Raw genomic sequence first — 107,155 nt, forward strand, 5'->3', positions numbered from 1 at the left:
AGGGGAGTCGAACCCCTCTTCCCAGAATGAAAATCTGGTGTCCTAACCGATAGACGAAGGGCGCACTTGCTGTGTGGGCGTCTTATAGTCAGGCGTTTTGATTACCGCAAGCGGCAATTTTCATTTTTCTGTAAAAAATGCACAGGTTGGGGAAAATACAGTGCGCCTGTGGATTAGCTCATGGAAACAAAGGCTTGCGTTCAGCCCTTGCCGCGGCGGCAGCGCCAGTTCCAGTCGCGCTGGGCGCCAATGTCGATATGGACCGATTCCGTGTGACAGTAGGTGCCGACACCGCCGCGTCCAGGAATGCTGCGCAGGAAATCGGCCAATTCCCATTTGCTGACGCCCTGGACCTGAATGTCGGCCGCTTCGCAGCGCGTATGCAGCGATTGCTTGGCGCGGTTGACCTTGATCGGGCGCAGGCCCGACGTCACCATGACTTTCTTGCCGTAATGCGTTTCGACGTTTTTCAACATCTGCATCAGCTCGGGCTTGAAACAGCCCGCATCAACCTTTTCGGTCTGCAGAATAAGGCCACTTGGCGCCAGCCGAGCAAGGCCGGAAAGCGATGCGACCTGAACCGGAGCGTCCTCTTCATCAGCGGCATGGTCTTCATGCGCGACGCTGAACAGCGGGCTCATCTTGACGCCAGGCAGGCTGGTGTAGGCAAGCGAGGCCATCTGCGGTTGGCTGGCATTGCTCGTGGTGATGGTCTTTTTTTCGGCCGGCTGGGCTGCGCGCGCCGTCTCCTGCTGCTGCTTTTCTTTGCGCTTCCCGGCGAAGAGGCTCGCAAGCGTCCAGGCCTTGGGAACCTCCTTCTTACCGCTTTCGCTGGCCTCGTTGTCTGACGCTATCGTCGCGGCCTGAGCCAGGTCGGTTGCCGGCTGTACCTGCTCTGCGGCTTGCACCGGCTGCAGCACGCGCGACGTCTTGCCGCCGATGGCGGCCTGCGCGCTCAAAGGTAGCGGTACCGACGCGGGAAGGGTGGCTCCTTCCGGGGCGGCATAAGCCATCACGGCCGTATCGGAAGGCGTAGCGTCGGTTTCGTTCAGGGCGCCCTGCTGTGGCTGGATGATTGGTTGGGGTTGGGGCTGTGTTTGTGGCTGTAGCTGCTTCGGGCTGGTGCCGAAAAGACTGTTCGTCGTCGCGTTGACGGTCGGCTGGGCGGTGCCTGTCGCCGGAATCGAGCCAGTTGCTTGCGGCTGTACACCCACCGTTGCCGCCTGCGCACCAGCTGCTGTCGGAGCCTGGCCGTAGATGCTGGAGGAGGCTGCGCGCAAGCCCGTGCTCTGCATGGCCAGCGGTCCGCCCTGCTGCGCGGTGTCTTGCCCTGGCGCGAGGGCGCCATTGCCTTGCGCTGGCTGCGGATTGCTGCCGACGGCCGACACCTGCGCGTCGCGAACCGCAACGCCAGCCTGGGTCGAATCGGCGACCTGCACCGGTTCCTGCGTTTGTTCGACCGCCAGTGCATTTGCCGCTTCGCTATCGGCCACAGCAGAGACGCACCCGCTTAGGGCAAACAGCGAAACGGATATCGCGGCCGCGCGGCTGATGGACGACAGCAGCGCCCTCTTGGTTTCCCGATGTTGCAACGTCCTATCCCCGCTCTCCGTGCATGATCGGTGAGATCGTCACCTTGGCCATGCATTAAGTCTCAGTTCCGAAACATCGCTCAGAACAAACAAACACGAATTTCGCGCAGCGGCCCAAACGGATCGCTGCGGGAAGGATTAGGCCAAATACAGTCAAGGGGGCATCGCCACGAGACATCGCGGATAGGACCCCGTATCAACGTTTCGCGCGGAAAGTTACTGAACGATACGTGATTTGTAAACTGGCGCTAACCTTGAGCCCACATGCGCCCAGCATGCGAAGGCCCGGTGTCGGTGCCGGGCCTCGGATCATTCATCATTTCCTGGGATCCGCGACTCGACTGTGCGAAGCCAGAAATGCCGGCTGCAGACATCAATCATCGGCGGCTAGAATTGTGCGAGGCTTACCAGGCGCCGGTATTGGCCATGGAGGCCCAGGGCTCCTGCGCCGGCAGGTTGTCACCCTTCTGCAGGATCTCGATCGAAATGCCATCGGGCGAGCGCACGAAGGCCATGTGTCCGTCGCGCGGTGGGCGGTTGATGGTCACGCCGTTGTCCATCAGATGCTGGCAAAAGCCGTAAATGTCGTCCACCTCATAAGCCAGGTGACCGAAGTTGCGCCCGCCTGTATAATCCTCGCTATCCCAATTGTAGGTGAGTTCGAGGCAGGGGGACAATTCGCCCTTTGCCCGGTCCAGATCGCCGGGAGCGGCCAGGAAGACGAGCGTAAACCGGCCCTTTTCGTTCTCATAGCGGCGGATTTCGCTGAGGCCGAAGAGCGTGCAGTAGAATTTCAAGGCCTCGTCCAGATTTTTGACGCGAACCATCGTGTGCAGATAACGCATTGCAATGTCCCTGTTTCGAAGAAGATGGCGTATACTTATCTGCCAGCAAGCCAGAGGCAAGGCTGCGTCCCTACATTTGACCTGGGCCAAAATACGCCGAGGGTCTTGCGCATAAGCGGCGGGACGATGTTATTCTGGTCAATAAGAATCAGTTAACCGTAGTCAGTAGTCGCGCGTAAACGAGGGGCTGGGAGAGAATGGCGGATAGGACATCTTCAAAAGACGTCATGCAGGATGACGACTTTGGCAGCGACGCCCTCGACCTCGTCGAAATCACCGGCGTGATCAAATGGTTCGATGTCGCCAAGGGCTTCGGCTTCATCGTGCCTGACAACGGCATGCAAGACGTGCTGGTGCACGTGACCTGCCTCAGGCGCGACGGCTATCAGACGGTGCTGGAAGGTGCCCGGGTCGTGGCGCTCATCCAGAAGCGCGACCGTGGCTATCAGGCCTTCCGGATTCTCTCGATGGATCAGTCGACTGCCATTCATCCTTCGCAGTTGCCGCCGATCAGGACTCACGTGCAGGTCACACCGACGAGCGGTCTTGAGCGCGTGCTGGTCAAGTGGTTCAACCGAACCAAAGGCTTCGGCTTCCTGACGCGCGGTGAAGGTACGGAGGATATCTTCGTTCACATGGAAACGCTTCGTCGTTTCGGCCTGACGGAGCTGCGCCCCGGACAGGTGGTTCTGGTGCGCTTCGGCGACGGTGAAAAGGGTTTGATGGCGGCCGAGATCCACCCAGATGGCCCAACGCCGACGAGCCGCTCGCACTAATGACGACGGTTCGAACCTTTTCTGCAAGAAGCGCCGCCATGGCGCTTTTTTTGTCGCTCGTATTGTGTGCCGTTGCCGCCCTTGCGGACGTTACGTTCACGACCGAAAGGATGCGGCTGGTGACAGCCGACAGCAAGAGCCACGAGCTGACGGTCGAACTCGCCATCGACGCGGATCAGCGGGAGCAGGGGCTGATGTTTCGCCGCTCGATGGCGCCCGATCACGGAATGCTGTTTGATTTCGGTGAAACGCGCCGTGTCATGATGTGGATGAAAAACACTCATCTGGCACTCGACATGCTGTTTGCCGACAAGAGAGGTGTCGTTCGCACGGTCCATGAGAATGCGGTGCCATTCTCCGAGGCGATCATCGATTCGCGCGAGCCGGTGGCGTTCGTGCTGGAACTCAACGCCGGCACCGTCAAGCGGCTGGGCATCAAGCCAGGCGACCGGCTGGAAAGCGCTCGAATCGGCGGCAATTGATCGATCGCATCAAAGCCCTGATCTCATCCCGCCCGGCTGATCCGATGATTTGATTTGGCAGCGCATCTTATTATTCTCGCCCTGTCGCGAGCCTTTTCGGCAGACGCGCCCTACATATGTTGGTAATCTTTCTATCGGACCAACAGGAGCATCTGTGATGATCAGGCATGTGCTTGTTGCAATCTTTGCCGCTGCCGCTTTTGCGCCGGCTGCGTCGGCTGCTGATCTGACCGAAAACCTCGAACCTGCGCCGCTGGTGGAAGCCGCGCCCACCTTCGTGTGGACCGGCGGTTATGTCGGTCTGCAAGGTGGCGGCGGTTGGCTCAATGGCGATTTCAGCGCTGCAGGTGCAAGCGCTTCGCAGGATTTCAACGGCGGTCTTCTCGGCGCATTTGCGGGCTTCAACTATCAGCAAGGCGACTGGGTCTACGGGATCGAGGGCGATGTCAGCTACAATTGGAATGACAAGACCTTCGATATCTTCGGCGCTGCTCCGGAGGTTGGAACCGATGTGTCCGGCTCCGTCCGCGGCCGTCTCGGCTACACTGTCAACGACAAGGCGTTGCTCTATGCGACGGGCGGCTGGGCGATTACGCGCGGCTTCGTCGACGTGCCGGGGGCTTCCAAGGAAAAGGAAACCTTCAATGGTTGGACGATCGGCGCCGGCGTCGACTACGCCTTCACCGACAGCCTGTTTGGCCGGGCCGAGTACCGATACAACGACTATGGCGACAAGGACATCGGCGGCGTCAATGTCGACCTCGACCAGCATCAATTCACGGTCGGCATCGGCGTGAAGTTCTGAGGAGAACTGCTGCGTGTTTCCTTAAGTCGTAGCCGGTTTACGGATAAAAACATGCAGCAACTCAAAATGCGACAGCGACCTTTGCGCGCCTGAGAAGGCGCGCGGCGCTGCAGGGGGAAGGAAGGCTCCGATGGCTTCGGAGCCGTCTTCGCGGTGGGGACATCCGCACCATTCACGCCCAGACCACCGCCGACGCCTCACGCAATCCCTGGCTAAGGTCCAGCGCGGCTGAGGATCGCATTGCGATCAGATTCGCTTGCGAGATCGATGGTGACGCGCATTTCGTCCTTCACTGGCCGTCGCAACGCGTTCTTGCCCGATGGTGTCGTGGATATGCGCCCGGTCTGTTCAAGCATGGCGATCCGTTTGCGTGACAGGCCGAGTTCCATCGAAAGCAACCTCTCCGTTCTGAGCATTGTTTTCATTTCCAGGTTGAGAGCGATCTCCAGGTGCAGGGCTGGTTCGACTGCCGCCTTCAGAATCGTCTTTTGCAAACGGACCTCGGCGAATTCTTCGACACGCCCCGCATTCCGGCGCAATCCGTCGATATCGAAGGCGACCTTCTCGATCCAGCCGTCATCGTTGTTCTGGAGCGCGTGCAGCGTCGCCTGGTCGACATCGCCGACATGTCGCCGCTCGAAGATGGGACGGTTCCAGGTGCTGTCGCAACTGCTGCAGCGATAGATCAGCCAGGCGTCCAACCGCCGGCCATTGGCATTGAGGCGCGCCTTGCCGCTCGTCTCGAATGGCCGCGTCGTTCGGCAGCGATTGCAGGCGAGCCAGGGACGTGGCGCGATTGTCGGCGTGATGGTCCATTGGACCAGGAATGTGTGAGACATGTCGTCTGGTTCTTCCGATTGGAAGTCCATCAAGACGACGGTTTGAGCACCCGTTCAGGGGACGCGGTCTGGCAGCGTTTTGGTGATGGTTCGATCCGCACGAAGTTTCATGCAGCGACAGGTCGGCAATGCCATTCCGGTCTCGAACCGTCACCTCGACGAACGCATTGAAATGCGATCCGACAGCGATGATCGCTATCGGGTGTGCGTGGTGAAACAAGCGAGACCGGGGTTTACAAAGGCAAAGCAGAACTCCAGGAAAGACAGCATGGTTTGCTGCGCAACCGTCCTAGCCGAATATTTTTGCTACGGGAAGTAGCGGTCGCGAAAAATGGTCGCGTTTTCGGATTTTGGCCATGAGCGCGAAGCGTTACGCCACGCGATGCTGAAGCCTGAAAATGGCTAGTGAGCCGCTTTGGCTCTCGCCAATCCGTGCTCGATCAACAGGCCGACAAGCTCTGGATAGGGGATGCCGCTTGCGGCCATCGCCTTCGGGTACATGCTGATATCGGTAAAGCCCGGCATGGTGTTGACCTCGTTGATCACCGCGCTCATATCGGCACGAACAAAAAAGTCGACGCGAGCGAGCCCTTCGCAGCCAAGCGCGATGAACGCTTTTTCGGCCATATCCTGCAAGCGTTGCGTGACCTCATCTGGCAAAACTGCCGGCACGCTGATTGCGGCGCCATCTTCGTCGATGTATTTTGCCTCGTAGGTGTAAAAACCGTGGCTGGCATTGGCTGCGATCTCGCCCGGAACGGAAACCATCAAGGCTCCGTCCGGCCTTTCGAGCACGGCACACTCGATTTCCCGAGCCTTTACGAACTCCTCGATCAGTACCTTGGTGTCGAACTTGAAGCCTTCGTCGAGCGCGTGTCGCAATTCTTCGGCCGAGCGCGCTTTGCTGACCCCGACAGACGACCCCTGCCGCGCAGGTTTGACAAACACCGTCTGTCCGAGCGCGGCCGCTATGTCCTCATAGTCTGGGCGTTGGTCGGGCTTGCGGGTGACAGAGCGGGCAACCGGCAGTCCCGCTTCGCGCAGCAGTCGCTTGGTCATGTCCTTGTCGATGGCGTTCGCCGATCCCAGGATGCCGCAGCCGACCAATGGAATGTTGCAAGCCTGCGCGAGACCCTGCATCGACCCATCCTCGCCATGCAATCCGTGCAGGACGGGAAACAGGATATCGATTGCCGACGGATGAGCAGCCTGCGCAGGCGCGTCGAATGCGAGCAGGCGACCGCGCCCGCCGGGAACCAGGCAGACCTTGGTGCCCGAATAGGCGATGGCGGCGGGCAGGGTGCCTTGTACCGTTTCTATCAACAGCCATTGACCGGTCCGGTCGATGAGGATCGGCACGACCTCGTATGTGTTCGGGTCTATGGCCTTCACAACGTTACGCGCCGAAAGAATGGAAACGTCATGCTCTGAGGATTGGCCGCCGAAGAGCACGCCGACACGCAATCTTGAGGTCATGAAAGGTCCTTTCTCTGAAGGGGAAACAGTCTATGGACCCAGTTGTACCCGACCAATTGCAACCGAATTGAGATGGTGCCAGGCTCGCTCCAGGCGCTGGGCGCTCGCCGGACGGCTGAGCCGGCGGTGCCGCGTTGAGCTTCGGAAGGCTTGTTGCCCCCTCAAGCCGGGCATCGCCACGCGTTCCTTCAGGCGCCGACGACCGCTGCAGCGCATGGAATCATTGCGCGGCTTTGGCCTTGAAACTGAGACGTCGGCGTCAGCTGCGAGCCAATTGTTATGCGCCAACTCGATCAGGGCTTCCGCGGGCTGCTCGGGCGCCCAGCCAGCCGCTGGGACCAAGGCAAAAGAGCATCAAATTTGCCACATTGAACCGCACTGATTTGTGGAACGGTTTCAGCGATCAGGCGTTACTCTTGCCAGGCAGCGTAAGCCCGCGGGCAGAGGCTGCTTGTATCTCGTAAGGCGGGGCTGAAAACCCGCCGGAGATGGGAGCAACGCCATGAAAATTTCCACGAAGATGTCATGGGTCGCATTTGTCATCACCCTTGCTGGGACCACGGTGCCGGCTTTTGCCGAGAACGACTATTATGAGCCGGTACCCGGCGGCGTCTATGTTGATCCCATGCCGATGGGCAGTGTGTACGTGGAGCCGGTGCCGCTCTACGGTGCATACGGTTACTATCGTCCCCCGGCGCTGACCTTGGGTGACGAACGGGAACGCTACACGAACGAGTACATGGGGGGTGGTGAAGGCGATTACTATCAGGGGATCGCACATCCACCTTCAGTTCCCTGAGCGCCCGATCGTTCAGCACCAGCAAACGAGAGTTGCGATCTACCTCCAGCCGAGAGCCGGCAATGGTGATGCAAGGTCGACGGTCTTGTGCGTTGTAGTCGACGCCCAACCAGTCTCGGACGGCCACTCTGCCGGAGCGCCGAGGCGACTAACGGCTCTTGAACTGATTGCGCAGCGCGCCTCAGCAAATCTACCGGGAACCTGTACGGGATTTTTCCGGGACTGTTCGGGTGATTCTCGGGAGCCCGCCGAAGCGTGCCTCGCGGTCGGCGCAGTTTGCGACGACGGGCCAGGCTCTTGTCGGCTTCGGCTCCAAAGCCGTCACCGTTCCTCTTTCAGGATTTCGTCCAATACCTCTTCATCTAACACGTCCTCGTTGCCCACGAACCGGGACACTTCAACATGGCCGTCCTCAAAGATCGAAATCTCAACACGCTCACCGACCACTGTAGCCGTGATATCTATCGTATTGGGACGATATCTGCCGATAAAATAATGGACTTTCGCATCATCCAGCCGCCTCAGAACCTCGAACACTTTCGACATTGACGAAGCCTCCCAGTGGCATCACGCGCCGCCATTTATAGCTGCTCTTCTCGCCGCAACAATGATTGCTTGTGGCGTACAGTTGCCGCCATCCGAAAAAATCTTCGATGTAAATGCCGGCCCGTTTCGTAGAGCTGGAAGGGTATCGCCATAGGCGACGGCCGACACTCAGATTGGCGGTTGGGGTGGATGCAACATGGTGCCAAGCAGGTGTAGCTACGAAGTTGGTGCGGTGTGAAACGCCCAAAAATCGCCAATGCCGAATTTTGCGACGTGTTCGGCACCGCACAGGGATGACCATTGTCGCCAAACCAACCAGGTCCAGAAAAAATGTGTCATGCCATGGAGGTAGGTGGCGACCCCTGCAGGATTCGAACCTGCGACAACCTGCTTAGAAGGAATGGATGCGCTTTCCGATTTCTGGCTTATTTTACAGAGAGTTACGCGACATCTGTTCCGCTGGTCCGGGACTTTTTCCGGGACTTTGCGACCTTCTCCAATGCGTCCGCAACTTCTTCGTCCAGCACGTGTGCGTAACGAGCCGTAGTCTTCATGCTCGCGTGGTTCAGCACCTTCTGCGTTAGCTTGAGGTTGCCAGTCGCCCGAAGGACCTTCGTCGCGACATCATGGCGGATGTCGTGAAAGCGGAAATCCTCGATCCCGGAACGCTTGCGGGTCCGCTGCCATTCGGACTTCGATCCGGAATATGTGATTGGATAGCGTTGGCCCTTGGTCTTTCCCTTGCTGTTGCGTTTGGCCACGTAGGTGAAAACCCATTCGCCGTGGTGGCCCTTTAATGGCTCGAGGATGGCCCAAACTTCAGGCGTGATCGGTGTCGTAACCTTGCGGCTTCCTTTGCCCATCTTGGTGATGCGCTTTGCGAACCAGTTCACTTCGGACCATTTGATCAGGGTTTCTCGGCGCCTTAGACCGGTGATGCGGGCAAACTCTAGCCATGGCTCGTAGTCGGCCCTGACTGCCTCGTCCAGCTTATGACCTTCCTCCAAGTGGAGCTCGCGCACCCTTTCATCGGCCTCTTTCAGCCAGTGGGTCTTCCAATTGGGTTCGGACGGGAAATGATATTTCCAGGTGAGCTTCGCACGCGTGAATAGTTTCTTGAGAACCGCGGTCGTGTCACGATTGACGGTGGCCGGCGATACGGTCGGCATCTCTCGCTTGTCTTTGTATTCCTTCTTGCCCCACCGCTTCTGCTGCCGCCGCCAGGTGGTGAGAGCGGTGACATTCCCGTCGGTGATGTCGGACAGGCGCTTATCTTTCCCGAAGAAGCTTACAAGCCGTTCCAGCGCTCGATAAGTGTCGGCGCTGCAGGCGTGGTACTGCCCGACCTCGGTGTAGTACCGGCCGGCGGCGAGGTCGATGGTCAAGGGGACGTTGCCCGTCCGCGCTTCGTCCGCCAGATCTTTCTGGGCCTGCGCCTTCAGTTTCCGTTCTACCTCTTGGGCTTTTTGCTTATTCCGAGCCTTTGTAGATCCGAGAAAGCGACGACCGTCGATTTGGAAGTCGTATTGGTAGAACGGACTTTTGGCATGCTTGTAGACGGACACGCGCGGTCTCTCCGGCTCTTTATGAAGTCGTTGATATCGTCCATGTGAAATCCGAGGCGGGGCTTGGTGGTGCCTCTTCCCCTCGGCACAAAGGCTATATCGCCAGCCTTCACGAATTCGCGCAAGGTCTTGGTGGAGACGTTCAAGGCCTTGGCTGCCTGTTCGCTGCTGAGCAAGAGCGGATTGCTTGATTGATCTAGTGGGCTCATGCCTCGTCCCTCGATCGAAGCGCGCCAGCATCTGCCAGCGTCTGGTTGATGATCGCGGTCGCGAACGCAACGGCGTCGTCGCCGAGGTCTGACCAGATGCCGTGGATGACGAGCGCCAGAAGGTGCGGGTCGATCCCGATCGACGACCAGAACCGCTCCTCGTTCATGCCGTGCTGGCGTCGGTGCTCGGCCTGGTGCAGGGGCAACGCCCAGCGGTCGGAAACCTTGCTGCCCTTGCCGCGGCCATAGTGTCCGTACCGCGGCGAGGCGAAGGACAGGTGCGCAGCTTCGACGCCATATCGACCGGTCACGCAGCAGGGGAGTTCGTGGATGAACGCGAGATAGTCTTTGCTCTTCGTCGGCTTGCGCTTCGGCGTCGGGTCGGGGCGGATGAAATTTGCGATGCGGGATGCCATTACGCCGCCTCCCTTTCAATCTGATCGATGTTCTGCTTGATGACGCGGAAGGTGTAGGCGGCAACCCATGGGTTCACTGCCCAGGCGCCAGCGCCGTTGATGCTGTCCCAGAGCGTGCGATAGCTGCCCTTGGCTGTCGGGTTCATGACCTTGTCGTTGCCATAGTCGCGATAGCCGGCCCAATCTGGATCGGTGCAGGCCACTTCCACGCCTTCGGCAACGGCGTCGGCCTCGCTGATGTCCTGCAGCCGCTCGACGCGAACGTCGGTGACGATCAGCGTCAGGCGAGAAGCCCAGCGAGGCATGAAGATCGACGGGCGCCAAGGGTATCCGCGCGCTTCCGCGTCCAGATCAGCACAAGGATCGGTGGCCGCGTATCGAACCTCGCATTGGCTGCTCTTGGTTGGCAGGTAGTCGCCGAAAGACAATCCCTGCCATGTCTCGCGTACCCAGAGCCGATCGCCATCCTGAGCCTTGAGAACCATAGGCGTCGCCGTGCCCGGTGCGGTCTCATCCCACCAGTCGCCGTTGTCGAGATAAGGCCTGACCGGCTGCGGCTTGATGATGCGCCGCGTCTGCGTCTTGGTGCCTGCGAGGAGGGCGCGCACCATCGGGGCTGAGAAAAGAATAGGGCGATCGGTCATGCTGCAATCCTCCGGCGTTCAACGAGGGCGTCGAGCCACTTCAGGAAGCCGGCGATGATCGGTACGACGTTCTTGTCGTCAGACCAGCCCGCGAACCCGATGAAGCCATTCGGGTTGAAGGTCACCGCCTCGCGCTTCTCGAAATAGTAGGCGCGGCAAGTGATCGCGGCCCAGCCCGTTGGCCAATCGACCATCCTAATCGCCCGGTCGGACCGGTACCCCTCGATGAGGCCCGACGCCTTCACTTCCTTGTCGATGGCGTTGCGGAGGGCCCGCAGATCGTCGCGACCAAGATCCGCATACCTCAGGCCGGTAGCCGCGAAAGCGGCGCGTGCGTCGTTCCGGTTCATGCGGCCCTCCTGTCTCGGGCATCGCGATACTTGAGGTACTCAATGAAGGTCATCGAGCAATCCGCATCGAGATAGTCCTGATATCGCTGCTGGCCCTTCGTGAGCTTCGGCGGCTGGGGGCTGTGTTCGGTAACGGCGGCTTTGCCAGCGTCGGTCACCGAGAAGACATCGTCCCCGCCGCTCAAGGCGTTCCCCGATCGCACCGTCATGAGGCCGGCACTGACAAGCGCCATGCAGTCCGCATGGTCCTTGCTGCCTTCTCCTGTGACGAAGTGGTTGCGATAGCCGCCGCCACGTCCGTATTCGTCGGCGCCAAGGGAGTGCTGAAGGATATGGAGAAGCTTCTCGTTCATGCTGCTGCCTTCGATTTCGGTTCAGACCAAATGACGTGGTGACGGGCTCCAAAGGCGAAGATGATCTCGATGAGATCGGTCATCTCTTCCTTGGAGAGGTCGGATGAAGACGTGCCGAGCGGGACAAAGCCGGTCCCGTCGGTGTTCGGCACGAGGCGAAGCTGGTCGTGTTTCTCGCGGCGCAGCGCGTCCAGCATGACTAGTTTCCAGTCCTCGGGGGTGAGTTGCTGGCCGTGCCAGGCAAGCTGCAGCGACAGGTCGGTGAGCATCGCCCACATGCGATCGTTCTGCGGTGTCGTGCGCTTCGGTCCCTTGAACTCGACGCGCGTGTCGACTGGCGCACGCATGATCCAGTCGATTGCCTTTCGGCGGAACGTTTCGTTCGCCAAAACCAGAAGCGCGCGGCCCATGATCAGCCCCCGTTCAACGGCGCAAGCTGCGCGAGCCGACGGTCGCGGATAGCGAAGGCCGTATCGATCATGTCGGCGTGGCCGTTCGTTTCGAGCACCGCCGGCGCGTCGAAGTCGGTCCAGATCTCCTCGACGTCGGTGTCGTCCTTGGCGCCGGCGAGGCCGGTTTCGATCTGCTCGAGGAAGTCGCCGAGGTCGAAGGCAGCATCGGTTGGCTCGACAGCCGGAGCGGCTTCGACCGTCTCGGCGGCCTTGGTTGGCGGGGCAGGAGGTGCCGGGGGCTTCGGCGGCATCGCCGGCTTTTCGGGCGTGATGTCGCGCATGGTCTCGACTTCGTCGATCTCGCGGACCTCGAACTCGTCTCGGATACCGCCGAGGACGTCGCCGAACAGTTCGCGCAGGCAGTAGCCGGCGGCGCGCCACGCAAGCATGCGCTGCGGAAAACGAGCCCACGGCGTGTCGTTTGGAACGTCCTTCCAGACTTGCTGGTTGTTCTCCCAGACCTTCCGTCGAACCGTCGGGCTCGACGGCCAAAGGCCAGCGCGAACGGCGTCATCCTGGCTGAACTCGACGCGCTTATCTTCTCCCGTGTCGAGACGCTTGGCTTCACAAAAGCCAACCATCTTTCCGCTGCGCTCTTCGCAGCCGGTGCGCAGATACGCGACCTTGCCCGACATGCGGACGACGTTGATCAGGCCGTCACCGTAGAGCGCCGGCTTTCCGTTGATGACGGTGAAGCTGCGAAGGCTGACCATTGGCTTGAGGCCAAGCTCGGCGCCAGACATGATAGCGACCGCGACCGCAGCCGCTGCATCATCGCCTTCAAGTTTGCTGATCAGCGCCGCCGGAGCGAGGCCAGAGGCGACCACTGCTCGCGAGATCCGCATGGTCTCTTCGAAGGTCTGTGGCACGATGGCGAGGACATTACCGCCGCCGGTGAGGGTTGGGACATGACTGTTCATGCCTTCTCTCCTTCGGCTTCCGGCTCGACGACGCGGACGATCTTCTTCTGCGCCATTTCGGATTCGGCCTTGATGGCCATGACCTCGACGGTGGTTTCACCGCGGGCCGTCTCGACGACGACCTTGTCGCCGACATTGACAACGAGGCCCTCGGGGATGAAGTAGTCGTAGGTCTTCTCGTCCTTCTGCCACTTGAACTTGACGGCAGCGACGGCGAGCGAAATGGTGTTTGTGTCGGTCATCAGGCGGCCCTCTGCTCTTCGAAGCGTTGAACACCGTCGAGCTCGACGCCGGCACGGATTGCGCGGTTGGCGAGCGTCTCGACGAGCGCTTTCATTTCGGGGTGGTTGCCCAAGGCCTTCAGAGCCTTGTCGTAATCGGTGATCAGGGCGGAGACGAACGTCCGAAGGGATACGCGGGCGCCGGTGCGGCCTGCCTGCGTTTTCGTAGCCTTTGCGGCTTGGTCCTGTTCGTTGGCTTCGCGCTGGAGACGCTCTGCCTCGACTTGCGCGTCGGTGTCACTCACGTCTGCCTGAGCGGCCAGCTCTTCGGCTTCACGGCGCTTCCGCTCGGCTTCGGCGCGTTCGCGCTGCAGGCGCTCGTTTTCAAGTCGCTCTTGCTCCCTGAGGAACGGCGTGACGTGGGCCTTGAGCTTCTTTGCAAGTGTGTCCGGATCGCTCTTCAGGTCGCGCCACTTGTCATCGACCGCACGGCCGCCATCGAGGTGGGGCTGTTTCTCGACCTTGTGCAGGCTCTCTGCCTTCGTTTTGATCGCGGTCAGGCGCTTTGCCCAGATCGCGGCCTTATCGGCCTGGTCCTGCGTCGTGATAGGGGTTTTCATGAAGGCGGCCGCTTGCTCAGCCTCTGCCTGATATTCGAGCTTCAACGCTTCGAACGGATCGGAAGGCAGGTTGTGGCCCATGGCAGGTGCCGGCGGCTCGTCGTCCCAACCGGCACCCTCGATCGCCTTCTGATACGCTTCGTAGCTAACAGGATGCGTGCGGCAGAAGTTCCAAGCGTCCGCAGCGTCGACCATGCGCTCGCCACGCATCGCCAGCCATGCGCCGCCCTCGTCGAGCCAGATAGCTACCGGCTCCCACTGGCCACCTTTGAAGCGCGTGCGGTAATAGCCCTGCTGGGGCTCGCCTTCGTGCATCGGGCCGACGTTGCCAGCCAGTGCGTTCTGCCACCAAGTCCAAATGTTGTCCTGCTGCGTCATGTCAGACGGTCCTTCCCTTGATGACGTCGGTGTGAACCCGTTCCGTCTGCCAAGCGCCAATCGCGTAAATCGCGAGGATGCCGGCAATCAGGATCAGGAGGGCGGAGAGGGCGAAAGTCGGACGGTTCAACGTCACGAGATCGTCCAGGTCGATGTTGCGCGTCTGCGGGAGGGCGCAGTGCCCGCACTCGCAATACCGGGCTGCCGGGTCGCAGGCGTAGGAGACAGGACGCGTCACAGCGCGGCTCCGATCACCGGAGCGAACTCGCGAACCGCGAGCTGCTGGGTGGAGCGGAAGCCGAGGCGGTCGTTGATCAGGTCGGCGAGCTTCTCGCGACGGTCCTCGGACAGCTTGATGACGAACACGTCGAAGTCGTTGTTGAAACGCCTCCAGCGGTCATTGTCGCCTTCGTTGATGATGCCGGCCTCGACCAGTTCCGACATGTCGGTGTTGGACAGGAAGTAGGCGAGACGCTTGAGAATGTTCGCGTCGAAGGTCATGCGGCGGCCCTCTCGTGGTTCGAGGTTGCAACGGTGGAATCGGGACGGTTGGCGACGCGCTGGTAGGTCTCGACCGTGCAGCCGGGGTAAGCGACCGCCTCTAAGTAGGCGTCCTCTTCGTCCCGGAACTCGGCGGCATCGGCTGTGTCGTAGGCGAAGAAGCCCATGCGAGTCAGGAACCGGCCAACCTCGTCTTGGATGCTGTATCGGGTGACCATCGCCATTTCCTTCGTCCTCTCAGTCAGCGCCTTGCTGATGATCAAACGTACGTTATGTACGATATCAGGTCAAGTACAAAATGTACGACGCAATGACGAGATGTACGATTGAGTGAGAACGGTCGGCAAAGTCGCGCGTGATTTTGGGAAAGGGCAGGGGGCAGCAAATACCGACTCGACTTCGCGCCAGGCTTGTGTTTTGTTCCTGCTATGTTCTCATTTGTTGCGAGGTATTGAGATGAGCGCCCGAGCAGTCAACGAATTCGTTATCGTCCCGCCTGAACACAAGATCGAGGCGATCGTGAACAGTGCCGAGCGCTTCAAGGCTTATCTTGCCGGCGAATTCCCCGGGCGTGTTTTCTCGCTGCAGCCGGTCTATCCGTTCGACGACGACGCCTTCCAGATCATTCCCATGATGGGTGCGATTGGCGATGAAGGCGGCGTGATGTGCGAGTATCCAGATGCAATGCTGATGCGAGAAATCCGGGTTGCCTGCGAGCGTTTCGACCCGTCATCTACTCAAGGTTTGGCTGCCTGATCCGGTGCCTCTAGTTAGCCAGCTGACAGGATAGGTCGGCATTTGGGTAGCGGCGATTGTACATGGCCGCTACTTCCTGACAGAACTCGAAATCATCAATAAAGCCGAAGACGAGGGATACCTTCTCGAACTCCCCGAGCATGTTGTGCTTGACGAGCCAGACATCGGCGCCATCGCCTACGCGGTTGTCTTTTGTGAATTTCTCAAGAGCTTTCTGCTGATCTTCAAGGCTGTCTGAGCAGCCGAAAAGGCCAGTGCACGCGATTACGACAGGCAGCAATCGCTTCATTCAGGGCCTCTAAATATCGTGGATTACGCGTTTCACCCGGCCGAACACATAAATATCATCGTGTGTCGCCGGGACCGCCATGTGATCCGGATTCGTAGAGAAAGGCTGCAGACGCTCCGGGCTGCGCCGGTACCTCTTAAAGGTGGCCTCGCCGCCGCCGAGTGAGAAAATATAGAAGCGTCCGTCAATCAGCCGATCATCTGACCGGTCGACCAGGATGATGGCGCCGTCAGGGGCCACGCGGTCCATTGAATCGCCATCTACCTGGAGCGCGATCCAGTCACCCTTTGGCAGCTCGCCAACCTTAATGCGGCGGATAACGTCGTGCTCGCTCACGCTCGGCTGCGAACGGAGATTGCCGGCGCTCACCAGCGATAGGAGCGGGACGTCTATGTCCGCTGTTTGGGTGGCGCCCTCGGTTCCATAGAGCAGCCAGCCAGCGTCGACGCCGAAGAGCTTTGCGTATTTTTCGGCAGCTTTCCGCGAGATGTCTCGGTTGCCGTTCTCGTTGCTGATCAACGTGTTTTTGTTGATGTCGCGCGGGAAGGCGTTAGCTGCATCGGTCGGGCTTTCAAACCCGGCCGCAGCCCTAGCTTGCTTCAATCGATCCTTCGGCGTTGTCATTCGTACGTTATGGCCGAAATTCATCGTCCAAGGTGTACGATTTAGGCTTGATTTTGTGTCGTACGTTTTGTACGTTGAATAAATGAGCACGACACCTCACTCCATTCCCGCCCTTATCGATCTCTGGCCCACCATCGCGGAATTCTCTTCCGATGTGGGCTGCGGATATGAGGCCGCTCGGCAGATGCGCCGCCGCGGAAGCATTGCCCCTGAGCATTGGCCACGCGTGATCGCCGCATGCAAGCGGCGGTCGATTAAGGGCGTCAACCTGGATTGGTTGGCAAGGCAGCGTGCTGCACTTTCGGAGATTGCCCAATGAGCGCCCACATCGTAGCCCGCGACCAGCTCCGCTCTTTCATCGAGCGTATCGAGCGCTTGGAAAGCGAAAAGCAGACCATCGCAGACGACATCAAGGACGTCTACGGCGAAGCCAAGTCCACCGGCTTCGACACGAAGATCCTGCGCAAGGTCATTTCGATCCGCAAGCAGGATGCCGACGAGCGCGCCGAACAGGAAGCGATCCTCGACACGTATCTGCAGGCGCTCGGCATGATCCAGACCGATCTGTTCGACGAGCCCGAGCCGGAGACGAGCCCCAAGCTCGTTGCCACGGTCGCGACCGCTATGCAGACGCAATCGGGCAGGGCGGCTTTGCTGACCGCAGTCGACATCATGATTGAGCGCGAAGAGCGCCAGGAACCGGACGGCGGCGCAATCGCTGCAGTGAAGGGCAAGGCCCGACTGGCGAACGCCGATGGCGTTGAACCGTCGCCGTCCGAGCATATCGACCTGGAGACGGGCGAAATCACCGAGATCGCAACGAACGAAGGAGGCGCCAACCAATTTAGCGTCGACATGGCTCAAGGGAGCGTTCCCGACCTCGAACCCTCTGGCCCGGAGGCTGAACGGGCAACCAATTCTCCGGACACGGCAGAAACTCCCTCGGCAGACATGCATGCTGAGGGCAGGGAGGTCGGCACTGCCGCATCCCTTCGTGATCAGGCCGGCGACTGCCTCGGCTATGAGGCGACACCGTCCAGGCCGATGAAGTCGCTGCCCTACGCCTCCTGCTTTCCGGAACTGACCAAGGCCGAGTACGGCCGACTGGAATTCAGCATCATCGGGATCGGGGTGAGCAAGCCCATCATCCGCATGGGTGATGTGATCGTCGATGGTTGGAACCGATACAACATCGCCCGCTCCCTCGGCACTAGATACCCGGTCGTGGAATACAGCGGCAACGACGTGTTGCTCGACGTGATCGCATGGCAGCGCGAGGCGCGCCATTTCACGCCAACCCAGGAACGGCAAATCGCCAGTCGGCTGGCGAAGGAAATTCCCCATCGCGCCGCCGACATCTTGGCCGCGTTCTCGCTCACAGAAGCTGCAGAGAAGGAAATGGCATGATTGGCTCAAAGTCATCGTGGTGGTCCCGCGCGTCCATGGATCAGAAGCTCGCGCAGATCGACGGCGGCATCGAGTGCGGTGTCAGCGCCAAGCACATCGCCATGAATGTCGGCGCAAGCGTGAGCGCCATCCATGAATACGGACGGCGCAACGGCCGGAAATTCACCGGGAAGAACACGACTGTCCAGCTGCGCAGGGCAGGGAGCATTGCTGGCGTCAAGCACGCCCGTCGGCTCGGAAAGCCCGACTGCGAAATTGCGTCCGCCTTTTCCATCTTCGAAGACAGGGCTGTTGAGCGGCCGATGTTTGATGAGGTTGCGGCATGACAAAGGCACGTCGGGATCGCTCCATCACTTACACCGAAGACGGCACGGTCATCGTCATCGATGCCGAGACCGGAAAGTCCGCGTCCGGCCGCAACCTTTGCGAAGCAGAAGCAAATCTCAGGAGAGCAGCATGATTGCCGTTCAAGTCCTCTTCGCGACATCGATGGCCTTTGCCTTCCCGTTGCTCGGCGGCGTGGCTCTCTTCTGCGAAATGCAGTTTCGGCGGAACGGCTTCACGCCAAAGGATTGATCGCGGCTCCTCCTCCCTCGCGATCAACGAGGGCCCCAGTCTTCCTCCTCCCGGCTGGGGCTCTCAACTCTCAACCGGATCCGCTTGTTCGCCAGGCGCAAAACCACGGCCTGAACAGCAGTTCCCAAGGGAATGGCCGGTGACGACGAGGGATCGTCACCGGCAGCAGAGCCGACGTATGCGGCGGTGGCTCTGCGAAACGAAATGAGTTGGGAGGGACAGGCAGCCGTTGGCGCGGCGCCGTCCTCTCCATCAGATGAAATGCCTGTGCGGCGCATCTCGGTACTCCTTCAACGGATTCAGAGATCGCACAGGGAGTTTCGGAAATGCCCGAAAAAGCTTCGGAGAAAAAAGAAATGTCAGTTGCGGCTTTTTGTCAGGACGCGTTGCAGAACGAGATTGCACCAACGTCGCTTGGAAGAGTCCAGGCCCGGATAGTGATCGCGGCTCGCGCGCTAGGCTGGTCATACACGCGCACCAAGGACGTTTGGTACGCGGATCCCAAGATTTCAATCAGAGGACACGAGCTTCGCCGCGTCGAAGACGTGAGCGGGCTTGTCTACGAGGCACGCCAGGAGGTGCAGAAAAATGATGACGCAATTGCAAAGGCCACCGCTCTCCTGGGCGGCGAGGATGCGCATCTCGTTCGCTCGATCGTTGCTGCGTTTCGCTCGGTCCTTGGCTTTCGCCATAGCGCCTGAGCTTCGCGAAGAAGAGACGAAGAAGGACGGGGCGGAATGATGCAGCAATTGAGTCTATTCGACACACTCCGCCGGCCACCGGTCCGCACGCCCGTCGACCCAGACGGGCCGGTGCTGCGGGGAGAACCTGACTTTGTCTATACGCTGCCGCACCCTCGGATGGCTTGGAACCGCGCTGAGATCGAAATCCATCGGCACGAGAACGGCCTTTGGATGTGGTCGACCGAGTGGAACTGCGACAATGGCGGCGGCGGTTACCGGGTCGGCGCGAAGTGGGGCAAGTTCGCCGAGACCCGCGACGATGCCTTGTTTTACGCCGCCTGCGAAATCGAGGCGAAGCTCAACGGTTCAACCGGCGCCGATGCTCTGCTGATTCTGAAATGGGCAGCTTCGCTCAAAGACGGGCAGGAGCACTGATCCATGACCGACGTCGACCTCCTCCGCGAAGAGATAGCCGAACTGGAAGCCCAGATCTTCCGCCTCAAGTCCAGCATGAACAAATCGGACAACGGCGTGAAGCTGCAGAAGCTCGCGGTGATCACCCGCCTTCTTGACCGCTGCAACAGGTCATTGGCCGCCCTCGAAAAGCGCGGGGCGGCGGCATGATTCAGTTTCTCACCTCGGGTAGGGCGACATCGATTTTATCGCAAGATGCCGGCTTCCTTCGCCGCAGCTTCGAACGCCGCCCTCGCTTCAGCGCTAGGAAGCATGCCCTCAGCCGCTGCCAGACACGCCTTCCGAGCCGTTGCGTAACTCACGCTCTTCGTCTCGGGCCAGGATTTCGTCAGGAACGCGACAGCCTCTCGGGCGCTCCTGATGACGTGAAAACGACCATCAATCTTCAACTCGACGTTTGCATCCCAGATGGTGATCATTTCGTCCTCCGTTGGGCAGGCTTCCCAGAAACGTATGTTAGTGAAGTCTGTTCCAAGAGGGCGGGACACGGCTGCAACAACATCAGCTCAACCGGTCATCTTTGCCGGAATTTCCTCGCCTGGTACTGGCGTGATGTCTGGGGCTTCTTCCGGGACTTCATCGGGGCCGGGCTCCTCGATGGGACGGTCTGGCTCGGGCAGCGTATCGGGCGTTTCGCCCGGCGGCACTTCCACCGGCTTTCTCGGGCCGAGGTGTTTCGGCGGATTGTCGCTTTCGTCCGGGTTGGGATTCGGAACCTCGTCGGGAAGAACGTCGGGCTCGGGTTCCTCGATCGGTGGCAGCGGCTGGTCCGGTGGCAGACCAGGCAGATCAGGGCCGGGTCTTGGGATCGGTTCATTCGGTATCGTGCTCATGATCGACTCCTCTTTCGGAAGCCAACTGATCCCACGCGGTTTTTGTTCCGCAAGCAGGGAGGCGAGGTATGAGCATCGAAACCCGCTCCATCCTCGACGGACGTTGCACCATTCACGTCGGCGATTGCCTCGACGTCATGCGCTCGATGCCCTCGGGCTCGGTCGACTGTGTCGTCACCAGCCCGCCCTACTGGGGCCTGCGCGATTATGGCGTCGAAGGGCAGATCGGTCTTGAGCCTACGCTCGGGCAGCACCTTGCCGTGATGGTCGAGGTGTTGGGCGAGGTCTGGCGCATCCTGAAGCCTCAGGGCACGCTCTGGCTCAATTACGGCGATTGCTACGCAGCAGCTCCGAACGGAAAGAGCGCAGAAGCCTATAAGGCCGACGGCTCGGATGATCGTACTTTCCGGGACAAGCCGTTCTCGACCGTTGGCCCGATCTACCAGGCTGACCGTCACGGCGACAGAGGTGTTCGCGGCAACGTTCATCGCCGCGCTGCTGGCGTCAGTTCACCTGGTGCCATCGTTGCCGGCGGTTACCTGAAGCCGAAAGACCTTTGCATGATCCCGAACCGGCTGGCGATTGCCCTGCAGGAGGCTGGCTGGTGGGTCCGCTCGGAGATCATTTGGCACAAGCCGAACCCTATGCCGGAAAGCGTCTACGATCGCCCGACGACGGCACACGAGAAGGTTTTTCTGCTCACCAAGGGCGAGGAGTATTTCTACGACCACGAAGCGATCCGCGAGCCGGTGACCGGCGGTTCTCATGCTCGCAAGCCTGGCGCGAACAGCCGACAGAATGTTGATCGCGTTCCTCGATCGAGGAAGTTTGCCGACGAAGGCAACGCGATTGTCAAGGCGAAGCGATCCTTCGCTGAAGGCACGTCGGATCTCGTCGAAACACGCAATGCTCGGAACGTGTGGAGCATCGCGCCGAGGGCCTTCCGTGAAGCTCATTTCGCCACGTTCCCGCCGGCGCTCGCTGAGCGATGCATCAAGGCCGGTACCCCGAAAACCGTCTGCGGTTGCTGCGGTGTTGATCACGGCTGCGGCCCGATCTGTGAAACCTTCGATCGTGTTCCCGGTACCGTCTTCGACCCGTTCGGTGGCGCCGGCACGGTTGGCCTCGTCGCCGAGCAGCTTGGCCTGCGCAGTATCCTGATCGAACTCAATCCTGAATATGCGGACATTGCCGTCCGGCGCATTGAAGGCGCAGAGCGAAAGGACGCGGCATGACCTTCGTCTACGCCTACGCCAAACTGTCACTGCAGCTTGGTGACCTTGGCCTCTGCTATGGCCTCCACAAATGCATCTCTAGCCTGTTCCCAAGGATACGTGCCAAGCATCGCGTCGGTGCATTTGTTAAGGGCGTCCGTAAAGGCGACGCCATAGTCGACCGGCCAATGGTCACTGAGCAGATTGGATGCCCGTGCGGGCGTCCACACGATCTGCACACCGTCAAGGTCGGGAAGCAGGATGATCACGCACTCATTCCAAGTTTCGATCATCGCCATCTCCTGTTCACTATAGTGATAACGGCGGGGTGCAACCTTCGTTCCGGAGGTGCGGCATGACCGAACACATGTCCGCGAAACAATACCAGGCCGTCATCGCCAAGCCGAAGCGCGGGAACAAATACAAGGCCCAGCGCACGCTTCTCGATGGCATCTGCTTCGATAGTAAAGCTGAGGCCGCATACTATGCCAGCCTGAAGCTACGCCAGAGGGCGGGCGAGGTCGAACACGTCGAAATGCAGCGCTCCTATGCGCTGACGATCAATGGCGTGCTGGTGTGCACCTACAGGGCGGATTTCGTCTTCTGGGACGTCACCATGAAGCGCCGCCGCGTCATCGATGTGAAGGGCGTGGTCACCCCGGTATTCCGCATCAAGCAGAAGCTCATGAAGGCCTGCCACGGCTTAGAAATCGAGGTGGTGACATGAGCGTCATCGCGACCGCCTTGAAGCACATGCTTGCCGCAGGAATGGACCACGACGCCATTGTTGCCGCTGTAGCAGAAATGGAGCGCGAGGCTGTGCCAGCGGCGGCGGTTGACCTCGTAGCTGAGAAGCGCCGCCAATGGGATCGGGAGCGGAAGCGTAACCGGCGGAATTCCACCGTGTCCGGTGGATGTCCGGTGGAAACGGGTGGAAGTCCGGTGGAATCCACCAGCTACCCCACCCCTGATAAAGAAAGGTCCCCCACACCCCCTAAAGAAATTAACCCCACCCCATCCTCGCTTCGCTCGGACAACAAACGCGGGACGCGGTTGCCTGCCGATTTTCAGCCCAATCTGGTTTTCGCTGTCGAGCTCGGTTTCGATCGCTCCCAAGCCATGGCCGAGTTCGACAAGTTTCGAGATTACTGGACCGCCAAAGCTGGGAAGGACGCCACCAAACTCGACTGGCCGGCGACCTGGCGCAATTGGCTGCGCAACGCGGCAAAGCCTCGCAATCGTCCCCACCAGCAAGCCCCGCCGCGGGAAACCGAGCATGCCCGCCATCAGCGGGAGTTCCGAGAATCCATCCAGCAGAAACTGAACGGGAACCCAGGCCATGACGAATTTGCCAGCACCGGCCCAGCTTTCGACCTTGAACCGGGAGATTACAACGCTCACGGAGCGCCTGGCGCCTGTTCGCGCTGATGCCATAGTTCGGAGCCTCGGCGTCATGCAGAGCGCCGGCATGAGCTTGCCGCAAGGCGTCGACGCCCAGAAGTTCGACGTGATCTACGGCTACGCCCTCGATGGTGTACCGAATTGCGGGTTGACGATCGCGACCCAGAAGCTGATCCGCGGCGACTACGCCGGCAACCCGGATATCTTGCTCGGCATGATCCCGAAGCCGCCGATCCTCGCCGCCTTGGCGAAGCAGGAGGCGAGGGCGGCCCGCGAGGATCTGGCCCGCAAGCGTGAGACCGAATCGGCCTTGAAGGGCGTCAAGCCCGAGGTCGACCGTTCGCCCGAGGTTATGGTCCGCGTTCAGGCGCGCCTGAACCAGTTCCGCCAAGACCACGAGGAGGCCAAGGCCAAAGAGCGGGGCGTCGTTGTCCACGAGCCTATGTCGCCGGAGAAGGCCGATTACTGGGCCAAGATCCAAGAACTGCCGGACTGGTGGCAGATTGGCGCCGAGCAGGCGGCATTTCGGCGGAAAATCGAGGCCGAGATGACCGAGGTTCAGCCCGAGGAGAAAAGCCATGCTGCTTGAGCTCCCGCAACAGGCTGCAATCAGCGAACCGAACTATCGCGCCGCCGTCCTCGTTCGCCGTCGGAAGCTGCTCGGCAAGCCGAAGGCGCCGAAGGTCTATGTCCCGAAGCCCAAGCTTCGCGCGCCGGCAGATGATCACGTCTGGGCATGGCGGGCATATCGCCTTCAGCAGAACCCGCACCTCACGCCCACCGATTACGTCCGCATGCGCAGCCTCGAAACGAGGATCGCGCCGAACGTGATGTTCGGCCCGTCGAGAAAGCGCGCGGTCACGACCATGCGGAACCGCATCATTTTGGAGCTCCGCCAGCGGGGGCTGTCGCTCCCACAGATCGGATCGATTTTCCGTCGTGACCACACGTCGATCCTGCACGCCATCCGCAGGGTGGAGGCCGCAGAAGGTGACGACGAGGCGAAAAACTGGGTGCGTCGGAAGAACAGGCAATCGCTCGAAAGCCAGAAGCGCATCAAAGCAATGCAAGCAGCGTAAGGAAAAACGGAATGGCGAAACGAGGCCGCAAGGCAAAACCGAGCCCGATTTCACTGCCGACGATCGGCTCGGCGCAGGCGCATGTTGAACTGAAACAGGTCGACAACCCGCTCCATCTCGTTGCCCACGATGGCGAGACATGGAACCCGAAGAAGATCCTGGTTGCCGTCAACGTGAAGGAGAGCGCGCTTGTTGTGCTTGAGCAGCGCCGGTTGATCAATGAGGCCCAGGTGAGGGCCGGCGAGAAGTTCCGCCGCATCTGGGAGGCGCTCGGCGGATCGGGCGCCGGCTCATTCGACTATAGCCGCGAGCCGGTTGACGGCCGCGGTCCACGCTCGGCGTTGTCAGACAGCCAGATACAGGCTGGCATCGACCTCGCCGATTGCCGCCGCGTTCTCGGGATCGGGTACGACGTCATGGTCAAGGTGGCCGGCGAGGGGATGGCGATTTCGGAACTGTCCCCGAACACGACTTTGCGCCGCGCCTATACAGAATTTCTAAAGGAAGGACTGACCGCGCTTTCGGTGCATTGGGGCTTCGACAATGGCGGAAAAATAAGGAAAAATCAGCAAGACACCGCTTCCCCCGTGCGCACGAGAATGCTATAGGAAAAATATAGTGATGATTTGCGCCGAATGGCTGACGAATCACCGATTTCAGGGGCGGCGTTGACCGCCCTTTTTCATTTCAGCTTCAGCGCCAGAAAGCCCCGCGCCGGTTTGTCACCCGGTCAGCGGGGTTTTCGTCGTCTTCAGATCCCAGAGGGCCCGTAACGAACACGCCGGGGAGCCCGGCCGCTGCCGCAGCGACAGCGAAATAAGTTCGGGGCCCGCCCACCAGAAGCCGTTCACCGGTTAGGCTGCGTAGCCGGAAGGAAGACAATCGGGAAGCCAACCGCACGTCGAGGCGCCAGGACACCCCAGCCCGCTGTAAGCTCTCGGGGCGCAAACGAGAGGCGGAGGTCTGCAAGCCTCCATAACCAATTCGAGGTCAGGCTTTTACGTGACGGTCATAATCAGCCAGATCAGCACTCCGGCGGCAATGATCATCACCGCGACCGCAACGACCCGTACTGCCTTGTCGATCATCGCTAACCTCCGAAAGGAACCAGCATGCGCATGTTCCACTACGCCCACGCTTTCGCCCGCAGCCTCTATCGCGTCTTCGACATCTGCGTTGCGGTCGCAACCGTCATCGCCTCGTTTGCCCTCGCTGCCATCCCTTATGTTGCCGACCACACCTGGCACTCGCTGCGAAGCCTCGGCGTCACCGCCTATCGCAAGATCGCCGATCTCCGGCCGGTCTACCGCGAGAGCTACGACACCCACGGACTCAGTCTCGATGCCGGTCGAATGCGTTGCTGATCCCGCATGCCTGAATAGGGAGCCGGACCTCAGGCCCGGTTCCCCGATGTCTCAACTTTTTGAGCGTGGCGCGCGCCCTTCCAGAAGCACCACAAGTACGGCTAAGGCAAAAAGAGTGCTGAGGGTGCCAACCACGCCACCAACGAGCATCAGGGCGTAGAACTCGAACGGGTCGTGACGTGCGGCCAAAGTGACAACCCCACGCCTGGCAACCTCGCCGGTAGCGAGCGCATGAATCACCCCATAGAGAACCCCTGGCCCCATTGACACTGCACCGACGGCAAAGAGGATTTTCTGAACGCGGCGAAGCGGCCCTACCGAGAGCATATGTCCAGCAATACGGATCCAATCCCGGAAGAAGGCGGCAAGACCCTTCCCAAGCTTCGCCAGCATCCCTGGAGGGCGATAGCGCCGCTCATCTTTGAACGCTTCTACCTCTCGGAGCTTTTCCAGTAGCTGTTTAGTTGTTCTCGGCATTCGTCGTCGGTTCCCCCGATGTCTCAACTTGTGCCCTCAGGAGAGGGTAGAGGTTGGAACATCAGCCCTCTTTGCGGACGAGCTCATACTGTTTCAGCAGATAGGCGTCGGCTTCTGCTCGACTGTTGAAGAATCTCTCCTGTTTCGCGACCCCGCCAACGTTGAGTGTCGTCACCACCCATCCGTCGCCGGATTTGCTGACGCTCGCTGAAGCCCTCGGCTTATCGGGAAACCCCATTCATTCCTCCCAAGGTTGATCCATGCCCGTCCTTAAGAACGCGCGCCATGAGAAGTTCGCGCAGGCGTTGTCCAAAGGCAAGACAGCAGATGACGCATATGCGGAAGCTGGCTTCAAGCCGGACCGTGGGAATGCGTCGCGCTTACAGCAGAAAGACAACATCAGACAACGCGTGACCGAGCTTTTGGAATGGGAGCAGACGGTGGAGCGCAAAGCCACCGAAAAGGCCATCGATAAGCTTGCCATCACGAAAGAGCGTGTCCTGGCCGAGCTCGCCAAGATCGGGTTCGCCGACATCCGCAAGGCCATCAAGTGGCAAGGCACGCTGGTGACCGAGGAAGACAACCCGGATGGCGGTGACGTCCTCGTGATCAAGAACGTGGTCACCAACAATGTCCAACTGGTTTCCAGCGACGAGATCGACGACGACACAGCCGCGGCAATATCCGAGATCAGCCAGAATTCGACCGGCGGCATCAAGGTCAAGTTCCACGACAAGAAGGGCGCGCTCGTGGATATCGGGAAGCACCTTGGCATGTTCGTTGAGCGGCACGAGCACTCCGGACCTGACGGCGCCCCGATACAGACCGAGACAAGAACATGGCGGGAAGTGCTGCGCAGCGAAAAGAGCTAGTCGCCACCACATACCTCACCAATCCCGCGCTTCACGATTTTTGGGAACAAGTTTTCCTCGGGCAAGCAGACATCGCGGTTCTTCACGGTGGACGCTCAAGCTCAAAGACCAGAGACACGGCCTGCCAGCTGGTGCGCCTGGTCGATCATGTCGGCGTCAAGATGCGCGTGCTGTGTATCCGGCGCTTCCAGAACCGCATCCAGGATTCGGTCTACACCGAACTGAAATGGGCGATCGCTCATCTGGGCCTCAGCGCCGGGTACGACGTCCAGAAGACGACGATCATCCATAAGGCGTCGGGATCGGAGTTCATATTTTACGGCATCGAGCGCAACCTTGAGGACATCAAGGGCACGTCCGATGTCGATATCCTGTGGGTGGAAGAAGCGGAGAAGCTGACCGAGGAGCAATGGACGGTCATCGGGCCGACCATCCGCAAGGAAGACAGCCTGGCGATCCTGCTGTTCAACCCGAAGCTGGTCACGGACTACGTCTGGAAGAACTTCGTCGTCCACACGCCACCACACTGTGTCGTCAAGCAGATCAACTACACCTCGAACCCGTTCCTATCGTCCAAGGCGCTGCGCGACATCGCGGCCATGCAGGAGCGTGACCCGGAACTATTCGAGCACGTCTATCGCGGGGTGCCGCTCGGCGACAGCGAGCTTTCGATCTTCAAGCGCCGTTGGCTCGACGCCTGCATTGACGCTCACAAGGCCCTGAAGGTCAGCCTGACCGGCCGCAACATCATCGGCTTCGACCCTGCCGACGACGGCGAGGACAACAGCGCGACCGCGGACAAGATTGAGGGCGTCTTCGTCGACGCCGAGGACTGGGCATCCGGAAAGGATGAGCTTGTCCAGAATGCAAAGCGGGTCTGGTCCAAGGCAAAGCATGCCGGCGCGACCGTCTCATATGACACGATCGGCGTCGGCGCCTTTGTCGGCGGCTACATCGACGAGCAGAACAGGGCCGACGGCGCCAAAGTCGAGCACTACGCTTTCCACGCCGGCGGCGCGGTGATGGATCCCGACGAGCCGAGCGATGCGCAGAACGCCAACAGCCCGCTCAATAAGGACGAGTACCTGAACCTGAAGGCGCAGGCCTGGGCCAACACCGCGCGCCGCGCGATGCTGACCTTCAACGCCGTGACCAGAGGCCACCCGATCAAGCCAGAGGACGTCTTGTCCTTCTCCTCGGCCATGGGCGTCAAGAAGCTGGACGCGCTCTTCACCGAACTTTGCGTCCCATGGTGGGTCGAGAGCGAAGGCAAGAAGCGCGTCGTTCCGAAGCTGAAGCTCAAGAAGGACTTGGGCGTCAAATCGCACAACCTCGCTGACGCGGTCATCGCAGCGGACAACGTGAATATTGCGGCCGCACCCGTCGCCGGCATGTTCCTATCGAAGAGGCACCGATGAACCGTATGCGATTGGTGGTGAACAATGCCACGCGTCGGCTCGGCGCCATGTTCCCGGGCTTCTTCCCGGACGCCAAGCACGATCATTACAAGGATTTCGGCTACCCGACCGCGCTGACGTTCGACCAGCTCTACGGCATGTACTCCCGCAACGGCATCGCCGCGGCGGGAGTGAACAAGACCGTGCTCAAGACCTGGCAGGACAATCCTTTCTTGCTTGAGAAGGAGCGTGACGGGTCCGAGGTCGGGGAGGCTGAGGAGACCACGCTCGAACAGCAGATCCGCCAGCGCTTTGACGATCTCCGTCTCTGGCAGAAGCTGGCGGAAGCCGATGGCATGTCGATGGTGGGCGAATACGCCGGCGTCATCCTTCGTTTTGCCGACAGCAAGCGGTTGGATCAGCCAGTCGATCGTGTGCCCGGTGGCCTCAATGGCCTGTTCGAGCTCATCCCGGCATGGGAAGGCCAGCTGACCGTCTCCCAGTGGGACACCGACGAAACGTCAGATGGTTACGGCCATCCGAAGATGTACCAGTTCAATGAATCCGCCGTCGACGACAAGCAGCAGCCGCGGAACTTCACAGTCCACCCTGACCGTGTCGTCATCTGGTCGAAGAACGGTACGGTGCACGGCAAATCCATCCTCGAGGCGGGCTTCAATGACCTGCTGACGATGGAGAAGGTCAGCGGCGCCGGCGGTGAAGGTTTCTGGAAGAACGCTAAGTCCGCCCCGGTTCTTCAGGTCGATCCTGAGGCCAAGCTTGCCGAGATGGCCCGCATGATGGGCGTTCCGCTCGACGAGCTGGTCGACAAGATGAACGACCAGGTCGAGGACTGGCAGAAGGGCTTTGACAAGCTGCTGATGGTCCAAGGCATGGAAGCCAAGACCCTTGGCATCACGTTGCCATCGCCCGAGCATTTCTTTGCGATCGCCCTGCAGGCCTTCGCCGCCTCGATCAACATGCCGGTGAAGATCCTCGTGGGCATGCAGACCGGTGAGAGGGCCAGCAAGGAAGACGCTGAAGAATGGGCGCTGACGAACATGTCGCGCCGGACGAACTACGTCATCCCGAATATCCGCGCGCTCGTGCAGCGCCTGGTGCGCGTCGGCATCCTGCCGGTGCGTGATTGGTTCGTCGACTGGACCGACCTGACCGAAAGCTCGATGTCAGAGAAGATCGATCGAGCCAGCAAGATGGCCGAAACCAACCAGAAGATGGGCACCGGCATCATCGTCTTCACCGACGAGGAGATCCGCGCCGTCGTTGGCTACGAGCCGTTGTCGGATGCCGACAAGTTCGCGAACGAGCCGACGGACGATGAAACCCGCGACGCTCTCGGCACCAAACCAGAGGACATCGAAGAATGAAGCACGTCCGCGTCAACGTTCGCAGCGTTGCGAACACGAAGGCTGTCCGGAAGGAGAAGCGCAACGGCCGTGATGTCGTCATCGTGCCCAGCGCTACGCTTCCCGACAACGTCATCATGAACGGGATCATGTATCCGGCCGACGAGATCGGGAAGAGCTTCGCCGGTCTGAACCGTACGCCGGCGCCGCTCGGCCACCCCATGATCAACGGCAAGTTCGTCTCGGCCCGCGATCCTGAGGGGATCAACGTCGGATACATCGGCGCATGGAATGAGAACGTCCGCCGCGAGAACGGTCGCGTCTTCCTCGACAAGGTAATCGACGTCGAGGTCGCCAATCGCTCTCAGGGCGGGAAAGACGTTCTGGCTGCCATCGAAAAGGGTGAGCCGGTCCACACCTCCACCGGCCTGCTTGCCAACCTTGAGGCCGTTGCCAACGCCTCAGACCACAAACACATCGCTCGCAATATCGAGTTCGACCATGACGCCATCCTCCTGGGCGAGGTTGGCGCGGCCACGCCTGACCAGGGCGTCGGAATGCTGGTCAACGCGAATGGTGAGCAGGAAGAGATCGAAGTCATCAACTCAGCCGTTCAAGAGGCCGAGCGTGACATCGATTGGGCGATGGATTCCCTCGCTCGAGCCCTGGAGAAACGCCAGCGGGCGGGGATCCTGGACAAACTGAAAGCCGTCATCCTGGAAGGCCTTGGCATTTCGGAGCGGTCACCCTCAACCAATCGAAAGGAAGACGACATGCCTGTCTCTGACGAGCAGTTCAAGTCGCTTTCCGATGAGGTCAAGACCCTCTCGGAAGGCATGGGAAAGATCGGTGAAACGATCGCCAACGCCGTGACGACGGCCCTCAAGCCGGTTCTGGATCAGCAGGCCGAGATGGTCGCTAACCAGAAGGCCAAGGAAGAGGCCGAACACGCCGACCTGGTCACCAAGATCGTTAAGGCCAACGTCCTCGACGAGGAAACGGCCAAGGCAACCCCGCTCAACACGCTGCGCGCTCTCGCCAAGTCGGCCGAGCCGGGCAAGGCAGCTCCGCTGAACCCTGCCTTCAAGGGCAATGCCAGCGAAAAGCCGGCCTTCAAGCTGCCGAAGGGAGACTAACCCATGGCCCGCTATAACAAAATCTTCCTCGGCCCCGTCGAAAAGACCAAGCCGCAGGTCAAGGAACTGCTTGCCGCCGCTGCCCTGAAGCCCGGCCGCATCGTCGTCATCACCTCCGGCAAGTTTGCGCTCGCCGCTGCTACCACCGTCGGCAAGGTCTGGCTGGTCCAGGACAACTACCTCGCCATGAAGTCCGTCGATACGGACTGGGCGCAGGACAGCGCCGCTATCGGTATCGAGATGCAGGACGACCATCTCTATGCCGCTCGCATCGCCACCGGTGTCAACATCACGGCCGTCGGCACTGCGCTGACGCCCGGCGCGAACGGCACCCTTGCCATCGCGGCTCTCTCCGATCTCGTCGTCGCCTATTCCGACGAGGTCTACAACAACAACTCTGGCAGTGAACAGCTCATCCGCATCCGGCCCGCCGGAAGCCAGAGCTACCTGTCTGCTGCATCGTAAGGGGGAATCCAGATGCGCTACTTTGACGAACAGCTCGTCACGAATTCCCGACCGCACTCGGTGTGGTGGAATGAGGTGTCGATGGCTCGTGAGCACTTCCACCGTTCGGAAGAAGTGCTGGCGAACCTCACAGCCGAGTTCATGGGCAACGCGGCGTCGATCCTCCCGCGCGATGCGTGGCTGGATCTCGACGGTATTACCCGTCGCATTATGCGTGCGGACGAAGGTCAGGTCTGGATGGCCGACCTGATGCCGCTGGCAAAGGCGGTGAATATCGGCAAGCTCGTCCACCTGAACCGCGTGTCTTCGGACGCCGGTCGCGTGGTCCGGTCCATGTCTGGCCAGGTCCCGGTGACCATGGATAAGGTCACCTACGACTACCGCGGCACTCCGGTCCCGATCTTCTCCACGGCCTACGGCCGCGAATGGCGGGAATGGAACACGCTGCAGTCGGAGAACTTCGACGCACTGTCGGACGACCAGGAAGCCCATACCGCGAAGATCCGTCGCGACATGGCCCTTTATGCGCTCGACGGCGATCCCTCGATCGTCTTCGAAGGCTACACGGCCTACGGCATCCGCACTTCCCCGTATTCCAAGGTCATCAACCTTGGTTCGGCAGTAGGTGGCGCCAACATCGATTTGACCACGGCTACCGCCGACCAGATCGATGCGTTCTTCTCCGGTCCGTTCGGCGCCATGCTGGACGCGAACCTGATCACGGGCAAGGTGAACCTCTACATCTCGCCTGAGATCGCCCGCGCTTGGGACAAGGCTTACTCCGCAGCCGCCGGCTTCAAGCCGGGCACGATCATGGAGTTCGTCGCCAAGAACCGCCGCATCAACAAGATCGAGGTGTCTTTCGAGCTCTCAGGTAACTCGTTCTTCGGCTTCGTGCCGTCGGCCGATTTCATCCGTCCGCTCGTCGGCATGGCTGTGAACACGACCGCGATCACCCGCACCAACCCGACCGATAACTATCAGTTCCTCATCATGGGGGCGATGGGTATCGAGATCCGGGCGGACATCAGCGGCAAGTCCGGCGTGTTCTACTCGACCGACATCGACTGATCCTCATAGCCCCGCCATAGCGCGGGGCTTCCCCCTCAATTGGAGAACATCCGATGAAAATCCGCATCACACGTGGCGGCATCTTCGGCAAGGACGGCGAGATTGCCGTTGGTACCGAGCTTGACGTCAAGGAAGAGCCGAAGGGCTGGGTTGGCCGGTATGAGGTCATTTCCGGCGGTGGCAAGGACAAGGAAGCCGTGACAGGCGCCGGCAATGGTGACGGCGACGTCAAGACCGCTGCAGACGTGCTGAAGATGGCAACCGATGGCAGCCAGTTCATGTCGTTCAAAGCCGCAGCGACTAAGCTGCTCGGCGAGAAGACGCCGGCCAACAAGGCGGACATCGTTGCCGCCCTCGAAGACCTGGCAACCCAGCCGTAATGGCCGAGAGGGGCGGCTCAATGCCGCCCCATCGCGATCACCAGACAATCGGCGTGAAGGGTATCTCCCTCCTTGTCAGTTCAGCCTCGAGCTCATCGCGGTGGGTGTACCAGTCACCTTGAGATCGAACGCCATACTCCCAATCTCGCCACGGCGGGGCGCTGTCGTCCACGTGTAGGCATAGGGCGACCGCGGTGTGTTGTTCGGCGAGGGTGGCATCGCAGTAGTTTGGTATTGGCATTGAATTACTCCTTTCATTAGGCCCGGCTTTGCGGGCGACACTACTATTTAGCGTTTCACGATCTGCAGCGGTCCCAACCCCTCGGCCGATTGTTCTCCGGAGTTTCAGATGGCAGGCTATGGTGATGACGCTATGTTTCAGGCGTGGCTGACAGAGAACGGCTACACGCTCCCTGGTGGAGCGCCGTCGCCTGCCGTCCTTCGCAATCGAGGGAGCCAATACATCGACGCGGTGTATGGCTCTCGCTTTGTCGGTCGCATCGCGGCCTACGATCAAGAACGCCAGTGGCCGCGCGAGAGCGCCATCGTGAGCGGGCAACTGATCCCGTCTGACGTTGTACCGACAGCGGTCATCCATGCATCATTCTATGCCGCCTACCAGGAAGCGACGAAGCCCGGCAGCCTGTCTGTCGTTGGCTCCGGCGCCACCCGCGTGAAGCGGAAGAAGGTCGGCCAGCTCGAGGTCGAATATCAGAGCACGTCAAGCGAGAGCGAGACGGGCGCTGACCTCACACCCATCATTTCCGTCGTAGACGGCATGTTGGCGCCTTTCCTGCGCGACGACAGCCTCGTCTGCATCGGTCTCTTGTCGGTTGGCTGCTGATGGCAACGTTCGACTATGCCGACATGCAGGCGACGGCGCATGAGCTTATCGAGGAGTTCGGCCAGTCCGGTGTAGTCACGCGCCTCACGCCACCGGATCCTGTCTTGGGCGGTGAGCCGATTCCGACGCCTTACCCGGCAACGCTCGTCCCGATGGCCTACGAGGCTCGCTACATCGACGGAACCACGATCAAGACCGGCGACATGCAGATCTACATCTCGTCAGTCGGCCTGGCGATCGAGCCCACCGTCGGCGACATCGTCACTGCCAACGGTACCGACTACGCCATCGTGAACGGCGACCCGAACAAATACGACGGCGTGACCAACGTCGTTTTTATCGTCCAGGGGCGAACGGTTTCTTAGCCTCGGTCAAGCAAGTCCCGGATCGGGTCGGCAACCACGTCGAGGGCATTTGCGATCGTTTGGGTAACTGGATCCAGCGGGCCGATAAACGCTTGAAACATGATGCCGACGATCAGCAAAACCAAGCCCGCGCGAGCCAAGCCATGCGCGTAGAAAGCCAATGGAATGAAAACGAGCAACAAGAGGATCATACGCGCCCTTAGATTGCCAGCTAACGGTCTGTGGTTAGCCACCATCATAGTCCTTCCTGCCGGCCAAAAAACGAGAATCGTATGACATTCGACGAATTGCTCGCCACATACGAACCACGCCTTGCCGCGGCATTTCGAGAGGCGGTGGACGACATCAAGTCGACTATCATCCTCGCACGTGTCGTCGAACGTCTCGAGCGAGGCGATGTGAACGGCGCGATCGAGGCGATGCAGCTTGCGCCAGAAGCATTCTCGGCATTGGAAATCGCGCTGCAGGAGGCATTCAATGCCGGCGGCACCAATGGCGTTGGCGAACTGCCGAAGGTGATGGACCCGCAGGGCAACCGCGTCATCTGGCGCTTTGGTGTCCGCAACCCGGTTGCCGAGGCCATCTTGCGCGACCTGTCGTCGACGATGGTCACGCACATCACCGAGGATCAACGGCTGGGCGTGCGGCAGGCGCTGGAAGGTGGCCTTGCTCGCGGTGCCAACCCTCGATCGACAGCACTCGACGTCGTCGGCCGCGTCAACAGGGTAAGCAAGCAGCGTGAGGGCGGCGTCATCGGCCTGACGCGCCACCAGATCGCGTTCATCGAGCGAGCTCGCGTTAATCTCGCGTCTGGCGATCCCCAGTTGATGAAGCAGTACTTCGAGCTCAAGACCCGCGACAAGCGCTTCGATCGCACCATCGCGGCCGCCATCCGCAAGGGTAAGCCGATTACCGGCGACGCTCTCACGACCGTTATCGGTAGGCTGCGCGACAAGAACTTGCTTCTCCGTGGCGAGATGCTGGCGCGGACTGAAACTATGATGGCGCTCGGCTCGGCTCGCGACGAAGCGGTCCGCCAGCAGATCGAGAGCAGTAAGGTCCAGGCGCAGGACGTCACCAAGACGTGGCGAGATGCGGCGGACAAACGCGTGCGGCACACGCATCGCGCTTTGAATGGTCAGGCCGTCGGCATCGACGAGGTGTTTCAGAGCCCGTCTGGCGCACTTCTGCGCTACCCGGGCGACCCGCGCGCGCCGGTCAGTGAGATTTCCGGCTGCCGTTGCCGGCTGGAATACAAGATCGACTACATCGGCGCTGTCGTGCGCCGCTACCGAGCAGAGGTGGCCTGATGGCGACGCTGTCGTTCAGCGCGGCGGTTGCGCAATGGGCCGACAAGGTCGAGGGCGCGGTGGAAGCCGTTTTCAAAGAGGCAACACAGGTAGTTGTCGAGGAGATGCAGAAGCCAACCGGGCAGGGCGGGCGGATGCGGGTCGATACCGGCTTCCTCCGTTCTTCCCTGCTTGCATCGTCGACCTCGATGCCGGCGATCAACGCCTCTGCCCAGCCGATCGACGGACGGGCTTACACATCCGATTTCGCCCAGGTCGAGGCGGTCATTGCAGGCGCAGATATCGGCGATACGCTCTACTTCGGCTACACCGCTGCTTATGCCGGCCACCGTGAATATGGCTCAAACGGCCAACCAGCCGACGGCTTTGTCCGTCTCGCCGCCCAGAACTGGACGATTATCGTGGATCGAAAGGCTGCTGAGTTGAAGGCCCGTCTGGGTCTTTGATCGCAGCATTGGTGTCGATGTTGTTTTCCATCGCTGCCAGCAAGCCAAGCTGAAGCATTGTCAGAGCTTTTCGGGCCGCCTTGAGAGAGGTGTCGCCTCGCACCGTTACGCCGGCATCCCGGCCCAACGCCAGCAGCGCCGCATGAATGCGCTCATACACTTCATCGTCGCTGAGAGGCGGCTTTTCAGACATAGGCAATCGATACATGGCTGCTGGTACCGACGCAATCATCTTCAAGGCGCTGACCGATCGGCTACGGGCCATGCCTCAGGTGCTGCCGATTGCCGGCCCGAACGTCGTTTTCCCGGCCGCCGGGCAGCCGTTGCCTCCGAAATATCTGCGCCTTGCCTTCATGCCCAACCAGACGCGCCAGGTGACCATGGGCGACGATCCGCAGCAGAAGCGCGGGTTGTTGCAGGTCTCTGTCGTCTGGCCGGTCGGACAGGGGATCATCGACGCGCTCGAGGTCGTCGACCAGATCATCGACTACTTCAAAAACCAGACCCTATTCGCCTCTGGCGTGAGGATCACGATCAGCAGCGAGCCTTGGGCGGCGGCACCGCTCCAAGAGAGTGAACGGGTGCAGGTCCCAATCACCATTCCCTACCACGCCTTCGAACCGGAGAACTGACATGGCAAACAAGGCAACGAAGAAGGGCAGCAAAGTCTATGTTTGCGCGCTCGCCCAGAATACCGACCTCATACAGTCCGCCTTTGTGGCGCTGACCTGGGTGCAGGTCGGCAAGGTTGGCAACGTTGGTGATTTCGGCGCCGACAGCACCATGAACTCGTACAACACGCTCGACGAGCCGGTCACCCAGAAACAGAAGGGCACCGCCAATGCCGGCGACCCGCAAATTGAGGTCGCGTCCGTCTTCGACGATGCCGGCCAGATGATCCTGCGTACCTTCGGCGACCCGCTCAACCTCGACAACATGGCCATCAAGATCGAGCGCAACGACGGCGGCGCTGGCAAGACGAATACCATCTTCTACAGCCGCGGTGTCGTCTCCGGCCCGCTCTACCCGGGCGGCGGCTCCGATGACTTCGAACTTGAACGCTTCACGATCGGGCTCAACCAGCTGCCGATCCGCGTCAATCCCACTGCCATCCCGTAATCAAAGGTGAACCATGGACATTTCCAAGCTCGTCAATTCTGAGGACCTCTATGAACTGAAGCTGACCGGCCCTGATACGGACGAGCTCATCGGCATCCGCTTCATGATCCGCTCGGCGGAGAGCGATGCGGTAAAGCGCGTCGTTCGCCAGCACAGCGACAAGTTCCTCGCCAGCCGCAAGAAGAAGCTCACTTCGAGCAAGGTGGAAGCCGAATATCTCGACAAGGCCGCCGCCTCCGTCGCCTCCTGGGATTGGGGCGACCACGATTGGAAGGGGGCCGAGCCCGAATGCACCTTTGAGCAGGTGCGCGAGGTACTGGAGGAGGCCGGTTGGATCTATGACCAGATCGCAACAGCCTCGGAGGATCGGGCAAATTTTACGAAGAGCTCGGCGAAGCCCTAGCCGAGGCGGTCGCTGTCATCGCTCGATACGACAGCGTCCGCGACAAGGATGGCGAGACCAGGCGGGAGCGCAACGAGGCGTTTGAGACCCAAAGCCCCGAGGCCGACGTTCCGGACCACGGTGCCTTCATCTGGGATTGGTTTTGGGAACTCCGGCAAACACAGCCGCCGGGGTTCTCTGGGCCAGTACCGGTTTCGAACCTCGAATTCATGGCCTGGGGCCAAATCTCGGGAAATATCGTCTCTCGCGAGGAGGTTGCGATCCTCAAGGCGATGGACGCAAGGTTTTGCGCTGAGATCGAGAGGGAGAGTGAGGCGATTAAAGCCAGAGAAGCTGCAAACTAACTGGCGGATGGCCCCGCCTTTTTGGTCTTAGGTTTCTCTTTCAGTTCGGCGACGCGCATGCGGATCTTCTCCAGCAATTCACGTGCGTCTTTCTGGACAATCAACGCTTTCTCAATCGCATCGTCGGAGCCGTAGACGGCGATAGAACCTACAACACGGTCAACGTGTCGAAGTTGAGTCTCCGCTTTGCGTTCAATTTTTCGGAGTTCGGTAACGTTGACCGCTGCGTCAGCGGAAGCCGCCAATGCCGCGATGATTTCCGGTTCATTGGAAACAAACTCCTCGCGCTGCTCCTCTTCTTTTTGGCGGCGCTCTTCACGCCGCTGTTCCGGCAACGACTGGTGTAGCGAGGGTAAGCGGTTCATGTGCCGGAGAGCTTCAGTCTTTGCTATGTCGACAGTCTCATACGGCTCGGAAAAATACGGTTCGCGTCGATCGTTTGGGTCACCAATGGTGAACTTCCATCCGCCATCGGATTCGAACACAGTGACGTGTTTGCCGTGGTAAATCTGCGTCGGGTTTCCCTTCTCGGAGGAGCCCCACTCCTGAAGAATAGGCTGCGGCTTTTTGTGAGCTTTAGAAGGTCTCGACTTCTGAAATAGATATACAGCAGCACCTGCTGCGACCAATAAGACCAACCAGAAAATGCTAGCCTCCATAGTGTGCTTTACTTCCCGTCAAAGTGAAGCATGCGCTTTAGGTAATGTCGAGATTCTAGTATCCGCCCGGGCGAGAATAGGCGCATGGCCCCCATCGGTTTCCGGCAGCATCGTTTTTCCTTTAGGGGAGATGCTGCGACTTGCCGAAGAGTCGAGTCGCCTACTTGAACTCTTCCTTGGTGCCGTCTTCGTAAACGACGCCGCGAACGCAAGCATAAGTGCTGACGTCTTCGCGCTTCAGATTCAACAAACGTTCGAAGGTATACGGACCCCATAGGCCTTCTATTGATGCCGCGTCCCCGGGTGCGATTTTCAGGTCCCGATCGATGGCTGCAGAGGCGATATGACCACCTAATGCGTCCTTAAAGCCGTACTGGGCATCGAGCATCCTTATAGGCTTCGACGCGTGCGACTTGATTGTCACTTTTAGCTCGTTGGTCCGCTCATCCACTGGTTTGATTGACCAGTCGTCGACCCGAATCAAATTGACATTGCACGCTGCGAATGCCTGACCGCCCAATAGGGCCATCCACAAACCGAAACCGACAACAACTCGCATAGTTCGTCCTCCGATTGAATCGGCGGGACGATAGCGCACGTTCTTTGAAAAGGAAAAGCCATGGCAGACGTTGCGACGCTTGGCCTGAAGGTCGAAAGCGGCTCGGTTGAAAAGGGAACGCAGGCGCTCAATCAGTTGTCCGGTGCGGCTGCCCGTGCAGAAGCCGCAGCGAATGGCCTGTCGGGTGCCAACCGTGGAGCGACCGGCGCTGCGGCGGCAGCCGCAAAGGCGTATGCGACCGAGGGATCCGCCGCAGCTTCCGCATCGAAGCAAATCGAGATGATGAACCGCGCGGCAAACCAGAACGGCAAGGGCGCAGGCGGTCGCGGAAACCTCGCGAACATTGCCGCCCAGTTCCAGGACATCGCGGTCAGCGCCCAGATGGATATGGGGCCAATGCAAATCGCGCTTCAACAGGGGACGCAGCTTGCGGCGGTGCTCGCCACGATGGAGAATCCCGTGAAGGGGCTCGGCCAGGCTTTCTTGTCGGTCCTTTCTCCTGTGAGCCTTGTAACTATCGGCCTCATCGCGCTTGTGGCAGCGCTGTTGCAGTTCGTGAATTGGTCGAAGCTCGCACAGTCCGCATTGAACGCGCTTGCTGACGTGCTTGAACCAATCGCACCCTACGCGGTGGCCGCAGCGGCGGCCCTGACGCTGATTTATGCGCCGGCGATTATCGGCGGCATCGTCACCTTGATTGCGTTTCTGGGTACGTTGGTTGTCCAACTCGGTATTCTGGCCGGCGCGTTCATCCTGGCTAACCCCGTCCTCGCGTTTGTAGCCGGTATAACTGCGGCTGTGGCTGCTGCGAACATTTTCCGCGACGAACTAACGCAGATCTTTGGCCGAGACATCGTTGCCGACGCTAAAGCAGGCGTGAACTTCATTATAGGTGCCTTTGTGGGCGGCTTTAACGGCATCAAGGCGATCTGGGGCATGCTTCCATCGGTTCTTGGTGACCTTGTCTATTCGACGGTTGCGGCTGTAATCGGCGCAATCGAAAGTATGATCAACAGCGCGATTGGTGGGATCAACAATCTCATCAACGAGGCGAAAATGGCTTCGCTCAAGATTGGGGTTCCGCTCAACGTCGACTTTGTCTCGGCGATCTCCATCGATAAACCGGAAAATCCTTATGCAGGGGCAGCCGGCAGGGCTGCTGGCAAGTTGTTTGAGGAGATGAAGGCAGCCAAAGGAATTGACTATGCCGGCAACGGTATCGAGGCCATCGGTGACTACGCCTCAGCGGCGGCCGGTAAGATCAAGGATCTCGCAAAAGGCCTGACAGAAGTTGACGCGAAGTCGAAGAAGCGGGCAGGCAAGAGCGACCTCGAAAAATACGATGACATCGTCAAGGGTGCAGAACGCCAGATCGCCGCGCTCGAGGCGGAGCGGGGCTCCCTCGGCTTGACGGCTGAAGCCGCGGCAGCGCTGCGGTACGAAACCCAGTTCTTGAACGAGGCGCAGCAGCGCGGCATCTCGCTCACTGACGCTCAGAAGAGCGAACTGTCTGCCCTTGCCCAGGTCATGGCCTCGGTTGAGGCCGAAACTGTTCGCATGGGCGAGGCGATCGAGTTCTCGAAGATGCTGACCCACAGCTTCTTCGACGACTTCTTCGCCGGGCTTGAGCGTGGCAAGTCGGTTTGGGAATCGTTCGGTGATGCAGCGCTCGGCGTGCTCGACCGGATCGCCGACAAGCTGCTGACCGACGTCATTGATGCTGTGTTCCAGGTTGGAAATGCCGGGAAGGGTGCTGGCGGCGGTGGCCTATTGGGGCTCCTCGGCGGCCTGTTCGGCGGCGGCAAAACTGCCATTGACCCATGGGCCGGTCTCCGAGGCTACGCGAGCGGCACATCTTCGGCGCGCCCAGGTGTCGCCTGGGTTGGTGAGAAGGGCCCAGAGCTAGTCCGGTTCAAGGGCGGGGAAGAAGTCGTTCCAAACCATCGCATTCAGCGGCCGGCTAATCAGAATGCTGGCAACACTGGTGGGGAAACGACCATCCATGCGCCGGTTAAGATCTCTATTGATGCTCGAGGAGCCGATCGGGAAGGCACTGCGCGCATCGAGCAGCAGATTGCCAAGCTGAGATCCGAGCTGCCGGGCGTGGTGGTGGACACGGTCAAGAATGCGCAGAAAAGGCGTGTGCTCTGATGACGATCACATTTCCTAGGACATTGCCTAGCGTCTCATGGGCAAGATGCGACCTCGCATTGAGTGATCCGGTTCGTGCAAGCGCCTCGGGTGCCCGATTGGTCAACTATACTCAGGTGGAAGACCCGGTGTGGACAGCGGAAATGGAGACGATCCAGGTTCGCTATGAAAAGTACTCCGAGATTGAGGCCTGGTGGCTGTCTCTACGTGAGGGCCTGCGCTCGGTGATGTTTCGACATCCGACACGTGGCTATCCAATGGCCCATCGGTTTGATCGTGCTCCCGCCGATAAATCAGGCAGTCTCCTCTCCGTCTCCGCTGGTAACGTTCTGGAGGTCTCAAGCGTAAACTCCGCGCTGGTTTTGTCGGCGGGCGATTTGGTCGGCCTCGAGAGGGCCGGCCGATTTTACATTGGACGAGTTACGGAGGCTTCCGGGACTGGCACGACACGCCAAATGACACTTGAGCCTCCGCCGTTCGGCAGCGTCGCTATAGCCGGAACAACGGTTCGGTTTGCCAATCCAGGACTTGTCATGCGGCCTGTTCCCGGAAGCTTTAGCGCGCCGCGTGAGGGGCTGTTCTGCGCCGCTACCTTCCAGTTGCGGGAAAGCCAATGACACTGTCACAAGAGGTTAAAGACCTTTACGACCAGGGTAGGATCTCGACGCGGCAGATGGTGCGCGTGACACTCGGGTCGGGCGTCTACGGCTTCATTGCCAGAAGGGAGCCTCTCGACTTTGCCGGCGTCACCTATCGGCCGTTTGGGTTGCTGGAAGTCTCGGAGATCGGGGGTGGCACCGGCACGGCGGCCGATGGCGGGTTCACGCTGCGCCTGGCCGAGAGCAAGGATGACGGGCTTACGCCGGCGGTTCTGACCCAGATCGAGAACGAAGACTACCGCGATCGGCCCGTCGTCGTTTACGACGCCCACTTTCATCCGGACACGCTTGCGCTGATCCAGATCGAGCCAGTCGCGCGGGGATATCTCGATATCATCGAGCACTATGCCGACGACACGCGCGGCTATTACCTCGAAGCGAAATGCGAGGGGCGGCAGCTCGACTACAGCCGTCGCAACGGTCGAAAGCGCACGCTCGTCGACCAACAGCGCCGAGATCCCGGCGATCGGTTCTTCGAACACGCGGCCACCGCCGGCCGCGTTGATATCGCATGGGGGCGGGTCGTTGGCTCGGCCGTGAACGCAGCCAAGAATGTCGCCGCCGGCGCGGCGCGAGCCTTAGGCTTCAAGGGGCTTTGAATGTCCAGACAATCCGGATGGGAAAAGCGCCTCAACGCGGTTGTGGCGAAGCACCAGGCGTTGCCCTCTGATTGGGGGATCTCCGATTGCTTCGTCATTCCCGATGATGCGGTCGAGGCGCTAACGGGTGCAGTGATGTATCCGAAGGCGCGAGGCTACCGGACAGAGGCGGGCGCCGCAAAGGCGCTGCGCCGACACGGCTTTGCCAATGTGCAGGACGCGTTCGCGGGCCGGTTCGCCGAGATCTCGCCAGTGATGGCGCAGCGGGGCGACATCGGCGTAATCGAGCGTGACGGCGCCTTTTCCGGCGGTGTCTTCACCGTCCTTGGTTTCATGACACGTGCCCATGGTGGCCTGGTCGAGTTCATTCCGGCAAGCGCCGTGACATCAGCTTTTAGGGTGGAATAATGGGCTTTCTTGCTCCGATCATCGGCGGCATCGTCAGCGCGATCGGCTCCATCGGCATCGTCGGCAAGATGGTGATTGCTGTCGGCCTTAACCTCATCGTTTCGAAGATGGAGGAGCGCCGCGCCAAGAAGAACCAGAGGCAGGTCGGTGGCGTCGAGTTCGAACGGCAGTATGGCGAGAACGTTAGCCGTCAGGTCGCATGTGGCCTCGTCGGTCTGGCGGGGCACGACACTTACGTCAACACCTATGGCGCGTCGAACAAGTATCTTGAGCAGGCCTATACGTTGGCTGATTTTCCGTGCGATGGGCTGTCGCGGATCTGGGCTGGCGGCGCGCTGCTGCCGCTTGAGGAAATCCTGCCCTCGATCCCGCACGCGAAAAGCTACCGCATCGTCAGCGGCACTTATGCCGGCCGGATGGTTTTTACCTTCTACGACGGCACCCAGACGACAGCCGACGCCCGCATGGTGGCAAACGCTAATCCGCCGGGCCGCTGGACGGCGGATCACATCGGCACGGGTATTGCCTGGATCAAGGTCGGTTTGACCTATGACAGCGAGCACCTTAGCCAATTTCCGGACTTCTTTTTCGAGATCCGCGGTGCCCGTCTCTATGACATCCGCAAGGATTCTACGGCTGGCGGATCTGGCCCCCATCGCTGGGGCGTCTACTCGACATATGTGTTCACCGAAAACCCCATCCTGTTCGAATACAACTATCGGCGCGGCTTCTCGGTCAACGACGACATGTTCTGCGGCATGGGGATGGATCCGGTGGATCTGCCGTTCGATCGCTATGCGACGGCGGCTAACATCTGCGACGAGGGCACGGATCATGGCAAGCGCTATCGCTGCTCGGTGATGTTTGATGCCGACGTCGACCACGGCGACAACATCGAGGCCGTCATGCGCGCTTGCGGCGGCATCGTCATCGACAGCGTCGAAGGTTCGTGGCCGCTGGTCGGAACCGATCAGCCGATCGTCGAGACATTCACCGATGACGACCTGGTTGCCGGGGAGCCGGTTCGGTATCAGCGCCGCCGCTCGATGGCGGATCTCGTCAACATCGTTTCGGGAACCTATCCGGAGCCTGCCAATATGTGGTCGCCGGCCGGCTACGATGTGCAGACGAATCCGGCCTATGTGGCGCTCGATCGCCGTACGCGCGACGTGCCGCTCGACTTCCCGACCGTGCCTTACAAGGCGCAGGCTAACCAGCTCGCATCGATCTACTTCAATGAGAACCGCTACGAGGCGACGAGCGACATCGTGCTTCGCCCTCGGTTCCAGACGATCAAGGCCGGTGATTGGGTCCGTTGGAATTCGGCTCGCTACGGTGACCGGGTCTATATGGTTCAAGGTCGGGCGATCCGCGCTCTGACCAGCGATGGCCCGCGTAACGTTGCCCTCTCGCTGCAGGAGCGCAACGGCGCGATCTATGACGGCGTTGGTGTGATCGCCCCGACTGTTCCGTTGCCGCCTGGTGAGCCGGTCTATCTGAACGAGCTGCAGGATTTCGCGGTGATCGCGGTCAAGGGTGTTGGCGCTGATGGCCGGTCTTATCCTGCCTTCCGGATCTCGTGGGCGCCGATCGCCGACCTGACGGTTACTGGCGTCACGTTCGAATACTGGATCAAGACGGAGCCGGCGAACAAGTTTTCCAAGCAGGCTTCGGCCGCCGACGGGACCGTGACCTTTATTCAGGAGGGCGTGCTTAGCCTTACCGACTATGATTTTCGTTACAAACTCGCAGCAGCTCGGCCGACCAACTGGACCGCGCCGATCACGGTGAAGTCGCTCGATGGCGGTAATGCGGATCTGGAGATAGGCCTTAGCCGCCTCGGGCAGGACGTCAAGAATCGCTTCGAGGAGCTGCAGACGGAAGTGGGTGATGTCTGGCGGCGCGTCGAAGAGGCGCTGACGGCGTTCTCGCTCGAAGGTGGGGTCGGCGAGATCAAGCGGCAGGAGCTTAGGGCCGAGATCGGCGGCTCGCTGGCACAGATCGTTGAAGAACGAAGAGTGCGGGCGACGCAGGACGAAGCGTTGGCGCAGCAATACACCGGCCTGTCGGCTACCGTCGCCACCAATCAGGCGCGTCTTTTCACGGAAGAGACAGCCAGAGCCAACGGCGACAGCGCTCTCGCATCGAGTATTACCGGCGTCAGCGCCGATCTGAACGGCCGGTTTGCCAATGGCCTGGTGAAGTTTGAGGCAGCAGCCGATCAGTCGGGTGTGAACCTGCGGTTCTCGGTCATGCTGCGCGCCAACCTTGGCGCGCAGTTCAAGGACAGCGGCTTTTACATCGAGCTTTACACCGAGGCCGGTGTGCTCAAATCACGCTTCGCCGTAAAGGCCGATCAGTTCGTCGTCTGGAATGGCGGATCGAATGCCTTCCTGCCGATCGTGATCGAGAACGGCGAATTGAAGCTCAACATTGCAAACATCGGCCTGGTTCGCTCCGGGCGGCTGCTCGCCCAGAACGGCAAGATGGACATCAATCTCAACAACGGCACGATCGAGATCTATAGCTGATGGTTCGCACAATGATTGGCGTCGACAGCACTGGCGCCGGCTGCATCAAGATCATGAAGAACAGCGCCGATGATCCGCGCACCACGCCTGACAGTGAGCGATGGAAGTTCCTCTACAACAGCAAACTCGGCATTCAGGCGAACTTGTGCGACATATGGGTGGTGAACACGTTCCAGCCCGGTAGTGGGGTCACATACTACCCTGCCGGCAGCAATGCGGCCACATTCACCTACATGTCCGTCACGGTTGCCCAAGGGACGCTTTGGGGTTTTCGAAACAGTGCATTCCCCACGCTCCGCTACAATGTCCCGCTGTTCGATGTGAAGGTGAAAAAGGGCGGCGGCAGCAACCGCTACAACCAACAGATGGTCGCCTGGAACGACAGCGGTGCGTATTACCGTGGCCAAGGTGGTTTCTACGTCGTAGGAAATTACGCCCAGCTTGGCTGGATGGAGAACATGGTTCTCAACAACAACCTCGGGAATTTTGCATACGGCACCCCGATCATCATCACGCCGAATGACGGCGGCGATGCCTTCAACAGGTTTCGGTCGCGCGACAAGCGACTGAACGTCTGGAACTTGCCAGGCAACAACGTCGCGCCGGATGACGCCCCCATTCTGGCGCCGAACGGGACGAAGACGATCAAGATCAGCTCCTCGGAGCTAAGGATCGCAAAGCCAGGCTACTCTGTTGATACCGCTACAGTGCAGCAGATGTCCTTTGACGCCAATCGGCTGCCTGTGAAGGTGATCGCAGCGGGTGACATCCTTCTTCCGGCGGGGGTGAGTTACTACGAGATCGGCATGCCCCTGCCAGACACCGTCGCGCTTGACGTTCATTTCTACGACAGCGCCACGGTGGCCTATCCGTCCAATCCGCAAGATCTCGACTTCGGCGCGGAGTATTGGTTCGACGGTAGCTTGATCGGGTTTGAGGCGACGAAGGCAATGCGCGCCCGCTTCATGCTTTATCTGGAAGACACGAGCCCGCCGACGGGTGGATCGAACAAGGTGCTGCGGCAGTTCACCGACGGCGGACAGGTGGTTCAACTTCTGCGCCCCGGCTCTGCCGACCCACCTGGTTGGGCCGATATTGTCATCGACAGCCGCTGGCCTCAGGTCCAGATCCTCGCGCAAGGGTACTTCAGCGTGCCGGCCGGCAACGGCGTGATCACGGATATCCCATTCGATGGGACAGGTATGTTCCCGATGGTGAAATACCTCACTCATCACGGCGCCGGCGATGGTTCAAGCATTGGACAGAGTAACCTGCCCATGTCGTGGACTGCGCTGTGGCGCCTGCCGTTCGTGAAGCGCCTTAAATACTTCTACAGCGGCCAAGCCCATGCGGGTGAAAGCACCTATTGCGAACTGACTTCGAACAACGCGCGGTTCTACACCTTCGCCGGCAATGTCGGCGACTACTACAATCGCGGTGATAGCCCCGGAACCTGGCGAACATCTGGCGCCTATGCGCCGATCGGTATCCGCTACTACATCTTCGGCATTCCAGCTTAGGAAACCCCAGACATGACCATCCCTTATGTATCGGGCACCGTTTCGGTGACCGCCGGCAACGCCGTGGTCACCGGTGTTGGAACAGGTTGGCAGACCGGCCTCGTCACAGGTGGAATGTTCGGCCTCGATAGCGCCAATGGAAACCCAGTTCCGATCCTCTCGATCGACAGCGACACACAGCTCACCCTCGCCAAACCGTGGCGCGGAACGACCGCTGCCGGGCAGGGTTACTGGATCATGCGCGACACGGCTTATGGGCAGCAGTCCGTCGCGAATGCCAACGCACTGGCGGCCATCATCAACGACCTGCGCAACCCGGCCGTGGCGGCTCTTGCCTCTATTTCTGCGCAGCTCGGCGCGGGTAAAGTCCCGCGCGGGTTGAGCGCCACCGTTATGGAGATGTTCTCCGTCTCCGACTTCACCAAGACGTTCCTCGATAAGGCTGACGCGGCGGCAGTGCGTGCAGTGCTCCAAGCACAGGCGGCCCTCGGCTTCACGCCGGTCCGGCAAGGCGGCGGCAGCGGCCAAGGCGGCAACACGGTAAACATGGGTTGGGATCCCGTGTTGGGACTGACGGGGCAAGTTGACTCTTCGCCGCTCGGCAAGTTTTGGATGGGCAGCGACATAGCGAGTGGATCAAGCTCAAACGCGCTTTGGGTGCGATACCCTGCGCCCAACTTCTTCATCCATCAAACGGCAACGGCTGTCATAAACACGGACCCCAATGGCTTCGCAACCATATCGATGCCGGTTTCCTTCACTCAGAACCAGTACGTCGTCATCGTGTGTAACGGGGACGCCAACATTCAAGCCGAGCCATCACTTCACGGAGCTAAATCGCCCGGATCATTTAACGTCGTTGTCATCCGGCCAAGTGGCCTTCCGCATGCGAACTCGGCCGCGCGCGTTGAATTTATGGCATTCGGGAGGTGATCATGGCGTACTTCGTATTGACCGACAATGACGGCAAGCCGCTCGCTTTTTTCAACACCCAGGTGCACGGCGGGCGCATGAGGGATGTCGTCGAGGATGTCGACGGTGAAGAGGTGGTCGCCGGAACCGAACCAAATCCGGATTGCACTATCCCTGATGCCGCTGTGGCAATTACCGAGGAACAGTGGTGCGAGTTGATGGAGTATCAGGGGCTTCGCAGGTTGATCGGTGGAGCGGTTGTCCGCTACGAACCGCCGCCGGTTCCGGTCACGCAGGATGACTACACCCTTGCCATTCAGGCGCACCTCGACGCTACGGCACGCGAACGGCAATATGACGGCATCCAGACGGCCATCACCTATCGCGACGATCCGAATCCGCTGTTTGCGGCCGAGGGCGAAGCGCTGTTCGCGTGGCGATCGGCTGTGTGGACTTATTCAACAGCCGAGCTGAAAAAGGTGATGGCCGGCGAGCGCGAGCAGCCTAGTGTCGAAGCGTTCATCGCTGAACTGCCTGAGTTCGTCTGGCCCATTGTCGCCTAAAGCGCTCTTGTCACAACCTGAGTCGCGACCGCGACCAGTATACCCGCCAAGGCGACGGCGGTTCCGTATCTCGCCACCTTCATCCGGCGCCAGCGCGCGCCATTCCAGTCATAGCCCATCGCTCGCTCCGTCACGGAAAGAACCGCAATCCTGAGAGCTGGATTGCGGTTCTGAGTTGCCGGCGGGGGTCAGGGGCGGCGGCAACTGACGAGAGCATGCCGCTCACACGTTAAGTGAACATTGCGAACCGGGCGCACCTTTTCACTACTGAAAATCTACTGGTGGTCAGCGAACCGTTCGCGGGCTTACGCTAGCCAGCATCCTGACGATGTCGTCCTCCAGTTGCTGACAGAGTACTTCATATTCCTCTAGCGTTTCGGGATCCGGTGTCCGTTGCTCGCGCAGTTCATCTCGGCTCAGTACTGCGACACCGTAGGCTTCCATCAACTCATTGATTGCCTCGAAGTTGGCGTCGGAAATCTTCTTCCGATGTGCCGGCAGGCGCATCATCATCCGTGCTCGCCCGACCTTCTCGAAGTCCATCACCCGATCCTCAGTCTGTCGACTGAGAAGATTGTCCCTCTCCAAAATGAAAGTTGCAACATGAACATGAACCGACGCATCAACCCGGCGGGCCTTGCTCGTCAAACAGTGGAAAGGCCTGACGTTGTGACCGCCGCGTACTTTGAAGATTTCTCAGTGTTTGCCTACTTGCACGGCCTTGGATCGGGCCACTTTCGTGCGGAGACGGCAGGCCAGACATTGGTGATCGGAATGCTGTGAGTCGAATCCAGGAGCAGGATTACCTCTTCTTCAATCGCTCTGCTTGCCACCTCGTACTCGAATAGAAGCCTCTGGTCCGGCTGTTCTGGCTCTCGTAGTTCTTCCAACCGTTCAGCTGCGAGTGCGTAGGCCTCGAAAAGGTCATTCAGCTCCGCCGAACAGATCCCTGCTTCAAGCGCGTTTCGAAACTTCGGCAGTCTTACCCGCAGACGCCGACGTCCTAGTTCCCTGAGTTTTTGCATTTTTCTCTCCCTCTGAGTGCAGGCTAAGATGGTGCCGCCAAGGATGAGTTAAGCCGAATATTCAATTGCGAGAGATCTCGCCATTAGGCCAACAAGGCAAAGTCATGATTGCAAGCATCAATGCGTCTGATAAACAATCTCATCAGACGCGTCGCGGCGCTGGCGCCCCACGCAACTAAAGCGCCCTGGTAACGATCTGCGTTGCGACCGCGACAAGTAGACCCGCCAAGGCGACGGCGGTTCCGAATCTCGCTGTATTCATCCGGCGCTCGCACGCCATCCCGATCAAATTTGATGGATTTGCGCATCAGCACTTCATTGAACCAGTCGCGGACCGACGCGCTCGATGAGCTGAATGGCGTCGTCTTCCATCCCTTGGCACAGTTCATCGTACTGAGCGATCAAATCTCTCCGAATTCTCCGCGCGCGCAACTCGTCACGTTTGACCACTGCGCGACCGTAATTTTCCAAGAGATCGCATAAAAGGGCGAGTTTAAGGTGGGCCAATTGCCGCCGATGATTTGGCAGCCGGACCATCATTCGAGCGCGACCGATCCTTTCGTAATCCATCTTCCACCTCTAACCCCAGTCGTCGCGACGTGATCGCCGCGACGAAAGTTTGGCGTTTCCAACCCTAATTTAGCAAAAAGGTTCCAACCATGAATGAACGACGCATCAACGCGGCGGGCCTTGCGCTCGTCAAACAATGGGAAGGCCTGAAGACGAAGGCCTATCAAGACGTGGCCGACGTCTGGACGATTGGTTATGGCCACACCAGCGCTGCTGGCGCGCCGGTGGTGAAGCCGAACATGGTGATCACTGAGGCCCGCGCCGAGGAGATCCTGCGCGACGATCTCGCCAAGTTTGAGGAGCGGGTCGCTCGCCTCGTCAAGGTGCCGCTGACTGACAACCAGCACGCCGTGCTCGTGTCCTTCGACTTCAACACCGGCAAGCTCCACTCGTCGACTCTGCTGAAGAAGCTGAACGCCGGCGATTACGACGCCGTGCCGCTGGAACTGATGAAGTGGGTCAATGCCGGCGGCAGGCGGGTGAAGGGTCTTGTCAATCGTCGCGCGGCCGAGGCTGGTTTTTGGGCCAAGGGCGAGTTTGTTTCCAGCAACACCGTGCCGGCCGCCCCAAAGGCCCCCGATGTGGTGACGAAGGAGAACGTCAGTTGGGCCGCCGGCATCCTATCGACGATCGCCTTTGCCTTCACCGGCAATGGACCGCTGCAGTGGGCGTTGGCCGGGATCCTCGTCGCAGCCTTCGCGATCGGCGCATTCCTCTTCATCCGCAAGCGGTTCGACCCGGCATGATCGCCTGGCCGAAGATCCTCGGCGGCGCGCTTGTGCTCGCAGCCATCACCTGGACCATCCTCGAGCTCCGTGCGAACGGCGCCCGCTCCGTCACCCGTGCAATCGAAAGGCAAAACAATGCGGCGGCACATTCCGCGGGCGATGCTCGCTCTGACTATGACACTTGTCCTGACGGGTTGTGGGACTTCAGCGCCAGCAAATGTCGGCGGCCTGCGGCGAGTCGTCGGAACTGACCTGGTCGGCGCGCGCGGGGCGACACCGGCAGATCAGCGGCAGATAGACAGGACGGTCGTCGGTCTCTGCGCCGGGGGCGTCTGGACGAAGGCGGAATGCACGAGGCATGGGGAAGGGCGCTAGATGGCGGCTACAGAGACAACGGCTACAGTCCATCGCCAACTTGGCGAACTGACGGCGGGAATGCGCGCCTTGCAGGACACCTTGCGTCGGATCGAAGAGGGCGCCGACCGTGCGGAGGACAAGGCGACTGAAAGCCGTGCTGCTGTCCACCGTCGCATGGATGAGCTTGTCGGTCGCGTCGGTCACCTCGAAACCTCCACAGCAACGATTGTCGCGGACGTCGCCGAAATGAAGCCGGTCACGGATGACGTGAAGCGGTGGAAGCTGATGGGCATCGGCGCCCTCGGCGTGACCGGGATTGCGGCGATGGCATTGGGTGTTAGCTTCGCCGAGGCTATCCGGCGCATCGTGCTCGCCATCATCGGCAAGGTGTGATCGGGTTTGCCGGGAACCACTTTAAGGAGGCCAATCGATCGAAGGTGGGCGGTTTGCAGTTCGCAAGAGCCCTTTAATGCAAGGCGCTCACAATTAGTCTTCGACGCTGGGCCTCATTAAAAGCGGCTCGTTACATTGCAGCCATATTTTCAGTAAGCCGTTCACTTTTGAGCATGTTGTCGATGGCCATAACGAAGATTTCGAGTATTTCTTCGTCGCTGAGGGTTGCAGCAGTTTCCTCTGGAGTATCCATGATCGGTCCTCAACCAGGAACGTCATAATAGGCCTCGCGCTTGCCTCGCGCCAGATGCAGAATTGCTAGGGGGCAGTTCGCCGAAAAGCTCCGCGGCATAGTTTTCGTCGTCGTCGGCAAGGTTTGAATACGCTCGCCAAATATTGGGTGAGTGTATATACTAGAGGTATTGCTGTTCGGCGGCCTTCCCCCACAGAATGAAGAAGGTCGCCTTTTTCACGCTTCAGATGCAACTAGTTCAGTGCATTTGTTCCGGTTCGCGGCTGCGGCCCTCGAGATGGACTAGTTGGGCAGGTCCGCCTGCAGAACCAGCGTCCGCACTCGGTTAAAGCGACTTCATCGGTGTTGCCCAACCTGAATTCATCCATCAGGAACTTTGCGAGCCTGCCAGCGCGATTATCAATGCGCGGGATCCTCGCTTCGAAGCAGATGCGATCGAAGATCCTTTGTAGAGTTTCGATCTGTTCGGGTGCAAATTCAAAGCCTGACTGGTCAAAGTGAATAGCCATAAAGACCTCCCTCTTTCGAGCTACCGCCTTCACCGAAGGGACAAAGATAGCGTGTCTTCCACTTGGCTCCAAGTGAGCAAAAGTAGAGAGATTTAATGGTAGGACTGCCGGTGGTGGCAGCGAAATACCGCGCGGGGGCCGAAGTGTTGACAGTGGTCTATCGGAGACTGCCTGCCGTCCGCGGGGTTCCCGAAAAACGCGCAGCGACGGCGCGGGGCGGAGCTTCGCCGAAGCGATACGACGCATCGTGTTTGTCATCGTCGGCAAGGTGTAATGTGACATCCAGCCGACTCCGGCATATAATGGATGTTCGATGACCTTAATTGCGGCCTTCCTTACGCACACTCATCGTCAATGGGAGGCCGCTTTTTCGTCTCAGGATGTCAGCGCGATCGCCGCGATCCACGCGCAAAGCGCTAGCAACAGCCATATCCTCGCGTGTCGGAACCGCCTCCTGCGTGCACCTTCCCAGTCGTACATCATGCCCTCCTCTCGGGCGGCGGATAGTGGGCTGATTTCCCCAAACGGAAAAGCCTTCCTAAAATCGATTCACAAGTTAGCGCACGTCTCTATCGGGCTCGTCCATGCACGCTTTGATAGGATTTCTCTGTTCGAACCAGGCCGTTTACCACGCTAAGTTTCGGATTCGATTTCTCTCCCGCCATGAGTTAGCATCTCGTCGCTAATACACATCCTGTTCGGAGGGGAACATGAATATTTCGCGTCGGGCATTTACGACATCGACCTGTGCGGGACTAGCCATGGGGATGATAGCGGGACCCGCTGTTGCGCAGGACGGATCGATTGGCGACGAGTTGCTGGGACGGACAGACTTCTGGACAGCCCTTGAAGCCTACATTTATGCCTATCCGTTAGTCACCATGGAGTACACCCGGCGAGTGATCACGAACGTTGCCGAACCCAAAGGCACGAAGGCGCCGATGGGCCAAATTGGTCGCCTGCGTGCCTACCCCGATGCCTCTTTCCGCGACGTGACAGCTCCCAACGCAGATACTCTCTACACCTATGCGTTCTTCGATGTCGCCAAGGAACCCTATGTCTTGAGTCTTCCAAATCTGGGGGATCGCTACGCGCTTTTCCCGATGCTTGACGGCTGGACCAATGTCTTTGAAGTACCCGGAAAGAGAACAACGGGAACGGGTGCGCAGTTATATGCGATCACCGGTCCGGGATGGACGGGGACGCTGCCTGAAGGCGTGACCGAGTTCAAATCACCCACCAGCATGGTGTGGCTGCTCGGCCGTATCTATTGCACCGGAACGCCTGAGGACTATGCCGAAGTCCACAAGCTCCAGGATGAGGTGAAGCTCGTTCCCTTGAGTGGCTTCGGGACCGACTACACACCACCTGCCGGCAAGACCGATCCAGCGATCGATATGAAGACCGCAGTTCGTGAGCAGGTCAATGCGCTGGATGCAGTCGCCTACTTCAAGCTGTTCTGCGAACTGCTAAAGACCAATCCTCCGGCTGCGGCCGATGCCCCATTGTTGGAGCGGTTGGCCACCATAGGGATCGTTCCCGGCAAGGATTTCGACGAGAGCAAACTCGATGTCGTGCTCCAGAAGCGACTCCCACAGATCGCGTACGCGCGAATTATGTTGCACTTCAAAGATAGTGGTGGCGACGTCGAGGATATCAATGGATGGGCATACACGACGAAAACCGGTCTCTACGGTACGGATTATGTGCAACGCGCTCTAATCACGGCCATCGGACTTGGCGCCAATCGTCCGCAGGATGCAATTTATCCTACGAGTACAAAGTCTGGCAGTGGTCTTCTTGCTCGCGACTATAACGGCTCCGAAAACTATGTGATCAACTTTGCCAAGGGACATCTGCCCCCGGTAAACGGATTCTGGTCGATCACGATGTATGACGCGGGATACTTCTTCGTGGATAACCCGCTGAACCGCTATTCAATCAGTGCCCGTCAGGCCCTGAAAGCCAATGCTGACGGGTCGACCGATATCTACATCCAGCACGAGTCTCCCGGCGCAGACAAAGAGTCGAACTGGCTGCCTGCCCCCAAAGGTAAGTTTATCCTGATGATGCGGCTGTACTGGCCGAAGGAAGGAAACCCATCAATCCTCGACGGATCGTGGGTTTTGCCCGCGGCGACAAAGACGGATTGACGAGCAGTGAATCGGCCGTAAATTTAGCTGCCGGGTACACATTGCGATTGCGGCCTCCATTGCGGAGGCCGCTTTTTTGTGGACCAGCCATCCCCTCTCAACTAGCCATCAGCTTCAGCGCATTTTCATCGTGAATCCCGCTTTGGAATAGGCTGATCAGCCGCGCCGCGAGTTCGACGGCTTCCTCGCTATCGACGGCGAGGTTTCTTTCCTGGACCATTTCCCGGAAGATACATTCTATCTGTTTGAAGTCGTCAGGCGTAATAATCTCTCTGCGAGATCCAACCGCATTGCTCATAGCCCTAATCCCAGCCGGCCTGGGGGATAGGCCGACGTTTGCCCAGCATAGAGTATGCGCTTTTGTTGCGGGGATTACACTGGAAATTGTGCGGGGTCATACGCGTGGACGGGAGGGCTGTTTCCTTCTCTACGCCGAAAAATTCCGGATCATCGACGATATAATCGAAGACATCTCCATACTCGAGGTCGAGCCTTTCATGGACTAGCGCCCAGTGGGCGCCGTCGGGAGATCAAGTGCGCCGACTTCGGCCATCACGTCGCGCACTTCTTCCTTGGTGGGGCGCGGGTTCTGCATCATCAACCTCGGCTTCCCTTTTGGCCTTCGAGGCTCTTCTTCAGCGCAGTCATGATGTCGACCACGTTATCCTTCCTCGGCTCAATCTTGCGCTTGCCCTTGGGCTTGAGCGTCTTTTTCTTCTCGGCGATCAGTTCCAGCATGCGATCCTGAATGGGATCGGTGATCGGCTCCCATTTCTTGGTCTGCGCCTTGATCAGCTGCTTCATAAGGGGCGCGAGTCCACCCTCTGGTTTTGCCTTGATGTTGGAGAAGTATTCCTCCTCGGGCCTTACCTCGTCACCATAGCGGAGCGTCCAGAGTACGATGCCTTCACCGCGGGGCTCAAGCATCACGGCTCGTTCTCTCTGACCGAATACGAGGCGGGAAATCCCAACCACGTTCTCTGCGCGCATGGCGTCGCGGATGACAGCGAAGGCGTCTTCGCCGACCTTGTCGTTCGGTACCAGGTAGTGCGGCTTTTCAAGCCAGATCCATTCGATGGAATCGCGGGGCGTGAACATGTCTATCTCGATTGTCCGGACACTTTCGAGGGCTACGGCGTCCAGTTCCTCTTGCTCGAGCATAATGAAATCGCCTTCGGCACGCTCGTAACCTTTGACCTGGTCGTCCGGGTCAACCTCCTTGCCGGTGACATTGTCGACGAAGCGAGATGCTATGCGATTGCCGGTCGCGCGGTTCATGGTGTGAAAGCGCACCTTCTCGGTATCGCTTGTGGCGGGGGAGAGGGCGACTGGGCAGGTGACCAGCGAAAGTTTCAGATAGCCCTTCCAGTATGGTTTGACGGCTGCCATGGCTTAACCTGCCTTCTTGCGAGCAGCGGCGGGCCGTGGCGCCGGCGCGGCTCGCGCGGACGCTGCAGCGGTGCGCGGCTTGGACGCCCGGGCCGACCCGAAGCCGGCGCTCATGCGCAGCGCTTCCATGAGGTTGGTCGATGGTTCGACCCTGGCCTGCTTCTTAACCTTGACCGTGCGGCCTTCCATCTTTGCCTTCACAAGCTCGGCCAGGGCGGCGTCGTAACGATCGTCGAAAGTGCGTGGGTCGAACAGCCCAGCCTTGGTCTTGATGATGTGCTTTGCCAGATCGAGCATTTCGCCTTCGATCTTCAGCTTCGGGATGTCGGCGAAAGCCTCTTTGGCGGAACGAACCTGGTAGTCGAAGTTTAAGGTGGTCGCGATCAGCCCGTCGCCGTGGGCGCGGATAAGCACCGTTCGAAGCCGGCGAAACAGCACGGCCTGGGCGAGGGCGCCAACTTTGGATTCCCGTATTGCATCCCGGATCAGGACGAACGTCTCTTCGCCCAACCGATCGGGCAGCAGGTAATAGGGTTTGTCGAAATAGAGGTCATCGATTTCGGTGAAGGGGACATAAGACTGGATGCGCAGCGTCTTGTCGCTTTGAGGCACCGCAGCGGCGAGCTCGTCCGGTTCAAACAGGACATATCGGCCGTCGTCGACCTCATAGCCTTTGATCTGGTCCTCGCGTTCGACCACCTTCCAGGTGTCGATATCGACGTACTCGCGCTTCACGCGGTTGCCGGTTTTTCGGTTGAGGGTATTGAAGCTCACGCGCTCCGAAGTTGACGCGGCGCTATACAGCGCCACTGGGCAACTGATCTCGGCAAACTTCAGAAAGCCCTTCCAAAGAGCGCGTCCGGCCAAATCGATTCTCCCGATGAACCCGGATTCAACGGAGGCAGATTACGTTTGTTCCCGCTAATACGCGAATCAATTGTGGCGTTTAGTAGGCTGTCGATAGCAGTATGAACCTATCCACGAGTACTGCGTTAGAGGAGTCTGTTGCACCAAGCCGAGCGTAAGGAGGGCGGTGCTGTGAACACGAAGCTCCATATCGACGGATCGTTTCAGGCCATGCATCAAGCGCTGGAAGAGGCCAACCAGGCTTTTGAGAGTGGCGGCGCCGACCGACATAGAGACGCGTTGCAGCGGCTCGGCCGGGCCGTGATGAACTCCCTTGCCGAGATCATCGAGACAGACGGTGGCACGGATGGTTACCTCTACGACGCCGAAGGCATCGCCCAGGACATCGAGGCCTGTTACCAAAAGCTCGTCGAAGAAGAGGAAGCGGCCGAGCCGCATGACGTGCCGCGGCAAGCCAGCCACGGGACGCTCAATTTTCGCCAGCAGGGGGTAGCGCGATGATCACTGGAACAGACCTACTCCAAATTTCCCGCGCTCGGGTGAATATGGATCGATCGGACCTTGAGGCGGCCGGTGTCATTGATCCAGGGCAGGCGGGCGACAAGGCTTGGTCGAACTTCGGTCGGGATATGGACACTTTCATTCTGAAGCTGCCCGATTGGCGCCGAGCCGCCCTGGCTGCCGTGATTAGGTCGAAAGCAGGCGGCAGCGCTGAGGTTTCACACTAGAGCAAAACGTCTTTAGAATGTCAGCACGCGACGCGTTGTCCTGTCCGTTCCGCTCGCACCTCGCACGGCTTCTGAAACGCTCCCTGCCAAATCCCGAAGCCACTCACTTGCGCCGCGCGCTGTGCACCGGCATATGCGCCTTTGCTGTAGCGGGGCCAGTCCAAGGCGTGTCCGTTCTCCACAAGCCACCGGTTGACGTTGACGCCGTCGGCGCGGAAGCACACGCCGACAACCCGCCCATATCGGTCCCGGTCTACGAGCTCACAGCGGGTGGGTCTGGCTGCTGCCAGGAACCGGTCAAGGGCAAAGGCGGCTTCCCGTCCGCATCGGTACGTGTTGCCGTTTCTGTCAGCGCATAGCTGCCGGCGTTCGGGTGCGTCGACGCCATGTAACCGAACCCGTACCTTCCCGATGTCGATTGTGTCGCCGTCCACTACTGAGGCGCGTCCGGCAAGCGGTTCTGCGGCGCTTACCGGAAGACCAGATAGGGACACTGCGAGAAGCGCGGCAAACCATTTTTTCAAAGCAGAAGGGCCTGCTGTGCATCTGATGACGGCTTTTCCGCCACCTGAACGATCTCGAGCTTGTCGTCGGGTAGGGGACGCTGCAGGGCATGGGCTTCTGACCAGGGAGCTGTCAGCCACGTCTGTACCTCGTCCCTCGTCGTCAGGAGTACCGGCATCGCCTTTTGATGGATTGGTGCAACAATCCCGTTTGGCTCTGTCGTCAGGAATGCGAAGAGATCGATCGTTATCAGGCCTTCCTTGACCTTCCGAACACTGGCCCAGTCCTTCACCCAGATGCCGGCAAAGAACATCAGTGGCTCGTCCGCGGTGCTCGCGAACCAGGCGTTTGGCGTGCGGCCACCTTCGACTTTGCTCGCAGGGTCTGGCTCCGCGAAACGGGTCACGGGCACGACGCATCGATTCTCCACCCCAAGCCAACGCTTCCAGTGCTTGCTTGACGTGTTGCGAACGTTCGTGGTCCCGCCATCGGGCTCCATCTTCAATAGTTCGTCAAAGTCGACATCCTTGCCCTTGGCGCGAAGCTTATCCGCGCGCTTCGTGGCTGCGTCCAATTGCGCCTTACTCGACGAAGGCATGCCCCAGCGCACGGCGGCCAATTCCCGCCGACCCTCGTTGTTTCGAACTATGGGAGCAAAGCGATCCGGATAGACGTCAATTGACGGCTCGAGGTTGCCCATCAGGTCGCTCGTGACGGAGACGAAGTCTCTGATCGCCTGTTGGTTCGTGGTCAAATTGTAGAGATTGCACATCGTCCTCGCTCACCTTCAGTAGAAGTCGTCTTTCCACACTGGCTTCAGAACTGTTTTGATCCTCACCAGTTTTCGGATGCGGAGCTTCCCAGTGTCGGCGGGCCATGGCAACTCAAACTCTGCCCGCAAGTAATCCTTTTTCTTGCATTTCTCGCAGTAAAATTGCGGCGCGATCTCATCAACCGGAACATCACCGCAGAGTTGCAGCAAATCGCGACAACGGTACCGGTGTGTGATGCGGCAGTACATGCATTCGATCTTGACAATTTGACGGGTTCCCTCGGCCTTGGACAGGGTGTGCATGCGCTGCTTGCGGGTTAGGCCATTCTGTTCCGGCATAGCGTCAACCTGAAGCGTTTGCACTTCCGATGGCCGCGGCCGGCTCGTTGCACGGGCGCCACCCACGGGTAAACCCCAAGCTCATCGAAATCTCAGCCAGTGCGAGCTGCTCACGCAGATGCCGGCAGTCGGCAAGCAAGGTCCGAATGGTGGCCTCGGCGTCGCCGTCGTGCCAGGCCAGCGCTGCGGCGAAATCGTCGATGGTTTGATCTGCATTGTCGATTGGAGCGATTTGCTGGGCGGCGGGCATGGTTTCTCCTCGTCCGGGGTGCCTTCCCGGAGTTTTCGTTTGTTCGGTTTTAAGTTGGCGGCCGCATCGCCGGTGACTTCAGGACCTCTTGGCCGGTGGCCATTCGATCTTGTGCTCGAAACAGTACCAGTTAGGCGTTGCGCGTCCGTGGGCAAAGCCAAGGCTACCCCACTTCGTGCAACCGGGATGCTCGCACAAATGGACGTATGGGCCGCTTTCCGTTTTCTTGGTCGCGCCGACTTCGTCACTCATGCCGCAGGCCCTCTGGATGCTGTGTTCTACAAATGTTCTCATTGAGGCCAAGAGTCAACACCCAGGTTTAGCGGGAGGGTCAATGGTATTTAGGTGCGATCAGGACGATGCCGGCTCCGAGCTCAAACGTCTCTGTTTCCGCATTCATCGTCAGATAGTTGTTTTCCGCCAACTCGATCAAAGCCTCTGCCACCTCATCCCTTGACCAACCGGCCGCTTCAGCTTTTGCGGCGAGATGCTGGAACTCGGCCTCGAGGGCTTCCTGGCAATGAAGACTACGATCGGGATGGCATTTAGGATGCTTCGGTGAGGGAATCTTCGGCATGGCGCTTCCTCCTGCAAAGGAGGGTAGGGCGCGCGCGGCAACCGGCAAGATGACGCTAATTCAAGGCGCCTGTCTCGATCGTGACGCGTCGGTCCGTCCAGCCGCGTCGATAAGCTTCGTCGAGAACCTCCCGCCACATCTCATCGTCAGAACCTTCGGCCCAAGTCGCTTGGGCGCAAAGAAAGACTGCCACTAGGCAGACCTCACGCAGCTCGTTATCGGCAAGGTCGGTAATTGAAGGAATTTCATCCATGGGTGTCTCCTCTTGAGGAGAGGCTATGCGCTTAAGGCGACCTCACGCTAGGCACAAAAATGCCCCCTTCTTGGTTCGTCGCGGACCGAGAACCGAACAAGAACACTTTACGGGATTTTTCCGGGACTATTGGGGTGATTCTCGGGAGTCTGGTGCCAAAACGTTCCGGTTTCGGGTGTTTTGCACGTTTTGCCGATTCGCAAAAAATCGTTCTATTTCAAAGAGGTAGTTGGCGACCCCTGCAGGATTCGAACCTGCGACAACCTGCTTAGAAGGCAGGTGCTCTATCCAACTGAGCTAAGGGGCCGTTGCGGGCAGGGCCCGTCGAAAACGGCTCAAGGACCTCAATGGGTCCAGGGCTGCATCCGGCTGAAACGGAAATTGTCCGGGTAGGACACAGTCTTGCGGGTCGCCTCCTTCGGGGCGATGACGCGGTACTCGATGCCGTTGCGCTCGGCATAGGCGATGGCCTGCTCCGCGCTTTCGAAGGTCAGTCGCAGCTGCTGCAGCGTATCACCCGAGCTGGTATAGCCCATGACCGGGTCGATGGTGCGCGGCTTTTCCTGATCAAACTCCAGCAGCCACAGATTCGTCTTGGCTTTGCCAGACTGCATGGCGGTCTTTGCTGGACGATAGATCTTTGCGGACATGGTTTCGAACGGCTCCGTTATTTCGCTGCTGAAGCGTTTTCTCGCCGCAACACGCGTCATCCCATAGCGCAGAATGATTTAAAACGGAATGACTTTCAGACGGATAAATCTGGCTTTTCGCCCGGATTCTGTCAGCGGCATGAGATGGGACGCTGGCCAAGGGGGCGGCCACGCAATCACCGTCAGACACGATCGTCGGACAACAAACGCCGAAAGCACTCACAGATCGACGCATGCCAATGTTGCAGTCGACCAATAAATCAATATTTTCAGGGATTTCGTTGGTCGGAGTGGAGAGATTCGAAGTCTAGCTGATCTCACCAAAAACCCCGGATTTGCTGGGGCTCGAGCGCCGCGAATTTGAGGCGTGTGTACCAGTCAGGTGCCCTAGCGTCAATGCGTGGTTGACCTTAAACCTTGCGGATTGATCTAGACGTTTTTATCCCTAACCACCTTTCTGCTCTTTTTTGGGGGGTGACGTTCGGTTGGCCGATGGGTTTCACTTACAGAGACCGACAAGGTCGGATAGCAAATTGATGGTGAATGCAGAGACTCGATAACTTTCGTAGGGTGACCCTCAACCTCTGGTAGCATCGTCAGGAGAGCCAACAACACAACGCATGTGGATAGTTGCAGAGTGTCCGCCCAAGGCAATCATTAGCATGACTGAGGCCACAGGATGGCACCACGGATCGATCCCGAAGGCGTCCCACGACAGCGCTATTGCAGTGAGTTGCAGATAAACGACTTGACTGGCCAGATTGCTAGTCGCAGTAGATGCTCTGCTGGTGTGCTACGGTAATTCTAAGTCACAGCGCCACCCCACTCGGTCATTTTGCCATCTGTTCTTCGACAGCGTGCTACTTATCGCACGTCAGATCTTTATGTTAGTTTGGGCAACATGGTGTCAAATGGGCGCTGTTTTCCGTCGCTTTCGAGGCCCTTTTGATAACTGAGGTGATTCTTGATGGTCGCCTCCACCATCGCCAGATGATGGCAACTCCTTTAGTGCGGCTCTCACGCCTACACGCTCGCGATCGGGTAGGTTTTTAAGGAGCCGAACAAGCCTGCGATCATCCACAACGCCTTTCGCGTAGTACAACAACATGACTGCCCCCCTTAAATATGGGTTCGCAGAATGTTTGCGCTCGACAAGATCACTTTTTAGCCGCTGCTTTTGCTTTGGTGTCAGTAAAGGTGTCCAATTCTTCCGGGGGAAGCCGATTGCTCTACCCAGCGCGAACGCTGCCACTGGCCCCAAAGGGCCTTCTCGGAAAAAGTACAGTTCCAGTAATCGATCCAAGATTTCTTTACTTGGCTCGCTCTCGGCTTCTCTACAAGAAAGGCCCCACGCCCAGGTCGCAGCTTCAGCAATTTGATTATCAGCGTCAGACAAATGTCTCTCAATGTAGGGCAGGAATTCAGCGAAGCCGAGTTCGTTCGTTAAATGCCTCTCCAAGCGCGCACCGGCTCTTCCCCATTGAAAGCCCGAAATTGTTAGTAGTGCCTTATGGATTTCCTCCTTATCGACGCTCAGCAGCTGAGAAGTAATATATTCTTGGAGGGCAATTGATTCTTCTCGTGCAATAAGTTGAATTGCAAGAGATACCGCGACAGTATTTCTTAGCCAGAGTACTTTTGGCGCATCTCCCTTCCGATACTCTTCCCATGCGCAATTGAAGAAATCGATGCCATAAGGTCCATTAAGAAGGGCTTCCCAGTTGTCGTTTTCTCGGCATCCGCGCGCATGCAAGGCAAGTAACGTTAAAGCAGGACCAAGTGTTTCAGAGCTAACTTCAGCTTCTTCTGATAGACATTGCAAGAGATTTTCCATGGATTTAGGCATTGTGTAGCCGGAAAATGACCTGTCATCTGTCTCTAGGTCGTGGTTTGATACCTTATAATCTTTCTCAGCCTCCGCGAAAAGGCCCTTTATCAACGGTTCAGCTTGCTTTTTTGCAAGTACAGCCGCCATAGGGATTACTTCTTTCCACTCGTCAGCAGTAAGAAAATCACCCAATGGGGTAAGAAGCGATTGGTCCCGTGCGTAACCTCTATAATGCCCTTCGGCTGATGCGACGGCGGCGAGGTATTCCTGGAACGTCAGATGGCGAAACTGATAAAAAGGTACGGTTGTGCGTCCCTCAGGCTGATGTCCAGCTTCGATGAGCAAGCTTGATCGTAATTCGACGCGCTTGAGAAAGTCGTGAGTGCTATCTTTCGCATAACGTCTAATCTGAGGTACGTTCTCGCGTGCCTCTTCTAATAGCCCTAGTAGCTCGTTCTCCGTTGCCGTCTGACGCCCCTGCCGCATTAGCTCAAAAGCCACGTACGCGAGCTGTGGCACTGCTTCCTTTACGTTTAGGGCTTCGTGCCCCTTTATGTTCCATGTATCAAGGAGGACTTCTACAGCCCGTTCGTAAAGGCTGACACGGTCAGGTGGAAGGCGTCCATGACCATGCTTGACCACGAGAAGCATGGTCAAAAGCAGCGGATTTTCAGCAAGCCGTCGTAACGCCGGTGTTTTTAGCAGTTTATGCGAAAGCTCTGAAGCTTCACTTTTGCCCTCGGGCGTATCTCCGACCATCAACTTATGCCAGTGCCCACATAGTGCCTCGATGGCTTTCTTGCTGAGTGGTGCAAGTTTCCATCGTTCACAAAATCTGGCCAATGTAGGAGCTACTAAGCTAAAGCCGGCTTCTCGGCTTGTCACAATCACCCTCGTTTCAGGGTAATCCTCCAGAAATCGCTCCAGATGCTCAACGAACATAGATCGGTGGGCATCGTTGTGTATCTCGTCGAGGCCGTCCACTAGCAGCAGCACTTCACCGGACCGAAGTTTAGGGCGTAGTGCAGTCCAGAAGCCACTGAGATCAAATTGGCCCGTTATCTGCGCCAAGTTCTCAAATATGGTTGGAAGGGGCTTATCTATGTACTCTCGCCATTCTCTACAGCGCACCAGCACCGGATACAAATTCAAATCTGGGAGGTCATCCTCGCTTGCGCTTCGCCTAGACGGGTCACCATATGCAACAGCAAGCCTCTTCAACAATAGCGTCTTCCCTCCTCCTGGGAGCGCAAGGAGGGCGAGTCTTTTGTTCGCTTTAAAAGTTTCCCCAAAGGGCACCGCGGAAGCATTTTCCTCTTGCCACCTTTGAAGCTTTTCCTGCCGCTCTGGATCGTTCACCGGTATCTCCGGCGGAACAGGAGCAGTCATCAAGGGCACAAACAACCGCTCCAGATCAAACTTGCGCTGTGCAGTGTCTAGGTCGGCCCGCACGCCTTCGATAGTCATTTGGCCGCAGTCTTTGAGAAGAAATTTTGTGTAATCACCTATGCATCTCTACGATTTCTTTGTCTTAGCGCCGCCTAATGTATCTATGCAGCGGACTGAAGCCGCCTTACGTGGTAGCTCACGGACTGTTGCGAGTAGCCCGTCAGCGCCACAATCTCGGCCTGCGAGCGCCCGTCTTGGAGCAGATGCTTGACGATGTTTTTGGCCTTGCCTTCACGACGAACGTGGCAGAGCTGTGTGGAAAGCAGCTTCTGCCCATCGGGGGTGATCAGGATCATCTTGATGCGCCGCTCCTCGAAGCCGATAGAGCGGCTCACGGTGATTGGGATGCAGTAGCCATCCTCGACAGCCCCCGTGGTGGCCTCTGGTCGATGAGAGTATTGTGGCTTTCGAAGGCCAGGGTCACAGATCATCGAGACGCTCTCCATCGATAGGACACGGTTCACCCATCCCAGCGTCTCCATCAGGTCGATGACTTTGGTCGATGTCATGTTGAGCCTCTCGGCGAGCTTGGCAATCGTGAGGCAGTTGGTAACGACTTCGCCCGTGAGGGGGTTGACGATCTCGCCACGTTTCCAGCCACGATAGTTCCTGATGTGGCTCCAGCCTTCCCGCTCAGCCCGTAAGAAGCTGCCTTCATCGACCCTGCTCGGGGGATTGATCGGGCGACCTCCACCGGCTCGGGAGGCTGCTTTGTGGCCATCAAGCCACTCACGATAATTGGTCATTGTCGTCTCTTTCATTCTGGCTGATGGGTTGCTCGGAATTGAGCAGCAAGCGCGATCTGAGGAGACGAGGAGGCGAAGGTCAGCAGCCGGTAGCTACTCCGGTCACTGGCGCTTCCGTCTCTTTTAGATGAGCGAAGATAAACGACGCTCTGCGAGGCAGTGCGCACAGAGGGCGCGGGTCGTTGTCGATGGGGTTTGCTTTGGCCGTCGGCGCAGCTCATCAGCGGTCGATAAAGAACGCCCCCCGGTAAGGAGGAAACGGACCTAATCAACCTTCAATGAGACGAATGCTACAGCTACGTGACGTTCCCGTAGGGTGCCTAAGAACGCTCGTCACGATTTCCAATTTATCCGTATGGTAGTGGCAATCGACCAGCCCGTCAGAGCTGGTTATCAGGGCCACGCCTTCGGGTGATCTCATTCCTTATGTGCAGGGCAATCGAGAGCCGGTCCTCTCCGTATGGGTGGGGTATTTGGTCGGGGCCGATCTGCTGCCTCTCTATCCATATAGTGGGGGCAATCTCATTCCCGGTCTTTCTTTAAGTAAGGGGTAATCTAGGGCCGGTCTCCTTCAGGCGGCTTCGAAGGCCGTGATCATCAAACCGAGGGCAACAGCAGGGCTTTTCGCCATGACGCCGTCACCCCCAGTTCTGACAGGGTGGTAATCTGATGGCGGTGGAGCTTGTCGAGATGTGCGTCGTGAGGCCGTTACGGGAGTGGTAGGCAAGGCCCTGCTCGCGGCGCGTTTCTGGTTATGCATATGGTGGGGGCTGACCGAGGACGCGCGTTCTCTCCGAAATGGCCGATGATACCGACCGGCCCCCAAACGCCTCTCCACGGTCGTACCCCGGAACGGGAAACGGCATCAGAAAAGCAAAGCCCCCGCAGATCACTCGACGGGGGCGGTGAATGTGTTTGATGTGGAATGGGTCAGGCCGCGTTCGGGAGCTGATCGTTCCGGGTCATCGGTGGCTGATAGAGCCGCTTCTTCTCCAGCAGCCAATGACGAAACTCACCTGTCGAGAGGCCTCGCTCCGCTGCGGGAAGCTCGAGCCACTGATGGCGTTCATACGTGAACTCGCGGCTGTCGGTCTCGATATAGAGATAGGACAGGCCGCAGGCCTCGACGGTGACCGAGCGACCAAAGGCGGTGACTGAAAAGCGCATCTGAAAACTCCCTGAATGCGAACTGCGAGCGCGCTTAGACTCCAGAGCGAGTCGCGCGTCAATCACAAAATTCGTGTATTATCAACATCTTGGTATGCATTGGTGGATAGCAGTCAGAGGGACGGAATCACTTTCAACATCTTAGCGGAAGGCGTTCGTGTGTCGTTGTCGGGCCTGCTGAACGGGAACCAACTGGCCACGGCGATAGGCCATGAAGGTGGAGATCACCTGCTTGCGGACGAGCGCTGCGTTCTCGGTCTCGGAGTACATGCAGATCAGGAGAGCCTGTTCCTCATTGAGCTAGTAGGTGGTGAACTCCTTCCCACGGTAAGCGCCTCGAGTGGGGGCGATTGAGCCATACGTCAAAAGCTCAGTGGAATGCTTGAAGATGAGGTCGCGGATTTTCCGGGGACGTGCGTAGCCCAGCCGCTCGGCCAGATCGGTGTCCAGTACGCGAGGTTCTTCGTTGACGGTGTGGAGGGTGACTTCGGTGGTCATCTTCAGCTGTCCTGCGAGATGCCACGCACGGGCAGCAAGGACGGGGTTCGACAAGTCAGGAAGAGCCGGGATGGTGAACCGAGCCTGAACCTCCAACTTCCATCCGGCGGTCCATGATTCGGGCGCGGAGTTCGACCGAATAGCCCGAGACGAGGACGAGGGTCTCACACTTGGGGAGATTGAAGCAGAAGTTCTGCTTGCCATTTGACGCGGTGTAATAGCCAGCAAATCTGCTGCCTACTTCACTAAGCTGATCGAGCATGACGCGGACATCACGGAGAACGTCTGCATAGTTCTTCCCCGTCAGTTCAGCGATCTCGCGGCTGGACATGGTGAGGGTGGAAGAGTGTTCAGGGGTAAGCGCGATTCGCAGGCAACACCTCCAGCTTCAGACGGCCAGCGTCATTCAATGTGATGTAAATCCGCAACAGAAGCTTAGTGCGATCAGTGACACCACGGCCAACTATTTTCTTGGTCGGCCTTTACCTCCCGGCAATTCGGCAACAAACATCTGCATCTGATGAATGAACTGATTTGAGGGCGCTTATGACGCTGTTGGGAGATGAACCGAGTCACTCTGATCAGTTGCTCTCGACCTTCGTCGAGGAACGTGAAGTAGAGTACGGTGACGAGCGATATCTTGTCCGTGATAACGGTGCGATCTATCGGAGAAATCCGTACAGAAGAAAAGCCCGCCCTCTGGACAATGTGTGGACCTTCGGGCGGCAATCCTTGACGACTGGGTACATTCACATTGCGGGTGTTCCGGTACACCGTATCGTCTGTAGCGCCTTCGCTGGAGCGCCGCCGTTCAAGACCCATGTAGTGGATCATATAGACACCAATCGTGCCAACAATCGCGCGGAGAACCTGCGATGGTTGTCGAGGCTGGAAAATGTGCTTCTCAATCCCATTTCCGCGCGCCGAATTGAACTGGTTTACGGCTCCATTCAGGAGTTTCTCAACAACCCTCAGAGGGTCAGCGAGGACATACCGTTTCCAGACATATCTTGGATGCGAACGGTGTCTAAAGACGAGGCCTCAGCCACTCGCGAGCGGTTGGAGAAATGGGCACAGATCGGAGCGGTGCCAAGCGGTGGCGCTCTTGGAGAGTGGCTGTATGGCACCGTCGATAGAGTAGTCTCGGAACCTGATCCAGAGGAGTTCGAGTCTCTCACACCATCTGCTGTTCAAGTTCGCTGGCGGGTGCCCAGTGAGTTCCCGGAATGCCCCGAATTCGTGACTGAAAATGCCTTAAAAGACTACGCTGCGCGGTTGTCGTTCGGTAGCGTCTTTGTCCAAAACAAACACTACAAGAGCGTCGTCGTACAGTGTGGCCTCGCGTATGACAGCCTTGTGGTGCTGACCCATTTGCCCGACAATTCAATCAAGAACTGGGCGGTGGCGCATGTCTCAGTCCGAGGCGAACTCTTTTATCATCGTAGCGAGTCCTCTTTCTTCGAATTGCAAGGCGCCCTAAAGCGGTTCTGCGAACTGACAGGCCAAAGCTACGAAGACGCTTTCGACGACTACTGCTGAGCTTCAGGCATCTCATAGCGCGGGAACTTCTTCAGCCCCCGGCCATGTCTCCAGCGTGAGGTATGGGTCTGGATGGGCCTACAATATCGCCCCGACCTTCTTCATTTCCTGCGCCAGCCCTGGCAGCGTGACATCGCTTTTGCCGTAGCCCTCGCCAGACTTCCCGGTGGATCGGCCAGTGATGTAGTACCTTGCCGCGTCCAGTACACCACCGACAAGGCAGACATCCTCGAACAGGTGACGCCAGCCATGACTGGGAGCAAGCTCAGGCCGAGTGATCTTAACCGTATCGCGTAGCCACTCGCCAATCTTCTGCTGTGATCGGGTTGAGAAGATGCGCTGATCGTCAGCCAATTTGAGGCCGTTGATGAAGTCCATCAGCCCTTCCTTGATCAGTTCCGGATGGACCGGGACACGTCGCTCACTGCTTCTCGTCTTGAGGGTCTTACCTCCCGATGTTGTTAAGCGGTAGAACCAGTCATCACCAACCTTGAAGAAGTTGCCCTTGGAGAGCTGTGCAACCTCCTCGATACGCGCTCCTGAATATGCACACATCCAAGGCAGCCATCGTAGGTCATAACGTGTCTCCTTGCGAGCGGCTGCGAGAACCTGCTTCGCCTCGTCCATCGTGTACGTCCGGGTGTCGCTGGCTACCGTCTGGTAGTTGGGTCTCTCGACCGTAGCGAGCGGATTGCCAAGTGGGAAGAGCTTGTTATGGCTATGCTTACGTGCCCACTCGATAACAGTCCGCACGTTCTGAAGGCGCTGGCCGATGGTGTTGTTGCTGAGCTTACCGCCCTCCATCATCACCAGCTTCCAAGCGTCGGCTTCTTCAGGTGTGACCGTGGTCAGGTCATCGCTCTTACGGAAGGTGGTGAACTCGTCCGTCGCCAGCCGGTACTTATCAACGGTCTCCTCGCGCAGCGGTACAGCATCCGTACCCGCCGAACGAAGTCTGACACGGTCATCGATGACAGACTTGAAGGTCTTCGAACCGGTCGCGGCTGACAGCTTAGGTGAAGCCTGAGTACCTTCGAATGTCGGGTAGCGCTTCGTCTCTCCGCTATCGGAATAGTCACCTTCAGCCTTCGCCAGATTGACACGGGCCATCTCGTCCAGCCCTTCAGCCACCTGCATCAGCAGCCTTTGCCTGTACTGAGGTGCAAGGATGATGCCGCGTATCGCCAAGCGGGCGTCGGCAAGTTTACCGAACCGCGTCTCCATGTCTTTGGCTTGCTGCTTCACGGTCGGTATCGTCAGAGGATTATGGCGTGCGGATTTGGCTGCGGCGTTCTCTTCCAACACACGTTGCCATGTCTCAGGAGTGCCGGGGTCATCGTCAAACGCCTCGATGAACGCCGCCCTGATCTCACCAGCAAGAGCAACTGATTGCTTGTGGCTGAGCGGCTTTGGCCCGTCCTTCATCGCCTGCCACGTCGATTGAAGGGCGGAGTATGCCTGGGCGAATCGTTCCTTCGCTATACGTGGCTCCCGTGTTTCCAGAGACACCTTCACGAAGTTCGTCATCGTGACCCTCTTGAAGCTGTCACCAACAGGAATCGTGACAGACTGCCCTTTCGTAGTTGTAGGCAGGTCAGACGGAACCCGAACGCGGAGATAGTAGGTGTTACCAATCAAGACAGGAGAAGGCATGATGAGGGCCATGTGCGCCACCTTTGTGTACCAAGACAAGCGGCGCAAAACTCAACAAGATCAATTATCTAACCAAATCAATGGGAAGATGATGGTCGGAGTGGAGAGATTCGAACTCCCGACCCTCTGGTCCCAAACCAGATGCGCTACCAGACTGCGCTACACTCCGTGCCAACGGCGCCGGAGATACACGCTTCACCCACGCCCTGCAACATGTAATTTCATGCCGGGCGAGCTTCCGGGGAAAATGTCATGCGCTTATGGGATGCCCACGTGGCCAATATGCCGGAAATTCAGGCTTTCGCGCCCGATTTCTCATTTTCATTTAGTAATCCCTAAACTCCATGCGGTAGAGGCGCGGCGACGAACAACCAGTCCGAGCCGGATCGATGACCGCCCAACTTGACCTCGCAACTGTGCTGCTGCTCCACAAATCGTCGTTTCTGGTTGGCGCGCTGTGCTTTCTTTATCTCCGGTGGCAATCGCCCCGGAATGAAGGGCTTGGGATTCTCGCAATCGGCTTTCTTTTTCTCGCCTTGGCATCCACGCTTGCAGGATACGGCGAGCAGAAGCTGCTGCCGGCATTTTTATGGACGCTTTCGAGTTTTACGCTCGGCCTTACCGGCTACGCTCTCTTCTGGATCGGGCTGTGCCGCCTCAGTGGTCAAAGGCGGCAACGGGCCGATTGGCTGGCACTTGCTATTCCCTTGACCGGGGCGGTTGTCGGCTTGGTCACACATTTCCATGTCGTCAACTACATGCGTGCAACCGCCTTCAACACCGGTGCTTTTGCCGTTCTCGCCGCCTCCGCCGTCAAAGTCGTCTCGGACCGGCGAGAAGAGCCGCTGCCGGTACGGGCAATCTTTGCGGCGTCTCTGGCGGTCGCGGCCGCTCTTTGCCTTGCTGTCGTGGTTGGCCTGCTCAAGCCGGAATTTCTGCCGGTTACCACGACCTACGCCTTCTTCCTGCTGATCATCAGCCACTTCGCCATCGCACTCTTTGCGCTGGTGCTCGTCAAGGAGCGTGCGGAGGCGGCATTGCGGCGGACGGCCGATACGGACATGCTGACGGGCGTTGGGAATCGCCGATGGTTCCTGTCGCAACTGCCACGCTTCGGCTTCGAGGGCGATGCCCTTGCGATCATGGACCTCGACTTCTTCAAGCGCATCAATGACCGATTTGGCCACCAGGCAGGTGACAAAGCGCTGATCGCCTTTGCCGAAACGGTGCGCGCTAACCTGCGTTCGAGTGATTGTTTCGCCCAGCTCGGAGGCGAAGAGTTCGGGCTCTACTTCCCGAAAACGAGCGAAGTGCAAGCCCAGGCCGTAGTCGAACGGCTCCGCCTTGCCATCGAGCAATTGGATATCCGATTTGACGACCGTCGCGTTGCTCTCAGCGTCAGCATCGGCGTTGTCAACGGCCGCGGCGTGCAACGTAGCTGGGAGGAACTGTTCAGCATGGCCGATGCCGCGCTCTACCAGGCGAAGGATGCCGGCCGTAACTGCGTCGTCGCCTATGCCCCGCCACCGGCGTCATTTGCGAGGAACATATCAGGAGCACGTGTAGGTTGAATATATTGGGGCGGCGTCGATCTGCCAGCCTGTGAGCGCCAGGGCTGCTGCGCCGCGTGGCTGTACCGCTCTCGATCCCGGCCTCGTTCAAGGTCGTGGATAAAAAAACGGGCCGGCGGAAATGCATCCAGCCGGCCCGTTCCGGCAATCTCGCGGAAAGGGGAACGTCTCTGCGCGGGGCTGCAGCGCCGCGCGAAGGGAGATCGATTGCCACCTGATAATGCCTGAATGCGCCTTGCCCAATTGACATTTCGCGCTGAAAATTTGACATTTATCGCATGGACGCCACAGGGAAAATACAATCTGTGATCGATGTCGTGGTTGTCGTCCTGCCGGAATCGTCAATCATGTCTCTGGCTTCGGTGCTCGATCCGATGCGCGCTGCCAATCGGGTCTCGGGTCGCCAGGTCTTTCGTTGGCAGTTGTTGTCGGCGGACGGTCAGCCAATCATCCTGACGTGTGGCATTCCGATCGCCGTCGACGGCAAATTCGCCTTGCCGCTCGAAGGCGATGTCTTGCTGGCGATCGGTGGCTTCAATCTCGACAGGCATGTCGGAAGCAGGTTCATCGCGACGCTTCAGGAGTGCGCCCGCCATTTTGACGTTGTGGCCGGTATCGAATCGGGCTGCTGGCTGCTCGGCCGCTCGGGTCTGCTCAACGGCCGCAAGGCGACAGCCCACTGGGAAGAGCTGGAGGATTTCAGCCAGGCATTCCCCGCATTGACGGTGCTGGGTGATCGCTTCGTCACCGATGGAAAATTCTGGACCTCCGGCGGCGCATCGCCGACTTTCGACATGATGCTGCATCTCATCAGCCAGCGCCTCGGCTCTGCCTTGGCGCTCGATGTCGCCAGCATCTTTGTCTACGACCAGACCCACAGCGCGACGGACGTCCAGCCGGTGGTCTCCCTCGGGCGGATAGAGACCCTTGATCCCGGTTTGGCGGGGGCGATCCGTCTCATGGAGCGCACGCTCGAACGGCCTCTCACAGTTTCTGCGCTCGCACGTCGCCTTTCCGTGTCGCAGCGAAAGCTGGAGTCTCTATTTTCAAAGGGCCTTTCGACCAGCCCCGGCGCCTATTACCTGCGCCTGCGCCTTCAGGTCGCCCATCGGCTTGTGCGCGATTCGGGAAGCCCGATCCGCGAGATCGCGCTGCGCTGCGGCTTCGACAGCCTCTCGGCGTTTTCTCGCGCCTACAGCCGCGAATACGGAACGAGCCCGTTGAAAATGCGCGGCAGGCATCGCGGCGCGGCTGCGATACCGCAGCGCGGCGAGGGGATCTGAAGATGGTGAGTGCGCCTGATCCTTCGCTAGCGATTGCTATGCTTGGAGGTCGCGCAATCGGACGCCTGGTCTGCTGTCATTGGCAGCGGGCTTCGTACCGGCGGCCATAGCGATCACGATAGATACAATAGCCTTGGCGGTCCTGGGAACGCCCAATCAGGTTACCCATGAGCCCCCCGGCCACAGCGCCGATAGCCGCACCGCCCCAGCTGTCGCTGACGACACCCCCGATAAGGGCGCCGGTACCCGCGCCGATTACGGTCCCTTTCTCTGTCTGAGTGCAGGACGCGAGGGTCGCAATCATTCCAACTGCAATGATAAGGTTTTTCATGCTTTCATCCCTTTGCTCGATGTTAATCTGGACTATCTCGATGGGAGTCTTTGCATTCACGCTACGTAACGCAGCATCTACGTAATGCGCGTAATTGTCGATAGTGGCGATTCGTGAAGGGATTCGGCGCGCTGATTGGCCTCTCATCCGGGCAACCCGGCGGCGTTAGGCTTCGTTTCGCGATCGGCGTTCCGAGCGTTTCTCTGCTTCGTTCAGAGCCGTGCCCGTTTCTTGGATCGCATCCAGAGTAGCGGTGTTCATGGTAGCCCGCAAAGAACGACGACAGTAACCGCTGGCACGCATGCCGATGACGAAAGTGCCCCGCTGGTGGCGGATTGCGGGCGACTTGGTATGTCGCAGCCGTAAGCCATTGGCTCGAAGTGGAGACATCAATGCTCCGCCGAGCCGGGCGGGTGGTGATGTTCACAGACGTTAGTGCCCGCTACTGAATTATCCCCGTATAGCGTTGCTTGCCACCACCGCAGCCGCCCGGCTGCCGGACACCACCGGATCAACGCGCTCACCCCGACGGCTCCGCTGGCGCCAGACCCATCGTTCCGTCCGCCCGAGGGGCTTTTTTGACACGCGCAGCCGTTTGAAAGCAGTGCACTGTCGTTCATCGGCAGTTCAGGGTGATTAGCTCAATGTGATAACCAGTTAGGAGGAGTTTGCTATGAAAAAGCTCTTATCCGCCCTCGCAGCGATCAGCTTGGCTGCGTCTTTCGCGTTACCGCTAAGCGCCGCTCCGATTTTCGTGCCGAAACCTGTAGAAGTGCAGGCCATCACTACCGCCGAACAGGTCAACCACTGGCGAAACCGCCATTGGCGGGCTGACCGTCGGTGGGATCGCCGCTGGGATAGGCGGCACGCCTGGCGTTCCTGCGGCTACTACGGCAGGTGTTACCCACGCTATTACGGGTACAACGGCTACCGTGACGGTTATGGTTACCGTGACCGATACCGTTACCACCGGCGTTCGGGTGTGACCATCTACTTCAATTTCTAGCAGGATGCGCTGCCGCGCCAAGCGGACGCTGGATTTGCTACGGATCGATACGAAACGTGCAGCAATTACTCAAAGCGCACAGGTCTGGAAGTGGCGTCAAAGAAAGAGAAAAATGGTGAGCGCGCAGGGATTCGAACCCTGGACCTACTGATTAAAAGTCAGTTGCTCTACCGGCTGAGCTACGCGCTCCCTAGCCGCGGCCGTGAAGCCCGGCGGAAGTGGGCGGACATATGCACTTGAGCTTCCCGCCGGTCAACCCAAAAATTTCGGCTTTCGTGAAGAAATGGTGCATGGCGCAATGATCGCCAAAAGGTGATTGGTATCATCGGGATCATGCGGCTATGGAATGGCCCAAATACCGCATGCCGGAGTTCTTGCCGTTGTCGATTGCCGATATTTCGATCTGGACCGCCATTCTCGCTGGTGCCCTGTCCTTCCTTTCGCCCTGTGTTCTGCCGCTTGTGCCGCCCTATCTCTGCTATATGGCGGGTGTTTCGGTCGATCAGTTTCGAAGCGGTGAGGCGGTTTCGGCGCGCAGCACAAGGCGCGCCGTTTTGCCGGCGGCCCTTCTGTTCACGCTCGGTTTTGCGACCGTGTTTGTGTCGCTCGGTGCCGGTGCATCCTCGATCGGCCTGCTCTTGCGCCAGCACATGGATCTCCTGTCGCGCATCGGCGGCGTGGTGATCATCATCATGGGTCTGCATTTCCTCGGCGTGTTCAAGATCGGCCTGCTTGCACGTGAGGCGCGGTTCCAAGGTGGAGGCAAGCCGGCGACGCTGTCGGGCGCCTATATCATGGGCCTTGCCTTCGCCTTTGGCTGGACGCCTTGCATCGGCCCGGTGCTTGGAACGATCCTCGGGGTTGCGGCAGCACGCGACACGGTCACGGACGGCGCCATGCTCCTGGCCGTCTATTCGCTCGGACTTGCAATCCCGTTCTGGATTGCAGCCGGTTTCTCCGGTGCGTTCATGCGCTTTCTCCTGCGGTTCCGCCGCCATCTCGGCCTCGTCGAAAAGCTGATGGGCGCGCTTCTGGTGCTGGCGGGCCTGGCCTTCCTCTTCGGCTTCATCAGTTCCGTCGCCATCTGGTTCCAACAGACCTTCCCGATTCTGATGAAGATCGGCTAAGTCGACCGAGGACAGGGGCGCGTTCGCCGATTGCGGCTCAACCTATTGGAATCGATCGGGTTGATGCTATTGGGTTGAACAGGCCCAATTGAACGACAGCGCGAACTTTGCGACTAACCGACGACTGGGCGTCGGGTGGGGTTCTGTTCCCGCTCAGCGGATCGCATGCGCATGGTCGGGGAGTGGCATGACGGAAATTGCTGGCCTGGTACTGCCATTCTTCGGGCTGATTTTTCTCGGTTATCTGACCGCCCGCTTTGTCGAGCATCCGGGCGAGGCGATGGGATGGTTGAACACCTTCATCATCTACCTCGCTTTGCCGGCGCTGTTCTTCAAGCTGGTGTCGCGAACACCGATCGAACAGCTGACGCGCGCCGATTTCATCCTGACGAGTGTCGGGGCGACCTACGTCGTCTTTTCGCTGATCTTCATCGTCGGCCTGTACGCGCGGCGCAACACCGTGGGCGAGGCTACCATCCAGGGCTTTGCCGCCGCATATGGCAATATCGGTTACATGGGGCCTGGGCTTGCCTTGCTGGCACTGGGCGACGCCGCGGCGGTGCCGGTGGCGCTGATCTTCTGCTTTGAGAATGCTGCGCATTTTACCGTGGCGCCAGCGATGATGGCGCTGTCAGGCGGGCGAAAGGAAAAGCCTGTGGTGCTGGCCTTCGGTATCGCCCGCAAGATCATCCTGCACCCATTCATCTTGTCGACCCTTGCCGGAGTGGTCGCTGCCTTCTTTGCCGTCCAGCCGCCGTTGCCGGTGCAACGCCTGATCGACTATCTGGCGCAGGCGGCAGCCCCTTGTGCCCTGTTTGCCATGGGTGTGACGCTGGCGCTGCGGCCGATCAAACGCATCCCGGTCGAGATCGGGTACATCGTGCCGGCCAAGTTGATCCTGCACCCGCTCCTGGTGTTTACGGCGCTCAGCCTGACAGGCAACTATGATCCTGTCTGGGTGCAGACGGCTGTGTTGCTCGCCGCCTTGCCGACCGCGACGAACGTCTTTGTCATCGGACACCAATATGGCGTCTGGCAGGAGCGTGCCTCGGCGACGATCCTGATCACCACGCTGCTTTCGGTCGCAACAGTGACCGGGCTGCTCTACCTGATCCGCTCAGGCGCTCTTCCGGCCGATCTTTTCCCGTAATCCGTCCTTCAGCGCGTGGAACGCGCTGCCGGGGTGCACGCCTTCACGCATCAAAAGGCTGCGTAGCGGTCCCGCGGCAGAGAGAATGTGCAGGCCGACGGCGCGCAGCGCCTGAACCGGCAGAAAACTCGACAGAAGCGATCGGTTCAGGAGATCGACGCTTGCCGTGCGGCTGACGATGTCCGGGCGGCGACGGCTGTCGAATCGGTCGCCGATATCACCTTGCAGATTGTCGTCCGCTTTTGCGCCGATCAGATCGACGAGCGTCATTGCATCGCGAAGACTCAAGTTGAGGCCCTGGGCGCCGATTGGCGGGAACGCGTGCGCAGCTTCGCCGACGAGCGCGACCCGGCCCTTGCCGAAGCGATGAGCGCTCATGCCGGAGAGCGGGAAGGACTGCGGGGCAGCCTCGACGGTGACCTTGCCGAGGATCGACTGCATCCGATCTTCGACGGCACGCGACAATGTCGCGAGGTCGAGCGCCAGCGTGGCAGCCGCATCTTCGGGTTTGCGCACCCACACGAGGCTCGAGTGATTGCCGGGCAGGGGCACCTGGGTGAAGGGGCCGCTCTCGGTGTGAAATTCGGTCGACGTGTCCTGGTGGGGAAGCTCGTGCGCAAAGTTGAGGACGACGGCGGTTTGCGGATAGGACCAGGTGCTGACAGCGATCTTGGCCGCTTCGCGCACAGGCGAACGGCGACCATCGGCGCCGACGAGCAGATCGGCCGTGATATCGCGTCCGTCATCCAGCGAAATCCGCGCCTTGTCGTCGGAGAGGTCGAAATCGACCGCCGACATCGTCAGGCGGTCGAGCGTTGCTGTTTCGGAGGCGCGCTGGCGCAGGATATCGAGGAAGGGGGCATTCGGAATGTTGTAGCCGAAAGCCGCAAGTCCAACTTCCGAGGCGCGGAAGTTCACGGTCGGCGCCCGCAGCAGGCGGTTGGTGCCGTCAAGAATGCGCATCGTCGACAGCGGCGCCGTCACCGGCTGAACCTTGTCCCAGAGGTTCAGTTTTTTCAGATATTCGATCGACTGGTCCATCAGTGCGGTCGTCCGTCCGTCGGACGATGCCGGTTCCGGCCCGATCAGCGCAACGCGGTAGCCCGCCTCGGCAAGCGCGATCGCTGCCAAGGAGCCCGCCAGACCGGCGCCGACGACGGCAATGTCGTAATGATCCATGATGGAAAGAACCCCTTCGCTCGCGCCATCAAGCGCCTGCTGCTTTCAGTTCGATCTTACTTCTAGTCTTCGGCAAGTGCGAAATAAATGGGTTGAATCAGCGCAGAAGCAATTTGAAAATGTCCACAGATCAATCTCAGTCGGACAAAGTCTTGCTTGAATTTTGCTGGCGATGCGTTGCAAAGGGTGCATATTACGCGCAATGCGCCGCCAAAGCGGTTGGGGTGGGGTTACAGCCCCGTCTGGCGAAGTGCACAAGGGGATAGGCGGCGTCCGCAGATGAAGTTTTTCAACTACAAAAGAGTCCCCTACGCCGAGATCCGCGCCTTCTCCGTGCACATATTGACCGCTTCCGGGTCTTTCCTTGCTTTTCTCGGTGTCGTTGCGGCGGCTGAACACCGCTTCGTCGACATGTTCTGGTGGCTGGGTCTGGCCCTACTGGTCGATGGCATCGACGGCCCGATCGCCCGCAAGGTCAGGGTCAAGGAAGTGCTGCCCAACTGGTCGGGCGACACGCTCGACAACGTCATCGACTATGTGACTTACGTGCTCTTGCCGGCTTTTGCGCTCTATCAGAGCGGCATGATCGGCGAGCCGTGGTCCTTCGTGGCAGCCGGTGCGATCGTCGTCTCGAGCGCGATCTATTACGCTGACATGGGCATGAAGACCGACGAGTACTTCTTCTCGGGCTTTCCCGTCGTCTGGAACATGGTGGTCTTTACGCTGTTCGTCATCCAGGCCAGCGAACTGACCGCATCGATCGTCGTCTTCGTGTCGGTGGTACTGACCTTCCTGCCGATCAACTTCCTGCACCCGGTGCGCGTTCAACGGCTGCGGGTGCTCAACCTCGGCGTCTTTTTCGTCTGGTCGGCGCTCAGCATGTACGCGCTGCTTCTGCATTTCGTGACGCCGGCCTGGGTGGTGACCGGTGTTCTAGCAACAGGCATCTATCTCTACGTGATTGGTTTCGTCCTGCAGATTTTCCCCAGGCTCGGCCGGACCTAGGAGCTCTTCGATGGCACAGGCAATTGTCGTACGCGAACTCGGCGGACCCGAGGTCCTGAAGCTGGAGGGTGTTACGCTCTCGCCGCCGGGGCCGGGCGAAGTGCAGATCCGCCAGGTTGCTGTCGGCTTGAATTTCATCGACGTCTATTTCCGAACCGGTCTCTACAAATCCGCCTCGGGCCTGCCTTTCGTTCCGGGCAAGGAAGGGGCCGGGATCGTCACAGCCGTCGGCGATGGCGTCAGCCTCTTTGGCATTGGCGACCGGGTGGCCTATGCTTCGTCGGACGGTGCCTATGCCAGCGAACGCAACGTCGAAGCCTCGCAACTGGTCAAGGTTCCCGACGACATATCGCTCGAGACGGCAGCGGCGATGATGCTGAAGGGCATGACCGCGCAGTACCTGCTCAACCAGACATTCAAGGTCGGCCCGGAAACGACGCTGCTTTTCCATGCGGCCGCCGGCGGCGTCGGCTTGATTGCCGGCCAGTGGGCAAAAGCCCTCGGCGCAACCGTCATTGGTACTGCAGGATCGCAGGACAAGATCGATCTGGCGCTTGCCCATGGTTACGACCATGTCATCAACTATCGCACGGACGATTTCGTCGCCCGGGTGAAGGAATTGACCGACGGCAGGGGTGTCGATGTCGTTTATGATTCGGTCGGGAAGGACACCTATCCTGCCTCGCTCGATTGCCTGAAATCGCGCGGCCTCTGGGTGAGCTTCGGCAACTCGTCCGGTCCGGTCGATGCCTTCAGCATCGGCATCTTGGCGCAGAAGGGGTCGCTGTTTGCGACGCGTCCGACACTCTTCGGTTATGTGTCGACGCGGCCTGCGCTTGAAGCGTGTGCAAATTCCCTCTTTGATATTGTGCAAAGCAACAAAGTGCGTATCAATATAAATCAGACTTATCCGCTTGCCGACGCCGGTCGCGCGCATACGGATCTTGAGACAAGAAAAACGAGCGGAACAACACTGCTGATTCCTTGATCGAAGCCTTAAGGCGGACGGGAATCGACAGAGGGGAAAAGAGGGCAGCGTGCCTGTTGAGGGAGCAACTGCGAACGGTCCATTGTTGACTGTGAGCAACCTGACGAAATTGTTTGGCTCATTTGCGGCCTGCAATGACATCAACCTGCAGATAGACCAGGGCGAAATCCACGCCCTTCTCGGCGAAAACGGTGCCGGGAAATCGACGTTGGTGAAGATGCTGTTCGGCGTCCTCGCACCGACGGCGGGCGAGATCGTGTGGCAGGGGCGCAACGTGCGCATCGCCAGCCCGGCTGCGGCGCGCAAGCTCGGCATCGGCATGGTTTTCCAGCATTTTTCGCTGTTCGAGGCGCTGACCGTCGCCGAAAACATCGCGTTGTCGATGGACGGCAACGTTTCGCTCGCCAAGGTCGCCGAAGAAGCGTCGCGCCTGTCGCACGCCTATGGCCTGCCGCTTGATCCGAAGGCGCATGTGGCCGATCTCTCCGTCGGCGAGCGCCAGCGTATCGAGATCGTCCGTGCGCTCTTGCAGAACCCGCGCCTCATCATCCTCGACGAGCCCACATCGGTGCTGACGCCACAGGAAGCCGACCGGCTGTTCGAGACGTTGAATAAGCTCAAGGCGGAAGGACGTTCGGTTCTCTATATCAGCCATCGGCTCGAGGAAGTGCAGCGCATCTGCGATCGCGCCACGGTGCTTCGCCACGGCAAAGTCACAGGCGCCTGCGACCCCAGGGTCGAAACGCCGGCGTCGCTGGCACGCATGATGGTGGGAAGCGACGTCGCGGCGGTGACTGCCGAGGGCACCAGCACCAAGGGCGACGTGCAGCTGGAGGCGCGGCATCTGTCCGTTTCCGCACGCACTCCGTTCGCCGTCTCCCTAAAGAACATCTGTCTCAAGGTGCGCGCCGGCGAAGTGCTGGCGATTGCCGGGGTGGCAGGCAACGGCCAGGGCGAGCTTTTCGATGCGCTTTCCGGTGAATATCCGGTTGCCGATGACGCGGCCGTGCAGATCAGGCAAAAGCCGGTCGGCACCAGAAACATCAACGCGCGACGACTGATGGGCGCCGGCTTTGTTCCCGAAGAACGCCACGGCCACGCTGCGGTATCGGCCATGCCGCTTTCGGACAATCTCGTGCTGGCCAGAAGCCGCTCAGATGCCAAGGCATTTCTCGGCGGCGGATTCCTCAACGTCATCCGCCGAGACGCGGTCGCCACGGCGACCAGACGCATCTCTGAGGCGATGGACGTGCGCAAGAGCGGGGAAGACCCGCCGGCGGGATCGCTTTCGGGCGGCAACCTGCAGAAATTCATCGTCGGTCGAGAACTCGACCGTCAGCCGGCCGTCCTGGTCGTCAATCAGCCGACCTGGGGCGTCGACGCGGGTGCTGCAAGCCGTATCCGGCAAGCGCTTGTCGATCTCGCCAAGGCCGGGTCCGCGGTGCTGGTGATCAGCCAGGACCTCGACGAGATCTTCGAAGTGGCGACCGAAATCGCGGTGATCAGCGAGGGGCGGCTGTCCGATCCCTATCCGGCGCGCGAGCTTTCTCGCGAAAAGATCGGCCTGCTGATGGGCGGCATGTACGGCAAGACCGAAGGTACGGGGGCAGTGCATGCGCATTGAACTGGAAAAGCGCGCCAAGATATCGACGCTGTTCTCGATTCTCTCTCCCTTCATCGCCTTCCTGCTGATGATCGTCTTCGGCGGCATCATGTTTGCTCTGCTCGGCAAGAACCCGGTCACGGCGCTCTACAGCTTTTTCGTCGAGCCCCTGAGCGAGGTCTGGTCGCTGCATGAGCTGGCGATCAAGGCTGCACCGCTGATCCTGATCGCCGTCGGCCTTTCCGTCTGTTTCCGGTCGAACAACTGGAACATCGGCGCCGAAGGGCAGTTCATCATGGGGGCGATCGCCGGCTCGATCCTGCCAGTGGTATTTTATGATTGGCAGTCGCCGCTGGTGCTGCCTCTGATGATGCTGATGGGCATGCTCGGCGGTGCGTTGTTTGCTGCCATTCCCGCCTTCCTCAAGGCGCACATGAACACCAACGAGATCCTGACGAGCCTCATGCTGGTCTACGTCGCCCAGCTGTTTCTCGATTGGCTCGTGCGCGGCCCCTGGCGAAATCCGGGCGGGATGAATTTTCCGGAGACGCGCACCTTTGCCGCCGATGCAATCCTGCCGGAAATGATCGCATCGGGGCGCACCCACTGGGGCTTTGCATTCGCCATCATAGCGGCGATCCTCGTCTGGTTCATGATGCGCTACACGCTGAAGGGCTTCGAGATTTCGGTTCTCGGACAGTCCGAACGTGCAGGGCGCTTTGCCGGCTTCTCGTCGCGGCGGATGATCTGGTTCTCGATGCTGCTGTCGGGCGCGCTTGCCGGTCTTGCCGGTATTTCGGAGGTCAGTGGCGCGATCCAGCAGCTGCGGCCGGTGATTTCGCCCGGCTATGGCTTCACGGCGATCATCGTGGCGTTTCTCGGCCGGCTCAATCCGCTCGGCATCATCGCTGCCGGTCTGGTGCTGGCGCTGACCTATCTCGGCGGCGAGGCGGCACAGCTGTCGCTCGGCGTGTCCGACAAGGTGACGCGCGTCTTCCAGGGCCTGCTCCTGTTCTTCGTGCTCTCCTGCGACACGCTCATTCATTATCGCATCCGGCTGGTCTGGTACCGGTTTACTGCGTCAGATCTGGACGGGAGCCGCTGATGGGGATCGTCGAAGCCATATTGCTGAGCGTCATCACTGCCGCGACACCGCTTGTCCTTGCCGCTTTGGGTGAGCTCGTGACGGAACGTTCCGGCGTGCTCAATCTCGGTGTCGAGGGTATGATGGTCATGGGCGCCGTCTGCGCCTTTGCTGCCACCCAGATCACCGGGTCGCCTTACCTGGGCATTCTGGCGGGCATCGTCTGCGGCGCCGTGTTCTCGCAGCTCTTTGCATTCCTGACCCTGACGTTGGTTGCCAACCAGGTGGCAACCGGCCTGGCGCTGACGCTGCTTGGTCTTGGCGTCTCCGGCATGCTCGGCGAGGGCTTTCTCGGCATGCAGGGGATCAAATTGCAGCCGATCGCCATTCCGCTGCTGTCGGATATCCCCGTTATCGGGCCGTTGCTGTTCCGGCAGGATATCATTTTCTATCTGTCCATCGCTTTGGTAGCGGGTGTTCACTGGTTCCTGTTCAAAAGCCGCGCGGGTCTGAAGCTGCGCGCAGTCGGCGACAGCCACGCGTCGGCCCATGCCCTTGGCGTCAACGTCATCAGGACGCGCTATCTCGCGGTGATGTTCGGCGGCGCCTGCGCAGGCTTGGCCGGTGCTCAGCTATCATTGGTCTACACCCCGCAATGGGTGGAGAACATGTCTGCCGGGCGCGGCTGGATCGCGCTTGCGCTGGTGGTGTTTTCGTCCTGGCGCCCGTGGCGCCTCGTCGCCGGTGGTTATCTGTTCGGCGCCGTATCCATCAGCCAGCTGCACGCGCAGGCCTTCGGCCTCGGCATACCCTCGCAGCTCCTGTCGTCGCTTCCCTACCTCGCGACGATCATCGTCCTCATTCTCATTTCACATAACCGGCGCACGACCTTGATCAATACGCCGGCATCGCTCGGTAAGCCGTTTGTGCCAGATCGGTGACATAACAATCCAGACGGACGTTTCTCAAACCGACAGAGGTCAAGAAAATGAAAAAACTACTGCTCGCTCTCGCAAGTACCGCTGCTGTCATCGGCTTTGCCAGTGCCGCTGCCGCCCAGGAAAAGGCCAAGGTCTGCTTCGTCTATGTCGGTTCCAAGACCGATGGCGGCTGGACGCAGGCCCACGATATCGGCCGTCTGGAGCTGGAAAAGGCGCTCGGTGACAAGATCGAGACGCAGTTCCTTGAAAGCGTTCCGGAAGGCCCGGATGCCGAGCGCGCCATCGAGCGCCTGGCTCGCTCCGGCTGCGGCCTGATCTTCACGACGTCCTTCGGTTTCATGGACGCGACGATCAAGATCGCCCAGAAGTTCCCGGACGTGAAGTTCGAACATGCCACCGGCTACAAGACTGCGCCGAACGTGGCGACCTACAACAGCCGCTTTTATGAAGGCCGCTACATCCAGGGCGTGATCGCAGCCAAGATGTCTGAAAAGGGCGTCGCCGGCTACATCGCCTCGTTCCCGATCCCGGAAGTGGTGATGGGCATCAATTCCTTCGTTATCGGCGCGCGTTCGATCAACCCGGACTTCAAGATCAAGGTTGTATGGGCCAACACTTGGTTCGACCCGGGCAAGGAAGCCGATGCCGCCAAGGCGCTGGTTGACCAGGGCGTCGACATCCTGACGCAGCACACCGACACGACCGCTCCGATGCAGGTTGCCGCAGAGCGCGGCATCAAGGCTTTCGGCCAGGCATCGGACATGATCGCCGCCGGCCCGAAGACCCAGTTGACCGCGATCGTCGACACCTGGGGCGCCTACTACATCAAGCGCACCCAGGCCTTCCTCGACGGCAAGTGGGAAACCACGTCGAGCTGGGACGGCCTGAAGGACGGCATCCTGACGATGGCGCCCTACACCAACATGCCTGACGACGTGAAGAAGCTGGCCGAGGATACGGAAGCCAAGATCAAGTCGGGCGAGCTGAAGCCGTTCACCGGCCCGCTGAAGAAGCAGGATGGCAGCGAGTGGCTGGCAGCAGGCGCGTCGTCGGATGACGGTACGCTGCTCGGCATGAACTTCTACGTCGAAGGCGTTGACGACCAGCTGCCGAAGTGAGCTTGGCTGAAGAGATTGGCTAATATGCAAACCCCGCCGCTACGGCGGGGTTTGTCGTTCTAGACGGGTGCTCGTGACGCCACGGCGGCTCGTTTGCAACTGTGAAATGGTGTTGTTCTCCTCGCGGAAGTCGTTGCAATCAATGGTCGTGCGCGCCGGTTTCGACACTAGTGCAGCATGGCCGTATTTCGTGTAATGCTCTGAGGAATCGGTTGATCACTTCGACGTTCGCCTGTCCCGTTCGTGGGGAGAGGGGTTCGGTGGCAAACCGCATGTTGAGGCGCCGCAATCGGCGCTGTCAGGCAAGGGAGTGCCTGGAGGAGGTGGGTTGAACAGGAGTTTGCTGGAGACGGTCCTTTCCGGGACGCGGAAGCGCACCAGTCATGCGCATGTGGTCGACCAGCTCGGCAAGGCGATCGTTTCAGGCGAGTTCCCGATCGGGTCGATCTTGCCTGGCGATCCGGAACTGGCGGCGCGTTTCAAGGTGTCGCGCACGGTTCTTCGCGAAGCGATGAAGACGCTTGCTGCCAAAGGCTTGGTGGTTCCGCGCGCCCGCATCGGCACGCGCGTCACGCCGAGAAACGACTGGAACCTGTTCGACAACGATATCCTGACTTGGCATTTCGAATGCGGCGTGGATGAGGCTTTCCTTCACCACCTGAGCGAAGTGCGCCTGGCCTTCGAGCCGCATGCGGCCGCGCTTGCGGCAAGGAACGCGTCGGATGCCGAGATCAGCCGGATGATGCGTCTCGCAGTCGCCATGGGCGAAGCCGGCCACACGGCCGAGAGTCTCGCCTATGCCGACCTGAAGTTCCATCTGTCGATTGCCGAGGCTTCGGGAAATCCGTTCATGCGCACGGTCGGCGGACTGATCGAGGCGGCGCTGGTCGGCATTTTTAAGCTGAGTTCCCCGGTCGAGGAAAAGGGCGGCGTCGACGAAGTCGCCCGCAATCACATCCGGATCGTCGAGGAGATCGGCCGTCGCGACGAGGCAGGCGCGCGCGCCGCGATGGAAAATGTCATCAAGATCGGGCGCGAGCGGGTGCGCGGCGCCCTTCGCTCGGGCGAACGTTAAGCCAGCTTCTCCAAAGTTTCCCATTTTGGGCAGGTATTTCCTCGCGAAATACGGGTGAAGTGCATTTGGTGACACGGATTTCGAGACTTGCGCTTGCCCGGATCGCCCGCTGGCCTTATTTGGTGAACGGTCGCTCTCGATTGGGCGACTTTTCGTCAACGGTGACTTGGAGACCATGTCCGAATTTTTTGTCATTTTCGTCCTGCTTTTGATCAACGCATTTTTTGCTCTCTCGGAAATGGCAATCGTCTCGGCAAGCAAGCCCTTGCTTCGCCAGATGGCAAAACAGGGAAATCTCCGCGCCGAAGCGGCATTGAAGCTGGCGGAAGACCCCGGCAAGTTTCTTTCCACCGTCCAGGTGGGCATCACATTGGTTGGCACGCTCGCCGGCGCCTACGGTGGCGCGACCATCGCAGCCAAGTTCGCGCCGTTCTTCGACAGCATCGCCTGGATCAACCCCTACGGCCATCCGGTGGCCGTCGCGATCGTGGTCACGCTCATCACGTTCCTCTCCGTCGTTATCGGTGAGTTGATCCCCAAGCAGCTGGCACTGAAGAATTCGGAGGGCTTCGCGATGTTCGTCGCCCGGCCGATGACGCTTCTGTCACGCATCGTCGCACCGATCGTCTATCTCTTCGAAACCTCGGCAGCGCTGATGATGCGCCTGCTCGGCATCCGTCCGGATGATCCGGACCATGTGACCGAAGAGGAAGTTCACGCGATCATGGCGGAAGGCGTAGAGAGCGGCGCGATCGAAAAGTCGGAGCACGAGATGCTCCGCCGTATCATCCGTCTCGGCGACCGCAACGTGAAGTCGATCATGACGCATCGCACCGAGATGAGCTTCATCGACATCAACGACAGCCTGGAGACCATTGGCGAGAAGATCCGCCAGTATGGCCACTCCCGTTATCCCGTTGTTGATGGACCAAGCGGCGACGTTATTGGTGCCGTTCTGGCGAAGGAAATCTTGAATGCGCCGACATCTGTTCCGCTCGATGTTCGCAAATATGTGCGCGAGATCCACACACTGCCGGAAACCGCGTCCTGCCTGAAGGCGCTCGATGCCTTCAAGTCGTCAAGCATCAACATGGCTATGATCGTCGACGAATACGGCAGCACCGAAGGCATCATCACCATCGCCGATATTCTCGAGGCGATCGTCGGTGTGCTGCCGTCGAACTATGACGATCTCGAGCACGCCCTGATCCGCCAGCGCGAGGATGGGACCTACCTTGTCGATGGACGAACGCCGATCGATGAAATCCATCTGACCATCGGCATCGAAGGCATCGATGCCGATGGAAACTTCGAAACGATCGCGGGCTTTCTGGTTCAGCAGCTGCGCAAGACGCCCGAAGAGGGCGATATCGCGATTGCCCATGGATATCGTTTCGAAGTGATCGATATGGATTCCCGCCGTATCGATAAGATCCTCGTCAGCCGCTGCGAGAACACCGCTGCCTGACGTCCTGATGAGGACGCGGCGCCCCTCCTGGGCGTCGCGGACCGGCCGCTGGCCAAAGGCGCTTTGACAGACGCAGTCGTCGTTCGGGAAAAGCGGATAGCTTAGAAAAGCAAAAGGTCGGGCAATACCCGACCTTTCCCTCAAATCATCACGGCGCCTGCTAGTACATCCGTAGTCATTCGCCTCAAGCGATGATTGAATAATTGCGTTATTAAAGGGTTGCTGTGTCGGGCATATGACAATGCCACCGCAAATATTCTTTGTGTCCGATGCGCTGCAATGGATGCGATGTCCGGCGCCTCGAGTGCGCGCAACATGTCGCGCGACCGCGCATACGGGGCTATCTGAGCTGGAGGACCTGGCAGCGCGAGCCCACCGGCGCCTCTTCGGCGTTCGGCGCGCGAACGATCAGGCAATCGGACTGTGCGAACACCTTCATCATCGACGAATCCTGCCGCTGGAAGGGATGGGCCAAAAGGGAACCGTGCGCATCTTTCGAAAGCCGCGCACGCACATAGTCCTGGCGCTTGTCGTTGGCAGGCAAGGGCGAGGCGAGGCGCGCGGTGGTAAGACGGTCGCGCGCCGCCAGGCTCGCCAGCTTTCGGATCAGGGGCTCGAGAAATAGGAGCGCGCAAACGAGGCTGGAGACGGGATTGCCCGGCAGGCCGAGTACCGCCATGCCGCCGAGCTGGCCGACCATCAGGGGCTTTCCGGGCCTCATGGCAATGCGCCAAAAATCGAGCGTCATCCCGTTTGCAAGCAATGTCGACTGCACGAGGTCATGATCGCCGACCGAGGCGCCGCCAAGGGTGACGAGTACGTCGGCTCGCGCGAGACTTGCCTGCTCTACGGCCGCTGAAATCGCCCGGCTGTTGTCCGGGACGATACCCAGGTCGAGGACATCGGCTCCATTGTCGCGCGCAATGGCGGCAACACCAAAGGTATTGGAGGCTATGATCTGATCGGCGCCAGGTATGCTACCGGGTGTCAGCAACTCGTCACCGGTGGCAAGGATCGCGATCAAAGGCTTCTTGAAGACCGGCAAGGTCGCATGGTTCATGCCGGCGGCGACAGTCAGTCGGCCGGCATCCAGCACGTCGCCCGCATGCAACACCGTCTCGCCGGCTGTAAAATCCTGGCCGGACAGCCTGATATGCCGCCCCTTGCCGGGTGCAAACGAGGTGCGAATTCTGCTATCCGCAAGCTGCTCGGTGTCTTCCTGGATAATGACGGTATCGGCGCCCGCAGGAAGCGGCGCTCCGGTAAAAATGCGAACGGCTTGCCCGGCGTTTACTTCGCCACCGAAGCCATGGCCTGCAGCGGATTGGCCGATGACGCCGAGTTCGGCGCCGACGGTGCTGACATCGTCGTGGCGCACGGCATAACCATCCATCGCGGAATTGTCGAAGGCGGGGTGGGTCACGCGCGCAGCGACATCCTGCGCCAGGACACGACCGAGGCCGTCATGCAGGCCGATCTCTTCGATCGCCTGCCGCGGGCTGGCGCTGCCGAGGATCCTGTCAAGCGCATCTTCGACGGAAAGCAGCGACATCGTCCGTCAGTCTCCTCGACGCTGGTAATCGCCCGACCGTCCGCCGGATTTGCTCACAAGCTGGATGCCACCGATTTCCATCTCCCGGTCGGCAGCCTTCGCCATGTCGTAGATGGTCAGGCAGGCGATGCTGACGGCGGTCAGCGCCTCCATCTCGACGCCGGTCTTGCCGGTCAGCTTGGCAAGTGCCTCGACCCGCAAGCCCGGTAGGGCCGGGTCGGGCACAATGTCCACTGACACCTTGGTCAGCATCAGCGGGTGGCAGAGCGGAATGAGACTGGACGTCTGCTTGGCGGCCATGATGCCGGCCAGCCGCGCCGTGCCGATGACATCGCCCTTTTTGGCATCACCCTCTAGGATCAGCGCAAGCGTCTCGGGGCGCATGCGCACGTGGCCCTCGGCAGTGGCGGTGCGGACTGTCTCGGCCTTGTCGCCGACGTCGACCATGTTCGCTTCGCCGCTGCTGTCGAGGTGTGTGAGCGTGGTCTTGCTCATCATTCCGCCGCCAGGACGCTTTCGGAGCCGGTCAGGAGTGCGCGTGTTGCTGTCTCGACATCGCTCTTGCGCATCAGGCTTTCGCCAACCAGGAATGTGGTGATGCCACTCAATTCCAGTCGCTTGCAATCGTCATGGGTAAAGATGCCGCTTTCGCCGACGAGCAGCCGATCGGACGGAACCATGGATGCCAATTGCTCTGATACTGCGAGGTCGACGTCGAATGTTCTCAGATTGCGATTGTTGATGCCGACCAGCGGCGAGGCAAGCTTGAGCGCCCGCTCCATCTCTTCGGCGTCGTGCACTTCGATGAGGACATCCATCCCGAGAGAAAAGGCAGAATCCTCCAGGCGGCGGGCGTCGTCGTCGCTCAGCGAAGCCATGATGAGCAAAATGCAATCCGCACCCCAGGCGCGGGCTTCCAGCACCTGGTAGGTGTCGAACATGAAGTCCTTGCGCAACGCTGGAAGGGCGCAGGCTGCACGCGCAGCCTCAAGGAATGCCGGAGCCCCCTGGAAGCTCGGTCCGTCGGTCAGCACAGAAAGACAGGCTGCGCCGCCAGCCTCATAGGCCTTCGCCAGGGCCGGCGGATCGAAATCAGGGCGGATCAGGCCTTTCGACGGGCTCGCCTTCTTGATTTCCGCGATCAGGCCGAATCGGCCCTCATTTTGGCGTGCGGACAATGCCGCATGGAACCCGCGCGGAGCGGACTGTTCGGCGATGCGGGCCTTCAGGTCCTCGATCGAGGTTTGCGATTTGGCCGCGGCGATCTCGTCGCGCTTATAGGCTTCGATCTTGCGCAGGATATCGGTCATGTTGCTTTCCTATCTCACGCAGCGTTCGAAACGCTGATCAGGCGCTGCAGCGCCGCTTTGGCGCCACCGCTTGCAAGCGATTGGCGGGCGAGCGTCATGCCTTCACTAAGATTTGTAGCCTTGCCGGCAATCATCAGCGATGCGGCCGCATTGGCAAGCGAAATGTCCCTGTAGGCGTTTTCAGCACCATCGAGCACAGCCTGGAGCGCAACGGCGTTATGCGCGCCGTCGCCGCCCTTCAAGGCGTCGAGAGTGACCGTCTGCAGGCCGAAATCGCCCGGCGTGAGGTTGAAGGTGCTGATCTTGCCATTCTCGAGAGCTGCGACCTGCGTCGTGCCGGTGGTGGTGATCTCGTCGAGACCTTCGCCATGCACGACCCAGACATTTTCGGATCCGAGGTCGCGAAGCACCTCCGCCAGTGGCTGGACCCACTGCGGCCCGTAGACGCCGACGAGCTGCCGCTTGACGCCGGCGGGATTGGAGAGCGGTCCGAGCAGGTTGAAGATCGTGCGGGTTCCGAGCTCGACGCGCGTCGGGCCGACATGACGCATGGCGGAATGATGCTGTTGGGCAAACATGAATCCGACGCCAGCTTCGCGGATGCAGCGTGAAATCGCTTCCGGGCCGATATCGAGCTTGACGCCGAGGCAGGACAGCGCGTCGGCCGTACCGGACTTGGAGCTCAGCGCGCGATTGCCATGCTTGGCGACCGGGACGCCCGCACCCGCGACGATCAGCGAGGCCAAGGTCGAGATATTGTAGGTGCCGGCGCCGTCGCCGCCAGTGCCGACGATATCGACGGCATTGGCCGGAGCATCGACCGGCAACATGCGGGCGCGCATGGCGGCAACCGCGCCGACGATTTCATCCACGGTTTCACCGCGGACGCGCAGTGCCATAAGGAAGCCGCCAATCTGCGATGGCGTCGCCGCACCCGACATGATGATCTCGAAAGCCGCTCGTGCGTCTTCGCGGTTGAGTGCCTCGCCGGCGGCGACTTTGGCGACAAACGGTTTCAGATCACTCATCGGTTGTTTTCCTTGCCGCTTATCTCTGTGCCAAAGCCGTTTCGGCAAGCGTCTGATTGATCGAAACACCGTAGGCCGACTGCAGCGTCGAGACCATCTGGTCGAGAATGTCGTCGCCGCTGGCGCGGGCCATGGCCTGGATCTGGCGGCTGTCGTCCTCGAGCGCGTCGGTTGGGCCGTTGTTCTCGATCGAGGTGACACGCAACAGGATCTGACCGTCGCCACCGATACCGGCGGCGTTGGCAACGTGACCATCCGGACCGCTGAAGGCGGCAGCAACGGCGGCCGGGCTCAGGGCCGCGTCCGACGTCGACCGGGTCAATCCGGCCTTCGTTTCGACGGCAAGACCCAGTTCCGTCGCGATATCGGCGAGCGTCGCGCCCTTTTCGATGCGCTGCCTCAGCTCCGTGGCCTTGGTTGCGAGAGCCGTGCGCTGCTGTTCTGCTGTCCAGTCCGCTGCCACTTCGTCACGTGCTTCGTCGAGCGTGCGATCCCGTGCCGGAACCACTTCGTCGAGGTCGAACCAGACGTAGCCGTCACGGCCGATGTTCACCGGCAGCGTCTCGTCGCCCATCTGGGCCTTGAAGACTTCCTGCAGCAGAGCGTTCGGCTCGGGCAGACCAGCGACATCATCGCCGTTCATGTCCTTGCCGGTTGCGTCGATGCCATCAATGGTCGCAACCTTCAACTTGAGGGTCTCAGCCAGATCCTTGAGCGAGGCGCCGGAAGCGCGCTCGTCCTCGATCTTGTCGTGAAGGCCGACAATTTCGCCCTGCGCGTTTGCCAGCGCAATTTCCTTACGCAGTTCTTCCTTCACTTCATCGAAGCTGCGCACCGTTTCCGGACGGATGTTCGTCACGCGCAGGATCACGGGGCCGAAGGCGCCATCGACGACCGGCGAGGTGCCACCATTGGCGGCGATCGCAAAGGCGGCTTCGCCGATCTTGGCGTCCGGAACATTTGCAGGGGTGAACTCGCCGAGCAGAACGTCGGCCGGCGTCTTGCCTTCGGCCTTCACAAGGTCGTCGAAGGATGTGCCAGCCGTGAGTTTGGCTGCTGCAGCGTCCGCTGCCTCACGCGAGGGGAAGGCGAGCTGTTCGATCGTACGCAACGCTTCGGTGCGGAAGTTGTCCTTGCGCTTGTCGTAGTCGGCGCGGACGTCCGCATCGACGACGGTCGTCACGTCGGCAAGATCTTCGGGCGCCAGCTTCAGGTAGGTGACCTTGCGGTATTCCGGCGCACGGTAGTTCGCCTTGCGGCTGTCATACCAGGGGGCAAGAACGTCATCGCCCGGCGCCTTTACCGGGTCGATGTTGGCGTTCGACAGCAGGACGTAGTCGATCGTGCGCTTTTCGTGACGGTAGGACGCGATCGCGTCGCTCAGCACCTTCGGTGCGATATAGCCGTCGGACAGGGCATCGACGATCTGCGAGCGCACGGCAACCTGGCTGCGGTTGTTGATGTAGTCCTGCTCGCGAAGGCCGGCGTTGCGCAGAACGCTGGAGAACGTCATGCGATCGAACTGGCCGTTGACGCTGTGGAAGGCCGGATCTTCGGCGATGAGCTTGGCCAGCCGGTCTTCCGAAAGTCCGAGGTTCATGTCGCCGGCGAGCTGGTCGAGGGCTGCACCCGCGACGAGCTGGGAATAGACCTGCTGCTCGATGCCGAAAGCCTTTGCCTGCTGCGGCGTCAGGCGGGTGCCGAGCTGCCGGGAAACGAGTGCGAGCTGCCGCTCGTAGGCAAGCCGGAAGTCCGGCGCCTTGACCTTGACGTCACCGACGACGACCACGGCATCCGACTGGTTCGCGATCATCGATGTCGATGCGCCCCACACCATGAATGACAGCACGAGAATGACGAGCAGGCCTTTGACGACCCAGGTCTGGGCGGCTTTTCTCAGGAATTCGAGCATGGGGGCAGAAACCTCGTTGCAGTGCGGTGGCTGTTGGCCAAACGAGTTCGTTCCTTAAAACAAACGAAACAGGAAATGAAGGGCGCAATGGCGCAAATTGCGCGCCACCCGCAGATCACGGCAATTCAAGTGATTCGTCGGGACTTCGGGCCCATCGGCAGCCGGGAGGCCCGGGCGAACTCTTTGCGATGCCGATCGCTATCGATGCGACGGCGCTAATGACAAAATTGGCGTCGGATTTATTAGCCGGCAACAGAAATTTGGCCGTCATACTGAGGAATTCGCCGTCGCTGGATTGAGATCGAAAACACTTCGGAACTATGGTTGTGTGTATCAGGCGGGGCGATTCATGCGGCCTCCGTGGAAAGACATGCCATGCAATCGACAATCGTTATGGTCAATCTGTTTGGGGCGGTGGCGCTGCTGCTGTTCGGCCTTTCCCTGGTCAAGGAAGGGGTCACGCGCGCCTTCGGGGCGAAGCTGCGGGCCGGCCTTGCTCGGGGCACGAGCGGGCCGACGCGGTCGTTCCTGACGGGGCTGTTCGCCACCCTTGCCCTGCAGAGTTCGACTGCGACGGCCTTGATGACCGCGTCCTTTGTGGAAAAGGGGCTGATCCGCTCACGCATGGCACAGATCGTCCTGCTCGGCGCCAATGTCGGCACGGCCGTTACAGCATGGATCGTGGCGATGGGTATCGAATGGCTGTCGCCGATGATCATTCTGGTCGGTGTGGTGCTGCATCGCGTCAGCCGGTCAAACGCACGACAGGGCCTCGGTGCGGCTTTCGTCGGCATTGGCCTGATGTTGCTGTCGCTGCATCTGCTTGGCCTTGCGACCGAGCCGATGCGCGAATCGGCGGCGCTGGCCGCATTCCTCGGCATGCTCGACAGTGCCTGGCCGGTGGCCTTGATCATATCGGCGGGCCTTGCCTTTGCGTCTTCATCCAGCCTCGCGGTGGTGATGCTGGTGCTCTCGCTTTCCACAGCAGGCGTTCTCTCCGTCGGGCTGACGGTGGCGCTGGTGCTCGGTGCCAATCTCGGCGGCGCGATCCCGCCTGTTATGGCGACACTGTCTTCGGCGCCGCCGGCCCGACGCGTGACGCTCGGCAACCTGGTGGTTCGCGGCATCGGCTGCCTGATCGCGCTGCCTCTGACCGGCGTCAGCGTCGAGTTTCTCCAAAGCTTGCCTTTGCCGAAGCAGAACCTGCCAGTGGACATCCATCTGGCGTTCAATCTTGCCGTCGCCGTCCTTGCCTGGCCGTTTGCCGGCCTCCTGTCGCGGCTGATGGCCCGCTTCATTCCCGACAGCGAGACCGACGAAACCGGTCCGCGCTATCTCGACGAGAACGTTCTGCACACACCGGTCATGGCCCTTTCGGGCGCCACGCGCGAAGTGCTGCGTGTCGGCGACCTGATCGAGATGATGCTGATCCGCGCCCAGACGGCCTTCAACAACAACGAACTCTCCGAGATCCGCGATGTCGGCAAGTTCGAGAAGCAGGTCGATCTGCTGCAGCAGGAAGTGAAGATCTTCCTGTCACGCCTAGGTCGTGATGGCCTGAGCCCGGAAGATGGGCGCCGCTCGATCGTGATCATCGACTATGCGATCAACCTCGAGCACATGGGCGACATCATCGAGAAGGGGTTGTGCGAACAGATCGGCAAAAAGGTCAACAACGGCCTGAAATTCTCCGAGGACGGCTATCAGGAGCTCAAAAGTCTCTTCAACCTGACGATCGACAATCTGCGCGTCGCCCAGACAATTTTCGTCACCCGCAACGCCGATCTCGCCCGGCAATTGATCGAGGTGAAAGTCAATGTTCGGCATATGGAAAAGCGATCAGCCGAACGTCATATCGAGCGGTTGCGCGACGGACGGCTCGAAAGCCTGCAGACCAGTTCGCTGCATCTCGACATGCTGCGCGACTTGAAGCGCATCAACGCCCACATCGCCTCCGTCGCCTATCCGATCCTTGAGGAGAATGGGCTCCTGACAGAGAGCAGATTGCGACCGCCGGCGTGATCGTCAAGAACCGGTGGCCGCTGCGCCGGAGCTGCCGGCGTTAAGGCCGTTCCGCACGAACGCGTCGTAACATGGCGTGAGCTTGATGCGTGTGTGGCCGGCCTCGAGGCTTGGCAGGTAAAGCGCCAGGAGCGTCCTGTTGACATTCGTCGTCGGGCAGGTTGGCACGAGGGCGATGTCGACGGCGGCGACCGCGATGCGGACGTCTTGATCCGGCTCCGGGATCGCGCGGAATGGATCTGCGCCGATGGCGACATGCTTCGGCGCGTGGCGATCCATCAGCCAGGGAAACGGATTGGCGAAGTCGATGTTGAAGATCGTGTCGAAGCGAACGCCATTGGCATCCTCATAGGCGCGCAATGCATCGATCGCATTGTCGACATTCGTCAGCCAGCCCGCTTGAAAGTCGAAGTCGCTATAGAACAGGAATGACGGCAACTCGCCTTGATCTGCCAGGGCTTTGAAGGCGCCCGGTTCGGTGATGTAGGTGTTGCGCATTCGCTCGGCTCGCGCGGCGACGATCGGGCGGACGTTGACGGCCCCCATGGTTTTCAGGTTGCGGCTTTCGATCCTGATATTGTTGGCGGCGCCGACCCAGGCGCGTGCACTCTTCTGGACGACGACAGTCATCGGTGGCAGTGCCGCAGCGATGGCGAGCAGCCAAACCGCGATCGTCAGCCGTTTGCCTTTGCCCTTCGTGGCGTAGTCGAGAGCGATCCGGAGAAGCAGCGGGTAGAGGAAGATGAAGGCCTGGCTGCCGGTGTTCTGGCTTTCGAACAGGATGCCTGCCACGACAAAGGTGCCAAGCCAGAAGAAATCCTGATCGAAAACCCTGCCGAGGGCGGCGATCGAAGGCCGTCGGTACGCATCCTCCAACAACGAGACGAAAGTAGGCCGGTCGGCAAAGAACAGGGTCAGGCAGAGAACGCTTGCCGGCACCAACAGACCGGCATTCAGCGATACGGCCTGTAGCAGGCGCGTGAGAAGGATCCCGTCATTAACGTCGAGCAACGCCAGAATGTCGCCGACATAGGCCGATACTGCGCCGATGGACAGTTCGATAACGGCAAGGATGCCAAAGAAGATCAGAGCTGCCACGACCGCTGAGCGCAGGCTGAGCCGTCCGGCGGCAAACGCCATCAGGCATAGAATGACGCCGGCGACGGCTCCGGTGACCTTTACAAAGAAAAGCGCGATCATCGCGCCGGCTGCAACTGCGATGAGGATGCGTGGGTTGCGGACGTAGATGAGCGCTGCGGCCAACACATAGAGCAATTGGCAGACCTGGCGGTTGTAGATGCCAAACCCATCCGAACCCGGATAGGGGTAGAAGTCGCCGGTGTTGAACGGGAGTACGGAAAAGAGAAGGAACGGCAACAGTATGGCGTAGGCCAGCGTTCGTGAACGCTTCTGGAGGTCGAACGTGACAAGGCCGATCAACGGCCCGGTGACGACGAGGAGGCACCAGCTGGCCAGCAACAGGGGGTGGCCGCTCGGGAAGGCAGACTGCAAGGCGGCAAAGAGATAGTAACCCAGTGCACCAACCGGCGCGAAGAAGTCGACCGATGGGATCTGGCCGTCGCCAAGCCGGTTGGCGGCGTCGAGATAGAGATAGTGATCCCAGAACATTGGCCCTATCGGCTGCGGGATCGTGACCGTCAGAAGCAACGAGAGCAGGACGAGCGCCAGAGCGAGTGCCGCGAGTGGCGAGCAAACGGCGGCTAGAATGCTATTGGCCGGCTTTGCCGCTGCGTCGAGATCGGTGCTGGCATGCATTGCGGCTTCTCTCCCCGGGGGAGCGATGCACGCGCATGGGTTGTCGAGGCAGGCTCCGCTTCTCCTTATGCCATCATCGGGTTTTAAGCGGGTTAACGTGACGTGATTGTGCGAGTTATGCTTCCCGCAATATGTTGCTGATAAACGAGGGTCGAATCGGGCGACCCGTTTGGCCCTTCAAGAAAAAGACCAAGGAGATCATTGGATGGAACGGAGTTGCCTGGCGATTGTACTGGCTGCGGGTGAAAGCACGCGGATGAAGTCGTCGATGTCGAAGGTGCTGCATCCGGTGGCCGGTCGGCCGATGATCGCCCATGTGGTTGCGGCGCTTTCGAGTGCCGCGATCTCCGACGTGGCTCTCGTAGTCGGTCGTGACGCCGATGCCGTTTCGAGCGCCGCCGCGATCGGTGGCGTATCGATCGCCTCGTTCCTCCAGAAGGAGCGCCTCGGCACGGGACACGCGGTTCTGGCGGCGCGCGAAGCGATCGCGAGGGGATATGATGACATCCTGGTCATCTTCGGCGATACGCCGCTGATCACGCCCGGGCCTCTCAAGGCAGCGCGCGATGGCCTGGCCGCCGGCAACGATGTGGTCGTTATCGGTTTTGAGGCTGCCGACCCTTCCGGTTATGGCCGGCTGATCGTGGAAGATGGCGCGCTGATCGCGATCCGTGAGCACAAGGATGCAACCGAGGAAGAGCGCCGCATCACCTATTGCAACGGCGGGCTTATGGCGATCGATGGTCGCAAGGCGATCGATTTGCTCGACCGCATCGGCAACGACAACGTCAAGGGCGAATACTACCTGACCGACCTGGTTGAAATCGTGCGGGCGATCGGCGGTCGCGCCATTGCGGTCGAGGCGCCGGAAGAAGAGCTGACCGGCTGCAACACTCGCGCCGAACTCGCCTTTATCGAGCGGCTCTGGCAGGAGCGCCGCCGTCACGAGCTGATGCTATCAGGCGTGTCGATGATTGCGCCGGAGACCGTTTTCCTTGCCTGGGACACAGAGCTGCAACAGGACGTGCTGATCGAGCCGAACGTCGTCTTCGGCCCGGGCGTTCGGGTCGAGAGTGGCGCCATCATCCATGCGTTCTCGCATCTGGAGGGAGCGACCGTGCGCTCTGGCGCGACGGTCGGACCCTATGCGCGGCTGCGGCCCGGCGCCGACCTTGGCGAGAAGTCGAAGGTCGGTAATTTCTGCGAAGTCAAGAAGGCGGAAATCGGGGCCGGTGCCAAGGTCAATCACTTGACCTATATCGGCGATGCCTTCGTCGGTGCCGGATCCAACATTGGTGCCGGCACGATCACCTGCAACTATGATGGTGTGAACAAGCACGAGACCCGCATCGGCGAGAATGCCTTCGTCGGCTCGAATTCCTCGCTGGTGGCGCCGGTGACGATTGGCGATGGCGCATTGGTCGCCTCCGGCAGCGTCATCACCGAGGATGTGCCGGCCGATGCCGTTGCCTTCGGCCGCGCGCGCCAGGAGATCAAGCCGGGCAGGGCGCGTGTCTTGCGCGAGCGCTACGAAGCAGTGAAGGCCGCCAAAAAGGCGGCCAAGGCTGCTGGATAGAGGCCGCGTTAAATACTGAAACCGAAAGTGAAATCGGGGCGGATTGCCTCGCCCGGCAAATGCGTTACCAAGGCAGCGCGCCGGGCGGGACTTCCGCCCTGTCGATTGGGGCGTCGAAACGGCGCGGGACGAATTCGGAGACGACTATGTGCGGAATTGTTGGCATCGTTGGGAACCAGCCGGTCTCGGAGCGGTTGGTCGATGCGTTGAAGCGCCTGGAATACCGCGGCTACGATTCGGCCGGTGTTGCGACCATCCACGCCGGTGCGCTTGAGCGGCGCCGGGCGGAGGGCAAGCTGGTCAATCTGGAGAGCCGCCTGCGCGAAGAGCCGCTGGCCGGCACGATCGGCATTGCCCACACACGCTGGGCGACGCATGGTGCACCGACCGAGCGCAACGCCCATCCGCATTTTACCGACGGCGTTGCCGTGGTCCACAACGGCATCATCGAAAATTTTTCCGAGCTGAAGGACGAACTGATCGCCAGTGGGGCTAAGTTCGAGACGCAGACCGACACCGAAGTCGTGGCGCATCTCCTGGCGAAGTTTCGTCGCGACGGCCTTGGCCGGCGCGAGGCCATGCACGCGATGCTGAAACGGGTGACCGGGGCATACGCGCTGGCTGTCCTCTTCCAGGACGATCCCTCTACGATCATGGCTGCCCGCAACGGCCCGCCGCTGGCGATCGGCCACGGCAAGGGCGAGATGTTCTTAGGCTCAGACGCAATCGCTCTGTCGCCCTTTACCAACGAGATCACCTATCTGGTCGATGGCGACTGGGCGGTGATCGGCGCCAATGGCGCCCATATCTTCGATCTCGCCGGCAATGCCGTCGATCGCCCGCGACAGATCTCGATGGCGGCCGCCTACATGATCGACAAGGGCAATCACCGGCACTTCATGGAGAAGGAAATCTACGAGCAGCCGGAGGTGATCTCGCATGCGCTCGGCCACTACATCGACTTTGCCGAAAACCGGGTGAAGGCGCCCACGGATGCGATCGATTTTGCCGGCGTGCCGAGCCTCGCGATCTCCGCCTGCGGCACTGCCTATCTCGCTGGTCTTGTCGGCAAGTACTGGTTCGAGCGTTACGCCCGCCTGCCGGTCGAGATCGACGTCGCCTCCGAGTTCCGCTACCGCGAAATCCCGCTGTCGCCGCAGTCAGCCGCCTTGTTCATCTCGCAGTCGGGCGAAACCGCTGACACGCTGGCTTCGCTTCGCTACTGCAAGGATCACGGACTGAAGATCGGTGCCGTCGTCAACACCCGCGAATCGACCATCGCGCGCGAATCCGACGCCGTGTTTCCGATTCTTGCCGGGCCTGAGATCGGGGTCGCCTCGACCAAGGCGTTCACCTGCCAGCTGGCGGTACTGGCGGCCTTGTCGATCGGCGCCGGCCGCGCCCGCGGCACGGTGTCTGCCGACGAGGAACAGGCACTCGTTCGTCATCTGACGGAAATGCCGCGCATCATGGGCCAGGTTCTGAACGGCATCCAGCCGAAGATCGAGATGCTGTCGCGCGAGCTGTCGAAGTGCCGGGACGTGCTTTACCTCGGTCGTGGCACCAGCTTCCCGCTGGCGATGGAAGGCGCGCTGAAGCTCAAGGAAATCTCCTACATCCACGCCGAAGGTTATGCCGCCGGCGAGCTGAAGCACGGGCCGATCGCGTTGATCGACGAAAACATGCCCGTCATCGTCATCGCCCCGCACGACCGCTTCTACGAAAAGACCGTGTCGAACATGCAGGAAGTGGCGGCACGCGGCGGACGGATCATCCTGATCACGGACGAGAAGGGCGCAGCCGCTTCGAAGCTCGAGACGATGGCGACAATCGTGCTGCCGAATGTCGACGAGATCATCGCGCCGATGATCTTCTCGCTGCCGATCCAGCTGCTCGCCTACCACACCGCCGTGTTCATGGGCACCGATGTCGACCAGCCCCGTAACCTCGCAAAGTCGGTCACGGTCGAATGATCACCATCCGGTCGGAAAGTGCGGGCGACGAGCAGGCGATCCACGACGTGACGGCCGCCGCCTTCAAGGATCACCCGCACAGCGACCAGAGCGAGCCTTTCATCATCGAGCGCCTTCGGGATCAGGGCGCTCTGACACTCTCGCTCGTGGCCGAAGACGAAGGCCACATCGTCGGCCATGTCGCCTTCTCGCCAGTGACGCTCACCCCGCCGGTCGCCGGCTGGTTCGGGCTCGGTCCTGTCGCCGTTTTACCTGATCGCCAGACCAAGGGCGTCGGCAGCCGGCTGATCCGCGAGGGGCTCGCAATGCTTGCCGGCGACGGCGCCGCTGGCTGCGTGGTCATGGGGGACCCCGACTATTACCAAAAGTTCAGATTCGGACACGAATCTTCGCTTGTATTCCCGGGTTGTGCGCCGCAATATTTCATGGCGCTGGCCTTCTCCGGCGCGGTGCCTGAAGGCACGGTTGCCTACCATCCGGCATTCGGCGCCGAGTGAGGTTTAAACGGAAGAGGCATGAGCGAAAATTCGAAGAGCGGCTATATTGCGACCCGGTTGCGCAACTATTTCCTGACAGGGCTGATCATCTGCGCGCCGCTGGCGATCACTGTCTGGCTGGTCCGCACCTTCATCGAATGGGCCGATGGATGGGTGAAGCCCTATCTGCCGAATTTCTATAACCCGGACACCTATTCGCCGGTGGCCATTCCCGGCTTCGGCCTGCTGGTCGCGCTCATTGTCATCACCCTGGTCGGCTTCCTCACCGCCAATCTGGTCGGGCGCTCGATCGTTGCCTTCGGCGAATCCCTCGTCAGCCGGACGCCGCTGGTTCGCACCATCTACAAATCGCTGAAGCAGATCTTCCAGACGGTGCTGCAGGAGCAATCGTCCTCGTTCAAGAAGGCGGGGCTGATTGAATATCCGAGCCCCGGCCTCTGGTCGCTCGTCTTCATCGCCACGGATGTCAAAGGCGAGGTCGCCGCCAAATTCTCCGAACGCGGCATGGACATGGTGACCGTGTTCCTGCCGCCGACGCCTATCCCGACCGCCGGCTTCCTGCTGTTCGTTCCGCGCGACAAAATCATCCCGCTTGAAATGAGCGCCGAGGATGCGGCCAAGCTATTGATTTCCGGCGGCCTCGTCGCACCGGATTACAAGCCGCTGGCCAACGCGCCGCCGCGCAAGATCGCCCAGCAGAAAACCGCCTGACGCGTCAGCCGGCGCGCAGAAAGCGGATCGCCTCGTCGCGTCGGTGCAGATAGAGCAGGGTCCTCAGCGCTTCACCGCGAGGTGATGTCAGGTCCGGATCCCGCTCGATCATGTAGGCGGCGTCCTTGCGGGCGATTTCGAGCAGGTCGCCATGGGCTTCGAGGCTGGCGATGCGAAAGCCAGGCGTGCCCGACTGCCGCGTTCCCAGCAATTCGCCCTCGCCACGCAGCTTCAGGTCTTCCTCGGCGATCAGAAATCCGTCCTCGCTGTCGCGCAGGATCGAAAGCCGCGCCCGACCGGTCTCGCCGAGCGGGCTCTTGTAGAGCAGGATGCAGGTCGATGCTTCGTCGCCACGACCGACGCGGCCGCGCAACTGGTGCAATTGCGCCAGCCCGAAGCGCTCCGCGTGTTCGATCACCATGATGGTCGCGTCCGGTACGTCGACGCCGACTTCGACGACGGTGGTGGCAACAAGCAGGCGGATCTCGCCATTCTTGAAGGCGAGCATGACGGCGTCCTTCTCCGCGCCGTTCATGCGACCGTGGACGAGGCCGACATCGCTGCCAAAGCGTTTGGACAGACCCTGGTAACGCTCATCCGCCGACATGACGTCGATCGCTTCGGATTCTTCCACGAGCGGGCAGATCCAGTAGGCCTTCTTGCCCTCCTTGAGGGCCGCTGCGAGACGATCGACGATCTCGTCGGTCCGTTCGGTCGGGATGGTAACCGTCTGGATCGGCTTTCGCCCGGCCGGCTTTTCCGTCAGCTTGGAAACGTCCATGTCGCCGAAAGCCGCGAGCACGAGCGTGCGCGGGATCGGCGTGGCGGTCATGACAAGCATATGCGGTGAGATGCCCTTGGCAGTGAGGCGCAGACGCTGGTGGACACCGAAGCGATGCTGTTCGTCGACGACCGCAAGGGTGAGTTCCCGATAGTTCACGGTGTCTTGGAACAGGGCATGAGTGCCGACAACGATCCGGGTTTCGCCGGACGCGATGCGTTCCAGGATTGCATCGCGCTCCTTGCCCTTGGTGCGCCCGGTCAACACATCCATGGTGATACCAGCGGGAGCCGCCATTTTCGACAGCGTTGCGAAATGTTGCCGCGCGAGGATTTCCGTCGGGGCCATCAGCACGGCCTGGCCGCCCGATTCGACCGCCGCCAGCATTGCCATCAGCGCGACCATGGTCTTGCCGGAACCGACGTCGCCCTGCAGCAGACGAAGCATCCGCTCGTCTCCGGCCATGTCCTTGAGGATGTCGGCAATCGCGGTCGACTGGCTCGCTGTCAGCGAGAAGGGCAGTGCGGCGATAACAGGGCCCGAGAGCTTGCCTGTCGCATGCACCGGCGTGCCGGCAACCTTTCGGAGGCGCTGGCGAACGAGGGCGAGAGAGAGCTGGCCGGCCAGGAATTCGTCATAGGCGAGACGCCGACGCGCCGGCGCCTGCGGGTCGATATCCGTGGCGTCGCGCGGCTCGTGCAGGGCACGAAAGCTGTCGGCCGCACTTTGAAAACCCTGCTTGGAAGCGAGTGTGTCGTCGATCCACTCGGGCATCTCAGGGACGCGGGCAACCGCCGCCTCGATCGATTTGCGCAGGATGCGAGCCGAAAGCCCGGCCGTCAGCCCGTAGACGGGTTCGACGAGCGGCAAGTTGTCCGCCTCGCTTGCCTTGACCATATAATCGGGGTGAACCATCGATGGCCGGCCGTTGAACCAGTCGACCTTGCCGCTGACGATCACCGTTTCGTCGACCGGCAGCGATTTTTCCAGCCAGTTGCCTTTGACGCGGAAGAAGGTGAGCGCCAGTTCACCGGTGTCGTCATGCAGGAAGATGCGGTAGGGCAGGTTCTGCTTGCCGGGCGGCGGCGGCTGGTGGCGATCGACGCGGCCAGTGATTGTCACCACGACGCCTTGCGGCGCATTGGCGATACCAGGCTGCTGCCGTCGATCGATCAGCGAATGCGGGGCGTGGAAAACCAGGTCGACGACACGGCAGTCTTCGATGGTTTCCCGGCCAAGAAGTCGGGCATACAGCTCGCCGATCTTCGGACCGATACCGGGCAAAGTGTTCAGCGGTGAAAAGAGCGGGTCGAGCAGGGCAGGGCGCATGGCGATGAAATTGCGACGACAATTCGGAGTTTGGCAAGGCTGACAATCATCTATTCAGCGTTTATAGAGCGCAGTGACGAAAAACCGTACCCCCGCGGACGGCAGGAAGGAACTCCCATGACTGGCATCTCACGCACCAGCGCCGATCTCGATCCGCGTCGCCGCCGGATCCTGTTTCGCGCCTGGCATCGCGGCATCCGCGAAATGGACCTCGTCCTCGGACAGTTCGCTGAAGCCGAGCTTCCCGGCCTCTCCGAGGTCGAACTGGACGAGCTTGAGATCATTATGGCCGAGGAAGACAACGATCTCGTCAAGTGGATCATCGGCGAACAGCCGGTGCCCGAGCGTTACCAGACGCCGATGTTTACGCGCATCGCCGCTTACCGCCCCGATTTCGAGCGGCTCCCCGAAGAGATGAAGTAGACCGATGCTGGCTGGCCTTGACCCGAAGAAGATTGTAGCGGCAACGCGTGAAGTCACGATTGGCCCGGTTCCTTCAGGCGCCGAGGCGCTGGTGCTGGCCGATCTCGCCCGGGCCGGCACACCAGTTGCCTACATTCTCTCAGACGGCCAGCGTATCGCCGATCTGGAGCAGGTCCTCGGCTTCGTCGCCCCCGATATCCCGGTTCTGACACTGCCCGGATGGGACTGCCTTCCCTATGACCGTGTCTCGCCGAGCGCCGATACCTCGGCACGTCGGCTTGCGGCGCTGAGCGCCCTGATCGCCCACCGCAAGAAGCCGCATGCGGCAATCGTGCTGGTGACGGTCAATGCTGCCTTGCAGAAGATTTCGCCGCAGGATGTGATCGAGAGCCTTGCCTTCTCCGCGCGCCCAGGCAACCAGGTGCGCATGGACGATGTGGCCGCGCGGCTGGAGCGCAACGGTTTCGAGCGTGTGGCGACAGTCCGTGAAGTCGGCGAATACGCCGTGCGCGGCGGCATTCTCGACGTCTTCGTTCCGGGCAGCGGCGATCCTCTGCGGCTCGACTTCTTCGGCGATACGCTCGAGACCATCCGCTCCTTCGATCCGGCGAGCCAGCGCACGACCGGTCAGGTCCGTTCCCTCGACCTCAATCCGATGAGCGAAGTGTCGCTGACGCCGGAAACGATCAGCCACTTCCGCACGCGTTATCTCTCGCTGTTCGGTGCGACGACCCGCGATGACGCGCTCTATCAGGCCGTCTCGGAGGGGCGTCGCTATGCCGGCATGGAGCATTGGCTGCCGCTGTTCTACGATCGCCTCGAGACCGTCTTCGACTACCTCCAGGGCTTTCGCATCGTTACCGACCACGTGGCACGGGAAGCCGCCGCCGAACGGTCGAAGCTTATTCTCGATTATTATGACGCCCGCCACACGGCGGCATCGCCGGGCAAGTCGCTGGCGACACAGGGCACGCCCTATAAGCCCGTGCCGCCGGAATTCCTGTATCTGAATGCCGAAGGTTTCGCGGCTGCACTCGCTGAGCGTAGCGCCGTGCGCCTCACACCGTTCAGCGAGCAGGAGGGAGAAGCCCGACAAGTCGTGACCGTCGATGCGCGTCAGGGCGTGCGCTGGGCAAAGGCAGCCGGTGAAGGCGAGGCGGAGGGCGATCGCGTCAACGTCTTCGACCAGGCGGTGAAATACATCGCCGAAAAGCGCTCGCAAGGCTCGAAGGTCATCGTCTCTGGCTGGAGCGAGGGGTCTCTCGACCGCCTGCTGCAGGTGCTGGTCGAGCATGGGCTCGGCAACATCCGCCAGATCAAGGCGCTCGCAGACGTCAAGACGCTGAAGCCGGGCGAGGCTGCGTCCGCGGTCCTCAGCCTTGAAGCGGGTTTCGAGACGGGCGATCTCGTCGTCATTGGCGAGCAGGACATTCTCGGCGACCGCATGGTGCGCCGCTCCAAGCGGCGCAAGCGCGGCGCCGATTTCATTGCCGAGGTCGCGGGTCTCGATGAAGGCAGTTACGTCGTCCATGCCGAACACGGCATTGGCCGTTTCGTCGGACTGCGCACGATCGAAGCAGTCGGGGCGCCGCACGATTGCCTTGAGCTCGTCTATGCCGACAACGCCAAGCTCTTCCTTCCGGTCGAAAACATCGAGCTCCTGTCGCGCTACGGCTCGGAGGGGACGGATGCGATCCTCGACAAGCTCGGCGGCGTCGCTTGGCAGGCCCGCAAGGCCAAGCTCAAGAAGCGCCTGCTCGACATGGCCGGTGGCCTCATCCGCATCGCCGCCGAGCGCCACACCCGACATGCGCACGTGCTTGTGGCGCAGGATGGTGTCTACGACGAATTCGTCGCCCGCTTCCCTTATGACGAAACCGAGGATCAGTTGAACTCGATCGATGCCGTCCGGGAAGATCTCGGTAGCGGTCGGCCGATGGACCGGCTCGTCTGCGGCGACGTCGGTTTCGGCAAGACGGAGGTTGCGCTGCGTGCGGCCTTCATCGCCGCTATGAACGGGGTCCAGGTTGCCGTTGTCGTGCCGACGACGCTACTGGCTCGGCAGCATTTCAAGACATTCACGGAGCGCTTCCGTGGCCTGCCGATCCGCATCCAGCAAGCGTCTCGGCTCGTCGGCTCCAAGGAGTTGGCGCTGACCAAGAAGGAAGTGGCCGAAGGCAAGACCGACGTCGTCGTCGGAACCCACGCCCTGCTCGGAACGTCGGTCAACTTCGCCAATCTCGGCCTGCTCATCATCGACGAGGAGCAGCACTTCGGCGTCAAGCACAAGGAACGGCTGAAGGACCTGAAGTCGGACGTGCATGTGCTGACGCTGTCGGCAACGCCAATCCCGCGGACGCTGCAGCTGGCGTTGACGGGCGTGCGCGAACTGTCGTTGATCACGACGCCGCCTGTCGACCGCATGGCGGTGCGCACCTTCATCTCACCTTTCGATGCGCTGGTGATCCGCGAGACCCTGATGCGCGAGCATTATCGCGGCGGCCAGAGCTTCTATGTCTGCCCGCGCCTCAGCGATCTCTCCGAAATCCACGATTTCCTGAAGTCCGATGTGCCGGAGCTGAAGGTGGCCGTGGCGCACGGCCAGATGCCGGCAACGGAACTGGAAGACATCATGAACGCCTTCTATGAAGGGCGTTACGACGTGTTGCTGTCGACGACTATCGTCGAATCCGGTCTTGACGTGCCGACGGCCAATACCCTGATCGTGCATCGCGCCGACATGTTCGGCCTGGCACAGCTCTATCAGCTGCGCGGCCGTGTTGGCCGCTCGAAGGTGCGCGCCTTCGCGCTGTTCACGCTGCCCGTCAACAAGACGCTGACGGCAACGGCCGAGCGGCGGCTGAAAGTCCTGCAGTCGCTCGACACACTCGGCGCCGGTTTCCAGCTGGCAAGCCATGATCTCGACATCCGCGGGGCCGGCAACCTGCTCGGCGAGGAACAGTCCGGCCACATCAAGGAGGTCGGATTCGAGCTCTACCAGCAGATGCTCGAAGAGGCCGTCGCTGAGCTCAAGGGCGAGGAAGAGGTTCACGACACCGGCTGGTCACCGCAGATCTCCGTAGGTACCCCGGTGATGATCCCGGAACACTACGTACCGGATCTGCATCTGCGACTTGGCCTTTACCGCCGCCTGGGCGAGCTGACCGACCTCAAGGAAATCGACGGCTTCGGCGCCGAGATGATCGACCGGTTCGGCCCGCTCCCGATCGAGGTGCAGCATCTGCTGAAGATCGTCTACATCAAGTCGCTCTGCCGCACGGCCAATGTCGAAAAGCTCGATGCCGGGCCGAAGGGTGTGGTCGTGCAGCTTCGCAACAAGGAATTCCCAAACCCGGCAGCGCTGGTCGGTTACATCGCCAAGCAGGGCACGCAGGCGAAGATCAGGGCCGATCACAGCATCTTCTTCCAGCGCGAACTGGTGACGCCGGAAAAGCGCCTCTCGGGCGCGGCGATGGTGATGACGCAACTCGCAGGGCTGGCGAAGCAGGCTTGATCGCCTCCGCGCCGCCGCTCCAGGTGGCGGCGCGCGTATCGATGCAGAGATTATGCCGTGGCTTTCATCTGCGCGATTTCGCGCAGTGCATTGCTGAGCACGTCGACCGACTGCGCCCCCATCACGGCATATTGCCCGTCGATGATGAAACAGGGCACGCCGGTCACGCCCATTTCGCGGGCCATTCCGATCTCTTCTTTGACAGCATCCTTGTCGGCATCCGAGTTGAGGAGCGCTGCGATAACGGGCCGGTCGAGGCCGGCCTCCGCTGCGATGTCGAGCAGCACCGCGTGATCGCCGACATTGCGGCCTTCCTCGAAGTTGGCCTTGAAGAGCAGGCTGACGACGGCCGACTGTGCCGCATCGCCATGGGTCGCCGCCCAGCGGATGAGGCGGTGCGCGTCGAGCGTATTCGGGCTGATCTTCACAGCATCGAAATCGAATGCGATGCCATCGGCATGGCCGAGGGCGTTGAGCGTTTCATGCGCCCGGTCGACGGCTGCCTGACCGCCGAGCTTGGCGGCGAGATGCTGCTTGTGGTCCACGCCTTCAGGCGGCAGGTCGGGGTTGAGCTGATAG

General features: G+C 60.0%; 126 protein-coding genes, 3 tRNA genes and 2 pseudogenes (1 of these 131 cut by a window edge). 68 read left to right on the forward strand and 63 right to left on the reverse strand.

Annotated features, from left to right (window positions below):
- Positions 1 to 200 precede the first annotated feature (200 nt).
- Both AC07UR_RS20185 and AC07UR_RS20190 read right to left on the reverse strand, forming a co-directional pair.
- Positions 201 to 1,592, reverse strand: coding sequence for a YcbK family protein (locus AC07UR_RS20185; RefSeq protein ID WP_209792332.1), 1,392 nt, complete (start codon positions 1,590 to 1,592; stop codon positions 201 to 203).
- A gap of 404 nt (positions 1,593 to 1,996) precedes the next feature.
- On the reverse strand, positions 1,997 to 2,437 hold the full coding sequence (locus AC07UR_RS20190; RefSeq protein WP_077498238.1) for a VOC family protein: 441 nt from the start codon (positions 2,435 to 2,437) through the stop codon (positions 1,997 to 1,999).
- Positions 2,438 to 2,634: 197 nt separating this feature from the next.
- Between AC07UR_RS20190 and AC07UR_RS20195 the strand changes: the two genes are divergently transcribed.
- From AC07UR_RS20195 to AC07UR_RS20205, 3 genes are all read left to right on the forward strand, one after another.
- The gene (locus tag AC07UR_RS20195; protein ID WP_077498237.1) at positions 2,635 to 3,213 is read left to right on the forward strand and encodes a cold-shock protein; all 579 of its coding nucleotides are present in this window, start codon (positions 2,635 to 2,637) and stop codon (positions 3,211 to 3,213) included.
- Positions 3,213 to 3,695 (forward strand): DUF192 domain-containing protein, encoded by a 483-nt coding sequence (locus AC07UR_RS20200; RefSeq protein ID WP_209792333.1) that lies wholly within the window; start codon positions 3,213 to 3,215, stop codon positions 3,693 to 3,695. The genes AC07UR_RS20195 and AC07UR_RS20200 overlap by 1 nt, the downstream gene beginning before the upstream one ends.
- A gap of 157 nt (positions 3,696 to 3,852) precedes the next feature.
- A complete protein-coding gene (locus tag AC07UR_RS20205; protein ID WP_173419907.1) occupies positions 3,853 to 4,500 on the forward strand; it encodes an outer membrane protein in 648 nt (215 codons plus the stop codon).
- 212 nt (positions 4,501 to 4,712) lie between these two features.
- On the opposite strand, the gene AC07UR_RS20210 is transcribed toward AC07UR_RS20205, so the two are convergent.
- Both AC07UR_RS20210 and AC07UR_RS20215 read right to left on the reverse strand, forming a co-directional pair.
- On the reverse strand, positions 4,713 to 5,339 hold the full coding sequence (locus tag AC07UR_RS20210) for a DUF1062 domain-containing protein (protein ID WP_209792334.1): 627 nt from the start codon (positions 5,337 to 5,339) through the stop codon (positions 4,713 to 4,715).
- Between the two features lie 402 nt (positions 5,340 to 5,741).
- On the reverse strand, positions 5,742 to 6,815 hold the full coding sequence (locus tag AC07UR_RS20215; protein WP_209792335.1) for a D-alanine--D-alanine ligase family protein: 1,074 nt from the start codon (positions 6,813 to 6,815) through the stop codon (positions 5,742 to 5,744).
- Positions 6,816 to 7,317: 502 nt separating this feature from the next.
- Here AC07UR_RS20215 and AC07UR_RS20220 point away from each other — a divergent pair.
- Positions 7,318 to 7,614, forward strand: coding sequence for a hypothetical protein (locus AC07UR_RS20220; protein WP_176354769.1), 297 nt, complete (start codon positions 7,318 to 7,320; stop codon positions 7,612 to 7,614).
- 321 nt (positions 7,615 to 7,935) lie between these two features.
- Here the strand turns inward: AC07UR_RS20220 and AC07UR_RS20225 are convergent, their stop codons facing one another.
- The 14 genes from AC07UR_RS20225 to AC07UR_RS20290 form a co-directional block, all read right to left on the reverse strand.
- A complete protein-coding gene (locus AC07UR_RS20225; RefSeq protein ID WP_209792337.1) occupies positions 7,936 to 8,160 on the reverse strand; it encodes a hypothetical protein in 225 nt (74 codons plus the stop codon).
- A gap of 440 nt (positions 8,161 to 8,600) precedes the next feature.
- Entirely contained in the window at positions 8,601 to 9,725 is a 1,125-nt protein-coding gene (locus AC07UR_RS20230) for a tyrosine-type recombinase/integrase (protein ID WP_494700122.1), read from the reverse strand.
- Positions 9,611 to 9,934 (reverse strand): helix-turn-helix domain-containing protein, encoded by a 324-nt coding sequence (locus tag AC07UR_RS20235; RefSeq protein ID WP_494700123.1) that lies wholly within the window; start codon positions 9,932 to 9,934, stop codon positions 9,611 to 9,613. The genes AC07UR_RS20230 and AC07UR_RS20235 overlap by 115 nt, the downstream gene beginning before the upstream one ends.
- On the reverse strand, positions 9,931 to 10,350 hold the full coding sequence (locus AC07UR_RS20240; RefSeq protein ID WP_494700124.1) for a DUF968 domain-containing protein: 420 nt from the start codon (positions 10,348 to 10,350) through the stop codon (positions 9,931 to 9,933). The genes AC07UR_RS20235 and AC07UR_RS20240 overlap by 4 nt, the downstream gene beginning before the upstream one ends.
- Positions 10,350 to 10,994, reverse strand: a complete 645-nt coding sequence (locus tag AC07UR_RS20245) for a hypothetical protein (protein WP_494700125.1) — start codon at positions 10,992 to 10,994, stop codon at positions 10,350 to 10,352. The genes AC07UR_RS20240 and AC07UR_RS20245 overlap by 1 nt, the downstream gene beginning before the upstream one ends.
- A complete protein-coding gene (locus AC07UR_RS20250) occupies positions 10,991 to 11,344 on the reverse strand; it encodes a hypothetical protein (RefSeq protein WP_494700126.1) in 354 nt (117 codons plus the stop codon). The genes AC07UR_RS20245 and AC07UR_RS20250 overlap by 4 nt, the downstream gene beginning before the upstream one ends.
- On the reverse strand, positions 11,341 to 11,697 hold the full coding sequence (locus AC07UR_RS20255; protein WP_494700127.1) for a hypothetical protein: 357 nt from the start codon (positions 11,695 to 11,697) through the stop codon (positions 11,341 to 11,343). Before AC07UR_RS20255 ends, AC07UR_RS20250 begins: the two co-directional genes overlap by 4 nt.
- Entirely contained in the window at positions 11,694 to 12,107 is a 414-nt protein-coding gene (locus tag AC07UR_RS20260; RefSeq protein ID WP_090427085.1) for a recombination protein NinB, read from the reverse strand. Before AC07UR_RS20260 ends, AC07UR_RS20255 begins: the two co-directional genes overlap by 4 nt.
- Positions 12,108 to 12,109: 2 nt before the next feature.
- Positions 12,110 to 13,069, reverse strand: a complete 960-nt coding sequence (locus AC07UR_RS20265; RefSeq protein ID WP_494700128.1) for a recombinase family protein — start codon at positions 13,067 to 13,069, stop codon at positions 12,110 to 12,112.
- A complete protein-coding gene (locus tag AC07UR_RS20270) occupies positions 13,066 to 13,311 on the reverse strand; it encodes a primosomal protein N' family DNA-binding protein (protein WP_494700129.1) in 246 nt (81 codons plus the stop codon). The genes AC07UR_RS20265 and AC07UR_RS20270 overlap by 4 nt, the downstream gene beginning before the upstream one ends.
- Entirely contained in the window at positions 13,311 to 14,288 is a 978-nt protein-coding gene (locus AC07UR_RS20275; protein WP_494700130.1) for a hypothetical protein, read from the reverse strand. Before AC07UR_RS20275 ends, AC07UR_RS20270 begins: the two co-directional genes overlap by 1 nt.
- Position 14,289: 1 nt before the next feature.
- Complete coding sequence (locus AC07UR_RS20280; protein ID WP_494700131.1) at positions 14,290 to 14,526, reverse strand: hypothetical protein; 237 nt, start codon at positions 14,524 to 14,526, stop codon at positions 14,290 to 14,292.
- Positions 14,523 to 14,789: a hypothetical protein gene (locus AC07UR_RS20285; RefSeq protein ID WP_494700132.1), complete on the reverse strand. Its 267-nt coding sequence runs from the start codon at positions 14,787 to 14,789 to the stop codon at positions 14,523 to 14,525. Before AC07UR_RS20285 ends, AC07UR_RS20280 begins: the two co-directional genes overlap by 4 nt.
- Positions 14,786 to 15,007 carry a hypothetical protein gene (locus AC07UR_RS20290; RefSeq protein ID WP_494700133.1) on the reverse strand — a complete coding sequence of 74 codons (222 nt, stop codon included), beginning with the start codon at positions 15,005 to 15,007 and terminating at the stop codon, positions 14,786 to 14,788. Before AC07UR_RS20290 ends, AC07UR_RS20285 begins: the two co-directional genes overlap by 4 nt.
- A 112-nt stretch (positions 15,008 to 15,119) precedes the next feature.
- Here AC07UR_RS20290 and AC07UR_RS20295 point away from each other — a divergent pair, with 112 nt between their 5' ends.
- Complete coding sequence (locus AC07UR_RS20295) at positions 15,120 to 15,545, forward strand: hypothetical protein (protein WP_494700134.1); 426 nt, start codon at positions 15,120 to 15,122, stop codon at positions 15,543 to 15,545.
- A 10-nt stretch (positions 15,546 to 15,555) separates the two neighbouring features.
- Here the strand turns inward: AC07UR_RS20295 and AC07UR_RS20300 are convergent, their stop codons facing one another.
- Together AC07UR_RS20300 and AC07UR_RS20305 are read right to left on the reverse strand one after the other, a co-directional pair.
- Positions 15,556 to 15,834 (reverse strand): hypothetical protein, encoded by a 279-nt coding sequence (locus AC07UR_RS20300; protein WP_494700135.1) that lies wholly within the window; start codon positions 15,832 to 15,834, stop codon positions 15,556 to 15,558.
- A gap of 9 nt (positions 15,835 to 15,843) precedes the next feature.
- Entirely contained in the window at positions 15,844 to 16,548 is a 705-nt protein-coding gene (locus AC07UR_RS20305) for a S24 family peptidase (protein WP_494700136.1), read from the reverse strand.
- A gap of 225 nt (positions 16,549 to 16,773) precedes the next feature.
- Between AC07UR_RS20305 and AC07UR_RS20310 the strand changes: the two are divergent.
- The 6 genes and pseudogenes from AC07UR_RS20310 to AC07UR_RS20335 form a co-directional block, all read left to right on the forward strand.
- A pseudogene (locus AC07UR_RS20310) lies at positions 16,774 to 17,013 on the forward strand (DUF2312 domain-containing protein); the annotation flags it as partial.
- A gap of 887 nt (positions 17,014 to 17,900) precedes the next feature.
- A complete protein-coding gene (locus tag AC07UR_RS20315) occupies positions 17,901 to 18,191 on the forward strand; it encodes a hypothetical protein (RefSeq protein WP_494700137.1) in 291 nt (96 codons plus the stop codon).
- Positions 18,188 to 18,325 (forward strand): hypothetical protein, encoded by a 138-nt coding sequence (locus AC07UR_RS20320; protein ID WP_494700138.1) that lies wholly within the window; start codon positions 18,188 to 18,190, stop codon positions 18,323 to 18,325. The genes AC07UR_RS20315 and AC07UR_RS20320 overlap by 4 nt, the downstream gene beginning before the upstream one ends.
- Before the next feature lie 442 nt (positions 18,326 to 18,767).
- Complete coding sequence (locus AC07UR_RS20325) at positions 18,768 to 19,142, forward strand: hypothetical protein (RefSeq protein WP_494700139.1); 375 nt, start codon at positions 18,768 to 18,770, stop codon at positions 19,140 to 19,142.
- Positions 19,143 to 19,178: 36 nt separating this feature from the next.
- Entirely contained in the window at positions 19,179 to 19,559 is a 381-nt protein-coding gene (locus AC07UR_RS20330) for a hypothetical protein (RefSeq protein ID WP_494700140.1), read from the forward strand.
- A 3-nt stretch (positions 19,560 to 19,562) separates the two neighbouring features.
- Positions 19,563 to 19,748, forward strand: coding sequence for a hypothetical protein (locus AC07UR_RS20335; protein WP_494700141.1), 186 nt, complete (start codon positions 19,563 to 19,565; stop codon positions 19,746 to 19,748).
- 35 nt (positions 19,749 to 19,783) lie between these two features.
- Here the strand turns inward: AC07UR_RS20335 and AC07UR_RS20340 are convergent, their stop codons facing one another.
- Together AC07UR_RS20340 and AC07UR_RS20345 are read right to left on the reverse strand one after the other, a co-directional pair.
- A complete protein-coding gene (locus tag AC07UR_RS20340; RefSeq protein ID WP_494700142.1) occupies positions 19,784 to 20,017 on the reverse strand; it encodes a DUF982 domain-containing protein in 234 nt (77 codons plus the stop codon).
- An 87-nt stretch (positions 20,018 to 20,104) separates the two neighbouring features.
- Positions 20,105 to 20,431, reverse strand: coding sequence for a hypothetical protein (locus AC07UR_RS20345; protein WP_494700195.1), 327 nt, complete (start codon positions 20,429 to 20,431; stop codon positions 20,105 to 20,107).
- A gap of 68 nt (positions 20,432 to 20,499) precedes the next feature.
- Here AC07UR_RS20345 and AC07UR_RS20350 point away from each other — a divergent pair, with 68 nt between their 5' ends.
- Positions 20,500 to 21,666 carry a DNA-methyltransferase gene (locus tag AC07UR_RS20350; protein WP_494700143.1) on the forward strand — a complete coding sequence of 389 codons (1,167 nt, stop codon included), beginning with the start codon at positions 20,500 to 20,502 and terminating at the stop codon, positions 21,664 to 21,666.
- Between the two features lie 26 nt (positions 21,667 to 21,692).
- Here the strand turns inward: AC07UR_RS20350 and AC07UR_RS20355 are convergent, their stop codons facing one another.
- Positions 21,693 to 21,944, reverse strand: a complete 252-nt coding sequence (locus AC07UR_RS20355; protein WP_494700144.1) for a DUF982 domain-containing protein — start codon at positions 21,942 to 21,944, stop codon at positions 21,693 to 21,695.
- A 56-nt stretch (positions 21,945 to 22,000) separates the two neighbouring features.
- On the opposite strand from AC07UR_RS20355, the gene AC07UR_RS20360 reads away from it, so the two are divergent.
- The 6 genes from AC07UR_RS20360 to AC07UR_RS20385 all read left to right on the forward strand — a co-directional run bounded on the left by AC07UR_RS20360 (position 22,001) and on the right by AC07UR_RS20385 (position 25,489).
- Entirely contained in the window at positions 22,001 to 22,372 is a 372-nt protein-coding gene (locus AC07UR_RS20360; protein WP_494700145.1) for a DUF1064 domain-containing protein, read from the forward strand.
- Complete coding sequence (locus AC07UR_RS20365; RefSeq protein ID WP_494700146.1) at positions 22,369 to 23,073, forward strand: DNA replication protein; 705 nt, start codon at positions 22,369 to 22,371, stop codon at positions 23,071 to 23,073. Before AC07UR_RS20360 ends, AC07UR_RS20365 begins: the two co-directional genes overlap by 4 nt.
- A gap of 25 nt (positions 23,074 to 23,098) precedes the next feature.
- On the forward strand, positions 23,099 to 23,635 hold the full coding sequence (locus AC07UR_RS20370; RefSeq protein WP_494700147.1) for a hypothetical protein: 537 nt from the start codon (positions 23,099 to 23,101) through the stop codon (positions 23,633 to 23,635).
- Positions 23,625 to 24,125 (forward strand): helix-turn-helix domain-containing protein, encoded by a 501-nt coding sequence (locus tag AC07UR_RS20375; protein WP_494700148.1) that lies wholly within the window; start codon positions 23,625 to 23,627, stop codon positions 24,123 to 24,125. The genes AC07UR_RS20370 and AC07UR_RS20375 overlap by 11 nt, the downstream gene beginning before the upstream one ends.
- Before the next feature lie 11 nt (positions 24,126 to 24,136).
- Positions 24,137 to 24,733 (forward strand): hypothetical protein, encoded by a 597-nt coding sequence (locus AC07UR_RS20380; protein ID WP_494700149.1) that lies wholly within the window; start codon positions 24,137 to 24,139, stop codon positions 24,731 to 24,733.
- A 504-nt stretch (positions 24,734 to 25,237) separates the two neighbouring features.
- A complete protein-coding gene (locus AC07UR_RS20385) occupies positions 25,238 to 25,489 on the forward strand; it encodes a hypothetical protein (protein WP_494700150.1) in 252 nt (83 codons plus the stop codon).
- Between the two features lie 51 nt (positions 25,490 to 25,540).
- Here the strand turns inward: AC07UR_RS20385 and AC07UR_RS20390 are convergent, their stop codons facing one another.
- On the reverse strand, positions 25,541 to 25,966 hold the full coding sequence (locus AC07UR_RS20390) for a hypothetical protein (RefSeq protein ID WP_494700151.1): 426 nt from the start codon (positions 25,964 to 25,966) through the stop codon (positions 25,541 to 25,543).
- A 61-nt stretch (positions 25,967 to 26,027) separates the two neighbouring features.
- Positions 26,028 to 26,204: a hypothetical protein gene (locus AC07UR_RS20395; RefSeq protein WP_494700152.1), complete on the reverse strand. Its 177-nt coding sequence runs from the start codon at positions 26,202 to 26,204 to the stop codon at positions 26,028 to 26,030.
- Between the two features lie 22 nt (positions 26,205 to 26,226).
- Here AC07UR_RS20395 and AC07UR_RS20400 point away from each other — a divergent pair, with 22 nt between their 5' ends.
- From AC07UR_RS20400 to AC07UR_RS20440, 9 genes are all read left to right on the forward strand, one after another.
- Positions 26,227 to 26,838, forward strand: coding sequence for a terminase small subunit (locus AC07UR_RS20400; RefSeq protein ID WP_494700153.1), 612 nt, complete (start codon positions 26,227 to 26,229; stop codon positions 26,836 to 26,838).
- Complete coding sequence (locus AC07UR_RS20405) at positions 26,805 to 28,256, forward strand: PBSX family phage terminase large subunit (protein WP_494700154.1); 1,452 nt, start codon at positions 26,805 to 26,807, stop codon at positions 28,254 to 28,256. The genes AC07UR_RS20400 and AC07UR_RS20405 overlap by 34 nt, the downstream gene beginning before the upstream one ends.
- The gene (locus AC07UR_RS20410) at positions 28,253 to 29,623 is read left to right on the forward strand and encodes an anti-CBASS protein Acb1 family protein (RefSeq protein WP_494700155.1); all 1,371 of its coding nucleotides are present in this window, start codon (positions 28,253 to 28,255) and stop codon (positions 29,621 to 29,623) included. Before AC07UR_RS20405 ends, AC07UR_RS20410 begins: the two co-directional genes overlap by 4 nt.
- Entirely contained in the window at positions 29,620 to 30,738 is a 1,119-nt protein-coding gene (locus AC07UR_RS20415) for a hypothetical protein (protein ID WP_494700156.1), read from the forward strand. Before AC07UR_RS20410 ends, AC07UR_RS20415 begins: the two co-directional genes overlap by 4 nt.
- Positions 30,739 to 30,741: 3 nt before the next feature.
- Positions 30,742 to 31,203 carry a hypothetical protein gene (locus AC07UR_RS20420; protein ID WP_494700157.1) on the forward strand — a complete coding sequence of 154 codons (462 nt, stop codon included), beginning with the start codon at positions 30,742 to 30,744 and terminating at the stop codon, positions 31,201 to 31,203.
- 12 nt (positions 31,204 to 31,215) lie between these two features.
- A complete protein-coding gene (locus AC07UR_RS20425) occupies positions 31,216 to 32,274 on the forward strand; it encodes a major capsid protein (protein ID WP_494700158.1) in 1,059 nt (352 codons plus the stop codon).
- 53 nt (positions 32,275 to 32,327) lie between these two features.
- Positions 32,328 to 32,654 carry a hypothetical protein gene (locus tag AC07UR_RS20430; RefSeq protein ID WP_494700159.1) on the forward strand — a complete coding sequence of 109 codons (327 nt, stop codon included), beginning with the start codon at positions 32,328 to 32,330 and terminating at the stop codon, positions 32,652 to 32,654.
- Positions 32,655 to 33,003: 349 nt separating this feature from the next.
- Entirely contained in the window at positions 33,004 to 33,498 is a 495-nt protein-coding gene (locus AC07UR_RS20435) for a DnaT-like ssDNA-binding protein (protein WP_494700160.1), read from the forward strand.
- Positions 33,498 to 33,863: a hypothetical protein gene (locus AC07UR_RS20440; RefSeq protein WP_494700161.1), complete on the forward strand. Its 366-nt coding sequence runs from the start codon at positions 33,498 to 33,500 to the stop codon at positions 33,861 to 33,863. Before AC07UR_RS20435 ends, AC07UR_RS20440 begins: the two co-directional genes overlap by 1 nt.
- On the opposite strand, the gene AC07UR_RS20445 is transcribed toward AC07UR_RS20440, so the two are convergent.
- Positions 33,860 to 34,102 carry a hypothetical protein gene (locus AC07UR_RS20445; RefSeq protein WP_077505720.1) on the reverse strand — a complete coding sequence of 81 codons (243 nt, stop codon included), beginning with the start codon at positions 34,100 to 34,102 and terminating at the stop codon, positions 33,860 to 33,862. The genes AC07UR_RS20440 and AC07UR_RS20445 overlap by 4 nt on opposite strands.
- Positions 34,103 to 34,135: 33 nt before the next feature.
- On the opposite strand from AC07UR_RS20445, the gene AC07UR_RS20450 reads away from it, so the two are divergent.
- Together AC07UR_RS20450 and AC07UR_RS20455 are read left to right on the forward strand one after the other, a co-directional pair.
- Positions 34,136 to 35,173: a phage minor head protein gene (locus AC07UR_RS20450; RefSeq protein ID WP_494700163.1), complete on the forward strand. Its 1,038-nt coding sequence runs from the start codon at positions 34,136 to 34,138 to the stop codon at positions 35,171 to 35,173.
- Positions 35,173 to 35,619 carry an HK97 gp10 family phage protein gene (locus AC07UR_RS20455; RefSeq protein WP_494700164.1) on the forward strand — a complete coding sequence of 149 codons (447 nt, stop codon included), beginning with the start codon at positions 35,173 to 35,175 and terminating at the stop codon, positions 35,617 to 35,619. The genes AC07UR_RS20450 and AC07UR_RS20455 overlap by 1 nt, the downstream gene beginning before the upstream one ends.
- Here AC07UR_RS20455 and AC07UR_RS20460 read toward each other — a convergent pair.
- A complete protein-coding gene (locus tag AC07UR_RS20460; RefSeq protein WP_494724408.1) occupies positions 35,570 to 35,812 on the reverse strand; it encodes a hypothetical protein in 243 nt (80 codons plus the stop codon). The genes AC07UR_RS20455 and AC07UR_RS20460 overlap by 50 nt on opposite strands.
- A 13-nt stretch (positions 35,813 to 35,825) precedes the next feature.
- Between AC07UR_RS20460 and AC07UR_RS20465 the strand changes: the two genes are divergently transcribed.
- From AC07UR_RS20465 to AC07UR_RS20480, 4 genes are read left to right on the forward strand one after another with little or no spacing between them, the layout of a single operon-like run.
- Entirely contained in the window at positions 35,826 to 36,251 is a 426-nt protein-coding gene (locus AC07UR_RS20465; protein WP_494700165.1) for a phage tail terminator-like protein, read from the forward strand.
- Between the two features lies 1 nt (position 36,252).
- Positions 36,253 to 36,738 (forward strand): hypothetical protein, encoded by a 486-nt coding sequence (locus AC07UR_RS20470; protein ID WP_107028586.1) that lies wholly within the window; start codon positions 36,253 to 36,255, stop codon positions 36,736 to 36,738.
- A gap of 13 nt (positions 36,739 to 36,751) precedes the next feature.
- Positions 36,752 to 37,141, forward strand: coding sequence for a hypothetical protein (locus AC07UR_RS20475; protein WP_494700166.1), 390 nt, complete (start codon positions 36,752 to 36,754; stop codon positions 37,139 to 37,141).
- A gap of 17 nt (positions 37,142 to 37,158) precedes the next feature.
- Entirely contained in the window at positions 37,159 to 37,485 is a 327-nt protein-coding gene (locus tag AC07UR_RS20480) for a phage tail assembly chaperone (RefSeq protein WP_494700193.1), read from the forward strand.
- Here the strand turns inward: AC07UR_RS20480 and AC07UR_RS20485 are convergent.
- Together AC07UR_RS20485 and AC07UR_RS20490 are read right to left on the reverse strand one after the other, a co-directional pair.
- Entirely contained in the window at positions 37,482 to 38,144 is a 663-nt protein-coding gene (locus tag AC07UR_RS20485; protein ID WP_494700167.1) for a hypothetical protein, read from the reverse strand. The two genes, AC07UR_RS20480 and AC07UR_RS20485, sit on opposite strands and share 4 nt — an antisense overlap.
- A gap of 160 nt (positions 38,145 to 38,304) precedes the next feature.
- Complete coding sequence (locus AC07UR_RS20490; protein WP_494700168.1) at positions 38,305 to 38,703, reverse strand: hypothetical protein; 399 nt, start codon at positions 38,701 to 38,703, stop codon at positions 38,305 to 38,307.
- 60 nt (positions 38,704 to 38,763) lie between these two features.
- Between AC07UR_RS20490 and AC07UR_RS20495 the strand changes: the two genes are divergently transcribed.
- The 8 genes and pseudogenes from AC07UR_RS20495 to AC07UR_RS20530 all read left to right on the forward strand — a co-directional run.
- Positions 38,764 to 40,854 (forward strand): phage tail length tape measure family protein, encoded by a 2,091-nt coding sequence (locus AC07UR_RS20495; protein WP_494700169.1) that lies wholly within the window; start codon positions 38,764 to 38,766, stop codon positions 40,852 to 40,854.
- A gap of 98 nt (positions 40,855 to 40,952) precedes the next feature.
- The gene (locus tag AC07UR_RS20500) at positions 40,953 to 41,471 is read left to right on the forward strand and encodes a hypothetical protein (protein WP_494700170.1); all 519 of its coding nucleotides are present in this window, start codon (positions 40,953 to 40,955) and stop codon (positions 41,469 to 41,471) included.
- Positions 41,468 to 42,112: a DUF2163 domain-containing protein gene (locus AC07UR_RS20505; protein WP_494700171.1), complete on the forward strand. Its 645-nt coding sequence runs from the start codon at positions 41,468 to 41,470 to the stop codon at positions 42,110 to 42,112. The genes AC07UR_RS20500 and AC07UR_RS20505 overlap by 4 nt, the downstream gene beginning before the upstream one ends.
- On the forward strand, positions 42,113 to 42,520 hold the full coding sequence (locus AC07UR_RS20510) for a DUF6950 family protein (protein WP_494700172.1): 408 nt from the start codon (positions 42,113 to 42,115) through the stop codon (positions 42,518 to 42,520).
- Positions 42,520 to 45,051 (forward strand): phage tail protein, encoded by a 2,532-nt coding sequence (locus AC07UR_RS20515; protein ID WP_494700173.1) that lies wholly within the window; start codon positions 42,520 to 42,522, stop codon positions 45,049 to 45,051. The genes AC07UR_RS20510 and AC07UR_RS20515 overlap by 1 nt, the downstream gene beginning before the upstream one ends.
- Positions 45,051 to 46,571 (forward strand): hypothetical protein, encoded by a 1,521-nt coding sequence (locus AC07UR_RS20520; protein ID WP_494700174.1) that lies wholly within the window; start codon positions 45,051 to 45,053, stop codon positions 46,569 to 46,571. Before AC07UR_RS20515 ends, AC07UR_RS20520 begins: the two co-directional genes overlap by 1 nt.
- A 12-nt stretch (positions 46,572 to 46,583) precedes the next feature.
- Complete coding sequence (locus tag AC07UR_RS20525; protein ID WP_494700175.1) at positions 46,584 to 47,504, forward strand: hypothetical protein; 921 nt, start codon at positions 46,584 to 46,586, stop codon at positions 47,502 to 47,504.
- A 272-nt stretch (positions 47,505 to 47,776) separates the two neighbouring features.
- A pseudogene (locus tag AC07UR_RS20530) lies at positions 47,777 to 48,046 on the forward strand (hypothetical protein); the annotation flags it as partial.
- A 285-nt stretch (positions 48,047 to 48,331) separates the two neighbouring features.
- Here the strand turns inward: AC07UR_RS20530 and AC07UR_RS20535 are convergent.
- On the reverse strand, positions 48,332 to 48,589 hold the full coding sequence (locus AC07UR_RS20535) for a nodulation protein (RefSeq protein ID WP_494700176.1): 258 nt from the start codon (positions 48,587 to 48,589) through the stop codon (positions 48,332 to 48,334).
- A gap of 60 nt (positions 48,590 to 48,649) precedes the next feature.
- Between AC07UR_RS20535 and AC07UR_RS20540 the strand changes: the two genes are divergently transcribed.
- Entirely contained in the window at positions 48,650 to 48,829 is a 180-nt protein-coding gene (locus tag AC07UR_RS20540; protein ID WP_494700177.1) for a hypothetical protein, read from the forward strand.
- Between the two features lie 557 nt (positions 48,830 to 49,386).
- Here the strand turns inward: AC07UR_RS20540 and AC07UR_RS20545 are convergent.
- The gene (locus AC07UR_RS20545) at positions 49,387 to 49,641 is read right to left on the reverse strand and encodes a hypothetical protein (RefSeq protein ID WP_494700178.1); all 255 of its coding nucleotides are present in this window, start codon (positions 49,639 to 49,641) and stop codon (positions 49,387 to 49,389) included.
- 89 nt (positions 49,642 to 49,730) lie between these two features.
- Here AC07UR_RS20545 and AC07UR_RS20550 point away from each other — a divergent pair, with 89 nt between their 5' ends.
- The 3 genes from AC07UR_RS20550 to AC07UR_RS20560 all read left to right on the forward strand — a co-directional run bounded on the left by AC07UR_RS20550 (position 49,731) and on the right by AC07UR_RS20560 (position 51,119).
- Positions 49,731 to 50,387: a lysozyme gene (locus tag AC07UR_RS20550; protein ID WP_494700179.1), complete on the forward strand. Its 657-nt coding sequence runs from the start codon at positions 49,731 to 49,733 to the stop codon at positions 50,385 to 50,387.
- 117 nt (positions 50,388 to 50,504) lie between these two features.
- Positions 50,505 to 50,744 carry a hypothetical protein gene (locus AC07UR_RS20555; protein ID WP_494700180.1) on the forward strand — a complete coding sequence of 80 codons (240 nt, stop codon included), beginning with the start codon at positions 50,505 to 50,507 and terminating at the stop codon, positions 50,742 to 50,744.
- Positions 50,745 to 51,119, forward strand: a complete 375-nt coding sequence (locus AC07UR_RS20560; RefSeq protein WP_494700181.1) for a DUF1515 family protein — start codon at positions 50,745 to 50,747, stop codon at positions 51,117 to 51,119.
- 130 nt (positions 51,120 to 51,249) lie between these two features.
- Here the strand turns inward: AC07UR_RS20560 and AC07UR_RS20565 are convergent, their stop codons facing one another.
- On the reverse strand, positions 51,250 to 51,372 hold the full coding sequence (locus tag AC07UR_RS20565; RefSeq protein WP_494700182.1) for a hypothetical protein: 123 nt from the start codon (positions 51,370 to 51,372) through the stop codon (positions 51,250 to 51,252).
- 1,219 nt (positions 51,373 to 52,591) lie between these two features.
- On the opposite strand from AC07UR_RS20565, the gene AC07UR_RS20570 reads away from it, so the two are divergent.
- Positions 52,592 to 54,034 carry a DUF1254 domain-containing protein gene (locus tag AC07UR_RS20570; RefSeq protein WP_494700183.1) on the forward strand — a complete coding sequence of 481 codons (1,443 nt, stop codon included), beginning with the start codon at positions 52,592 to 52,594 and terminating at the stop codon, positions 54,032 to 54,034.
- A 97-nt stretch (positions 54,035 to 54,131) separates the two neighbouring features.
- On the opposite strand, the gene AC07UR_RS20575 is transcribed toward AC07UR_RS20570, so the two are convergent.
- The 3 genes from AC07UR_RS20575 to ku (AC07UR_RS20585) form a co-directional block, all read right to left on the reverse strand.
- Complete coding sequence (locus AC07UR_RS20575; protein ID WP_494700184.1) at positions 54,132 to 54,332, reverse strand: hypothetical protein; 201 nt, start codon at positions 54,330 to 54,332, stop codon at positions 54,132 to 54,134.
- Between the two features lie 299 nt (positions 54,333 to 54,631).
- The gene (gene ku, locus AC07UR_RS20580) at positions 54,632 to 55,423 is read right to left on the reverse strand and encodes a non-homologous end joining protein Ku (RefSeq protein WP_494700185.1); all 792 of its coding nucleotides are present in this window, start codon (positions 55,421 to 55,423) and stop codon (positions 54,632 to 54,634) included.
- A gap of 3 nt (positions 55,424 to 55,426) precedes the next feature.
- Complete coding sequence (gene ku, locus AC07UR_RS20585; protein WP_494700186.1) at positions 55,427 to 56,290, reverse strand: non-homologous end joining protein Ku; 864 nt, start codon at positions 56,288 to 56,290, stop codon at positions 55,427 to 55,429.
- A 171-nt stretch (positions 56,291 to 56,461) separates the two neighbouring features.
- On the opposite strand from ku (AC07UR_RS20585), the gene AC07UR_RS20590 reads away from it, so the two are divergent.
- A complete protein-coding gene (locus tag AC07UR_RS20590) occupies positions 56,462 to 56,791 on the forward strand; it encodes a hypothetical protein (protein WP_494700187.1) in 330 nt (109 codons plus the stop codon).
- A 247-nt stretch (positions 56,792 to 57,038) separates the two neighbouring features.
- On the opposite strand, the gene AC07UR_RS20595 is transcribed toward AC07UR_RS20590, so the two are convergent.
- From AC07UR_RS20595 to AC07UR_RS20665, 15 genes are all read right to left on the reverse strand, one after another.
- A complete protein-coding gene (locus tag AC07UR_RS20595) occupies positions 57,039 to 57,512 on the reverse strand; it encodes a thermonuclease family protein (RefSeq protein ID WP_494700194.1) in 474 nt (157 codons plus the stop codon).
- Between the two features lie 26 nt (positions 57,513 to 57,538).
- On the reverse strand, positions 57,539 to 58,294 hold the full coding sequence (locus tag AC07UR_RS20600) for an SOS response-associated peptidase (protein WP_494700188.1): 756 nt from the start codon (positions 58,292 to 58,294) through the stop codon (positions 57,539 to 57,541).
- Between the two features lie 15 nt (positions 58,295 to 58,309).
- Positions 58,310 to 58,633: a hypothetical protein gene (locus tag AC07UR_RS20605; protein WP_494700189.1), complete on the reverse strand. Its 324-nt coding sequence runs from the start codon at positions 58,631 to 58,633 to the stop codon at positions 58,310 to 58,312.
- A 4-nt stretch (positions 58,634 to 58,637) separates the two neighbouring features.
- Positions 58,638 to 58,883 (reverse strand): hypothetical protein, encoded by a 246-nt coding sequence (locus tag AC07UR_RS20610; RefSeq protein WP_457586114.1) that lies wholly within the window; start codon positions 58,881 to 58,883, stop codon positions 58,638 to 58,640.
- Between the two features lie 78 nt (positions 58,884 to 58,961).
- The gene (locus AC07UR_RS20615; RefSeq protein WP_494700190.1) at positions 58,962 to 59,177 is read right to left on the reverse strand and encodes a hypothetical protein; all 216 of its coding nucleotides are present in this window, start codon (positions 59,175 to 59,177) and stop codon (positions 58,962 to 58,964) included.
- A gap of 37 nt (positions 59,178 to 59,214) precedes the next feature.
- Positions 59,215 to 59,460, reverse strand: coding sequence for a hypothetical protein (locus tag AC07UR_RS20620; protein ID WP_494700191.1), 246 nt, complete (start codon positions 59,458 to 59,460; stop codon positions 59,215 to 59,217).
- 55 nt (positions 59,461 to 59,515) lie between these two features.
- Complete coding sequence (locus AC07UR_RS20625; RefSeq protein WP_077505783.1) at positions 59,516 to 59,713, reverse strand: hypothetical protein; 198 nt, start codon at positions 59,711 to 59,713, stop codon at positions 59,516 to 59,518.
- 230 nt (positions 59,714 to 59,943) lie between these two features.
- Positions 59,944 to 60,020: transfer RNA gene (locus AC07UR_RS20630), tRNA-Arg, on the reverse strand.
- A gap of 37 nt (positions 60,021 to 60,057) precedes the next feature.
- On the reverse strand, positions 60,058 to 60,363 hold the full coding sequence (locus tag AC07UR_RS20635; RefSeq protein ID WP_065781518.1) for an ETC complex I subunit: 306 nt from the start codon (positions 60,361 to 60,363) through the stop codon (positions 60,058 to 60,060).
- A 907-nt stretch (positions 60,364 to 61,270) separates the two neighbouring features.
- Positions 61,271 to 63,658, reverse strand: coding sequence for an NACHT domain-containing protein (locus AC07UR_RS20640; RefSeq protein WP_209792341.1), 2,388 nt, complete (start codon positions 63,656 to 63,658; stop codon positions 61,271 to 61,273).
- An 83-nt stretch (positions 63,659 to 63,741) separates the two neighbouring features.
- Positions 63,742 to 64,386 (reverse strand): winged helix-turn-helix domain-containing protein, encoded by a 645-nt coding sequence (locus AC07UR_RS20645; protein WP_209792344.1) that lies wholly within the window; start codon positions 64,384 to 64,386, stop codon positions 63,742 to 63,744.
- 930 nt (positions 64,387 to 65,316) lie between these two features.
- On the reverse strand, positions 65,317 to 65,553 hold the full coding sequence (locus AC07UR_RS20650) for a hypothetical protein (protein WP_209792345.1): 237 nt from the start codon (positions 65,551 to 65,553) through the stop codon (positions 65,317 to 65,319).
- 141 nt (positions 65,554 to 65,694) lie between these two features.
- Entirely contained in the window at positions 65,695 to 65,823 is a 129-nt protein-coding gene (locus AC07UR_RS20655; RefSeq protein WP_268833762.1) for a hypothetical protein, read from the reverse strand.
- A gap of 30 nt (positions 65,824 to 65,853) precedes the next feature.
- Complete coding sequence (locus AC07UR_RS20660; protein ID WP_209792346.1) at positions 65,854 to 66,051, reverse strand: hypothetical protein; 198 nt, start codon at positions 66,049 to 66,051, stop codon at positions 65,854 to 65,856.
- Positions 66,052 to 66,106: 55 nt separating this feature from the next.
- Positions 66,107 to 66,382, reverse strand: coding sequence for a Rha family transcriptional regulator (locus tag AC07UR_RS20665; protein ID WP_209792347.1), 276 nt, complete (start codon positions 66,380 to 66,382; stop codon positions 66,107 to 66,109).
- Between the two features lie 215 nt (positions 66,383 to 66,597).
- Between AC07UR_RS20665 and AC07UR_RS20670 the strand changes: the two genes are divergently transcribed.
- Entirely contained in the window at positions 66,598 to 67,590 is a 993-nt protein-coding gene (locus tag AC07UR_RS20670) for an HNH endonuclease signature motif containing protein (RefSeq protein ID WP_209792348.1), read from the forward strand.
- 78 nt (positions 67,591 to 67,668) lie between these two features.
- Here AC07UR_RS20670 and AC07UR_RS20675 read toward each other — a convergent pair whose 3' ends face one another.
- Positions 67,669 to 69,255, reverse strand: a complete 1,587-nt coding sequence (locus AC07UR_RS20675) for a site-specific integrase (RefSeq protein ID WP_209792349.1) — start codon at positions 69,253 to 69,255, stop codon at positions 67,669 to 67,671.
- A gap of 80 nt (positions 69,256 to 69,335) precedes the next feature.
- Positions 69,336 to 69,412, reverse strand: a tRNA-Pro gene (locus tag AC07UR_RS20680).
- 220 nt (positions 69,413 to 69,632) lie between these two features.
- Here AC07UR_RS20680 and AC07UR_RS20685 point away from each other — a divergent pair.
- Together AC07UR_RS20685 and AC07UR_RS20690 are read left to right on the forward strand one after the other, a co-directional pair.
- Positions 69,633 to 70,814, forward strand: coding sequence for a GGDEF domain-containing protein (locus AC07UR_RS20685; protein ID WP_209792350.1), 1,182 nt, complete (start codon positions 69,633 to 69,635; stop codon positions 70,812 to 70,814).
- A 278-nt stretch (positions 70,815 to 71,092) separates the two neighbouring features.
- On the forward strand, positions 71,093 to 72,097 hold the full coding sequence (locus AC07UR_RS20690; protein ID WP_209792352.1) for a GlxA family transcriptional regulator: 1,005 nt from the start codon (positions 71,093 to 71,095) through the stop codon (positions 72,095 to 72,097).
- 76 nt (positions 72,098 to 72,173) lie between these two features.
- Here the strand turns inward: AC07UR_RS20690 and AC07UR_RS20695 are convergent, their stop codons facing one another.
- Positions 72,174 to 72,428, reverse strand: coding sequence for a YMGG-like glycine zipper-containing protein (locus AC07UR_RS20695; protein ID WP_173419914.1), 255 nt, complete (start codon positions 72,426 to 72,428; stop codon positions 72,174 to 72,176).
- Between the two features lie 673 nt (positions 72,429 to 73,101).
- Between AC07UR_RS20695 and AC07UR_RS20700 the strand changes: the two genes are divergently transcribed.
- A complete protein-coding gene (locus AC07UR_RS20700) occupies positions 73,102 to 73,434 on the forward strand; it encodes a hypothetical protein (RefSeq protein ID WP_234942030.1) in 333 nt (110 codons plus the stop codon).
- Positions 73,435 to 73,547: 113 nt separating this feature from the next.
- Here the strand turns inward: AC07UR_RS20700 and AC07UR_RS20705 are convergent.
- A tRNA-Lys gene (locus AC07UR_RS20705) sits at positions 73,548 to 73,623 on the reverse strand.
- A 191-nt stretch (positions 73,624 to 73,814) separates the two neighbouring features.
- On the opposite strand from AC07UR_RS20705, the gene AC07UR_RS20710 reads away from it, so the two are divergent.
- Positions 73,815 to 74,561: a cytochrome c biogenesis CcdA family protein gene (locus AC07UR_RS20710; protein ID WP_053247663.1), complete on the forward strand. Its 747-nt coding sequence runs from the start codon at positions 73,815 to 73,817 to the stop codon at positions 74,559 to 74,561.
- Positions 74,562 to 74,748: 187 nt separating this feature from the next.
- Positions 74,749 to 75,711 (forward strand): AEC family transporter, encoded by a 963-nt coding sequence (locus AC07UR_RS20715; RefSeq protein WP_209792354.1) that lies wholly within the window; start codon positions 74,749 to 74,751, stop codon positions 75,709 to 75,711.
- On the opposite strand, the gene AC07UR_RS20720 is transcribed toward AC07UR_RS20715, so the two are convergent.
- Positions 75,679 to 76,890, reverse strand: coding sequence for a UbiH/UbiF family hydroxylase (locus tag AC07UR_RS20720; RefSeq protein WP_209792356.1), 1,212 nt, complete (start codon positions 76,888 to 76,890; stop codon positions 75,679 to 75,681). The genes AC07UR_RS20715 and AC07UR_RS20720 overlap by 33 nt on opposite strands.
- A gap of 279 nt (positions 76,891 to 77,169) precedes the next feature.
- On the opposite strand from AC07UR_RS20720, the gene pcsA reads away from it, so the two are divergent.
- The 8 genes from pcsA (at position 77,170) to AC07UR_RS20760 (ending at position 86,172) form a co-directional block, all read left to right on the forward strand.
- Positions 77,170 to 77,895 carry a phosphatidylcholine synthase gene (pcsA, locus tag AC07UR_RS20725; RefSeq protein ID WP_209792357.1) on the forward strand — a complete coding sequence of 242 codons (726 nt, stop codon included), beginning with the start codon at positions 77,170 to 77,172 and terminating at the stop codon, positions 77,893 to 77,895.
- 10 nt (positions 77,896 to 77,905) lie between these two features.
- Positions 77,906 to 78,883, forward strand: a complete 978-nt coding sequence (locus tag AC07UR_RS20730; RefSeq protein WP_173419918.1) for a quinone oxidoreductase family protein — start codon at positions 77,906 to 77,908, stop codon at positions 78,881 to 78,883.
- A 49-nt stretch (positions 78,884 to 78,932) separates the two neighbouring features.
- Positions 78,933 to 80,507, forward strand: coding sequence for an ABC transporter ATP-binding protein (locus tag AC07UR_RS20735; RefSeq protein ID WP_209792358.1), 1,575 nt, complete (start codon positions 78,933 to 78,935; stop codon positions 80,505 to 80,507).
- Complete coding sequence (locus AC07UR_RS20740; protein WP_209792359.1) at positions 80,497 to 81,591, forward strand: ABC transporter permease; 1,095 nt, start codon at positions 80,497 to 80,499, stop codon at positions 81,589 to 81,591. Before AC07UR_RS20735 ends, AC07UR_RS20740 begins: the two co-directional genes overlap by 11 nt.
- Complete coding sequence (locus AC07UR_RS20745) at positions 81,591 to 82,511, forward strand: ABC transporter permease (protein ID WP_173419921.1); 921 nt, start codon at positions 81,591 to 81,593, stop codon at positions 82,509 to 82,511. Before AC07UR_RS20740 ends, AC07UR_RS20745 begins: the two co-directional genes overlap by 1 nt.
- Positions 82,512 to 82,558: 47 nt before the next feature.
- Positions 82,559 to 83,629 carry a BMP family ABC transporter substrate-binding protein gene (locus tag AC07UR_RS20750; protein WP_173419922.1) on the forward strand — a complete coding sequence of 357 codons (1,071 nt, stop codon included), beginning with the start codon at positions 82,559 to 82,561 and terminating at the stop codon, positions 83,627 to 83,629.
- A gap of 328 nt (positions 83,630 to 83,957) precedes the next feature.
- The gene (locus AC07UR_RS20755) at positions 83,958 to 84,704 is read left to right on the forward strand and encodes a FadR/GntR family transcriptional regulator (protein WP_173419923.1); all 747 of its coding nucleotides are present in this window, start codon (positions 83,958 to 83,960) and stop codon (positions 84,702 to 84,704) included.
- Positions 84,705 to 84,879: 175 nt separating this feature from the next.
- Positions 84,880 to 86,172, forward strand: a complete 1,293-nt coding sequence (locus AC07UR_RS20760) for a hemolysin family protein (RefSeq protein WP_173419924.1) — start codon at positions 84,880 to 84,882, stop codon at positions 86,170 to 86,172.
- Positions 86,173 to 86,512: 340 nt separating this feature from the next.
- On the opposite strand, the gene AC07UR_RS20765 is transcribed toward AC07UR_RS20760, so the two are convergent.
- Genes AC07UR_RS20765 through AC07UR_RS20785 form a run of 5 tightly spaced genes read right to left on the reverse strand, consistent with a single transcriptional unit; the run spans position 86,513 to position 91,974 of the window.
- Positions 86,513 to 87,724, reverse strand: a complete 1,212-nt coding sequence (locus AC07UR_RS20765) for a molybdopterin molybdotransferase MoeA (RefSeq protein ID WP_209792360.1) — start codon at positions 87,722 to 87,724, stop codon at positions 86,513 to 86,515.
- Positions 87,725 to 87,730: 6 nt separating this feature from the next.
- The gene (gene moaC, locus AC07UR_RS20770) at positions 87,731 to 88,219 is read right to left on the reverse strand and encodes a cyclic pyranopterin monophosphate synthase MoaC (RefSeq protein WP_209792361.1); all 489 of its coding nucleotides are present in this window, start codon (positions 88,217 to 88,219) and stop codon (positions 87,731 to 87,733) included.
- Complete coding sequence (gene trpC, locus AC07UR_RS20775) at positions 88,219 to 89,034, reverse strand: indole-3-glycerol phosphate synthase TrpC (RefSeq protein WP_209792364.1); 816 nt, start codon at positions 89,032 to 89,034, stop codon at positions 88,219 to 88,221. The genes moaC and trpC overlap by 1 nt, the downstream gene beginning before the upstream one ends.
- Before the next feature lie 14 nt (positions 89,035 to 89,048).
- On the reverse strand, positions 89,049 to 90,062 hold the full coding sequence (gene trpD, locus AC07UR_RS20780) for an anthranilate phosphoribosyltransferase (RefSeq protein WP_209792366.1): 1,014 nt from the start codon (positions 90,060 to 90,062) through the stop codon (positions 89,049 to 89,051).
- Between the two features lie 19 nt (positions 90,063 to 90,081).
- Positions 90,082 to 91,974, reverse strand: a complete 1,893-nt coding sequence (locus AC07UR_RS20785; protein ID WP_209792368.1) for a peptidylprolyl isomerase — start codon at positions 91,972 to 91,974, stop codon at positions 90,082 to 90,084.
- A 375-nt stretch (positions 91,975 to 92,349) separates the two neighbouring features.
- On the opposite strand from AC07UR_RS20785, the gene AC07UR_RS20790 reads away from it, so the two are divergent.
- Entirely contained in the window at positions 92,350 to 93,996 is a 1,647-nt protein-coding gene (locus AC07UR_RS20790; protein WP_209792371.1) for a Na/Pi cotransporter family protein, read from the forward strand.
- A gap of 3 nt (positions 93,997 to 93,999) precedes the next feature.
- Here the strand turns inward: AC07UR_RS20790 and AC07UR_RS20795 are convergent, their stop codons facing one another.
- The gene (locus tag AC07UR_RS20795) at positions 94,000 to 95,772 is read right to left on the reverse strand and encodes a hypothetical protein (RefSeq protein WP_209792372.1); all 1,773 of its coding nucleotides are present in this window, start codon (positions 95,770 to 95,772) and stop codon (positions 94,000 to 94,002) included.
- A 205-nt stretch (positions 95,773 to 95,977) separates the two neighbouring features.
- Here AC07UR_RS20795 and glmU point away from each other — a divergent pair, with 205 nt between their 5' ends.
- From glmU to AC07UR_RS20815, 4 genes are all read left to right on the forward strand, one after another.
- Entirely contained in the window at positions 95,978 to 97,348 is a 1,371-nt protein-coding gene (glmU, locus tag AC07UR_RS20800) for a bifunctional UDP-N-acetylglucosamine diphosphorylase/glucosamine-1-phosphate N-acetyltransferase GlmU (RefSeq protein WP_209792374.1), read from the forward strand.
- Positions 97,349 to 97,494: 146 nt separating this feature from the next.
- A complete protein-coding gene (glmS, locus tag AC07UR_RS20805; protein ID WP_209792376.1) occupies positions 97,495 to 99,321 on the forward strand; it encodes a glutamine--fructose-6-phosphate transaminase (isomerizing) in 1,827 nt (608 codons plus the stop codon).
- A complete protein-coding gene (locus AC07UR_RS20810) occupies positions 99,321 to 99,818 on the forward strand; it encodes a GNAT family N-acetyltransferase (protein WP_209792438.1) in 498 nt (165 codons plus the stop codon). Before glmS ends, AC07UR_RS20810 begins: the two co-directional genes overlap by 1 nt.
- Before the next feature lie 18 nt (positions 99,819 to 99,836).
- Positions 99,837 to 100,529, forward strand: coding sequence for a DUF502 domain-containing protein (locus AC07UR_RS20815; protein WP_077503497.1), 693 nt, complete (start codon positions 99,837 to 99,839; stop codon positions 100,527 to 100,529).
- A gap of 4 nt (positions 100,530 to 100,533) precedes the next feature.
- Here AC07UR_RS20815 and recG read toward each other — a convergent pair whose 3' ends face one another.
- Complete coding sequence (recG, locus tag AC07UR_RS20820) at positions 100,534 to 102,639, reverse strand: ATP-dependent DNA helicase RecG (protein WP_209792378.1); 2,106 nt, start codon at positions 102,637 to 102,639, stop codon at positions 100,534 to 100,536.
- Positions 102,640 to 102,756: 117 nt separating this feature from the next.
- On the opposite strand from recG, the gene AC07UR_RS20825 reads away from it, so the two are divergent.
- Together AC07UR_RS20825 and mfd are read left to right on the forward strand one after the other, a co-directional pair.
- Positions 102,757 to 103,062, forward strand: a complete 306-nt coding sequence (locus AC07UR_RS20825) for an FAD assembly factor SdhE (RefSeq protein WP_173419936.1) — start codon at positions 102,757 to 102,759, stop codon at positions 103,060 to 103,062.
- A gap of 4 nt (positions 103,063 to 103,066) precedes the next feature.
- Positions 103,067 to 106,576: a transcription-repair coupling factor gene (mfd, locus tag AC07UR_RS20830; RefSeq protein WP_209792380.1), complete on the forward strand. Its 3,510-nt coding sequence runs from the start codon at positions 103,067 to 103,069 to the stop codon at positions 106,574 to 106,576.
- A 50-nt stretch (positions 106,577 to 106,626) separates the two neighbouring features.
- Here the strand turns inward: mfd and AC07UR_RS20835 are convergent, their stop codons facing one another.
- Positions 106,627 to 107,155 carry the 3' portion of a DsbA family oxidoreductase gene (locus AC07UR_RS20835; RefSeq protein WP_209792382.1) on the reverse strand. Its footprint extends 128 nt past the window's final position, so only the last 529 of its 657 coding nucleotides appear in the window; its start codon lies beyond the right edge, outside the window; it ends in the stop codon at positions 106,627 to 106,629.

The sequence above is a fragment of the Ensifer sp. GW821-FHT05G01 genome (genome assembly GCF_059419585.1).

Excerpts from the sequence above, each read along its gene's own strand:
- AC07UR_RS20745 (WP_173419921.1), top strand. The coding sequence starts at position 81,591 with ATGGGGATCGTCGAAGCCATATTGCTGAGCGTCATCACTGCCGCGACA.
- AC07UR_RS20440 (WP_494700161.1), top strand. The coding sequence starts at position 33,498 with ATGGCAACGTTCGACTATGCCGACATGCAGGCGACGGCGCATGAGCTT.
- AC07UR_RS20360 (WP_494700145.1), top strand. The coding sequence starts at position 22,001 with ATGACCGAACACATGTCCGCGAAACAATACCAGGCCGTCATCGCCAAG.
- pcsA (WP_209792357.1), top strand. The coding sequence starts at position 77,170 with ATGAAGTTTTTCAACTACAAAAGAGTCCCCTACGCCGAGATCCGCGCC.
- AC07UR_RS20815 (WP_077503497.1), top strand. The coding sequence starts at position 99,837 with ATGAGCGAAAATTCGAAGAGCGGCTATATTGCGACCCGGTTGCGCAAC.
- AC07UR_RS20240 (WP_494700124.1), bottom strand. The coding sequence starts at position 10,350 with ATGGCATCCCGCATCGCAAATTTCATCCGCCCCGACCCGACGCCGAAG.
- AC07UR_RS20645 (WP_209792344.1), bottom strand. The coding sequence starts at position 64,386 with ATGACCAATTATCGTGAGTGGCTTGATGGCCACAAAGCAGCCTCCCGA.
- AC07UR_RS20445 (WP_077505720.1), bottom strand. The coding sequence starts at position 34,102 with ATGATGGTGGCTAACCACAGACCGTTAGCTGGCAATCTAAGGGCGCGT.
- AC07UR_RS20640 (WP_209792341.1), bottom strand. The coding sequence starts at position 63,658 with ATGACTATCGAAGGCGTGCGGGCCGACCTAGACACTGCACAGCGCAAG.
- AC07UR_RS20555 (WP_494700180.1), top strand. The coding sequence starts at position 50,505 with ATGCGGCGGCACATTCCGCGGGCGATGCTCGCTCTGACTATGACACTT.
- AC07UR_RS20380 (WP_494700149.1), top strand. The coding sequence starts at position 24,137 with ATGGCGAAACGAGGCCGCAAGGCAAAACCGAGCCCGATTTCACTGCCG.
- AC07UR_RS20730 (WP_173419918.1), top strand. The coding sequence starts at position 77,906 with ATGGCACAGGCAATTGTCGTACGCGAACTCGGCGGACCCGAGGTCCTG.
- AC07UR_RS20485 (WP_494700167.1), bottom strand. The coding sequence starts at position 38,144 with ATGGAGGCTAGCATTTTCTGGTTGGTCTTATTGGTCGCAGCAGGTGCT.
- AC07UR_RS20285 (WP_494700132.1), bottom strand. The coding sequence starts at position 14,789 with ATGACCTTCGACGCGAACATTCTCAAGCGTCTCGCCTACTTCCTGTCC.
- AC07UR_RS20265 (WP_494700128.1), bottom strand. The coding sequence starts at position 13,069 with ATGAACAGTCATGTCCCAACCCTCACCGGCGGCGGTAATGTCCTCGCC.
- AC07UR_RS20315 (WP_494700137.1), top strand. The coding sequence starts at position 17,901 with ATGGATCAGAAGCTCGCGCAGATCGACGGCGGCATCGAGTGCGGTGTC.
- AC07UR_RS20250 (WP_494700126.1), bottom strand. The coding sequence starts at position 11,344 with ATGAACCGGAACGACGCACGCGCCGCTTTCGCGGCTACCGGCCTGAGG.
- AC07UR_RS20370 (WP_494700147.1), top strand. The coding sequence starts at position 23,099 with ATGCAGAGCGCCGGCATGAGCTTGCCGCAAGGCGTCGACGCCCAGAAG.
- AC07UR_RS20385 (WP_494700150.1), top strand. The coding sequence starts at position 25,238 with ATGCGCATGTTCCACTACGCCCACGCTTTCGCCCGCAGCCTCTATCGC.
- glmU (WP_209792374.1), top strand. The coding sequence starts at position 95,978 with ATGGAACGGAGTTGCCTGGCGATTGTACTGGCTGCGGGTGAAAGCACG.
- AC07UR_RS20765 (WP_209792360.1), bottom strand. The coding sequence starts at position 87,724 with ATGTCGCTGCTTTCCGTCGAAGATGCGCTTGACAGGATCCTCGGCAGC.
- glmS (WP_209792376.1), top strand. The coding sequence starts at position 97,495 with ATGTGCGGAATTGTTGGCATCGTTGGGAACCAGCCGGTCTCGGAGCGG.
- AC07UR_RS20565 (WP_494700182.1), bottom strand. The coding sequence starts at position 51,372 with ATGGATACTCCAGAGGAAACTGCTGCAACCCTCAGCGACGAAGAAATA.
- AC07UR_RS20660 (WP_209792346.1), bottom strand. The coding sequence starts at position 66,051 with ATGACCACCGAAGTCACCCTCCACACCGTCAACGAAGAACCTCGCGTA.
- AC07UR_RS20210 (WP_209792334.1), bottom strand. The coding sequence starts at position 5,339 with ATGTCTCACACATTCCTGGTCCAATGGACCATCACGCCGACAATCGCG.
- AC07UR_RS20420 (WP_494700157.1), top strand. The coding sequence starts at position 30,742 with ATGGCCCGCTATAACAAAATCTTCCTCGGCCCCGTCGAAAAGACCAAG.
- AC07UR_RS20790 (WP_209792371.1), top strand. The coding sequence starts at position 92,350 with ATGCAATCGACAATCGTTATGGTCAATCTGTTTGGGGCGGTGGCGCTG.
- AC07UR_RS20390 (WP_494700151.1), bottom strand. The coding sequence starts at position 25,966 with ATGCCGAGAACAACTAAACAGCTACTGGAAAAGCTCCGAGAGGTAGAA.
- AC07UR_RS20190 (WP_077498238.1), bottom strand. The coding sequence starts at position 2,437 with ATGCGTTATCTGCACACGATGGTTCGCGTCAAAAATCTGGACGAGGCC.
- AC07UR_RS20455 (WP_494700164.1), top strand. The coding sequence starts at position 35,173 with ATGGCGACGCTGTCGTTCAGCGCGGCGGTTGCGCAATGGGCCGACAAG.
- AC07UR_RS20570 (WP_494700183.1), top strand. The coding sequence starts at position 52,592 with ATGAATATTTCGCGTCGGGCATTTACGACATCGACCTGTGCGGGACTA.
- AC07UR_RS20795 (WP_209792372.1), bottom strand. The coding sequence starts at position 95,772 with ATGCATGCCAGCACCGATCTCGACGCAGCGGCAAAGCCGGCCAATAGC.
- AC07UR_RS20495 (WP_494700169.1), top strand. The coding sequence starts at position 38,764 with ATGGCAGACGTTGCGACGCTTGGCCTGAAGGTCGAAAGCGGCTCGGTT.
- AC07UR_RS20615 (WP_494700190.1), bottom strand. The coding sequence starts at position 59,177 with ATGAGAACATTTGTAGAACACAGCATCCAGAGGGCCTGCGGCATGAGT.
- AC07UR_RS20405 (WP_494700154.1), top strand. The coding sequence starts at position 26,805 with ATGGCGGGAAGTGCTGCGCAGCGAAAAGAGCTAGTCGCCACCACATAC.
- AC07UR_RS20575 (WP_494700184.1), bottom strand. The coding sequence starts at position 54,332 with ATGAGCAATGCGGTTGGATCTCGCAGAGAGATTATTACGCCTGACGAC.
- AC07UR_RS20275 (WP_494700130.1), bottom strand. The coding sequence starts at position 14,288 with ATGACGCAGCAGGACAACATTTGGACTTGGTGGCAGAACGCACTGGCT.
- AC07UR_RS20425 (WP_494700158.1), top strand. The coding sequence starts at position 31,216 with ATGCGCTACTTTGACGAACAGCTCGTCACGAATTCCCGACCGCACTCG.
- AC07UR_RS20535 (WP_494700176.1), bottom strand. The coding sequence starts at position 48,589 with ATGGACTTCGAGAAGGTCGGGCGAGCACGGATGATGATGCGCCTGCCG.
- trpD (WP_209792366.1), bottom strand. The coding sequence starts at position 90,062 with ATGAGTGATCTGAAACCGTTTGTCGCCAAAGTCGCCGCCGGCGAGGCA.
- AC07UR_RS20720 (WP_209792356.1), bottom strand. The coding sequence starts at position 76,890 with ATGGATCATTACGACATTGCCGTCGTCGGCGCCGGTCTGGCGGGCTCC.
- AC07UR_RS20225 (WP_209792337.1), bottom strand. The coding sequence starts at position 8,160 with ATGTCGAAAGTGTTCGAGGTTCTGAGGCGGCTGGATGATGCGAAAGTC.
- trpC (WP_209792364.1), bottom strand. The coding sequence starts at position 89,034 with ATGACCGATATCCTGCGCAAGATCGAAGCCTATAAGCGCGACGAGATC.
- AC07UR_RS20345 (WP_494700195.1), bottom strand. The coding sequence starts at position 20,431 with ATGAGCACGATACCGAATGAACCGATCCCAAGACCCGGCCCTGATCTG.
- moaC (WP_209792361.1), bottom strand. The coding sequence starts at position 88,219 with ATGAGCAAGACCACGCTCACACACCTCGACAGCAGCGGCGAAGCGAAC.
- AC07UR_RS20525 (WP_494700175.1), top strand. The coding sequence starts at position 46,584 with ATGACCATCCCTTATGTATCGGGCACCGTTTCGGTGACCGCCGGCAAC.
- AC07UR_RS20255 (WP_494700127.1), bottom strand. The coding sequence starts at position 11,697 with ATGAACGAGAAGCTTCTCCATATCCTTCAGCACTCCCTTGGCGCCGAC.
- AC07UR_RS20560 (WP_494700181.1), top strand. The coding sequence starts at position 50,745 with ATGGCGGCTACAGAGACAACGGCTACAGTCCATCGCCAACTTGGCGAA.
- AC07UR_RS20430 (WP_494700159.1), top strand. The coding sequence starts at position 32,328 with ATGAAAATCCGCATCACACGTGGCGGCATCTTCGGCAAGGACGGCGAG.
- AC07UR_RS20515 (WP_494700173.1), top strand. The coding sequence starts at position 42,520 with ATGGGCTTTCTTGCTCCGATCATCGGCGGCATCGTCAGCGCGATCGGC.
- AC07UR_RS20215 (WP_209792335.1), bottom strand. The coding sequence starts at position 6,815 with ATGACCTCAAGATTGCGTGTCGGCGTGCTCTTCGGCGGCCAATCCTCA.
- AC07UR_RS20220 (WP_176354769.1), top strand. The coding sequence starts at position 7,318 with ATGAAAATTTCCACGAAGATGTCATGGGTCGCATTTGTCATCACCCTT.
- AC07UR_RS20340 (WP_494700142.1), bottom strand. The coding sequence starts at position 20,017 with ATGATCACCATCTGGGATGCAAACGTCGAGTTGAAGATTGATGGTCGT.
- AC07UR_RS20655 (WP_268833762.1), bottom strand. The coding sequence starts at position 65,823 with ATGTACTCCGAGACCGAGAACGCAGCGCTCGTCCGCAAGCAGGTGATC.
- AC07UR_RS20415 (WP_494700156.1), top strand. The coding sequence starts at position 29,620 with ATGAAGCACGTCCGCGTCAACGTTCGCAGCGTTGCGAACACGAAGGCT.
- AC07UR_RS20335 (WP_494700141.1), top strand. The coding sequence starts at position 19,563 with ATGACCGACGTCGACCTCCTCCGCGAAGAGATAGCCGAACTGGAAGCC.
- AC07UR_RS20510 (WP_494700172.1), top strand. The coding sequence starts at position 42,113 with ATGTCCAGACAATCCGGATGGGAAAAGCGCCTCAACGCGGTTGTGGCG.
- AC07UR_RS20195 (WP_077498237.1), top strand. The coding sequence starts at position 2,635 with ATGGCGGATAGGACATCTTCAAAAGACGTCATGCAGGATGACGACTTT.
- AC07UR_RS20760 (WP_173419924.1), top strand. The coding sequence starts at position 84,880 with ATGTCCGAATTTTTTGTCATTTTCGTCCTGCTTTTGATCAACGCATTT.
- AC07UR_RS20690 (WP_209792352.1), top strand. The coding sequence starts at position 71,093 with ATGGACGCCACAGGGAAAATACAATCTGTGATCGATGTCGTGGTTGTC.
- AC07UR_RS20600 (WP_494700188.1), bottom strand. The coding sequence starts at position 58,294 with ATGTGCAATCTCTACAATTTGACCACGAACCAACAGGCGATCAGAGAC.
- AC07UR_RS20330 (WP_494700140.1), top strand. The coding sequence starts at position 19,179 with ATGATGCAGCAATTGAGTCTATTCGACACACTCCGCCGGCCACCGGTC.
- AC07UR_RS20395 (WP_494700152.1), bottom strand. The coding sequence starts at position 26,204 with ATGGGGTTTCCCGATAAGCCGAGGGCTTCAGCGAGCGTCAGCAAATCC.
- AC07UR_RS20665 (WP_209792347.1), bottom strand. The coding sequence starts at position 66,382 with ATGTCCAGCCGCGAGATCGCTGAACTGACGGGGAAGAACTATGCAGAC.
- AC07UR_RS20270 (WP_494700129.1), bottom strand. The coding sequence starts at position 13,311 with ATGACCGACACAAACACCATTTCGCTCGCCGTCGCTGCCGTCAAGTTC.
- AC07UR_RS20400 (WP_494700153.1), top strand. The coding sequence starts at position 26,227 with ATGCCCGTCCTTAAGAACGCGCGCCATGAGAAGTTCGCGCAGGCGTTG.
- AC07UR_RS20750 (WP_173419922.1), top strand. The coding sequence starts at position 82,559 with ATGAAAAAACTACTGCTCGCTCTCGCAAGTACCGCTGCTGTCATCGGC.
- AC07UR_RS20325 (WP_494700139.1), top strand. The coding sequence starts at position 18,768 with ATGCCCGAAAAAGCTTCGGAGAAAAAAGAAATGTCAGTTGCGGCTTTT.
- AC07UR_RS20245 (WP_494700125.1), bottom strand. The coding sequence starts at position 10,994 with ATGACCGATCGCCCTATTCTTTTCTCAGCCCCGATGGTGCGCGCCCTC.
- AC07UR_RS20300 (WP_494700135.1), bottom strand. The coding sequence starts at position 15,834 with ATGAAGCGATTGCTGCCTGTCGTAATCGCGTGCACTGGCCTTTTCGGC.
- AC07UR_RS20540 (WP_494700177.1), top strand. The coding sequence starts at position 48,650 with ATGAACATGAACCGACGCATCAACCCGGCGGGCCTTGCTCGTCAAACA.
- AC07UR_RS20685 (WP_209792350.1), top strand. The coding sequence starts at position 69,633 with ATGACCGCCCAACTTGACCTCGCAACTGTGCTGCTGCTCCACAAATCG.
- AC07UR_RS20620 (WP_494700191.1), bottom strand. The coding sequence starts at position 59,460 with ATGCCGAAGATTCCCTCACCGAAGCATCCTAAATGCCATCCCGATCGT.
- ku (WP_494700185.1), bottom strand. The coding sequence starts at position 55,423 with ATGGCAGCCGTCAAACCATACTGGAAGGGCTATCTGAAACTTTCGCTG.
- recG (WP_209792378.1), bottom strand. The coding sequence starts at position 102,639 with ATGCGCCCTGCCCTGCTCGACCCGCTCTTTTCACCGCTGAACACTTTG.
- AC07UR_RS20320 (WP_494700138.1), top strand. The coding sequence starts at position 18,188 with ATGACAAAGGCACGTCGGGATCGCTCCATCACTTACACCGAAGACGGC.
- AC07UR_RS20410 (WP_494700155.1), top strand. The coding sequence starts at position 28,253 with ATGAACCGTATGCGATTGGTGGTGAACAATGCCACGCGTCGGCTCGGC.
- AC07UR_RS20505 (WP_494700171.1), top strand. The coding sequence starts at position 41,468 with ATGACACTGTCACAAGAGGTTAAAGACCTTTACGACCAGGGTAGGATC.
- AC07UR_RS20610 (WP_457586114.1), bottom strand. The coding sequence starts at position 58,883 with ATGCCCGCCGCCCAGCAAATCGCTCCAATCGACAATGCAGATCAAACC.
- AC07UR_RS20550 (WP_494700179.1), top strand. The coding sequence starts at position 49,731 with ATGAATGAACGACGCATCAACGCGGCGGGCCTTGCGCTCGTCAAACAA.
- AC07UR_RS20740 (WP_209792359.1), top strand. The coding sequence starts at position 80,497 with ATGCGCATTGAACTGGAAAAGCGCGCCAAGATATCGACGCTGTTCTCG.
- AC07UR_RS20470 (WP_107028586.1), top strand. The coding sequence starts at position 36,253 with ATGGCAAACAAGGCAACGAAGAAGGGCAGCAAAGTCTATGTTTGCGCG.
- AC07UR_RS20435 (WP_494700160.1), top strand. The coding sequence starts at position 33,004 with ATGGCAGGCTATGGTGATGACGCTATGTTTCAGGCGTGGCTGACAGAG.
- AC07UR_RS20450 (WP_494700163.1), top strand. The coding sequence starts at position 34,136 with ATGACATTCGACGAATTGCTCGCCACATACGAACCACGCCTTGCCGCG.
- AC07UR_RS20290 (WP_494700133.1), bottom strand. The coding sequence starts at position 15,007 with ATGGTCACCCGATACAGCATCCAAGACGAGGTTGGCCGGTTCCTGACT.
- AC07UR_RS20365 (WP_494700146.1), top strand. The coding sequence starts at position 22,369 with ATGAGCGTCATCGCGACCGCCTTGAAGCACATGCTTGCCGCAGGAATG.
- AC07UR_RS20825 (WP_173419936.1), top strand. The coding sequence starts at position 102,757 with ATGACTGGCATCTCACGCACCAGCGCCGATCTCGATCCGCGTCGCCGC.
- AC07UR_RS20785 (WP_209792368.1), bottom strand. The coding sequence starts at position 91,974 with ATGCTCGAATTCCTGAGAAAAGCCGCCCAGACCTGGGTCGTCAAAGGC.
- AC07UR_RS20475 (WP_494700166.1), top strand. The coding sequence starts at position 36,752 with ATGGACATTTCCAAGCTCGTCAATTCTGAGGACCTCTATGAACTGAAG.
- AC07UR_RS20355 (WP_494700144.1), bottom strand. The coding sequence starts at position 21,944 with ATGGCGATGATCGAAACTTGGAATGAGTGCGTGATCATCCTGCTTCCC.
- AC07UR_RS20460 (WP_494724408.1), bottom strand. The coding sequence starts at position 35,812 with ATGTCTGAAAAGCCGCCTCTCAGCGACGATGAAGTGTATGAGCGCATT.
- AC07UR_RS20200 (WP_209792333.1), top strand. The coding sequence starts at position 3,213 with ATGACGACGGTTCGAACCTTTTCTGCAAGAAGCGCCGCCATGGCGCTT.
- AC07UR_RS20635 (WP_065781518.1), bottom strand. The coding sequence starts at position 60,363 with ATGTCCGCAAAGATCTATCGTCCAGCAAAGACCGCCATGCAGTCTGGC.
- AC07UR_RS20260 (WP_090427085.1), bottom strand. The coding sequence starts at position 12,107 with ATGGGCCGCGCGCTTCTGGTTTTGGCGAACGAAACGTTCCGCCGAAAG.
- AC07UR_RS20235 (WP_494700123.1), bottom strand. The coding sequence starts at position 9,934 with ATGAGCCCACTAGATCAATCAAGCAATCCGCTCTTGCTCAGCAGCGAA.
- AC07UR_RS20670 (WP_209792348.1), top strand. The coding sequence starts at position 66,598 with ATGACGCTGTTGGGAGATGAACCGAGTCACTCTGATCAGTTGCTCTCG.
- AC07UR_RS20700 (WP_234942030.1), top strand. The coding sequence starts at position 73,102 with ATGAAAAAGCTCTTATCCGCCCTCGCAGCGATCAGCTTGGCTGCGTCT.
- AC07UR_RS20520 (WP_494700174.1), top strand. The coding sequence starts at position 45,051 with ATGGTTCGCACAATGATTGGCGTCGACAGCACTGGCGCCGGCTGCATC.
- AC07UR_RS20545 (WP_494700178.1), bottom strand. The coding sequence starts at position 49,641 with ATGGATTACGAAAGGATCGGTCGCGCTCGAATGATGGTCCGGCTGCCA.
- AC07UR_RS20605 (WP_494700189.1), bottom strand. The coding sequence starts at position 58,633 with ATGCCGGAACAGAATGGCCTAACCCGCAAGCAGCGCATGCACACCCTG.
- AC07UR_RS20650 (WP_209792345.1), bottom strand. The coding sequence starts at position 65,553 with ATGCGCTTTTCAGTCACCGCCTTTGGTCGCTCGGTCACCGTCGAGGCC.
- AC07UR_RS20375 (WP_494700148.1), top strand. The coding sequence starts at position 23,625 with ATGCTGCTTGAGCTCCCGCAACAGGCTGCAATCAGCGAACCGAACTAT.
- AC07UR_RS20490 (WP_494700168.1), bottom strand. The coding sequence starts at position 38,703 with ATGCGAGTTGTTGTCGGTTTCGGTTTGTGGATGGCCCTATTGGGCGGT.
- AC07UR_RS20715 (WP_209792354.1), top strand. The coding sequence starts at position 74,749 with ATGACGGAAATTGCTGGCCTGGTACTGCCATTCTTCGGGCTGATTTTT.
- AC07UR_RS20695 (WP_173419914.1), bottom strand. The coding sequence starts at position 72,428 with ATGAAAAACCTTATCATTGCAGTTGGAATGATTGCGACCCTCGCGTCC.
- AC07UR_RS20465 (WP_494700165.1), top strand. The coding sequence starts at position 35,826 with ATGGCTGCTGGTACCGACGCAATCATCTTCAAGGCGCTGACCGATCGG.
- AC07UR_RS20205 (WP_173419907.1), top strand. The coding sequence starts at position 3,853 with ATGATCAGGCATGTGCTTGTTGCAATCTTTGCCGCTGCCGCTTTTGCG.
- AC07UR_RS20350 (WP_494700143.1), top strand. The coding sequence starts at position 20,500 with ATGAGCATCGAAACCCGCTCCATCCTCGACGGACGTTGCACCATTCAC.
- AC07UR_RS20675 (WP_209792349.1), bottom strand. The coding sequence starts at position 69,255 with ATGGCCCTCATCATGCCTTCTCCTGTCTTGATTGGTAACACCTACTAT.
- AC07UR_RS20625 (WP_077505783.1), bottom strand. The coding sequence starts at position 59,713 with ATGGATGAAATTCCTTCAATTACCGACCTTGCCGATAACGAGCTGCGT.
- mfd (WP_209792380.1), top strand. The coding sequence starts at position 103,067 with ATGCTGGCTGGCCTTGACCCGAAGAAGATTGTAGCGGCAACGCGTGAA.